The organism is Serratia sp. CY81684 (assembly GCF_052166595.1).
Classification (GTDB): Bacteria; Pseudomonadota; Gammaproteobacteria; order Enterobacterales; family Enterobacteriaceae; genus Serratia; species Serratia nematodiphila.
Map to the genome: position 1 here is coordinate 450289 of NZ_JBJNOO010000001.1, position 110254 is coordinate 560542.

General features: G+C 62.2%; 114 protein-coding genes (2 of these 114 running past the window's edge). 64 read left to right on the forward strand and 50 right to left on the reverse strand.

The window, feature by feature from the left end; all coding sequences use genetic code 11:
- Window positions 1–824, forward strand: partial view of an EamA family transporter gene (locus ACJ8QF_RS02230; RefSeq protein ID WP_021503964.1) — the 3' portion only. The gene continues 82 nt to the left of window position 1, outside the view; 824 of the gene's 906 nt are visible here — the last part of the coding sequence; its start codon lies beyond the left edge, outside the window; its stop codon occupies window positions 822–824.
- An 83-nt stretch (window positions 825–907) separates the two neighbouring features.
- Window positions 908–1498, forward strand: a complete 591-nt coding sequence (locus ACJ8QF_RS02235; protein ID WP_131164532.1) for a LysE family translocator — start codon at window positions 908–910, stop codon at window positions 1496–1498.
- Here ACJ8QF_RS02235 and ACJ8QF_RS02240 read toward each other — a convergent pair.
- Complete coding sequence (locus ACJ8QF_RS02240; RefSeq protein ID WP_154870556.1) at window positions 1474–2301, reverse strand: AraC family transcriptional regulator; 828 nt, start codon at window positions 2299–2301, stop codon at window positions 1474–1476. The genes ACJ8QF_RS02235 and ACJ8QF_RS02240 overlap by 25 nt on opposite strands.
- A gap of 69 nt (window positions 2302–2370) precedes the next feature.
- Between ACJ8QF_RS02240 and ACJ8QF_RS02245 the strand changes: the two genes are divergently transcribed.
- Window positions 2371–2589, forward strand: coding sequence for a DUF7661 family protein (locus ACJ8QF_RS02245; protein ID WP_015377079.1), 219 nt, complete (start codon window positions 2371–2373; stop codon window positions 2587–2589).
- Between the two features lie 8 nt (window positions 2590–2597).
- On the opposite strand, the gene ACJ8QF_RS02250 is transcribed toward ACJ8QF_RS02245, so the two are convergent.
- The 5 genes from ACJ8QF_RS02250 to ACJ8QF_RS02270 form a co-directional block, all read right to left on the reverse strand.
- Window positions 2598–3446: a PA4780 family RIO1-like protein kinase gene (locus ACJ8QF_RS02250; protein WP_015377080.1), complete on the reverse strand. Its 849-nt coding sequence runs from the start codon at window positions 3444–3446 to the stop codon at window positions 2598–2600.
- Window positions 3447–3566: 120 nt separating this feature from the next.
- Window positions 3567–5057, reverse strand: coding sequence for an alpha-amylase (gene amyA / locus ACJ8QF_RS02255; RefSeq protein WP_442537224.1), 1491 nt, complete (start codon window positions 5055–5057; stop codon window positions 3567–3569).
- 112 nt (window positions 5058–5169) lie between these two features.
- Complete coding sequence (locus ACJ8QF_RS02260) at window positions 5170–5826, reverse strand: DUF799 domain-containing protein (RefSeq protein ID WP_004939534.1); 657 nt, start codon at window positions 5824–5826, stop codon at window positions 5170–5172.
- Window positions 5823–6179, reverse strand: a complete 357-nt coding sequence (locus ACJ8QF_RS02265; RefSeq protein WP_033645832.1) for a DUF4810 domain-containing protein — start codon at window positions 6177–6179, stop codon at window positions 5823–5825. The genes ACJ8QF_RS02260 and ACJ8QF_RS02265 overlap by 4 nt, the downstream gene beginning before the upstream one ends.
- A gap of 18 nt (window positions 6180–6197) precedes the next feature.
- Window positions 6198–6869, reverse strand: a complete 672-nt coding sequence (locus tag ACJ8QF_RS02270) for a CsgG/HfaB family protein (RefSeq protein WP_004939528.1) — start codon at window positions 6867–6869, stop codon at window positions 6198–6200.
- A gap of 483 nt (window positions 6870–7352) precedes the next feature.
- On the opposite strand from ACJ8QF_RS02270, the gene ACJ8QF_RS02275 reads away from it, so the two are divergent.
- A complete protein-coding gene (locus tag ACJ8QF_RS02275) occupies window positions 7353–8258 on the forward strand; it encodes a bifunctional helix-turn-helix transcriptional regulator/GNAT family N-acetyltransferase (protein ID WP_442537412.1) in 906 nt (301 codons plus the stop codon).
- A gap of 84 nt (window positions 8259–8342) precedes the next feature.
- Window positions 8343–9641, forward strand: coding sequence for an SLC13 family permease (locus ACJ8QF_RS02280; protein WP_442537225.1), 1299 nt, complete (start codon window positions 8343–8345; stop codon window positions 9639–9641).
- On the opposite strand, the gene dapF is transcribed toward ACJ8QF_RS02280, so the two are convergent.
- From dapF to bhsA (ACJ8QF_RS02295), 3 genes are all read right to left on the reverse strand, one after another.
- Window positions 9616–10491 (reverse strand): diaminopimelate epimerase, encoded by an 876-nt coding sequence (dapF, locus tag ACJ8QF_RS02285; protein WP_442537226.1) that lies wholly within the window; start codon window positions 10489–10491, stop codon window positions 9616–9618. The two genes, ACJ8QF_RS02280 and dapF, sit on opposite strands and share 26 nt — an antisense overlap.
- Window positions 10492–10604: 113 nt before the next feature.
- Window positions 10605–10862 (reverse strand): multiple stress resistance protein BhsA, encoded by a 258-nt coding sequence (gene bhsA, locus ACJ8QF_RS02290; RefSeq protein WP_004939517.1) that lies wholly within the window; start codon window positions 10860–10862, stop codon window positions 10605–10607.
- Between the two features lie 192 nt (window positions 10863–11054).
- Window positions 11055–11312, reverse strand: coding sequence for a multiple stress resistance protein BhsA (gene bhsA, locus ACJ8QF_RS02295; RefSeq protein ID WP_015377085.1), 258 nt, complete (start codon window positions 11310–11312; stop codon window positions 11055–11057).
- Window positions 11313–11487: 175 nt separating this feature from the next.
- Here bhsA (ACJ8QF_RS02295) and ACJ8QF_RS02300 point away from each other — a divergent pair, with 175 nt between their 5' ends.
- A complete protein-coding gene (locus ACJ8QF_RS02300; RefSeq protein WP_004939509.1) occupies window positions 11488–12132 on the forward strand; it encodes a TetR/AcrR family transcriptional regulator in 645 nt (214 codons plus the stop codon).
- A 35-nt stretch (window positions 12133–12167) separates the two neighbouring features.
- On the opposite strand, the gene ACJ8QF_RS02305 is transcribed toward ACJ8QF_RS02300, so the two are convergent.
- The 4 genes from ACJ8QF_RS02305 to ACJ8QF_RS02320 form a co-directional block, all read right to left on the reverse strand.
- The gene (locus ACJ8QF_RS02305) at window positions 12168–12986 is read right to left on the reverse strand and encodes a MetQ/NlpA family ABC transporter substrate-binding protein (RefSeq protein ID WP_004939506.1); all 819 of its coding nucleotides are present in this window, start codon (window positions 12984–12986) and stop codon (window positions 12168–12170) included.
- 19 nt (window positions 12987–13005) lie between these two features.
- Complete coding sequence (locus tag ACJ8QF_RS02310) at window positions 13006–13674, reverse strand: methionine ABC transporter permease (protein ID WP_004939505.1); 669 nt, start codon at window positions 13672–13674, stop codon at window positions 13006–13008.
- Window positions 13667–14692 carry a methionine ABC transporter ATP-binding protein gene (locus tag ACJ8QF_RS02315; protein ID WP_021503958.1) on the reverse strand — a complete coding sequence of 342 codons (1026 nt, stop codon included), beginning with the start codon at window positions 14690–14692 and terminating at the stop codon, window positions 13667–13669. The genes ACJ8QF_RS02310 and ACJ8QF_RS02315 overlap by 8 nt, the downstream gene beginning before the upstream one ends.
- Window positions 14693–15093: 401 nt before the next feature.
- Window positions 15094–15537 carry an acetyltransferase gene (locus ACJ8QF_RS02320; protein ID WP_004939500.1) on the reverse strand — a complete coding sequence of 148 codons (444 nt, stop codon included), beginning with the start codon at window positions 15535–15537 and terminating at the stop codon, window positions 15094–15096.
- 242 nt (window positions 15538–15779) lie between these two features.
- Here ACJ8QF_RS02320 and ACJ8QF_RS02325 point away from each other — a divergent pair, with 242 nt between their 5' ends.
- From ACJ8QF_RS02325 to ACJ8QF_RS02335, 3 genes are all read left to right on the forward strand, one after another.
- On the forward strand, window positions 15780–16652 hold the full coding sequence (locus ACJ8QF_RS02325; RefSeq protein ID WP_049187609.1) for an oxygenase MpaB family protein: 873 nt from the start codon (window positions 15780–15782) through the stop codon (window positions 16650–16652).
- Between the two features lie 162 nt (window positions 16653–16814).
- A complete protein-coding gene (locus ACJ8QF_RS02330) occupies window positions 16815–17918 on the forward strand; it encodes a suppressor of fused domain protein (protein WP_049187225.1) in 1104 nt (367 codons plus the stop codon).
- A gap of 28 nt (window positions 17919–17946) precedes the next feature.
- Complete coding sequence (locus ACJ8QF_RS02335) at window positions 17947–18474, forward strand: cysteine hydrolase family protein (RefSeq protein ID WP_015377091.1); 528 nt, start codon at window positions 17947–17949, stop codon at window positions 18472–18474.
- Window positions 18475–18506: 32 nt separating this feature from the next.
- Here ACJ8QF_RS02335 and ACJ8QF_RS02340 read toward each other — a convergent pair whose 3' ends face one another.
- Window positions 18507–19382, reverse strand: coding sequence for an NAD(P)-dependent oxidoreductase (locus ACJ8QF_RS02340; protein ID WP_049187227.1), 876 nt, complete (start codon window positions 19380–19382; stop codon window positions 18507–18509).
- 290 nt (window positions 19383–19672) lie between these two features.
- On the opposite strand from ACJ8QF_RS02340, the gene trpS reads away from it, so the two are divergent.
- The 15 genes from trpS (at window position 19673) to urtE (ending at window position 39815) form a co-directional block, all read left to right on the forward strand.
- On the forward strand, window positions 19673–20680 hold the full coding sequence (gene trpS, locus ACJ8QF_RS02345; protein ID WP_197752936.1) for a tryptophan--tRNA ligase: 1008 nt from the start codon (window positions 19673–19675) through the stop codon (window positions 20678–20680).
- A 117-nt stretch (window positions 20681–20797) separates the two neighbouring features.
- A complete protein-coding gene (gene phnC / locus ACJ8QF_RS02350) occupies window positions 20798–21631 on the forward strand; it encodes a phosphonate ABC transporter ATP-binding protein (protein ID WP_004939485.1) in 834 nt (277 codons plus the stop codon).
- Between the two features lie 41 nt (window positions 21632–21672).
- Window positions 21673–22605, forward strand: coding sequence for a phosphonate ABC transporter substrate-binding protein (gene phnD, locus ACJ8QF_RS02355; RefSeq protein ID WP_004939482.1), 933 nt, complete (start codon window positions 21673–21675; stop codon window positions 22603–22605).
- Between the two features lie 78 nt (window positions 22606–22683).
- Complete coding sequence (phnE, locus tag ACJ8QF_RS02360; protein ID WP_021503954.1) at window positions 22684–23547, forward strand: phosphonate ABC transporter, permease protein PhnE; 864 nt, start codon at window positions 22684–22686, stop codon at window positions 23545–23547.
- The gene (gene phnE / locus ACJ8QF_RS02365; protein WP_033633798.1) at window positions 23544–24443 is read left to right on the forward strand and encodes a phosphonate ABC transporter, permease protein PhnE; all 900 of its coding nucleotides are present in this window, start codon (window positions 23544–23546) and stop codon (window positions 24441–24443) included. Before phnE (ACJ8QF_RS02360) ends, phnE (ACJ8QF_RS02365) begins: the two co-directional genes overlap by 4 nt.
- A 230-nt stretch (window positions 24444–24673) precedes the next feature.
- Entirely contained in the window at window positions 24674–25138 is a 465-nt protein-coding gene (locus ACJ8QF_RS02370; protein ID WP_131164522.1) for a DUF1456 family protein, read from the forward strand.
- A gap of 177 nt (window positions 25139–25315) precedes the next feature.
- Window positions 25316–27883: a putative mucin/carbohydrate-binding domain-containing protein gene (locus tag ACJ8QF_RS02375; protein WP_369324453.1), complete on the forward strand. Its 2568-nt coding sequence runs from the start codon at window positions 25316–25318 to the stop codon at window positions 27881–27883.
- A gap of 223 nt (window positions 27884–28106) precedes the next feature.
- Window positions 28107–29936: an allophanate hydrolase gene (gene atzF, locus ACJ8QF_RS02380; protein ID WP_131164520.1), complete on the forward strand. Its 1830-nt coding sequence runs from the start codon at window positions 28107–28109 to the stop codon at window positions 29934–29936.
- 2 nt (window positions 29937–29938) lie between these two features.
- The gene (gene uca, locus ACJ8QF_RS02385) at window positions 29939–33559 is read left to right on the forward strand and encodes an urea carboxylase (RefSeq protein ID WP_131164519.1); all 3621 of its coding nucleotides are present in this window, start codon (window positions 29939–29941) and stop codon (window positions 33557–33559) included.
- A 14-nt stretch (window positions 33560–33573) separates the two neighbouring features.
- Window positions 33574–34284 carry a GntR family transcriptional regulator gene (locus tag ACJ8QF_RS02390; protein ID WP_049187611.1) on the forward strand — a complete coding sequence of 237 codons (711 nt, stop codon included), beginning with the start codon at window positions 33574–33576 and terminating at the stop codon, window positions 34282–34284.
- Window positions 34285–34319: 35 nt separating this feature from the next.
- Complete coding sequence (gene urtA / locus ACJ8QF_RS02395; RefSeq protein WP_049187235.1) at window positions 34320–35588, forward strand: urea ABC transporter substrate-binding protein; 1269 nt, start codon at window positions 34320–34322, stop codon at window positions 35586–35588.
- Between the two features lie 56 nt (window positions 35589–35644).
- Window positions 35645–37225, forward strand: a complete 1581-nt coding sequence (gene urtB / locus ACJ8QF_RS02400) for an urea ABC transporter permease subunit UrtB (RefSeq protein WP_049187237.1) — start codon at window positions 35645–35647, stop codon at window positions 37223–37225.
- Window positions 37225–38301 carry an urea ABC transporter permease subunit UrtC gene (gene urtC / locus ACJ8QF_RS02405; protein ID WP_049187239.1) on the forward strand — a complete coding sequence of 359 codons (1077 nt, stop codon included), beginning with the start codon at window positions 37225–37227 and terminating at the stop codon, window positions 38299–38301. The genes urtB and urtC overlap by 1 nt, the downstream gene beginning before the upstream one ends.
- Entirely contained in the window at window positions 38298–39104 is an 807-nt protein-coding gene (urtD, locus tag ACJ8QF_RS02410) for an urea ABC transporter ATP-binding protein UrtD (protein WP_015377102.1), read from the forward strand. The genes urtC and urtD overlap by 4 nt, the downstream gene beginning before the upstream one ends.
- Before the next feature lie 12 nt (window positions 39105–39116).
- Complete coding sequence (urtE, locus tag ACJ8QF_RS02415) at window positions 39117–39815, forward strand: urea ABC transporter ATP-binding subunit UrtE (RefSeq protein WP_442537227.1); 699 nt, start codon at window positions 39117–39119, stop codon at window positions 39813–39815.
- Between the two features lie 7 nt (window positions 39816–39822).
- On the opposite strand, the gene ACJ8QF_RS02420 is transcribed toward urtE, so the two are convergent.
- Window positions 39823–40122: a type II toxin-antitoxin system RelE/ParE family toxin gene (locus ACJ8QF_RS02420; RefSeq protein WP_049187241.1), complete on the reverse strand. Its 300-nt coding sequence runs from the start codon at window positions 40120–40122 to the stop codon at window positions 39823–39825.
- On the reverse strand, window positions 40107–40370 hold the full coding sequence (locus tag ACJ8QF_RS02425; RefSeq protein ID WP_004939442.1) for a type II toxin-antitoxin system ParD family antitoxin: 264 nt from the start codon (window positions 40368–40370) through the stop codon (window positions 40107–40109). Before ACJ8QF_RS02425 ends, ACJ8QF_RS02420 begins: the two co-directional genes overlap by 16 nt.
- A gap of 134 nt (window positions 40371–40504) precedes the next feature.
- Between ACJ8QF_RS02425 and ACJ8QF_RS02430 the strand changes: the two genes are divergently transcribed.
- Window positions 40505–41017 (forward strand): DUF2165 family protein, encoded by a 513-nt coding sequence (locus tag ACJ8QF_RS02430; protein WP_004939438.1) that lies wholly within the window; start codon window positions 40505–40507, stop codon window positions 41015–41017.
- Window positions 41018–41038: 21 nt separating this feature from the next.
- Here the strand turns inward: ACJ8QF_RS02430 and ACJ8QF_RS02435 are convergent, their stop codons facing one another.
- From ACJ8QF_RS02435 to ACJ8QF_RS02445, 3 genes are all read right to left on the reverse strand, one after another.
- A complete protein-coding gene (locus ACJ8QF_RS02435; protein WP_280630800.1) occupies window positions 41039–41551 on the reverse strand; it encodes a GNAT family N-acetyltransferase in 513 nt (170 codons plus the stop codon).
- A 41-nt stretch (window positions 41552–41592) separates the two neighbouring features.
- Window positions 41593–42810 (reverse strand): FAD-dependent oxidoreductase, encoded by a 1218-nt coding sequence (locus ACJ8QF_RS02440; RefSeq protein ID WP_049187244.1) that lies wholly within the window; start codon window positions 42808–42810, stop codon window positions 41593–41595.
- Between the two features lie 76 nt (window positions 42811–42886).
- Window positions 42887–43456, reverse strand: coding sequence for a DUF4865 family protein (locus tag ACJ8QF_RS02445; RefSeq protein WP_197752929.1), 570 nt, complete (start codon window positions 43454–43456; stop codon window positions 42887–42889).
- A gap of 105 nt (window positions 43457–43561) precedes the next feature.
- Between ACJ8QF_RS02445 and ACJ8QF_RS02450 the strand changes: the two genes are divergently transcribed.
- The gene (locus ACJ8QF_RS02450) at window positions 43562–44431 is read left to right on the forward strand and encodes a LysR substrate-binding domain-containing protein (RefSeq protein WP_442537228.1); all 870 of its coding nucleotides are present in this window, start codon (window positions 43562–43564) and stop codon (window positions 44429–44431) included.
- On the opposite strand, the gene sseA is transcribed toward ACJ8QF_RS02450, so the two are convergent.
- Window positions 44428–45273, reverse strand: a complete 846-nt coding sequence (gene sseA, locus ACJ8QF_RS02455; protein ID WP_015377110.1) for a 3-mercaptopyruvate sulfurtransferase — start codon at window positions 45271–45273, stop codon at window positions 44428–44430. The two genes, ACJ8QF_RS02450 and sseA, sit on opposite strands and share 4 nt — an antisense overlap.
- 106 nt (window positions 45274–45379) lie before the next feature.
- Between sseA and ACJ8QF_RS02460 the strand changes: the two genes are divergently transcribed.
- Window positions 45380–45802, forward strand: a complete 423-nt coding sequence (locus ACJ8QF_RS02460) for an NUDIX hydrolase (RefSeq protein WP_004939419.1) — start codon at window positions 45380–45382, stop codon at window positions 45800–45802.
- 9 nt (window positions 45803–45811) lie between these two features.
- Here the strand turns inward: ACJ8QF_RS02460 and ACJ8QF_RS02465 are convergent, their stop codons facing one another.
- The 4 genes from ACJ8QF_RS02465 to ACJ8QF_RS02480 all read right to left on the reverse strand — a co-directional run bounded on the left by ACJ8QF_RS02465 (window position 45812) and on the right by ACJ8QF_RS02480 (window position 49912).
- The gene (locus tag ACJ8QF_RS02465) at window positions 45812–46477 is read right to left on the reverse strand and encodes an epimerase (protein WP_044031670.1); all 666 of its coding nucleotides are present in this window, start codon (window positions 46475–46477) and stop codon (window positions 45812–45814) included.
- Window positions 46474–47499: an AraC family transcriptional regulator gene (locus tag ACJ8QF_RS02470; protein ID WP_442537229.1), complete on the reverse strand. Its 1026-nt coding sequence runs from the start codon at window positions 47497–47499 to the stop codon at window positions 46474–46476. Before ACJ8QF_RS02470 ends, ACJ8QF_RS02465 begins: the two co-directional genes overlap by 4 nt.
- 10 nt (window positions 47500–47509) lie before the next feature.
- Window positions 47510–48397, reverse strand: coding sequence for an oxidoreductase (locus ACJ8QF_RS02475; RefSeq protein ID WP_442537230.1), 888 nt, complete (start codon window positions 48395–48397; stop codon window positions 47510–47512).
- A 78-nt stretch (window positions 48398–48475) separates the two neighbouring features.
- Window positions 48476–49912, reverse strand: coding sequence for an aminotransferase-like domain-containing protein (locus ACJ8QF_RS02480; protein WP_021503937.1), 1437 nt, complete (start codon window positions 49910–49912; stop codon window positions 48476–48478).
- Window positions 49913–50093: 181 nt separating this feature from the next.
- Between ACJ8QF_RS02480 and ACJ8QF_RS02485 the strand changes: the two genes are divergently transcribed.
- From ACJ8QF_RS02485 to ACJ8QF_RS02495, 3 genes are all read left to right on the forward strand, one after another.
- Window positions 50094–50276, forward strand: coding sequence for a DUF1127 domain-containing protein (locus ACJ8QF_RS02485; protein ID WP_004939404.1), 183 nt, complete (start codon window positions 50094–50096; stop codon window positions 50274–50276).
- Window positions 50277–50285: 9 nt separating this feature from the next.
- Window positions 50286–50909, forward strand: coding sequence for a glutathione S-transferase family protein (locus ACJ8QF_RS02490; RefSeq protein ID WP_004939402.1), 624 nt, complete (start codon window positions 50286–50288; stop codon window positions 50907–50909).
- Window positions 50910–51137: 228 nt separating this feature from the next.
- On the forward strand, window positions 51138–52268 hold the full coding sequence (locus tag ACJ8QF_RS02495) for a Gfo/Idh/MocA family protein (protein ID WP_004939399.1): 1131 nt from the start codon (window positions 51138–51140) through the stop codon (window positions 52266–52268).
- A 102-nt stretch (window positions 52269–52370) separates the two neighbouring features.
- Here ACJ8QF_RS02495 and ACJ8QF_RS02500 read toward each other — a convergent pair whose 3' ends face one another.
- The 3 genes from ACJ8QF_RS02500 to ACJ8QF_RS02510 are packed head-to-tail and all read right to left on the reverse strand — an operon-like array spanning window position 52371 to window position 55502.
- Complete coding sequence (locus ACJ8QF_RS02500; protein ID WP_442537231.1) at window positions 52371–54242, reverse strand: amidohydrolase; 1872 nt, start codon at window positions 54240–54242, stop codon at window positions 52371–52373.
- 21 nt (window positions 54243–54263) lie between these two features.
- Entirely contained in the window at window positions 54264–54809 is a 546-nt protein-coding gene (locus ACJ8QF_RS02505) for an antibiotic biosynthesis monooxygenase (RefSeq protein ID WP_004939393.1), read from the reverse strand.
- A 48-nt stretch (window positions 54810–54857) separates the two neighbouring features.
- Window positions 54858–55502 (reverse strand): hydrolase, encoded by a 645-nt coding sequence (locus ACJ8QF_RS02510; RefSeq protein WP_004939390.1) that lies wholly within the window; start codon window positions 55500–55502, stop codon window positions 54858–54860.
- 140 nt (window positions 55503–55642) lie between these two features.
- Here ACJ8QF_RS02510 and ACJ8QF_RS02515 point away from each other — a divergent pair, with 140 nt between their 5' ends.
- The 9 genes from ACJ8QF_RS02515 (at window position 55643) to ACJ8QF_RS02555 (ending at window position 63381) form a co-directional block, all read left to right on the forward strand.
- Window positions 55643–56554: a LysR substrate-binding domain-containing protein gene (locus ACJ8QF_RS02515; RefSeq protein ID WP_044031667.1), complete on the forward strand. Its 912-nt coding sequence runs from the start codon at window positions 55643–55645 to the stop codon at window positions 56552–56554.
- Between the two features lie 43 nt (window positions 56555–56597).
- Window positions 56598–56960, forward strand: coding sequence for a cell envelope integrity TolA C-terminal domain-containing protein (locus ACJ8QF_RS02520; RefSeq protein ID WP_021503935.1), 363 nt, complete (start codon window positions 56598–56600; stop codon window positions 56958–56960).
- Between the two features lie 140 nt (window positions 56961–57100).
- The gene (locus ACJ8QF_RS02525) at window positions 57101–57577 is read left to right on the forward strand and encodes an OsmC family protein (RefSeq protein ID WP_004939379.1); all 477 of its coding nucleotides are present in this window, start codon (window positions 57101–57103) and stop codon (window positions 57575–57577) included.
- Between the two features lie 88 nt (window positions 57578–57665).
- Window positions 57666–58724, forward strand: a complete 1059-nt coding sequence (locus tag ACJ8QF_RS02530; RefSeq protein WP_442537232.1) for a fatty acid desaturase — start codon at window positions 57666–57668, stop codon at window positions 58722–58724.
- Window positions 58725–58737: 13 nt separating this feature from the next.
- Window positions 58738–59667 (forward strand): glycine betaine ABC transporter substrate-binding protein OsmF, encoded by a 930-nt coding sequence (gene osmF, locus ACJ8QF_RS02535; RefSeq protein ID WP_004939374.1) that lies wholly within the window; start codon window positions 58738–58740, stop codon window positions 59665–59667.
- A gap of 61 nt (window positions 59668–59728) precedes the next feature.
- Window positions 59729–60889 (forward strand): ABC transporter permease, encoded by a 1161-nt coding sequence (locus tag ACJ8QF_RS02540; protein ID WP_442537233.1) that lies wholly within the window; start codon window positions 59729–59731, stop codon window positions 60887–60889.
- Entirely contained in the window at window positions 60886–61821 is a 936-nt protein-coding gene (locus ACJ8QF_RS02545; protein WP_016928556.1) for an ABC transporter ATP-binding protein, read from the forward strand. The genes ACJ8QF_RS02540 and ACJ8QF_RS02545 overlap by 4 nt, the downstream gene beginning before the upstream one ends.
- Window positions 61818–62591, forward strand: coding sequence for an ABC transporter permease (locus ACJ8QF_RS02550; RefSeq protein WP_440484005.1), 774 nt, complete (start codon window positions 61818–61820; stop codon window positions 62589–62591). The genes ACJ8QF_RS02545 and ACJ8QF_RS02550 overlap by 4 nt, the downstream gene beginning before the upstream one ends.
- A 28-nt stretch (window positions 62592–62619) precedes the next feature.
- On the forward strand, window positions 62620–63381 hold the full coding sequence (locus ACJ8QF_RS02555) for a phosphate/phosphite/phosphonate ABC transporter substrate-binding protein (RefSeq protein WP_021503932.1): 762 nt from the start codon (window positions 62620–62622) through the stop codon (window positions 63379–63381).
- 6 nt (window positions 63382–63387) lie between these two features.
- Here the strand turns inward: ACJ8QF_RS02555 and ACJ8QF_RS02560 are convergent, their stop codons facing one another.
- From ACJ8QF_RS02560 to ACJ8QF_RS02570, 3 genes are all read right to left on the reverse strand, one after another.
- On the reverse strand, window positions 63388–64107 hold the full coding sequence (locus tag ACJ8QF_RS02560) for an SDR family oxidoreductase (protein WP_004939360.1): 720 nt from the start codon (window positions 64105–64107) through the stop codon (window positions 63388–63390).
- 106 nt (window positions 64108–64213) lie between these two features.
- Entirely contained in the window at window positions 64214–64594 is a 381-nt protein-coding gene (locus ACJ8QF_RS02565) for an HVO_A0114 family putative DNA-binding protein (RefSeq protein ID WP_004939357.1), read from the reverse strand.
- Window positions 64594–64959, reverse strand: a complete 366-nt coding sequence (locus tag ACJ8QF_RS02570; RefSeq protein WP_004939355.1) for a DUF6516 family protein — start codon at window positions 64957–64959, stop codon at window positions 64594–64596. Before ACJ8QF_RS02570 ends, ACJ8QF_RS02565 begins: the two co-directional genes overlap by 1 nt.
- Window positions 64960–65057: 98 nt before the next feature.
- Between ACJ8QF_RS02570 and ACJ8QF_RS02575 the strand changes: the two genes are divergently transcribed.
- Complete coding sequence (locus ACJ8QF_RS02575) at window positions 65058–65969, forward strand: LysR family transcriptional regulator (protein ID WP_004939351.1); 912 nt, start codon at window positions 65058–65060, stop codon at window positions 65967–65969.
- Here ACJ8QF_RS02575 and ACJ8QF_RS02580 read toward each other — a convergent pair.
- The 4 genes from ACJ8QF_RS02580 to ACJ8QF_RS02595 form a co-directional block, all read right to left on the reverse strand.
- A complete protein-coding gene (locus ACJ8QF_RS02580; RefSeq protein ID WP_004939348.1) occupies window positions 65957–66133 on the reverse strand; it encodes a hypothetical protein in 177 nt (58 codons plus the stop codon). The two genes, ACJ8QF_RS02575 and ACJ8QF_RS02580, sit on opposite strands and share 13 nt — an antisense overlap.
- Before the next feature lie 103 nt (window positions 66134–66236).
- Window positions 66237–67160: a drug/metabolite exporter YedA gene (gene yedA, locus ACJ8QF_RS02585; RefSeq protein WP_015377127.1), complete on the reverse strand. Its 924-nt coding sequence runs from the start codon at window positions 67158–67160 to the stop codon at window positions 66237–66239.
- A gap of 108 nt (window positions 67161–67268) precedes the next feature.
- A complete protein-coding gene (locus tag ACJ8QF_RS02590; RefSeq protein ID WP_004939344.1) occupies window positions 67269–67763 on the reverse strand; it encodes a DUF2878 domain-containing protein in 495 nt (164 codons plus the stop codon).
- Between the two features lie 175 nt (window positions 67764–67938).
- Window positions 67939–68592, reverse strand: coding sequence for a helix-turn-helix transcriptional regulator (locus ACJ8QF_RS02595; protein ID WP_015377129.1), 654 nt, complete (start codon window positions 68590–68592; stop codon window positions 67939–67941).
- Between the two features lie 103 nt (window positions 68593–68695).
- On the opposite strand from ACJ8QF_RS02595, the gene ACJ8QF_RS02600 reads away from it, so the two are divergent.
- The 4 genes from ACJ8QF_RS02600 (at window position 68696) to ACJ8QF_RS02615 (ending at window position 71825) form a co-directional block, all read left to right on the forward strand.
- Window positions 68696–70150, forward strand: a complete 1455-nt coding sequence (locus ACJ8QF_RS02600) for an MFS transporter (protein ID WP_004939337.1) — start codon at window positions 68696–68698, stop codon at window positions 70148–70150.
- A 135-nt stretch (window positions 70151–70285) separates the two neighbouring features.
- A complete protein-coding gene (locus ACJ8QF_RS02605) occupies window positions 70286–70855 on the forward strand; it encodes a helix-turn-helix domain-containing protein (RefSeq protein WP_004939334.1) in 570 nt (189 codons plus the stop codon).
- A gap of 2 nt (window positions 70856–70857) precedes the next feature.
- Complete coding sequence (locus ACJ8QF_RS02610) at window positions 70858–71376, forward strand: GNAT family N-acetyltransferase (protein ID WP_004939331.1); 519 nt, start codon at window positions 70858–70860, stop codon at window positions 71374–71376.
- A 32-nt stretch (window positions 71377–71408) separates the two neighbouring features.
- A complete protein-coding gene (locus ACJ8QF_RS02615; protein WP_228009653.1) occupies window positions 71409–71825 on the forward strand; it encodes a GNAT family N-acetyltransferase in 417 nt (138 codons plus the stop codon).
- A 384-nt stretch (window positions 71826–72209) separates the two neighbouring features.
- On the opposite strand, the gene ACJ8QF_RS02620 is transcribed toward ACJ8QF_RS02615, so the two are convergent.
- The 3 genes from ACJ8QF_RS02620 to ompC all read right to left on the reverse strand — a co-directional run bounded on the left by ACJ8QF_RS02620 (window position 72210) and on the right by ompC (window position 75186).
- On the reverse strand, window positions 72210–73040 hold the full coding sequence (locus ACJ8QF_RS02620; protein ID WP_280630792.1) for a 5'-nucleotidase, lipoprotein e(P4) family: 831 nt from the start codon (window positions 73038–73040) through the stop codon (window positions 72210–72212).
- Window positions 73041–73057: 17 nt separating this feature from the next.
- The gene (locus tag ACJ8QF_RS02625) at window positions 73058–73909 is read right to left on the reverse strand and encodes a GNAT family N-acetyltransferase (protein WP_280630791.1); all 852 of its coding nucleotides are present in this window, start codon (window positions 73907–73909) and stop codon (window positions 73058–73060) included.
- Between the two features lie 179 nt (window positions 73910–74088).
- Window positions 74089–75186 carry a porin OmpC gene (gene ompC / locus ACJ8QF_RS02630; RefSeq protein ID WP_004939326.1) on the reverse strand — a complete coding sequence of 366 codons (1098 nt, stop codon included), beginning with the start codon at window positions 75184–75186 and terminating at the stop codon, window positions 74089–74091.
- A gap of 241 nt (window positions 75187–75427) precedes the next feature.
- Here ompC and ACJ8QF_RS02635 point away from each other — a divergent pair, with 241 nt between their 5' ends.
- The 4 genes from ACJ8QF_RS02635 to dinG all read left to right on the forward strand — a co-directional run bounded on the left by ACJ8QF_RS02635 (window position 75428) and on the right by dinG (window position 79188).
- Window positions 75428–76084, forward strand: coding sequence for a glutathione S-transferase family protein (locus ACJ8QF_RS02635; protein ID WP_049187275.1), 657 nt, complete (start codon window positions 75428–75430; stop codon window positions 76082–76084).
- A gap of 124 nt (window positions 76085–76208) precedes the next feature.
- Window positions 76209–76541 carry a carboxymuconolactone decarboxylase family protein gene (locus ACJ8QF_RS02640; protein ID WP_049187276.1) on the forward strand — a complete coding sequence of 111 codons (333 nt, stop codon included), beginning with the start codon at window positions 76209–76211 and terminating at the stop codon, window positions 76539–76541.
- On the forward strand, window positions 76531–76923 hold the full coding sequence (locus ACJ8QF_RS02645; protein WP_015377136.1) for a tautomerase family protein: 393 nt from the start codon (window positions 76531–76533) through the stop codon (window positions 76921–76923). Before ACJ8QF_RS02640 ends, ACJ8QF_RS02645 begins: the two co-directional genes overlap by 11 nt.
- 66 nt (window positions 76924–76989) lie before the next feature.
- Window positions 76990–79188, forward strand: coding sequence for an ATP-dependent DNA helicase DinG (dinG, locus tag ACJ8QF_RS02650; protein ID WP_280630788.1), 2199 nt, complete (start codon window positions 76990–76992; stop codon window positions 79186–79188).
- Here dinG and ACJ8QF_RS02655 read toward each other — a convergent pair whose 3' ends face one another.
- Complete coding sequence (locus ACJ8QF_RS02655) at window positions 79189–79623, reverse strand: Lrp/AsnC family transcriptional regulator (protein WP_038880548.1); 435 nt, start codon at window positions 79621–79623, stop codon at window positions 79189–79191. It abuts the gene before it with no gap.
- Window positions 79624–79759: 136 nt separating this feature from the next.
- Between ACJ8QF_RS02655 and ACJ8QF_RS02660 the strand changes: the two genes are divergently transcribed.
- Window positions 79760–80668, forward strand: a complete 909-nt coding sequence (locus ACJ8QF_RS02660) for a DMT family transporter (RefSeq protein WP_442537234.1) — start codon at window positions 79760–79762, stop codon at window positions 80666–80668.
- 3 nt (window positions 80669–80671) lie between these two features.
- Here the strand turns inward: ACJ8QF_RS02660 and prpR are convergent, their stop codons facing one another.
- Window positions 80672–82258, reverse strand: coding sequence for a propionate catabolism operon regulatory protein PrpR (gene prpR, locus ACJ8QF_RS02665; protein ID WP_265261226.1), 1587 nt, complete (start codon window positions 82256–82258; stop codon window positions 80672–80674).
- 244 nt (window positions 82259–82502) lie between these two features.
- On the opposite strand from prpR, the gene prpB reads away from it, so the two are divergent.
- From prpB to ACJ8QF_RS02685, 4 genes are all read left to right on the forward strand, one after another.
- On the forward strand, window positions 82503–83393 hold the full coding sequence (prpB, locus tag ACJ8QF_RS02670) for a methylisocitrate lyase (protein WP_103085787.1): 891 nt from the start codon (window positions 82503–82505) through the stop codon (window positions 83391–83393).
- 33 nt (window positions 83394–83426) lie between these two features.
- Window positions 83427–84590 carry a bifunctional 2-methylcitrate synthase/citrate synthase gene (prpC, locus tag ACJ8QF_RS02675; protein WP_004939298.1) on the forward strand — a complete coding sequence of 388 codons (1164 nt, stop codon included), beginning with the start codon at window positions 83427–83429 and terminating at the stop codon, window positions 84588–84590.
- Between the two features lie 50 nt (window positions 84591–84640).
- Window positions 84641–86092 (forward strand): bifunctional 2-methylcitrate dehydratase/aconitate hydratase, encoded by a 1452-nt coding sequence (locus ACJ8QF_RS02680; protein ID WP_442537413.1) that lies wholly within the window; start codon window positions 84641–84643, stop codon window positions 86090–86092.
- A gap of 79 nt (window positions 86093–86171) precedes the next feature.
- Window positions 86172–86801, forward strand: a complete 630-nt coding sequence (locus ACJ8QF_RS02685) for a LysE family translocator (RefSeq protein ID WP_442537235.1) — start codon at window positions 86172–86174, stop codon at window positions 86799–86801.
- Here the strand turns inward: ACJ8QF_RS02685 and ACJ8QF_RS02690 are convergent.
- Entirely contained in the window at window positions 86798–87637 is an 840-nt protein-coding gene (locus ACJ8QF_RS02690; RefSeq protein ID WP_154870582.1) for a helix-turn-helix transcriptional regulator, read from the reverse strand. The genes ACJ8QF_RS02685 and ACJ8QF_RS02690 overlap by 4 nt on opposite strands.
- 99 nt (window positions 87638–87736) lie before the next feature.
- Between ACJ8QF_RS02690 and ACJ8QF_RS02695 the strand changes: the two genes are divergently transcribed.
- Genes ACJ8QF_RS02695 through ACJ8QF_RS02710 form a run of 4 tightly spaced genes read left to right on the forward strand, consistent with a single transcriptional unit; the run spans window position 87737 to window position 92749 of the window.
- Window positions 87737–89161, forward strand: coding sequence for an MFS transporter (locus tag ACJ8QF_RS02695; RefSeq protein WP_442537236.1), 1425 nt, complete (start codon window positions 87737–87739; stop codon window positions 89159–89161).
- Between the two features lie 57 nt (window positions 89162–89218).
- The gene (locus tag ACJ8QF_RS02700) at window positions 89219–89848 is read left to right on the forward strand and encodes an FMN-binding negative transcriptional regulator (RefSeq protein ID WP_131164502.1); all 630 of its coding nucleotides are present in this window, start codon (window positions 89219–89221) and stop codon (window positions 89846–89848) included.
- A 38-nt stretch (window positions 89849–89886) separates the two neighbouring features.
- Window positions 89887–90846: a DNA-binding protein YbiB gene (ybiB, locus tag ACJ8QF_RS02705; protein ID WP_275095597.1), complete on the forward strand. Its 960-nt coding sequence runs from the start codon at window positions 89887–89889 to the stop codon at window positions 90844–90846.
- A 46-nt stretch (window positions 90847–90892) separates the two neighbouring features.
- The gene (locus ACJ8QF_RS02710; RefSeq protein WP_275095598.1) at window positions 90893–92749 is read left to right on the forward strand and encodes a M3 family metallopeptidase; all 1857 of its coding nucleotides are present in this window, start codon (window positions 90893–90895) and stop codon (window positions 92747–92749) included.
- Window positions 92750–92812: 63 nt separating this feature from the next.
- Here the strand turns inward: ACJ8QF_RS02710 and ACJ8QF_RS02715 are convergent, their stop codons facing one another.
- The 3 genes from ACJ8QF_RS02715 to ACJ8QF_RS02725 all read right to left on the reverse strand — a co-directional run bounded on the left by ACJ8QF_RS02715 (window position 92813) and on the right by ACJ8QF_RS02725 (window position 94794).
- Complete coding sequence (locus ACJ8QF_RS02715) at window positions 92813–93448, reverse strand: carbonic anhydrase (RefSeq protein ID WP_004939270.1); 636 nt, start codon at window positions 93446–93448, stop codon at window positions 92813–92815.
- Window positions 93449–93735: 287 nt separating this feature from the next.
- Window positions 93736–93996: a multiple stress resistance protein BhsA gene (gene bhsA / locus ACJ8QF_RS02720; protein WP_004939265.1), complete on the reverse strand. Its 261-nt coding sequence runs from the start codon at window positions 93994–93996 to the stop codon at window positions 93736–93738.
- A 168-nt stretch (window positions 93997–94164) separates the two neighbouring features.
- A complete protein-coding gene (locus tag ACJ8QF_RS02725; protein WP_442537237.1) occupies window positions 94165–94794 on the reverse strand; it encodes a flavin reductase family protein in 630 nt (209 codons plus the stop codon).
- 118 nt (window positions 94795–94912) lie between these two features.
- Between ACJ8QF_RS02725 and rlmF the strand changes: the two genes are divergently transcribed.
- From rlmF to ACJ8QF_RS02755, 6 genes are all read left to right on the forward strand, one after another.
- Complete coding sequence (rlmF, locus tag ACJ8QF_RS02730; protein ID WP_192839580.1) at window positions 94913–95878, forward strand: 23S rRNA (adenine(1618)-N(6))-methyltransferase RlmF; 966 nt, start codon at window positions 94913–94915, stop codon at window positions 95876–95878.
- A gap of 210 nt (window positions 95879–96088) precedes the next feature.
- Window positions 96089–99091, forward strand: coding sequence for a DUF4214 domain-containing protein (locus tag ACJ8QF_RS02735; RefSeq protein ID WP_442537238.1), 3003 nt, complete (start codon window positions 96089–96091; stop codon window positions 99089–99091).
- A 308-nt stretch (window positions 99092–99399) separates the two neighbouring features.
- Window positions 99400–100704: a methyl-accepting chemotaxis protein gene (locus ACJ8QF_RS02740; protein WP_004939251.1), complete on the forward strand. Its 1305-nt coding sequence runs from the start codon at window positions 99400–99402 to the stop codon at window positions 100702–100704.
- Window positions 100705–100882: 178 nt separating this feature from the next.
- Window positions 100883–101452: a TetR/AcrR family transcriptional regulator gene (locus tag ACJ8QF_RS02745; protein WP_004939249.1), complete on the forward strand. Its 570-nt coding sequence runs from the start codon at window positions 100883–100885 to the stop codon at window positions 101450–101452.
- Between the two features lie 11 nt (window positions 101453–101463).
- Window positions 101464–102102 carry a GNAT family N-acetyltransferase gene (locus tag ACJ8QF_RS02750; RefSeq protein WP_015377152.1) on the forward strand — a complete coding sequence of 213 codons (639 nt, stop codon included), beginning with the start codon at window positions 101464–101466 and terminating at the stop codon, window positions 102100–102102.
- Window positions 102090–103100, forward strand: a complete 1011-nt coding sequence (locus tag ACJ8QF_RS02755; RefSeq protein WP_442537239.1) for an alpha/beta hydrolase family protein — start codon at window positions 102090–102092, stop codon at window positions 103098–103100. Before ACJ8QF_RS02750 ends, ACJ8QF_RS02755 begins: the two co-directional genes overlap by 13 nt.
- Window positions 103101–103102: 2 nt before the next feature.
- Here ACJ8QF_RS02755 and ybiO read toward each other — a convergent pair whose 3' ends face one another.
- From ybiO to dps, 6 genes are all read right to left on the reverse strand, one after another.
- Window positions 103103–105319, reverse strand: a complete 2217-nt coding sequence (gene ybiO, locus ACJ8QF_RS02760) for a mechanosensitive channel protein (protein ID WP_154870591.1) — start codon at window positions 105317–105319, stop codon at window positions 103103–103105.
- A gap of 154 nt (window positions 105320–105473) precedes the next feature.
- Window positions 105474–106196 (reverse strand): glutamine ABC transporter ATP-binding protein GlnQ, encoded by a 723-nt coding sequence (glnQ, locus tag ACJ8QF_RS02765; protein WP_004939230.1) that lies wholly within the window; start codon window positions 106194–106196, stop codon window positions 105474–105476.
- Window positions 106193–106852: a glutamine ABC transporter permease GlnP gene (gene glnP / locus ACJ8QF_RS02770; protein ID WP_004939229.1), complete on the reverse strand. Its 660-nt coding sequence runs from the start codon at window positions 106850–106852 to the stop codon at window positions 106193–106195. The genes glnQ and glnP overlap by 4 nt, the downstream gene beginning before the upstream one ends.
- 102 nt (window positions 106853–106954) lie before the next feature.
- Window positions 106955–107698, reverse strand: a complete 744-nt coding sequence (gene glnH, locus ACJ8QF_RS02775; RefSeq protein ID WP_004939223.1) for a glutamine ABC transporter substrate-binding protein GlnH — start codon at window positions 107696–107698, stop codon at window positions 106955–106957.
- 339 nt (window positions 107699–108037) lie between these two features.
- Window positions 108038–108304 carry a DksA/TraR family C4-type zinc finger protein gene (locus ACJ8QF_RS02780; RefSeq protein ID WP_015377155.1) on the reverse strand — a complete coding sequence of 89 codons (267 nt, stop codon included), beginning with the start codon at window positions 108302–108304 and terminating at the stop codon, window positions 108038–108040.
- 140 nt (window positions 108305–108444) lie between these two features.
- Entirely contained in the window at window positions 108445–108948 is a 504-nt protein-coding gene (dps, locus tag ACJ8QF_RS02785; protein WP_049187298.1) for a DNA starvation/stationary phase protection protein Dps, read from the reverse strand.
- A 356-nt stretch (window positions 108949–109304) separates the two neighbouring features.
- Between dps and ACJ8QF_RS02790 the strand changes: the two genes are divergently transcribed.
- The gene (locus tag ACJ8QF_RS02790) at window positions 109305–109856 is read left to right on the forward strand and encodes an adenylate kinase (RefSeq protein WP_442537240.1); all 552 of its coding nucleotides are present in this window, start codon (window positions 109305–109307) and stop codon (window positions 109854–109856) included.
- Here the strand turns inward: ACJ8QF_RS02790 and ACJ8QF_RS02795 are convergent.
- Window positions 109838–110254, reverse strand: the 3' portion of a protein-coding gene (locus ACJ8QF_RS02795; RefSeq protein ID WP_049187300.1) for a YhcH/YjgK/YiaL family protein. Its footprint extends 51 nt past the window's final position; 417 of the gene's 468 nt are visible here — the last part of the coding sequence; the start codon falls outside the window, past its right edge; its stop codon occupies window positions 109838–109840. The genes ACJ8QF_RS02790 and ACJ8QF_RS02795 overlap by 19 nt on opposite strands.

Below are 110254 nucleotides of genomic sequence, written 5' to 3' on the forward strand. Positions count from 1 at the left end.
AGGGTATGCCGCCGTTTCTGCTGGCCGGGATGCGTTTTTTACTGGTGGCGTTGCCGGCGATCTTCTTTATCCCGCGCCCGACTATTCCGTGGAAATGGCTGCTGCTGTACGGCATGACCATGAGCTTCGCGCAGTTCGCGTTTTTGTTCGTCGCCATCAAGGTGGGCATGCCGGCGGGGCTGGCCTCGCTGGTGCTGCAGGCGCAGGTGTTCTTCACCCTGCTGTTGGGCGTTGTGCTGATGGGAGAAAAGCTGCGGATCAACCATTTCGTCGGCATCGCTATCGCCAGCGGCGGCATGCTGGTGCTGGCGCAGGCCAGCCTGCATAAGCCGGGCAGCGGCGCGGTCCCCCTGGCGGGCCTGCTGTTGACGCTGGCGGCGGCGTTTTCCTGGGCGCTGGGCAACCTGACCAACAAGAAGATCCTGGCCGGTTTCCCGCAGCGTAATATCTTATCGCTGGTGGTGTGGAGCGCGCCGATCCCGGTCGTGCCGTTCCTGGCCTGCAGCTGGCTGTTCGACGGCCCTGAGGTAGTGCTGAGCAGCCTGAGCCATGTGCAGGTTGGCACCTGGCTGGCGGTGGCCTATCTGGCGTTCGCCGCCACGCTGTTCGGTTATTCGGTGTGGGGCAGCCTGCTGGGGCGCTATGAAACCTGGCGCGTTGCGCCGCTGACGCTGCTGGTGCCGCTGGTCGGGCTGTTCGCCGCCTGGCTGCTGCTGGACGAAGCGTTGTCGCCGGCGCAGTTCGGCGGCGCATTGCTGGTGCTGGCAGGCATGGCGGTCAACACCTTCGGGCTGCCGCGCCGCCGGGCCGTCGCGGTGCGCTAAACCGAATAGGGTAATTCTGTTCAATACCGGGTCGGCGCGGCCCGGCACTCTGGTGCCTGTGAATATTTTCTCAGGTGTCCATCATGAATATCTACCTTTCCATGGCCGCGTTTGCGCTGGCGGCCTCCATCACTCCCGGCCCGGTCAACATCGTCGCATTGAGCGCCGGGGCGCAATTCGGCTTTGGCGCAACCCAGCGCCATGTGTTCGGCGCCACGCTGGGGTTTACCCTGTTGCTGGTGCTGCTGGGATTGGGCATGCACCAACTGCTGATCCTGTGGCCGGGGCTGACCTGCTTGATCCAGTGGGCCGGCGTGGCCTTTCTGCTGTTTATGGCCTATCGGCTGGCGTTTGACGACGGCAGGCTGGGCAACGGCGCGGCGCAGGCGCCTTCCTGCTGGTACGGCGCGCTGATGCAATGGCTGAATCCCAAGGCATGGCTGGCGTCGGTGGCCAGCCTCGGCGCCTTTGTCGGCGATGGCGACATGCTGCTGCTATGGCAGTTCGCCGGGCTCTACTTCGTGATTTGCTATGCCTCGGTAGCCTGCTGGGCCTATGTCGGCGCGATGCTGCGCGGCCTGCTCAGGCAGGCGCGCAACGTACAGCGCTTTAATCGCGCGATGGCGGCGTTGCTGGCGGCCAGCGCTTGCTATCTGTTGGCGGAGGGTTTTTGATACTGGCCGGGCGTGGCGGCCAACAGCTGTTTGAAGGTGCGCTGAAAGTGCGCCTGATCGGCAAAGCCGCTTTCGCTGGCGGCCGCGGCGATCGGCAGGCCGCTTTTCAATAGCCGATGGCCGTGCTGTACGCGGCGGTTGACCAGATAGGCGTGCGGCGTCATGCCGTAACGCTGGCGGAAGGCGCGGATCAGGTAAGAAGGGGACAGCGCGGCGGCGCGGCAAATGTCTTCCAGCGTCAGTGCCTGGGTGCAGTGCGCGTCGATGAATGCCGCCGCCGCTTCCAGTCGGGTATGCGGCGGCGTCTCCGGCTGGCGGACATCGCCCAGCCCGAGCTGCAGGGCGCTGAAATACTCCACCATGGCGATCTGTTTTTCCAGCGCGCTGCACAGCGGATCCGTCAGCAGCGCATAAAGCCGGTTCAGCCCGTGGAACAGCGCCGGATCGCGGCTGAGCGGCTGGCTGAACGGAACAAAACGGTCGCCCTCGCCGCCGAGCAGCTCCTGCTGCAGCGCGCCGAGCCAGGCGAGATCGAGATAGAACATGACGTACGACCAACGGCGATCGGCGATGGGGTTGCAGGCGTGCGCCTGCTGCGGGTTGATGACAACCAGATCGCCGGCGCTGACCTGCATGCGCCGCTCGCCGTTGACATAGGTACTGACGCCGCCGGTGATGGCGCCGATGGAAAAGAATTCGTGGCTGTGCAGGCTGTAACATACCTGGCGGCCATCCGCGATAGCGCGGGCTTCGACGAACGGCAACTGCGGATCGCGCCAGAACTGCGGCGTTTTTTCACTCATACGCTTTCCTTTTCACTGCGGCGGCATCACAGTGTTATAGCCTGAAAGCGACGAGTGGGGGAATGGCGGATGATGATTTTTAACGTGTTTGGCCGTCTGCTGGGCGTGAAGCGCATCGGGGACGAATGGCGGCTGTTCCGCGTGACGCTGCCGGAGCGCAAATATGCTCCCAGCTACGATATCGTGCTGCCGGCGGATCTGCGCGAAGAGGAGATCGCCGGCTATCTGGGGGATATTTATCACGAGGCCGCGACGCCGCAGCGGCCGGAGGTGTTTCGCGTCGAATAGCGCGGCCGTTACTCCTCCGTATTGCGCGCCATGAGGCGGCGCTGGTGTTCCTCGCTGGCGGCCTGGATTTCTTCCAGCACCGAGCCGACGTCGGCGCGCTTCTGGATTTCGTTGAACCGGCCGCTGAGGGCGCTGTCCGGCGTCAGGTTGCCTTCCTGATACAGCGCCCAAATCTCTTTGGCGTATTGGCTGTCGCGCAGTTCCGGCGCGAACTGGCCGTAATATTCGGCTAGATTGCCGATATCGCGCTCGAACATGCTTTTGGCGTGGTTGTTGGCGGCGGCGTCCACCACCTGCGGCAGATCGATGATCACCGGTCCGTCTTTATCCATCAGCACGTTGAATTCCGACAGGTCGCCGTGCACCAGCCCGGCGCACAGCATGCGCACCGCGTAGTTCATCATCAGGGCGTGATCGGCGCGCGCCTGTTCCGGCGTCAGGATGACATCGCTCAGGCGCGGCGCCACCAGGCCTTCTTCGTCGGTGATCAGCTCCATCAGCAGCACGCCGTCCAGGCAGATATCCGGCTGCGGCACCCGCACCCCGGCCTTGGCCAGCAGATACAGCGCGTCCACTTCGGTGTTTTGCCAGGCTTCTTCCTGCTGCTGGCGGCCGAATTTGGAGCCTTTGCTCATGGCGCGCGCGTCGCGGCTGTTGCGCACCTTGCGCCCTTCCTGATAGTGGACGGCCTGCTTGAAGTTGCGCTTCTCGGCCTCTTTGTACACTTTGGCGCAGCGGATCTCATCGCCGCAGCGCACGATAAACACGTCGGCTTCTTTGCCGCTTTTCAACCGGCGGATGACGTCGTCGATTAACCCGTCATCCACCAGCGGCTGGAGTCGTTTTGGAATTTTCATGCAGCCTTGTACCCTATTTAGGCTCCGGTGTGAATGGCTTGCGCAGTTGATAGCGTAAGTTAGACCCGAAAGGCAAACATTAGTTTTGCCGCCGCGTCATCATTACGCGGCGGCGGGCGATCAGAGGCTGGCGGCCGGCACCCAGACGCTGACGCTGCCGGCGTTAACCGGGAAATGGGCGCTGCCCTGGTCGTCGGCGGTGATTTCCTCCGGGCGGTTGCCGAGGAAATCGCGCCAGGCGGTGTGCGCGAGATCGGCGCCGAGCGTAACCGTCTTGCCGCTCTCGCCGCCGTTGGTCAGCACCACCACGCAGCCGGGAGCCTCGGCAGTGCCGGCGCGGCTGAAGGCCACGCAGTGGCTGTCGTCGAAGTAGTCGGTTTGCGGGCCGTTGGCGAAGCGCTGGCGCGCGGCGATCAGCTTCTCCAGCTCCGGGATCGCCGGCATGTCGATCTGGTATTCGCCGCCGTCGCGCCCCTTGTCGCGGTAGCTGGCGCCATACAGGTCGGGGTAAAACACGCAGGGCACGCCCTGTTCGCGCAGCAGGATCAGCGCGTAGGCCAGCGGTTTGAACCAGGGTTCCACCGGCGCTTCCAGCGATTGCAGCGGCTGGGTATCGTGGTTGGCGACCAGCGTCACCGCGTGGGCCGGATCGGCGGCGGTCAGGGTATCGGTGAAGATCTGCGTCATGTCGAAGCCGTCGCCCTGTTTCGACGCCTGATGAAACTTCAGGTGCAGCGCCACGTCGAACAGCATCACCTTGCCGTCCACCAACTCGATGTATTGTTGCAGCGCGCCGAGATCGTGCGACCAGTATTCGGCAACGATAAACAGGTCGCGTTGCGCGCTGCCGCGCACGTGATCCGCCCACTCTTTGAAGAACCAGGCGGGAATGTGTTTGGCAGCGTCGAGGCGGAAGCCGTCGCACGGCAAGGTTTCCAACAGCCAGCGTGCCCAGTATTTGAGCTCCTCCGTCACGGCGGTATTGCGGAACTCCACGTCGGCGCCCATCAGATAGTCGTAGTTGCCTTTCTCGTCGTCGACCTGATCGTTCCAGCCGTCGTCGCCATAATCGTTGGCGATTTTGAACACCCCTTTGTCGTCCGGCTGCTCTACATAGTCGACGCCGCTGAAGCATTTGTAATCCCAGATAAATTCGGAATGCACGCCCTGGCGGCCGGGGAAGGTGAAGCGGGTGTAGGCCAGCGCGTCGAAGCCCTGATCGTCAATGTCGTTGCGGTTGTTGGCGTCCACCTTGAACACGTGCACCCGTTCTTTCTCGTCCGCGCCGAGCTTGTGGTTGAACACCACATCGTAAAGCACGCCCACGCCGTGTTCGCGCAGCGTATTGGCGGCATGTTCCAGCGCCGCCTTGTCGCCGTATTTGGTCGCCACGCTGCCTTTCTGGTCAAACTCGCCCAGATCGAACAGATCGTAAGTATCGTAGCCGACGGAGTAGCCGCCGGAAGCGCCCTTGCAGGCGGGCGGCAGCCACAGCTCGGTGATGCCCAGTTCGGCCAGGTGCGGGGCGCGCTCGGCGGCCTCCTGCCACAGTTTGCCGCCGTCGGGGTAGTACCAGTGGAAGAATTGCAGCAGGGTGGTTTTTTTCGTCATGAGCCAGCGTCCCGGTTAGCCAGAAGGAGAGAAGCAGTTAAAGCATGGGCTACTTTTGGCAAAAGGGACAAGTTTGGCATAGGCGGCCCGAGAAGGCCGCCCGAGAGACTGCTTAACGCTGGCTGGCGTAATGAGGTGAGCGCGGGCCATAAAGAATGGCGCCGTTCTGACCTGTTGCCGACAGGAGGCGAGTGTTGGCGATGGCACCAATGTCGAACCCTTTGTCGCTGATGGTATCCGCGATTTGTGAAATCGCGGCGCTGATCACCATGCCCAGCAGGCCACCGGAATTGTTGTTGCCTTCGTTGCTGGATGCGGTAGCGGTGCCGGCCCACAGCTGTTTGCCGTTGCGCAGGTCAACCAGGCGAGCGGCTACGGTAACGCGAGTTTCGCTGCTGATCACCATGTAGCTGGTACCGTATTGCGTGACATCCAGGTACAGCACGGTGTCGGCGCCGAAAATCTGGTGCAGTTTTTTCGGACTGACGGCGCGGATGTCGTTGGCGTTGGTTAGACCGTTTTGCAGGAAGGTTTCCTCCACTACAGCGACCGGCAGCACATAGTAACCGGCCTCGGCCAGCGGTAAGGTTGCACTGGCGAGCACGCTGTGGCTGGCTTTGACGTCCGGCGACTGATTAACCGGCGGCAAGACCAGGATCGACTTCGGCTTGCTCTCATGGAATGCCGCATAGTCATAAGGCGTTTGCTTGGCACAGCCGCTCAGCAACAGGATGGCGGCAACGCTGAGGAAAGAGAGTACACGTTTCATTTAAAGCTCCCCTTATCCTTGGCCATCAGGAAATTCATAAACGGAGCTGATTCCGGGAACAGCGTTTTTTCCGTGTTGAATTCACTCATGGCTTGTCCGTCGTTGCCGGTTTTGCTGTACAGCAGCCCCAGTTGCGCATGCAGTCCCGGCGGTACGGCTTTATCCTTGGCGCGGGATTTCTCGACGATCTCTTTCAGCGTGGCGATCTGCTGCTCAGGGCTTTGCCCCTCCTGCTGGTAGTATTGATAAAGAGAAGTTTGGTAGCCATCCCAATTGTAAAGCGTTTTCGGCGCGGCGCAGCCGGCCAGCAGGGTCGCTGCAAACAGCGCCCCGCCCATTTTTTTAGTTATCATCTTTCTGCTTCTAGTCCGTTAGTTAGCAGGGCGCCATGCGCCGTTTTCGATACCGGTGACCAGGTTATTGACGGCTTCACGCACGGCCAGATCCAGCACCTTGCCGTTAAGGGTGGAGTCGTAGCTGGCGGTGCCCCCGAAACCGATGATTTCGCGATTGGACAGTTCGTATTCACCGGCACCCTGAGAGGAAAAGACAACTTCTGAGGTCTGTACGTTTACGACGTTCAGATTGACTTTGGCGTAAGCGACTTGTGATTTACCACGGCCCAAAATCCCCCACAGCTGATGATCGCCGACTTCTTTACGGCCGAATTCGGTGACATCGCCGGTAATCACATAATTGGCACCTTTCAGCGTTTGTGCCTTCCCTTTGATACCGGCTTCAGTTTTCAGCTCTTCCATATTGGCGCGATCCAGCACGTTGAAACGGCCAGTCTGCTGCAAATGCGTGATCAGGATAGTCTTGGACTGATTGCCCAGCCGATCGACGCCATCGGAGAAGATGCCGTTCATGTAGCTGGAGCGGTTGTCGAATTTACCGACGGCGATAGGGCTGCGTGGGCCCTGATAAGTGGTGTTGTAGGAAGCCACTTTCGGCACTTCCAAAGTGCGAGAAGATTCGGTCGCGCAGCCCGCCAGCAAAGTGACGGAAAGGGCGACGGAACAGACGGCGAGTGATTTTTTCATTGGCGTGCAATCTCTCCATGAGCATAAAACAGCGCGGGAGCAACCCGCGCCCGATGTTGATATAACGAGCGTTGTCGTCGTTATAGAAACGCCGCGATCCTGCCATGAATATGTAACAAATTACAACAAGATATCGGCATTAATGCCGCTATTAACATCGTTGTAACCTATTGGAATTAAATGGGTTAGTATCGATTCTCTCTCTTTCCTGCAAGTTTTTTTCACGGTTGTACGTTTTTTAACTGGTTTATGGTTTTTTTTAATCTTAAATATATGGGTGTTTATTCTGAAATCTTACAATTAATAAGTTTTATATATTGGATGATATTACATTTTGCATCAGCTCATCTGTTATGTCGGGGTTCATGGCGGCTTGATGATCCGGTAAGGTAGTGAAAATTAGGTAACACTATCAACCAAGTGTCATTTTTCATCGGTAGCGAATCGGGGATATCAATTGTGAACATCAGGGATTTCAGAGCATTGGCGCGCAGTTTGGTCAGAGAATTCGGCATGTTGAACAAGCAGAGCAACGGCTCGCGCTTTTCGCCGCTGCAGATCCATCTGATGATCGAAGTCAGCGAGCAGCCGCTGGGCGTCACCGAGCTGGCGGCCCGGCTTTGCATCGACAAGGCCAGCGCCAGCCGGGCGCTGCGCAGCCTGGTGGCCGCCGGCGTGATAGAAACGGTGGATCATCCTGATGACAAGCGGCACAACCTGCATCGGCTGAGTAAACAGGGCGGCAAGACGCTGGCCGGCATCGAGAGCGACGCCGACGGTTTTATGCAGGCGGCGCTGGCGCAGTTGGACGACGATGAGCTGGCGAGCACCACCGCAGCGATGAAAAAGATGACCGCGGCGCTGCGCAGCGCGCGCAAACAGCGCGACGCCAATCTGCGGGTGCGGCCGATCGCCGAGCGCGACGATGCGGTAATGGCGGCGATCATTCGCGATGTGTTTCGCGAGTACGGCATGGACAAAATGGAAGGGGTCAGTCTGCACGATCCGGGTCTCGATCGGCTGACCGGTCTGTATCGCGACAACGGCGGCCACTACTGGGTGCTGGAGCGGGACGGACAGGTGGTGGGGGGCGTCGGCATGGCGCCGCTGGCCGGCGAAGAGCCCGGCTATTGCGAGCTGCAAAAACTGTTTTTCAAACCCGGCGCGCGCGGGTTGGGCATGGCGCGCCATATGGTGGTGCAGGCGCTGAAGGCGGCGCGGGCGGCGGGGTATCGCTACTGCTACCTGGAAACCACCGAACAGTTGAAAGAGGCGATCGGGTTGTACTATGCGCTGGGGTTCACGCTGTTGACGGAACGGCGCGGCAATACCGGCCACCACGGCTGCAACGTATGCATGCTGAAAAATCTCCAGAGCGACGATATGTGAGCGGTTTCAAGGTTAGCGCCCGCGCCTTGTGTCACCCTGTTAACCGTTTGATAACAATCACAACGTTTTATCAGGGAGGAAACTATGTTGGGGGATCCGATGGCGCTGCCCGCGCTGGTCACGCTGGTGGTCATCGTGCTATGGGCCAGCGCCCGCTTGCCGGAGTATGTGGTCGCGCTGCTGTTCTTTGCGGCGGTGATGGTCTTGCAGCTGGCGCCCGCCGCGGTGACCTTTTCCGGTTTCGCGTCTTCCGCATTCTGGCTGGTGCTCAGCGGTTTCGTGCTGGGCTCCGCCATCCGCAGCACCGGTTTGGCGGATCGCCTGGCCAACCGACTCTTGCCGCATCTGGCCGGTTCCTGGCCCCGGCTGGTGGGCGGCGTGGTGGCGATAAGCTACGCGCTGGCATTTGTCATGCCTTCCAATATGGGGCGCATTACGCTGCTGATGCCGATCGTTATGGCGTTGGCCAATCGCGCCGGTCTGGCGGAAGGCTCGCGCGGCCGCATCGGTTTGGCGCTGGCGGTGGGGTTCGGCACCTTCCAGCTCTCTGCCAGCATCCTGCCGGCCAACGTGCCCAATCTGGTGATGAGCGGCGCGGCGGAAAGCGCCTATGGCAGCCACTTCGCTTATCTTTCTTACCTGCTGTTGCACGCCCCGGTGCTCGGGATCGCCAAAGGCGCGCTGCTGACGCTGTGCATCTGCGGCCTGTTCCGTGCGCGGCCGCAGCCGGTGGCGGCCGAGGCGGCGCAAACCCCGCTCAGCGCCGCCGAATGGCGGCTGATCGCGCTGTTGGGCGCCACGGTGTTGCTGTGGATGACCGACAGCTGGCACGGCATCGCTCCCGCCTGGATAGGGTTGGCGGCAGCGTGTTTCTGCCTGTTGCCGCGTATCGGGTTTCTCAACGGCGAGCAGTTCGCCGTCGGGGTTAACGTGCGCACCTGTATCTACGTGGCGGGGATCCTGGGGCTGACCGCATTGGTCAGTCACTCGGGGCTCGGCGATCGGTTGGGCGGTGCGCTGCTGGCGATGATGCCGGATCTGCATGACAAACCGTTCGCTGCGTTCGGTTCGCTGGTGGGGATCACCGCGTTGCTGAATTTCGTGGTGACCGCCAATGGCGTACCGGCGCTGTTTACCCCGCTGGCGGAGGCGCTGTCGGCGGGCAGCGGTTTACCGCTGCTGACGGTGCTGATGACTCAGGTGATCGGTTACGCCACGCCGCTGCTGCCGTATCAGGCTGCGCCGATCGTGGTGGCGATGGGGATGGGCAAAGTGCCGGCGCGCGAGGGGCTGAAGCTGTGCCTGCTGTTGGCCGTGCTCAGCTTTGCGCTGCTGGTGCCGTTGGATTATCTGTGGTTCAGACTGCTGGGGTGGATCCCGTAAACAGCCCTGCGCCGCCGGCAAAACAATCTTCGTCCAGCGTCAGAGTGGCGATTTTATGCACCGGTCCGCGCATGCTGACCTGAAAATCGCCGCTGAAGGCGATCTGCAGCTCGCCGCCCGGCATCCGCACGCTAACCCGATCGCTGACTCGTCCCAACTTGCGCATCACGCTGGCGGCGGCGCAGCTGCTGCTGCCGGAGGCGAGGGTAAAACCGGCGCCGCGCTCCCAGATGCCGATGCGCAGCGTCTGGCGATCGACCACTTCCACCAGTTGTACATTGGTGCGTTTCGGGAACAGCGGATGGCGTTCAATCTGCGGTCCGAGCCGATGCACCTGCGCCAGATCCAGTTTTTCCACCGGCACCACGCAGTGCGGGTTGCCCATCGACACCAGCGAAACGCTTAACGTCTCCTCCCTCAGGGGCAGCGGATAGTTCAGCGCCTCCGGCAGATCGATCAACGCCGGCAGCGCCGCCGGGCTGAAATTGGCGCGCCCCATTTCCACCGTTATCTGATGCGCGTCTTGCGCCACCTGGCAGCGCACGTCGCCGCCGGCGGTGTGCACCAAAAACGGTTGATGGCCCACGCGGCCGCTGTCAAACAGATAGCGCGCGTAGATGCGCAGGCCGTTGCCGCTCTTCTCCGCTTCGGAACCGTCCGGGTTGATGATGCGCAGGGTGGGATTGACGGCGTCGCCGCTGTCGATCAGCAGGCCGTCGGAACCGATGCCGTAATGCGGGTGGCACAGCAGGCGGATCTGTTCATGGCTCAGCCGATCGGCGACCGAACGGTGGCATACCAGGTAGTCGTTGCCCAGACCGTGATATTTGTGGAACAGCAGGGGAGTCATGGCGTTGCTCGGCTCAGCGGAAAAAGGTCGCTACAGCTTACAACAGAACGTTGGCGTTAAAGCAAACAAAAGGCGGCCTGAGCCGCCCTTTTGCACGATTGCCGATCCGGCCATTAATTGTAGATGATCGCGGTGCCGTGCAGTTTATTGTCACCGGTGGTGGCGATGATCTGGAAGGATTTTGCGCCCGCCGCATCGGCTTTGGCCGCCAGTTTGTTTTCCAGGCTGCTCAGGTCGGACGCGCCGCTGACGGTGACGACGCCGGCTTTTTGCAGATCGGCGGGTTGTGCGTTAACCAGTTCGGCGGCGAAGCTGCCGAAGGAGACGGAAGCCAGTGCGATGGCGGCGATGGTCATTTTCAGGTTTTTCATGGTCTTATTTCCTATCTTTGTTCTTTACGATGTTTGTTTTGTAAGGTCGTTAAATTAATTAACGATCGATAATTTAATGTTAGATGCCGGTTTGACGGATTGCAAGTATTTTTTTAATGCTCGTTAATTAATTTTTTTGACGCCCTGGCGTCGGGAGCAAAACTTATCGCGATCCGCTGGTTTAATTCATTGTTATTGATAGATTTCTGCGGTGCCGTGCAGCTGGTTGTTACCGCCGGCGCCGATGATACGGAAGGATTTTGCACCGGCCTGATCGGCTTTGGCGGCCAGGCTGCTTTCCAGCGAGGTCAGATCGGATGCGCCGCTGACGGTAATGACGCCCACTTTCTGCTGGTCAGCCGGTTGGTTCTGGACCAAATCAGCGGCGAAGCTGCCGAAGGAAATGCTGGCCAGAGTGAGGGCTGCTAAGGTTAATTTTAAGTTTTTCATAATGTTAATTCCTTTCCGATAACGGTGAATAGAGGGGTTTAATCCGCTTCGCTAAATTATCTTAACGATCGATAACTAAATGCTAATCGGTTCTCGACGAGGGCGCAATATTTTTTTATAATGATCGTTAAGTTATTTGTGCTAACCCTGCTGTGGAGCGGGACAGGAGAGAATGATGAGCATCAATGAAGAGGTCTGCGGCAAAAAGAGCCGTGGCAGGCCGAAACAATTTGATCGCGACCGGGCGCTGGAAAGCGCGCTCGATCTGTTCTGGCGGCACGGCTATGAAGCCACCTCGCTGGCCGATCTGGTGGAAGTGACCGGCGCCAAAGCGCCGACGCTGTATGCGGAATTCGGCAACAAGGAAGGGATGTTCCGCGCGGCGGTGGAACGCTATCTGCAAAAATACACCACCTGCACCAACCAACTGTTGGAACAGGCGTTGCCGGTAGCCGAGATCGTCGAGGCCTACGTGCGTTCTTCCGTCGAAGTGTTTACCGATCCCGATACGCCGTCAGGTTGTTTTATGGTGTGCGCCTCCGCCGCGCTGTCGTCCGCGTCCGACGACGTCGCCCAGATGCTGCGCAAAAAACATCATGCCCAGGAAGCGGCGCTGAAAGCCTGTTTCGATCGTAAGGTGCAGCAGGGTGAACTGCTGGCGAAGACCGACACCGCGCTGCTGGCGAAATACGTCATTTGCACCATTGAAGGCATGTCGGTGCAGGCGCGCGAAGGGGCAAGCCGCAGCGATCTGCTGCGGTTGCTGGAAGCGCTGATGCTGGTGTGGCCGCGTCTCAGCCAGATTGGCAATAAGGTGTAGAAACAGGCCCGGTTTTCACCGGGCCGTATATAACGTCACTGATTGACCGGGATCACCGCGCCCTGGTACTTCTCGCGGATAAAGTCTTGAATCGGCTTGGAGTGCAGCACTTTCACCAGCGCCACGATCTCCGGCTTGTTCACGTCGGCTTTGTGCACGGTGATGATGTTGGCGTACGGGTTGTTTTCGCCGCTTTCGACCGCGATCGGATCCTTGGTCGGATTCAGCCCGGCGTCGATGGCGTAGTTGGCGTTGATCACCACCGCGTCGCCTTCGTTGTTGTTATACATCTGTGGCAGCAGCGCGCCCTCAACGTTGGCCTGGAACTTCAGGTGTTTCGGGTTTTCCACCACGTCGGTGATGCGCGCGTCCACTTTGCTCACCCCCGGCTTCAGCTTGATCACGCCTTCCCGTTCAAAAATAGACAGGATGCGGCCTTCTTCCGCCACCGCGTCGCGCATGATGATTTTGCCGTTTTCCGGCAGATCTTTCAGGCTCTTGTACTTCTTCGAGTAGATGCCGATAGGCTCAATATGGATCGCACCGGCGCTGACGAAGTCGTAGCTCTTGTCGTCGGCGTGGTCTTTCAGCACCGAGTTCAGGTAAGGCACGTGCTGGAAATAGTTGGCGTCAATGTCATGGCTGGCCAGCGCAGTGTTCGGCAGGATGTAGTCCTGGAAGCGCTTGATCTGCAGATCGATGCCTTCCTTCGCCAGTATCGGTTTAGCCTGTTCGAGGATCTCGGCGTGCGGCACGTTGGAGGCGCCGACCACCAGCTTGGTCGCCGCGGCGGCGCCAAAAGAAGCCAGAGTGGCGACGGAGGCGAAAGCCAACATCAGTAGGTGCTTTTTCATCATCGTTTTCCTTGGTTAATTAACGTTTATCGAGCGTTCTTGTCAGGGTGTCGCCAATGAACTGAATGACGAAAACGATCAGCAGGATCGTCAGCGTCGCCACCAGCGTCACGTCACTGTGGTTGCGTTGGAAGCCTTCCAGATAGGCCAGGTTGCCCAGGCCGCCGGCGCCGATCACCCCGGCCATCGCGGTGTAGCTCACCAGCGCGATCAGGGTGACGGTGATGCCGGAAACCAGCGCCGGCGAGCTTTCCGGCAGCAATACGCGGAAAATCAGGGTGCGGTTTTTGGCGCCCATCGAGCGCGCCGCTTCGATCACTCCTTTGTCGACCTCGCGCAGCGCGATCTCCACCAGCCGGGCATAGAACGGCGCCGCGCCGACGATCAGCGCCGGCAGGGCCGCATCTGCGCCGAGAATGGTGCCGATAAGCGACTTGGTGAACGGGATCAGCAGCACGATCAGAATGATGAACGGAATGGAGCGGAAGACGTTGACCAACACGGAGATCAGCGAGTAGACCGCCCGGTTCTGCAACAGCTGGCCCTTCGAGGTTAAAAACAGCAGCACGCCGAGCACGATGCCCAGCACCAGCGTGGCCAAACCGGCGATGCCGGTCATGTACAGCGTTTCCCAGGTGGCGTCCCACAGTTGGTCCAGACGCAGGTGGGGGAACAGGGATTCAATCATGTTGGATAACCTCGACGGCGATGTTTCTTTCGTTCAGCAACTTGAGCATGTCGGCGACTTGTTGTTCGTTGCCTTCGGCGTGGATGTACAGTTCGCCGAACGAACCGTTGAGGGTGTGGCTGATCTTGCCGTGCAGAATGTTGATGGTCAGGGCGTAGCGCCGGATCACTTCAGAGATCACCGCCTGATGGGTTTGCACGCCGACGAAGGTCAACTTGAAAATCGCCCCCGGCAGGTGGGCGGTGAGCTGCGGGTTGAAGCTCTCTTCGGTGTCCGCATACTGCGACACCTGTTTGACGAACTGCCGGGTGATCGGCTGCTGCGGCCGGGTGAACACATCGAGCACCGGGCCTTCTTCGACGATGCGGCCGTTTTCCATCACTGCCACGCGGTGGCAGATTTTGCGCACCACGTGCATCTCGTGGGTGATCAGCACGATGGTCAATTTCAGCTGACGGTTGATGTCCAACAGCAGGTCGAGAATGGCGTCGGTGGTCTGCGGATCGAGCGCCGAGGTGGCCTCGTCGCACAGCAGCACGCTCGGGTTATTGGCCAGCGCGCGGGCGATGCCGACGCGCTGCTTTTGGCCGCCGCTGAGCTGCGACGGGTAGGCGTTTTCGCGCCCCTGCAGGCCGACCAGCGCGATCAGTTCCGCCACGCGCGGCGCAATCTGCGCCTTGGGCACGCCGGCGATCTGCATGGAAAACGCGATGTTCTGGCTGACGGTGCGCGACCACAGCAGATTGAAGTGCTGAAACACCATGCTGATTTTCAGCCGTGCCTGGCGCAGATGGCTGCCTTTGGCGCGGGCGATATCGAAGCCGCCGACGTCGATGCGGCCGCTGGTGGGCGTTTCCAGGCCGTTGAGCAGGCGGATGAGGGTGCTTTTGCCGGCGCCGCTGTAGCCGATGATGCCGTAAATTTGCCCGGCCTCTACCGCCAGGCTGACGTTGTCTACCGCTACGACGCGGCCCTGTGTGCTGTCAAAAGTTTTGCAAACGTTCGAAAGAACGATCATAGCGAAGCGGATCCTTATCGATACATCACAGCATTCCGTCCAGAGCGCGGTGCGCCGGACAGAGATCGTTCGGCTTTTCGGCTGACGGAACCTCTGTTGCGGGTGAATACCGGGCAATCCTACCGAGGGTTGATAGTGACAGGAAGAATGTAAAATCTATTACTTATTCTGATTTGATATATAAGGCGGCGGGGGAGGCGGGGGAAGAAAACCGGCCGCAGGGCGGCCGGCGAGATTGATGACAAACCTTATACCCTTGCCGGGTTGGCAGAGAGCACCGAATAAAAAACAAGGAAAATCAATTTATTGATTTTCGGCTGATCACCACAAAGAGGGGAAAAACCACGCTTTTTCCCCTCTTTGTCAATAGACTGACCGGCCGCAGGGCGGCCGGCGGAAGGCTAGCGTTTGTCCAGCTTCATGTGCAGCAGCGGGAACGGGTTGCCCTGGCCGTCGAGCGGCGAGCGGCCGGTGATGACAAACCCGTAGTGGCGGTAGAAGCCGCTGGCCTGCGGATTTTGCTCGTTCACGTCCAGCTGCAGCTCATCGTGCAGCGTTTCCGCGTGGGTCAACAGCGCTTTGCCCACGCCTTGGCCGCGCTGATCGGCGTCGATAAACAGCATCTCCACCTTGTTGCCGTTCAGGCCGATAAAGCCGCAGGGATGCCCCGGTCGGTCTTCGGCCACCCAAACGTTGACCGCCGGCAGGTAGTCGTTCAGCACCAGCGGGAACAGCTGCGCGATGTTGTCTTCGGTTAAAAAATGGTGGGTGGCGCGCACCGAACGCAGCCAGATATCTGCCAATTGCGCGTTGTCTTCCGCCGCGCGTGCTCTGATGGTAATCATCGAACTCTCTGCTATCTAAGTTGAAGGAAAAGAAACTAGATAGAGGTTTTGTGGGGTTAGTGCCGAATTAACGTGGGTTAACGCCCTGCAAAGCGCCTCTGCAGTGGATCGAATAGGCCCGCCTTCTCGCAAGCGGTATAACAACTGTAATTCAGCAAGTTAATGCTTTCAACCGCCGCAGGGCGCAATGAGGCGTTCGTCGCGTGATACACTGGCCGCTGAACCAGCAAGAGGGCGGCAGGATGGAAGCGGTACGCGCAGCGATAGAAAAACAGGTGCTCAGCCTGACCGGGCTGGCGCTCGGCGGCGTCGACTTCGAGAACCCGCCGGGCGATCCGGGCTTGTTCGGCCCGCAGTCTGTCATCTGGCAGGTACATCGCGACTTCACCCCGATGCTGTGCGGCGGCGTCAGCGCCTTGCTGCTGCAAATGCTGCACCCGCTGGCGCTGGCCGGAGTGTGGGATCACTCCAATTTTCGCGAAGATATGATCGGCCGCCTGCGCCGCACCAGCCAGTTCGTGTCGGTCACCACCTTCGGCCCGACCGCCGAGGCGCAGCGGCTGATCGCCAAAGTCAAAGCCATCCATCTGCGGGTGACCGGCGTCGGCAGCGACGGCACGCCTTATGCCGCCAGCGATCCGGCGCTGCTGACCTGGGTGCACGTGGCGGAGAGCAGCCGTTTTCTGGCCAGCCACCTGCGCTACCGCAACCCGCACCTTTCCCGCGATTTGCAGGATCAATACTATCGTGAAGCGGCGCGCGTGGCCGCCGCGCTGGGGGCGACGGCAATTCCTCAGTCCTGCGCGGAGGTCGAAGAATACCTGCAGGCGATGCGGCCGCAGCTGGTGTGCGATGAACGCACGCAAGAGGTGGCGCGCATTCTGCTGAAGGCGCCGGCGCCGAGCGCATTGGCGCGCCCCCTCGGCGGGGTGGTGATGCAGGCGGGCATCGATCTGTTACCCGATTGGGCGCAGCGGCAGTTTGGTTTTCATCAGGGCGCGCTGCGGCGGCGGCTGGTGCGAACGGGCGCCGCCGGTTTGGGCAAGGTGCTGGGCGCGTCGATGCGCAACGGTTCCTATCAGCGTGCGGTGCGGCGCATCACTCAGCCGTCATGAGCCGCAGCCGCTATAATTAGCCTTTGTTTATCTTCGTTTACGGCCGTTTTTGAGACTTTTACGGGTGATCCGGCCAGTAATGCGTTTTACACTTGGGGCAAAGCCACATTCCATTTTTGGCGCGCAGCCGATTCTGCCGCGCCCTGACCCTATTGAGGTGATATGAACGAGTCATACGTACTTGCTGAAGTCAGCAATGAGAACCAGACGCTGGTCGCGGTGGTTCAGCAAGATCACCGGGCAGCCTATTTTTACATCTATCCCGCCGAAGCCTACAGCGATCGCTATCAGGTGCGCGCCTGCTGGCTGCGCAATCTGGCCGCCGCGCCGCTGCAGGAGGATCGCGCCGCGCTGGAGCAAGGGCAGCCGCCGATGCTGGCGGCGGAGTTTTGCCGCAACCTGGAAGGGGAAGCGCCGCTGAACCCGGAAGGGTTGATGGTGGTGTGGAGCGAAAGCGACGACGGCGCGGCCCTGTGGTATTACGGCCAACTGCTGGCGGTGATCCCCGGCTGGAGCCTGTATATCGACCATTCGGTGTGCTATTCCGCCAGCTGCATCAAGGAGAGCCCGTTGGCCTATCCGCTCGGTTCGGCCTCGACCAACACCCAATATGCGCAGGCGGAGAGCACCCGCCAATTCTGGCGTAGCTGGCAGCGTGAAGAGGGCAATCCGTGGCCGAAGATGCAGCGCGATTTTCAGGCGCGCTATGAGCAGCATTTCGGCCCCTCGGTAAAATACTACGCCATCGATCAGGGCAAGTGGCCGCCGATGGCCATCACCCAGCACGAACGCGACGGCATCTATTACTTCCTCACCATGGGGGTCAGCATCCGGCCGATGCCGTGGGTGGAGATCCTGTTCAACGACGAGGCTTCGCGCTATCGCCGCATGGAGATGGCGATCGCCATCGACAGTCAATACATGACCGAAGACAACGCGGTGCAGATGGCCAGCGCGCTGGCCGGTTTCGCTCATGCGCCGTGGGCGCGGCTGACCTGGATCGGCGAAGGGCATACGCTGGAGTCCGACGTGGCGCCGCTGGGCTATGAGGGCTATATTTTATCGTCGTCCTTCTACCCGCATCACGCGCACCTGGCTCTGCCGCAGCAGTATGGCGATCCGGTTAACCTGTTCTGGGCCAGCCCGGTGTTTACCGCCGAGCGCCAATTGGCGCACGCCACGCCGAATGGCGGGCACGATCTGGTGCACAGGCTGCGCGAGCAGGGCGTCGACCATATTTTCCGCCCGCGCCAGCCGGTGTGCTGACGCGCTTATCTTTTCTTCAGGAGCCGCCATGACCACCGCGCTGTTGATTATCGATGTGCAGGAAGGGTTGTTTACGCCGCCGCCGGCGGATGCCGCGGGCACCGTTGCGCGCATCAATCAGCTGAGCGAGCGCGCCCGCCGGGCCGGTGCGCCGGTTGTCGTCATTCAGCACCATACGCCGGACGATGAGTTGCCGCACGGCAGCGCCGCCTGGCAAGTGCTCGCGGCGCTGACGGTGGCGCCGGGCGACCATCGGGTGGAGAAAACCACGCCGGACTCGTTCCTGCGCACCTCGCTCGGCGCGTTACTGATCGCCAACGGCGTATCGCAGCTGGTGGTTTGCGGCTACTCCACGCCGTTTTGCATCGATACCACGGTGCGCAGCGCGGCGGCGCGCGGCTATCCGGTGACGCTGGCGGCGGATGCGCATACCTGCCACGACAAATCCTATGCCGATGGCCTGCTGATCCGCACCCACCATAACGAGACGCTGTCGAACATCGACAGCTTCGGCGTGCCGATCCGCGCAGTGCCCGCGGCGGACATCGTGTTCTGAGAACGGAAAACGGGGGCCAACGCCCCCGTTCGTTATTTCAGGCCCGCCCGCCGCGCCGCCACCTTGGCCAGCGCCGCCCAGTCCAGATCCGCATCCCCCTGCGCCATCGCGTCGAGGAAGTTGTCTTTCAGCACCCCGGCGAACGGCATCGGCGTATGGCTGTCGGCGCCGGCGGCCAGCGCCAGCCCGACGTCCTTCAGCCCCAGCGCCAGCCGGAATCCGGCGGGTGAATACTTCTCGGCGGCGATCAGCGCGCCATAGCCCTGATAGGCCGGGGCGGCGAAGACGGTGCTGCTCAGCATCTGCAGGTAGTCGGCGCCGGACACGCCGTAGTTGCGCACCAGCGCGCTGCCTTCCGCCATCGCTTCAATGGCGCTGGCCAAGGTAAAGTTGGTGGCGATTTTGACCACGTTAGCCTGCGCCGGATCGGCACCGAAGTGCCAGGTTTTCTGGCCAAGGGCATCGAACAACGGCTGCGCTTGCTTCAGCCGCTCGCTATCGCCGGCCGCCAGAATATTCAGCTTGCCGGCGGCCGCCACGTCGACCCGCCCCAGCACCGGCGCGGCGAGATAGCCGATGCCGTGCTCCGCATGCAGCGTCGTCAGGCGTTTGGCGAGTTCGACCGAGATGGTCGCCATATTGATATGCAGCGCGCCCGGTTTCATCTGTTGCAGCAATCCGCTGTCCACCACCACCTGTTGCGTGGCGGCATCGTCGGCCAGCATGGTGATCAGCACGTCGACATCGGCCAACTGTTCCGGCCGTTCGGCCTGCCGCGCGCCGGCGCTCACCAGCGGCTGCGCCGCCTGTGGCGAGCGGTTCCATACCGTTAAGGCGAAGCCCGCCTGCAACAGGTTGGCCGCCATGGCGCTGCCCATCCCACCCAGTCCGGCAAATCCGATCTTCATCATGCGCTCCTTTTTCAGGTTGAAGGTTTTACCCTAGCGCGCCGGGCCAGGAACGCAAATGCCGGAGTGTAACGTCGTCTTACGCACCGGCGGCGGGTTATTGACGCGCTGCCGCAGCGGGTATACCTTGATGCCATGAATATATCGATGCACTCCACCCACAATCAGTCATGGTGGCGCCTCTTCTGAGGCGGCACGAGTATTCACATCTCTTTTTAATGCCGCCGGTTTGGCGGCATTATTTTTTGTGGCGTTGATCCGGCGGTCTACAGACCTTCAGGAGCACTGTCATGAGTTACACCATTCTTACCGGCGATCGCGCCACCGGCCCACTGCATTTAGGCCACTTCGTCGGCTCGCTGCGCCAGCGCGTGGAATTGCAGCACCAGCATAACCAAACGGTGATGGTGGCGGATCTGCAGGGCCTGACCGATAACGGCAACAACCCGCAAAAAATCAGCGCCAACGTGCTCAACGTGGTGGCCGACTATCTGGCGGTGGGCATCGATCCGCACAAGACCACCATTTGCCTGCAGTCGGCGCTGCCGGCGTTGGCCGAGCTGACGATGTACTACCTCAATCTGGTCAGCGTGGCGCGGCTGGAACGCAACCCGACGGTGAAAAGCGAAATCGCCGAGAAGGATTTCGCCCGCAGCCTGCCGGCCGGTTTTCTGATCTATCCGGTCAGCCAGGCGGCGGACATCACCGCCTTTGGCGCCACCCACGTGCCGGTCGGCGAGGATCAGCTGCCGATGCTGGAGCAAACCAACGAGATCGTGCGGCGCTTCAACCACATCGTCGGCCAACCGGTGCTGACGGAGTGCCAGCCGCTGCTGAGCAACGTCGGGCGTCTGCCGGGGCTGGACGGGCAGGGCAAGATGTCGAAATCGCGCGGCAACGCCATTCAGCTTGGCGCCGGCGCCGACGAGGTGCACAAGGCGGTGATGAGCATGTTCACCGATCCCGGCCATCTCAACGTCAGCGATCCCGGCCGGGTGGAGGGCAACATGGTGTTCACCTATCTGGACGCCTTCTGCGAAGACGCCGCGCTGGTGGCGGAGCTGAAGGCGCACTACCGGCGCGGCGGGTTGGGGGACGTGAAGATCAAACGGCTGCTGGAGGATTGCCTGCAGAGCCTGCTCGAACCGATCCGCACCCGCCGCGCCGAATTCATCGCCGATAAAGGCGAGCTGACGCGCATCCTGCAGCACGGCACCTGCCGCGCGCATCAGGTCAGCCAGCAGACGCTGCAGCAGGTCAAGGCGGCGCTGGGGCTGGACTTCTTTAGCCTGGAATGATGCGCACGCCGGGGCGGCACGCGTCACGCCCCGGCCATAAAACCATCATCCCACTGTCATAAACTTATCCGTTAATAGGTGCCCATAATGATTAGCCACTGAAACCAGAGAAATCATATGGCTCAGGCACTGTTAAAATTGGCGCAGCACGAGTTCCCAGGGCAGCACGCCGCCGCATCCCGCAAAGTGTTATCGGTAAAGGGGCTCGGCAAGGCCTACAAAGCGCAGCAGCGCGTGCTGGATGACATCAATTTCGATTTGCACGCCGGCGAGTTCGTGGCGGTGATCGGCCGTTCCGGCGCGGGCAAGTCCACGCTGTTGCACACCCTCAACGGCACCATTCCTTCCAGCTGCGGCGAGATGCTGCACTTCGAAGACGATGGCGTGGCGCAGGATATCGCCCAGCTTGCCGGCCGCCAGATGCGCCAGTGGCGCGCGCGCTGTGGCATGATCTTCCAGGACTTCTGCCTGGTGCCGCGGCTGGACGTGATGACCAACGTGCTGCTGGGTCGTCTGAGCCACACGTCTACCCTGAAATCCTTCTTCAAACTGTTCGATGACGCCGACCGCGCTCGCGCCATCGAGCTGTTGCAGTGGCTCAACATGCTGCCGCATGCGCTGCAGCGCGCTGAGCACCTCTCCGGCGGCCAGATGCAGCGCGTCGCCATCTGCCGCGCGCTGATGCAAAATCCGCAAATCCTGCTGGCCGATGAGCCGGTGGCGTCGCTCGATCCGAAAAACACCCGCCGCATCATGGACGCGCTGCAGAAAATCAGCGAAGACGGCATCGCGGTGATGGTGAACCTGCACTCGGTCGAACTGGTGAAAGAGTATTGCTCGCGGGTGATCGGCATCGCCCACGGGAAGATCGTGTTTGACGGGCATCCTTCGCAACTGAACGAACGGATCCTGCACCAGCTGTATGGCGAAGAAGCCAATCAGATCCATTGAAGCACTTTTGACCTTTACCCTTTACACACAAGGCACACCTAATGAAAAAAGTATTGAGTCTGACCACCCTGATGGCCGGCGCGATGATGGTCTTTAATGCTGCCGCAGCGGATGCGCCGAAAGAGCTGAACCTGGGCATTCTCGGCGGCCAGAACGCCACCCAGCAGATCGGCGATAACCAGTGCGTGAAGCAGTTCCTGGACAAAGAGCTGAACGTCGATACCAAGCTGCGCAACTCGTCCGACTATTCCGGCGTGATCCAGGGCCTGCTGGGCGGCAAGATTGATCTGGTGCTGAGCATGTCGCCGTCGTCGTTCGCCTCGGTCTACATCAAGGATCCGAAAGCGGTGGACATCGTCGGTATCGCGGTCGATGACGTCGACCAGTCGCGCGGCTACCACTCGGTGGTGGTGGTGAAGGCCGGCAGCCCATACCAGAAACTGGAAGACCTGAAGGGCAAGGCCATCGGCTTCGCCGATCCGGACTCCACCTCCGGCTTCCTGATCCCGAACCAGGCGTTTAAAAAGCTGTTCGGCGGCACGGTCGACAACAAATACAACAACACCTTCTCCAGTGTCACCTTCTCCGGCGGCCACGAGCAGGACATCCTCGGCGTGCTGAACGGCCAGTTCGAAGGCGCGGTGACCTGGGCGTCGATGATCGGCGACTACAACACCGGCTACACCAGCGGCGCGTTCACCCGCATGATCCGCATGGATCATCCGGACCTGATGAAGCAGATCCGCATCATCTGGCAGTCGCCGCTGATCCCGAACGGCCCGATCCTGGTGAGCAACTCGCTGCCAGCCGACTTCAAGGCCAAAGTGGTCACCGCCATCAAGAAGCTGGATAAAGACGATCACGCGTGCTTTATCAAAGCGATGGGCGGCAAACAGCACATCGGCGACACCACCCTGGCGGAATACCAGACCATCATCGATATGAAGCGCGAGCTGACCAAAGGCGACCGTTGATTCCCGGCTGCCTCGGCCGCCCGAATGAAGGGGTTCAGCATGCTGAACCCCTTGTTCCATAACGATGGAAGACCTGTTTTGAATACCGATTTCGCACACTATTACCAACGGATCCGCAGCAAGCAAAAGCGCGAAGCGCTGCTGTGGTCGCTCGGGCTGGTGGTGCTGTACCTGGGCGCCGGCAACCTCGCCGAGTTCAACCTGCACACCGTCTGGGTGTCTATTCCGCACTTCTTCGACTATCTGGCCGAAACCGTGCCGACGCTGCACTGGCACCTGCTGTTCGCCGACGGGCGCACCGAAGGCTCGCTGGCCTATTGGGGCTATCGCCTGAACATCCAGCTGCCGCTGATCTGGGAGACCCTGCAGCTGGCGCTGGCGGCGACCATTTTTTCGGTGCTGGTGGCGACCGTGCTGGCGTTTCTGGCGGCCGGCAACACCTATACCCCGGCCTCGGTGCGGCTGGCGATCCGCACGCTGGTGGCGTTTCTGCGCACCATGCCGGAGCTGGCGTGGGCGGTGATGTTCGTGATGGCGTTCGGCATCGGCGCCATTCCCGGCTTCCTGGCGCTGGCGCTGCACACCATCGGCAGCCTGACCAAGCTGTTCTACGAATCGATCGAAACCGCCTCCAACAAGCCGGTGCGCGGGCTGGCGGCCTGCGGCGCCACGCCGCTGCAGCGCATGCGCTTTGGCCTGTGGCCGCAGGTGAAGCCGGTGTTTCTCTCCTACAGCTTCATGCGGCTGGAGATCAACTTTCGCCAGTCGACCATTTTGGGGCTGGTGGGGGCGGGCGGCATCGGCCAGGAGCTGATGACCAACATTAAACTCGACCGCTACGATCAGGTCAGCATGACGCTGCTGCTGATCATCGTGGTGGTTTCCGTGCTCGACTATGTGTCGGGCGAGCTGCGCAAGCGCGTGGTGGAGGGGGCAAAATGACAGCGGGCACTCCGGCGTCGGCGGAAACGCTGCGCCAGCTAAAACAGCAGCATCCGGCGATCTTCGCGCAGCAGGGGCGTTACCTGCGCACCGTCGGCCTGATCGCCTTGGCGATCGTGCTGTACTACGTGTTCTTCTTCCTGGTCTTCGGCATTAGTTGGCCGCAGTTTATCAACGGCTGCCAGCAGCTGGGGCGCTATTTCCTGCGCATGTTCGTCTGGCATGACTTCGCCAACTGGCCGTTCATGTACTACTTCCAGCAGATTGGCATCACCATCGCCATCGTGTTCGCCGGCACTATCACCGCGTCGCTGATCGCGCTGCCGCTGTCGTTCTTCGCCGCGCGCAACGTGATGTCGACGCCGTTGCTGCGGCCAATTTCGGTGCTGGTGCGCCGCTTGCTGGACGTGCTGCGCGGTATCGATATGGCGATCTGGGGGCTGATCTTCGTGCGCGCCGTCGGCATGGGGCCGCTGGCCGGGGTGTTGGCTATCGTGATGCAGGATGTCGGGCTGCTGGGCAAACTGTACGCCGAAGGGCACGAGGCGGTGGACAAGTCCCCGAGCCGCGGCCTGACGGCGGTGGGCGCCAACGGGTTGCAGAAGCACCGCTACGGCATCTTCACCCAGTCGTTCCCCACCTTCCTGGCGCTCAGCCTGTACCAGATCGAATCCAACACCCGCTCTGCGGCGGTGCTGGGTTTCGTCGGTGCCGGCGGCATCGGCCTGGTGTACGCGGAGAACATGCGGCTGTGGAACTGGGACGTGGTGATGTTCATCACCCTGATCCTGGTGGTGGTGGTGATGATCATGGACAAGGTCTCGTCGCTGCTGCGCAACAAGTACATCATCGGCGAAGACATCCCGCTGTATCAGCAAAAAAGCCAAATCGATTGAGAAACCCCTTGCCGATCCCTATACTGCCGCACATTCAAGGTGTGCGGCCATACCCGTCATACTTGGAGCTGCCTCTTTGTTGGCTGCATTTGCGCGCCCCGGTCACATAGTTAACTATGCTCCGGGGGCTTACAAATTTGCCGCCGCGATGCAACTCCAATTATTTTGGGTATGGGGCATTTTTTTACAATGCGCACGTCCCCGTTAGACAAATAAGGCAATGCAATCCCATGATGAACAACGACGTGCTGCGCAGCGTGCGCTATATGCTGAGCATTAACAACGCCAAAATGGTCGAGATTATCAAACTGGACGATTTCGAGGTGGCGGTGTCGGCGATGGACGCTTACGTGATCAAAGAAGGCGAGCCGGGCTACGAGAAGTGCCCGGACGAAGTGATGGCGCACTTCCTCAACGGCCTGGTGTTCTTCAAACGCGGCAAGGACGACAAGTTCCCGGCGCCGGCGGTTGAGCTGCCAATCACCAACAACCTGGTGCTGAAAAAGCTGCGCGTGGCGTTCGAGCTGAAAGACACCGACATGCACCAGATTTTCACCGCGGTGGATTTCCGCATCTCCAAGCCGGAGTTGAGCGCGCTGTTCCGCAAGGAGGGCACCAAGAACTACCGCCCGTGCGGCGATCAGATGCTGCGCTACTTCCTCAAAGGGCTGGCGCTGCGCGTTCGCGGCGAGTAACGCGCAGCGTTCACCGAACATCAGGCGCAATCGCAAGGTTGCGCCTTTTTTATTGCCGCTCTCCCGCCCGCCGTTGTTGTACAGGCCCTCAGCCATCCGTCATCGATGGAGGGCGTGCCGCCTATCCGGTTACTTTTCCATGGTCAATTCAATCACCCCAACCATGAGGAAAGCAGGATGCCAACCATCACGAAAACCCAATCACTCTACACATTGACCCGGCCGGTCTGGCTGGATGCGGCAGGCATGAGCAAGGGCATCGATCACGATCGCCAGCACCTGGGCATCATTCTCGCCGCCGGGCAGGTGCTGCGCGTGCGGCAGACCAACGCGGCGTTTACCGGCAAGCTCAAGCTGCGCTTGCTCAATGACGACAGCAAAACGGAGGCGGAATTCAGCGTCGGCGCGAGCTGGGTCGAGGCCCAGGTCAATGCCGTCTCGGTGCCGTTCATCGATACGCCGTACGGGCAGGGCGAGCCGGCGCTGGAGTTCGAGTACCCGGACACGGCGAAAGCGCTGCCGGTCTATCGCCGTGGCGAAAACGAAGCCGCATTCTTTGCCCGCTGGGACGATCGGGATGCCGAGTTTGCCCTGGTCGATGCGGAGTACGCGGTGTTGCTGGTGCCGAAAATCAGTAAACCGGCGCTGAAGTCGCTGGGCGAAGCGAAAAACATCGACGGTCTGATCGCCTACTACGATCGCATTTTCACTTTCTACAATGCTCTGACCGGCGTCTCGTTCGAGGCTGAACACGAATCCGATCGCAATATTCGCAACCGCTATTTTATGAAGGCCGATAAGCACGGCGCCGGCGCCGCGTATTACGGCGGCCGCTGGACGGCGGAAACCAGCGACTCGGTCAGCAGCTTCTGGCTGACGCCGAAAGACAGCAACTGGGGCAGCCTGCATGAGATCGCGCACGGCTATCAGGGGCACTTTATGGGCGACAAATATTTCTCCACCGGTGAGATGTGGAACAATATTTATGCCGCTTGCTATCAGGACGTGATGCTGGGAGAGCGTAAATACCAGGAAGGGTGGCTGTATAACTACGGCAACGCGGCCGGCGTCGAGAAGAAAATCGTCGATCTGATCGCTCTGGGCACGCCGCTCAACCAGTGGGATCTGCGCTCCAAACTGTTCTTCGCGATGCTGATGGTCGACAAGGCTGGCAAGAACGCCTTCACGCACTTTAATCAGCAATATCGCCAAAGCTGCAATACGCCGGGCTTCGTGCCGTCCGAACATGCCTTGCTGGATCTGCTGTCGGCAAGCTTCGCCGCGGCCGGCGAGCAGATCGACGTGACGCCGTTCGTCGAGTTGACCGGCGGCGTGATCACGCAAACGCAGCGCGATCTCAACGCATTCAGCCACGCCAGGGCGGTATATCCGCTGTATCAACTGGTGGATGCGCAGAGCTTGCCGGCGGTGCAGGCGCAGCTGAAGCTGGATTCCTCCCTGCGCCTGGTCGATTCTTATCAGCTCAAGGCGAGTGGCCTGAAAGGCGATGTCACTCTGAGTCTGGATATCGATGACTTTGCGCAGATCTACGGTGAAGACCTGATCCTGATGGAAGGGGCGCGCTATGCCCACAAAGTCCGTATCGACACGCCGACCCTGGCGCTGACTGCGCTGCCGATCGGCGTGTATACCTTGCGGTTGCCGACCGGCAAAGATCGCAAATATCGGCCGACGGCGGGTTACCTGACGGTGAGGCAGGGGAAAAACGCGGTCACGCTTCGCTTTGAGCGCAAAGCCGCTTCGCCGATCGTTTCGCAGGAGATCAATCTGTTGGGCCTGAGCGATGCGGTCTTTGCCACCGTGGTCGTCGATCGCGCCAAAGGAGCGGTGGTGGTTGACGTGACCAGCACCACGCCGCACGCCTATTTCCCGGGTGAAACCTATGCCCGGGTGACGCTGCGCGATCGGCAGGGCGCGGTGCGCTTCAGCAAGGAGATTCAGGGCACTCAGGCTACCTTAAGTCATGACGAGCTGCCGTTTGCCGAGGGCGATGACATCGAGATTTACCATGTGGAGCCGAGTCGGGTGCGCCTGAATCCGGCGGCGACCGGGGTTATCGATAATAAAAACAAAACCAACGTGCTGCGTATCGAAAAAAGCGGGCTGAAAAACCCGGCGCTGTCCGGCGATCCTGAACAAGCGCTGCTGACGCGTCTGGAACAGGCTGCGCAGCGTTTGCGCCATCTGCTGCCGGCTTACTATGCACCATCGTCGTCGTTCAAAGATGATATTTATCTGGCGATCGGCGCCTTTGCCGAGCCGCAGCGCGAGTCACTGTTGGCGACCTATCGGGATTGTCTGCCAGCCGACAATACGCCGCCGGGCGCCAACGTCGGCAATGCGTTTACCGTGGCGTGCAAAGGGATCGGCGATCGCCAGTTCCTGACCGGTGACGTCGATCTGGTGAAGAAAACCGTTACTGTCACGCTGGCGGCGGGGATTGCTCACCACTACTTTGCCGACAGCTATGCCTTCCTCAGCGTGACGGATGCGGACGGCAACGCCTTGCTCAGTTACGACGTCATCGGCAGCCAGAATCAACCGGCCAAAACCTGGGTGTTGCCGCTGTCGGGTTACGGCGGTGAAGTGATTCATCTGCGGCATGAAGAGCCGGACAACCGCCTGGCGATCGTCAACGAAATGCAGCACCTGCGGCTGGCGGAGAAGGGCAAGCAACAGACCTACTGCATTACGCCGGTCGGTTTGAAACGCATCAACGACTGATCCCCATCGGCCTGCGGGGCGGCGAGTGTCGCCGCCCCGTTTTTTCCTCTGCGTCATCCCGCCATTGCACTCTTTTTGTTCCCCCGCTGCGCACCGCTGGTGCAGCCCGTTTGCCGCCGCTGTCATAAGTTTTAATTATAATTTATTGAAATCATGAGATTAAAAATTGGCACGACGGTTGCTCTGTTGGATCCCATCTTGTGTACCAGATGGAATTCAGCCGATGAGCGAACCTGTTGAAGCGTGCGGTTTTACCCTCAGTGAATGGCAGCACCATTATCAAACCCGTCCGGCGGGCGAGCGCCTTGCCTGCGTCAGTGCGACGATCGAAACGCTGGTCGCCGGCCTGAACCCGGACGATAACGCCTGGCTGTATCTCGCCACGTCGGCGCAGCGCGAGCAGCAGTATCGGCAGCTGGCACAGAGGCTCGAAGCGGTCGCCGGCGATCTCAGCCGCCTGCCGCTGTTCGGCGTGCCCTTTGCCATCAAAGACAATATCGACGTCGGCGGCTGGCCGACCAGCGCCGCCTGCCCGGCGTTCATCTATCAGGCCGCGGCGGACGCCACCGTGGTCGCCCACCTGCGCGCCGCCGGGGCGATCGCCCTCGGTAAAACCAACCTCGACCAGTTCGCTACCGGGTTGGTGGGCACCCGCTCACCGTATGGCGCGGTGGTCAACAGCTTCGACAGCCGCTACGTCAGCGGCGGTTCCAGCTCCGGCTCCGCCTCGGTGGTGGCGCGCGGCCTGGTGCCGTTCGCGCTCGGCACCGATACCGCCGGTTCGGGGCGCGTGCCCGCCGGGTTCAACAACATCGTCGGGCTGAAGCCGACCAAGGGGCGGTTGTCCAACCGCGGCGTGGTGCCGGCCTGCCGGTTGAACGATACGGTGTCGGTCTTCGCGCTGACGGTGGCCGATGCCGCGCTGGTGGCGGAGCTGGCGAGCGGCTTTGACGCGGCAGACCCGTATTCTCGTGCCGATCCGCATACCGCGCCGGCGGATATCCCCGCCGCGCCGCGTTTCGCCGTTCCCGCCCAGCTGGAGTTTTTCGGCGACGTGCAGGCCGAGCGGGCGTTTCATCGTGCGCTGGCGCAGCTGCAGGCGGGCGGCGCCACGCTGGAACCCCTCGATTTCGCGCCGTTTCGCACCCTGGCGGAACAGCTGTATTACGGCCCCTGGGTAGCGGAGCGCACGGTGGCGATTGAGCAGGTGCTGGAAGCGAGCCCGCAGGCCATCGATCCGGTGGTGCGCGGCATCGTTGGTAACGGCCTCGGCTACAGCGCCTGCGACGCCTACAAGGCGGAATACCTGCGCGCCGAGCTGGCGCGGCAGATCGCCCAGCGGCTGGCGCCGTTCGACGCGCTGGTGGTGCCGACCGCGCCCACTATCCGCACCCTGGCGGAGATGGCGCAAGAGCCGGTGCTGTTCAATTCGCAATTTGGCACTTACACCAATTTCACCAACCTGGCCGATCTGAGCGCGCTGGCGCTGCCGGGGCCGCTGCGCGAAGACGGTCTGCCGGCGGGTATCACCCTGATTGCGCCCGCCTGGCATGACCGGGCGCTGGCGGCGTTTGGCCTGCGCTGGCAACGGCAATGCGCCTTGCCGCTCGGCGCTATCGGCCGGGCATTACCGCCGCAGCCGGCACCGGCCCCGTCTTCGGGACACGTACGTCTGGCGGTAGTGGGTGCTCACCTCAGCGGCATGCCGCTCAACGTCCAGCTGACGCAGCGCGACGCGGTGCGGGTAGAGCAAACCGTCACAGCCCCCTGTTACCGCCTGTACGCGCTGGCCGAGACCGAGCCGCCAAAGCCGGGGCTGGCGCGCGCGGCGCAGGGGGCGGCGATCCGCGTAGAGCTGTGGGACATCCCGCTGGCGCGTTTCGGCGAGTTTGTGGCGGAAATCCCGGCACCATTGGGCATCGGCACGCTGCTGCTGGCGGACGGCCGGCGGGTGAAGGGATTTATCTGCGAAGCCTGGGCGCTGGAAGGTGCCACGGATATCACTGAGTTTGGCGGCTGGCGCGACTATCTCGCCAGCGTTAAGGGGGCATGAACATGTTTACTACCGTACTGATCGCTAACCGCGGCGAAATTGCCTGCCGCGCCATTCGCACCCTGAAACGCCTGGGCGTCACCAGCGTGGCGGTTTATTCCGACGCCGACCGCAATGCGCCGCACGTCACCGAAGCCGACAGGGCGGTGGCGCTCGGCGGCGACAAGGCCGCCGACAGTTACCTGCGCATCGACAAGATCCTCGCGGCCGCAGCGGCCACCGGCGCGCAGGCGATCTACCCCGGCTACGGCTTTTTGTCCGAGAGCGCCGAGTTTGCCGAAGCCTGCGAGGCGGCGGGCATTGCCTTTATCGGCCCGACGGCGGCGCAGATGCGCGAGTTCGGCCTCAAGCACCGGGCGCGCGAGCTGGCGGCGTTGGCCGGGGTGCCGATGACGCCGGGCACCGGCTTGCTGGAGAGCGTTGAGCAGGCGGTTACCGCCGCCGCGCGCATCGGCTACCCGGTGATGCTGAAAAGCACCGCCGGCGGTGGCGGCATCGGCCTGACGCGCTGTGACGACGAGGCGGCGCTGCGCGACGCCTACGACAGCGTCAAACGGCTGGGAGAACAGTTCTTCCGCGACGCCGGCGCCTTTATCGAACGCTTCGTCGATCGCGCGCGCCACGTCGAGGTACAGATTTTCGGCGACGGTCAGGGGCGGGTGGCTGCGCTCGGCGAGCGCGACTGTTCGCTGCAGCGCCGCAACCAAAAGGTGGTGGAGGAAACCCCGGCGCCGCATCTGCCGGCGGCGACCCGCCAGGCGCTGCATCGGGCGGCGGTGGCGCTGGGCGAGTCGGTGAATTACCGCAGCGCCGGCACCGTGGAATTCATATACGACGCCGCGCGCGACGAGTTTTATTTCCTGGAAGTGAACACCCGCTTACAGGTAGAGCACCCGGTTACCGAGATGGTCACCGGTCTGGATCTGATCGAATGCATGCTGCAGGTGGCGGCGGGCGACGCGCTGGATTGGGCGGCATTGCGCCGCGCGCCGCAGGGCGCGGCGATCGAGGTGCGCCTCTATGCCGAAGATCCGCTGAAAAACTTCCAGCCCAGCCCTGGCGTGCTGACCGAGGTGCATTTCCCGACGGACGTGCGCCTCGACGGCTGGGTGGCGACCGGCAGCGAAGTCTCGGCGTTTTACGACCCGATGATCGCCAAGCTGATCGTGCACGGCGCGGATCGGGCGCAGGCGCTGGAAAAATTGCGCGTGGCGCTGGCGGCGACCCGTTTGCACGGCATCGCCACCAACCTCGACTATCTGCGGCAGGTGATCGCCACGCCGCAATTTCAGCGCGGCGACGTCTGGACGCGCCTGCTGGACGATTTGCGTTTCCAGCCGCACTGCCTCGAAGTGCTGCAACCCGGCACCTACAGCAGCGTGCAGGATTATCCCGGCCGCCTCGGCTATTGGGACATCGGCGTGCCGCCGTCCGGCCCGATGGACGACTTCGCGTTTCGGCTGGCCAACCGCATCGTCGGCAACCACCCGGCGGCGGCCGGGCTGGAGTTTACCCTGCAGGGGCCGACGCTGCGCTTTCACTGCGACGCCACCATCGCGCTGACGGGCGCCAGCTGCCCGGCCGATCTGGACGGCGAGGCGGTTGCGTATTGGCGGCCGATTACGGTGCGGGCCGGGCAGGTGCTGACGCTGGGGCGCGCTACGCACGGCTGCCGTACCTATCTGGCGGTGCGTAACGGCTTCGACGTGCCGGTATATCTCGGCAGCCGCTCTACCTTCGCGCTCGGGCAGTTCGGCGGCCACGCCGGGCGCACCTTGCGCGTGGCGGACATGCTGGCGATCGCTCAACCGGCGCTGGCGGCCAGCACCACCCCGGCGCCGATCGCCGCGCCGCAGGCGATGGACGACAGCCTGATCCCGCACTACGGCGATCAATGGTACATCGGCGTGCTGTACGGGCCGCACGGCGCGCCGGACTTTTTCACCGCCGAATCGATAGAGGCCTTCTTCGCCACCGACTGGCAGGTGCATTACAACTCCAATCGCCTCGGCGTGCGCCTGGCGGGGCCGAAGCCCGAGTGGGCGCGGGAGGACGGCGGCGAGGCCGGTTTGCATCCTTCCAACGTGCACGACTGCGAGTACGCCATCGGCGCGATCAACTTCACCGGCGACTTCCCGGTGATCCTGACCCGCGACGGGCCGAGCCTCGGCGGCTTCGTCTGCCCGGTGACCATCGCCAAGGCCGAACTGTGGAAAGTGGGGCAGGTGAAGCCGGGCGACCGCATCCGTTTCCATCCGATCGGCTTCCGGCAGGCGCAGTCGCTGGAGCAGGCGCAGCTTGGCAGCATCGAAGCGCTGGCGGCGGTGAAGGCCATCACCCTGCCGCCGCCGGATCTGGCCCCGGCGGAGACCGTTTCCGCCGCGGTGCTGGCGGCGCTGCCGGCGGCGGAGGGGCGCCCGGCGGTGGCGTATCGCCAGGCGGGGGACGGCTACATCCTGATGGAGTACGGCGACAACGTGCTCGATCTGGCGCTGCGCCTGCGCATTCATCTGCTGATGCAGTCGCTGCGTGAGGAGGCGATACCGGGCGTGGCGGAGCTGGCTCCGGGCGTGCGTTCGCTGCAGATCCGCTACGACAGCCGGCAGATTAGCCAGGCCGACCTGCTGCAGCGCCTGCTGGCGCGCGAACGGGCGCTGGGGGACGTCAGTCGTCTGAAGGTGCCGACGCGCACCGTGTGGCTGCCGATGGCGTTCGAGGATTCGGCCACGCTGGGGGCGGTGGATCGCTATCAGCAGACGGTGCGCGCCTCGGCGCCCTGGCTGCCGAACAACGTCGATTTCATTCAGCGCATCAACGGCCTGAGCCGACGCGAGCAGGTGCGCGACATTCTGTTCGACGCCAGCTACCTGATCCTCGGGCTGGGGGACGTGTACCTCGGCGCGCCCTGCGCGGTGCCGCTCGATCCGCGCCATCGCCTGCTGAGCTCCAAATACAACCCGGCGCGCACCCATACCGCCGAAGGGACGGTCGGCATCGGCGGCATGTACATGTGCATCTACGGCATGGACTCGCCGGGCGGTTACCAGCTGGTGGGGCGCACGCTGCCGATCTGGAACAAATTCCTCAAAAACCCGCAGTTCACCGCCGGTGAGCCCTGGCTGCTGCGCTTTTTCGATCAGGTGCGCTTCTACCCGGTCAGCGAGCAAGAGTTGGACGAGCAGCGCGAAGCGTTCCGCGAAGGGCGCATGCAGGTGCGCATCGACGAGAGCGAGTTCGACTTCGCCGCCTACACCCGTTTCCTGGCCGACAACGCCGGGGCGATCGCCGACTTCCAGCATCGCCAGCAGCAGGCGTTCAGCGCCGAAGTGGCGCGCTGGCGCAGCGATGACGACGAGGCCGAGGCGCAGCTGTTGCCGCCGGAGGAAGAAGACGCCATCGACGGCGATCTGGTCAGCGCCGATCTGAACGGCAGCGTGTGGAAGATCCTGGTAGAGCCGGGGCAGGCGGTGGCGGCCGGGCAGCCGCTGATCGTGGTCGAGGCGATGAAAATGGAGCTGGCGGTCACCGCGCCGCGCGCCGGGATCGTTAAACGCATCAGCTGCCGGCAGGGGCGGCCGGTCGGGCCGGGCGACGCCCTGCTGTGGCTGGAAAAGGCGGTCTGAACGGAGGAGCGATGATGCAAATCACCAACGGAGAGCACAAGGCGCGCCCGGAGGGGCTGGCGGAGCGCATTTATCTGCAGCTCAAGGCCGACATCTTCGAGTTTCGCCTGCTGCCGGGCGATCGCTTCAGCGAAAGCGAGGTGGCACAGCGCATGGCGGCCAGCCGCACGCCGGTGCGCCAGGCGCTGTTTCGGCTGGAGCGCGAAGGCTATGTCGAGGTGCTGTTTCGCAGCGGCTGGCAGGTGCGGCCGTTCGATTTCGCCTACTTCGAAGAGCTGTACGACCTGCGCATCGTGCTGGAACAAGAGGCGGTGAAACGGCTGTGCGAACGCCCGGCCGGGGAAACGCCAGGCGCGCTGGCGGCGCTGAGCCGTTTTTGGGCCGAAGCGCCGCGACTGGCGGACGGCAAGGCGGTGTCGCAGCACGATGAGCAGTTTCATCAGGCGTTGGTGGCCGCGGCGGGCAACGGCGAAATGGCGCGCATTCACCGCGAACTGACCGAAAAGATCCGCATCATTCGCCGGCTGGATTTCACCCAGCAGGCGCGGGTGGACGCCACCTACCGCGAACACGCCGCCATTTTGCAGGCGATCCTGCAGCGGCAAAGCGGGGCGGCGCAAACGCTGCTCGGCGAGCACATCACCGTCAGCAAGGCAGAGGTACGAAAAATAACGCTGCACATGTTGCACCAGGCGCGGGCTCAGCAGCCTGCGCGCTCGGCGTAACGATTTTGATTTCACACACATCAGGAGTTTGAACTATGCAACGTCGTCGTTTTATCAAAGCTTTTGCGCTGTCCGCCGCCGCGATCGGCATGGGTCTGGCCTGGAGCGCGCAGGCCGCCGACACCATCAAGGTCGGCATTCTGAGTTCGCTCTCCGGCACCATGGCGATTTCCGAGACGCCGCTGAAGGATGTGGCGCTGATGACCATCGACGAGATCAACGCCAAAGGCGGGGTGCTCGGCAAAAAGCTGGAGCCGGTGGTGGTGGATCCTGCCTCCAACTGGCCGCTGTTCGCCGAAAAGGCGCGCCAGCTGCTGAGCCAGGACAAGGTGGCGGCGGTGTTCGGCTGCTGGACTTCGGTGTCGCGCAAGTCGGTGCTGCCGGTGTTTGAGGAGCTGAACGGGCTGTTGTTCTATCCGGTGCAATACGAAGGCGAAGAGATGTCGCCGAACGTGTTCTACACCGGCGCGGCGCCGAACCAGCAGGCGATCCCGGCGGTGGAATACCTGCTGAGCGAGGACGGCGGCGGTGCCAAGCGCTTCTTCCTGCTGGGCACCGATTACGTCTATCCGCGCACCACCAACAAGATCCTGCGCGCCTTCCTGCACAGCAAAGGCGTGCAGGACAAGGATATCGAAGAGGTCTATACGCCGTTCGGCTACAGCGATTACCAGACCATCGTCGCCAACATCAAGAAATTCGCCGCCGGCGGCAACACCGCGGTGATTTCCACCATCAACGGCGATTCCAACGTGCCGTTCTACAAAGAACTCGCCAACCAGGGCGTCAAGGCCACCGACGTGCCGGTGATCGCCTTCTCGGTCGGCGAGGAAGAGCTGCGCGGCATCGACACCAAACCGCTGGTGGGCAACCTGGCGGCCTGGAACTACTTCGAATCGCTGGATAACCCGACCAACAAACAGTTTGTCAGCCAGTGGAAGGCCTACGCCAAGGCGCACAATCTGCCGAATTACGCCACTGCGGTCACCAACGATCCGATGGAGGCCACCTACGTCGGCCTCCACATGTGGGCGCAGGCGGTGCAAAAGGCCGGCACCACCGACGTCGATAAGGTGCGCGCGGCGATGGCCGGGCAAACCTTCGCCGCGCCGTCGGGCTTCACGCTGACCATGGACAAGACCAATCACCACCTGCACAAACCGGTGATGATCGGCGAGATCGAGGGCAACGGCCAGTTCAACGTGGTGTGGCAGACCGAGGCGCCGGTGCGCGCGCAGCCGTGGAGTCCGTATATCGCCGGCAATGACAAAAAGCCGGATTACCCGGTGAAAGGCGGCAAGTAACGTCACTCAGCGCCGGCGCGGCTCGACGCGCGTCGGCCCAACAGAAGAGGCAGCTGATGCAATCTCCGTTTTTATCCTCTCTGCGCGCCGGGCTGTGGCTGCTGTGCGCCTGGCCCCTGCTGGCGCAGGCCGGGCCGGCCGATGAGTTCGCGGCGGCCACTCGCGTGCAGCAGGCCAAACTGCTGCAGGCGTGGGCGGCCGAGCCGGATCCCGCGCGCCTGCCGTTGCTGCAGGGGCTGCAGCAGGAAACCGTGACGATCGATGGGGCGAAACGCGCCTTTATCCGCCAGGGCGATCGCTATCTGCCGCTTGAAGGTGAGGCGGCCCCGGTTGGTGAACCGAAGAAGGTGTGGCTGAACAACCGGCTGCGCATTCTGATCGCCAACGCGTTGTCGGCGCAGCGGCTGGTCAGCGCGGATGCGGCGGTGCGGCTGCAGGCGGCGACCGCGCTGCAGCGTGAGGCGCAGGGCGAGCAGTTGCCGCTGTTGACCCGGCGGCTGGCGCAGGAGAAAGACCCGCAGGTACGCGACGCGCTGAGCATTGCGCTGGCGAACCTGCAATTGACCGACGCCAGCCCGCAGGTGCGCTTCAATGCGGTGCGGCTGCTGGGGGAATCGGGCGAGCCGGAAACCCGCGCGCGCCTGCAGGCGTTGACCGACGCGGCCAATGAGCCGGACGCCGCGGTGCGCGCCGAGGCGCAACGCAGCCTGCAGCGCGTGCAGCATCGCCTGATGATCGGCGATCTGCTCGGCCAGGCGTTCAGCGGCCTGTCGCTCGGTTCGATCCTGCTGCTGGCGGCGCTTGGTCTGGCGATCACCTACGGCCTGCTCGGCGTCATCAATATGGCGCACGGCGAAATGCTGATGCTCGGCGCCTATTCGGCCTATCTGGTGCAGGGGCTGTTTCAACAGTTTGCGCCGCAGTGGCTGGCGCTCTATCCGTTGGCGGCGCTGCCGGTGGCGTTCGCCATCACCGCCGGGATCGGCATGGCGCTGGAGCGCACGGTGATCCGCCACCTGTACGGCCGGCCGCTGGAAACCCTGCTGGCCACCTGGGGCATCAGTCTGGTGCTGATCCAGCTGGTGCGGGTGCTGTTCGGCGCGCAGAACGTCGAGGTCGCCAACCCGGCGTGGCTGTCGGGTGGCGTGCAGCTGTTGCCGAATCTGGTGTTGCCGTGGAACCGCATCGCGGTGATCGCGTTCGTGCTGCTGGTGCTGGCGTTGACCTGGCTGCTGCTGAACAAAACCCGGCTCGGCATGAACGTGCGCGCGGTGACGCAAAACCGCGCGATGGCCGCCTGCTGCGGCGTGCCCACCGGGCGGGTGGACATGCTGGCCTTCGGGTTGGGATCCGGCATCGCCGGGCTCGGCGGGGTGGCGCTGTCGCAGCTGGGCAACGTCGGGCCGGAGCTGGGGCAAGGTTACATCATCGATTCGTTTCTGGTGGTGGTGCTCGGTGGCGTCGGCCAGCTGGCGGGGACGGTGGCGGCGGCCTTTGGCCTCGGCATCGTCAATAAGATCCTCGAGCCGCAGATCGGCGCCGTGCTGGGCAAGATCCTGATCCTGGTGCTGATCGTTCTGTTTATTCAAAAGCGCCCGCAGGGGCTGTTCGCCCTTAAGGGCAGGGTGATTGACTGATGAGCCAACCATTGACCGTAACCGGCGTGCAGAAAGCGCCCCGGCTGGCGTTGAGCATCGGCGGGTTGGCGTTGCTGGCGCTGCTAGTGATGCCGTTCATGACGCTGTTGCCGGCGGATCATCCGCTGGCGGTGTCCACCTATACCCTGACGCTGGCGGGCAAGATCCTGTGCTACGCGGTGGTGGCGGTGGCGCTCGATCTGGTGTGGGGCTATGCCGGGCTGCTGTCGCTCGGCCACGGGCTGTTCTTCGCGCTCGGCGGCTACGCCATGGGCATGTACCTGATGCGGCAGGCGGCGGGCGACGGGTTGCCGGCGTTTATGGCATTCCTTTCCTGGACTGAGCTGCCGTGGTTCTGGAGTGGCACCCAGCATTTCGCCTGGGCGCTGTGCCTGATCGTGCTGGTGCCGGGCCTGCTGGCCTTTCTGTTCGGCTACTTCGCCTTTCGCTCGAAAATCAAAGGGGTGTATTTCTCGATCATGACCCAGGCGCTGACCTATGCCGGCATGCTGCTGTTCTTTCGCAACGAGACCGGTTTCGGCGGCAATAACGGCTTTACCGGTTTCACCACGCTGCTCGGCTTTCCCATCACCGCCGCCGGCACGCGGGTGGCGCTGTTCCTGGCGACGGTGCTGCTGCTGGCCGCCAGCCTGGCCATCGGCTTTGCCCTGGCGCGCAGCAAGTTCGGCCGGGTGCTGACCGCGGTGCGCGATGCGGAAAACCGCCTGACCTTCTGCGGCTACGATCCGAAGGGCTTCAAGCTGTTCGTCTGGACGCTGTCGGCGGTGCTGTGCGGGCTGGCCGGCGCGCTCTATGTGCCGCAGGTCGGCATCATCAACCCCGGCGAAATGTCGCCGACCAACTCGATCGAGGCCGCCATCTGGGTGGCGCTCGGCGGGCGCGGCACCCTGGTGGGGCCGCTGCTCGGCGCCGGCATCGTCAACGGCGCCAAGAGCTGGTTCACCATGGCCATTCCCGAATACTGGCAGTTCTTCCTCGGCCTGATGTTTATCGTCGTCACGCTGTTTCTGCCCAAAGGGGTGATCGGCCTGCTGCGGCGGAGGAAAACCTCATGAAGGCGATGCAAGTGACCGACGAACTGTTTACCCATCCGCTGCCGGCGGACAAATACCGGCAGCAAACCGATCCGGTGCTGCAGCTCGACAACGTCAACGTCAGCTTCGATGGTTTTCGCGCGCTGACCGATCTGTCGCTGCGCATTGGCGTCGGCGAACTGCGCTGCGTGATCGGCCCCAACGGCGCCGGCAAGACCACGCTGATGGATGTGATCACCGGCAAAACCCGGCCGGACAGCGGCAGGGTGTTTTACGATCAGACCGTCGACCTGACCCGGCTGGCGCCGATGCAGATCGCCCACGCCGGCATTGGCCGCAAGTTTCAAAAACCGACGGTGTTCGAGGCGCTGACGGTGTTCGAAAATCTGGAGATCGCCCAGAAAACCCGCAAGTCGGTGTGGGCCTGCCTGCGCGCGCGCCTGAGCAGCGAACAGCGCGATCGCATCGATGAGATGCTGAAGACCCTGCGGCTGGGGCATGAGCGCCACCGGCCCGCCGGGTTGCTGTCCCACGGGCAGAAACAGTTTCTTGAGATCGGCATGCTGCTGGTGCAGGAACCGCACCTGCTGCTGCTGGACGAACCGGCTGCCGGCATGACCGACGCCGAAACCGACTACACCGCCGAACTGTTCCGCGAGCTGGCGGGCAAGCATTCGCTGATGGTGGTGGAGCACGACATGGGGTTTGTGGAAACCATTGCCGATCGCGTGACGGTGCTGCATCAGGGGCAGGTGCTGGCGGAAGGATCGCTGGCGCAGGTGCAGGCCGATGAACGGGTGATTGAGGTATATCTGGGGCGCTGAGGAGGCGTAATCATGCTGCAGGTAGAGGAATTTAATCAGTTTTACGGCGGCAGCCACATTCTGCGCGGCCTGTCGTTCGAGGCGCGCATCGGCGAGGTGACCTGCCTGCTGGGGCGCAACGGCGTGGGCAAGACCACGCTGCTGAAATGCCTGATGGGGCTGATCCCGGCGCGCAGCGGCATCGTCCGTTGGCAGGGCGAAGCTATCACCGGTAAAAAGCCGCATCAGCGGGTTCAGGCGGGCATCGCCTATGTGCCGCAGGGGCGGGAAATCTTCCCGCGCTTGACGGTGGAGGAAAATCTGCTGATGGGGCTGGCGCGCTTTTCCGGCGCCGACGCGCGCGCGGTGCCGGATCCGATCTATGATTTGTTTCCGGTGCTGCGGCAGATGAAGGATCGGCGCGGCGGCGATCTTTCCGGCGGGCAGCAACAGCAGCTGGCGATCGGCCGGGCGCTGGCCTGCCGGCCGCAGCTGTTGATCCTCGACGAGCCGACGGAAGGGATCCAGCCTTCGGTGATCAAGGAGATCGGTGCGGTGATCAAACAGCTGGCGGCGCGGGGCGATATGGCGATCCTGCTGGTGGAGCAGTTCTATGACTTCGCCGCCGACCTGGCGGACAGCTATCTGGTGATGTCGCGCGGCAGCATCGTGCAGCGCGGCGCCGGCAGCAATATGGAACAGGACGGCGTACGCGGGCTGGTGGCGATTTGACGTTGGGTCAGCTGAAAAAGGATTGGCTGAGCGGATCGCGGGAATGATGCAGCACTCTGATGATATTCACCTCCCGCCTGTGCTGTCGAAAATAAATCAGGTGGTTGGCGACGGGCAATACCCATAGACCGGGGCCGATTGCATCGAGGTTTCTGCCGAGTTGGTGGTGGCCAAGGTTATCGAAAGCCTGATGCAGGCGGCGCAGATAATCTTCGGCCACCTGTAAGCCAAAGTGCGCCAACCCGTAAAAATAGATCTCTTCCATATCGTCCAAGGCTTTTGGACGAACGGTTACTCTCCTGCGCATCCTTTTGCTTTGCTCCGTATTCTTTCCATGAACACATCACGATCCCATTCGACGGCTTCGCCGCTGTTCTCTCCTTCAGCGATCAAGCGCCTAAGCTCTTCCAGCTTTGAGGCGGCGGTACGTTCGCGCAAAGTGCGCACGGATTCGCGGATGACTTCGCTGGGCGTGCGGTAATCGCCGCTGGCAACCAGGTCTTCGACGAAGCTACGCAGTTCGTCACCCAGATCTACCGTTAGTGTTCTGCCCATTGTTCCTCCTCACTTTCGGCTATGCTGCGTCATTGTAAGATTAGTTCTTACATTGTGCACATCAAACAATCAGGATCTCAATAGCGGTCCCGTCATGAGGATGGGAGCCACTCGTTTATTCATTAAGGATAACCATGAACGAAATCACTGTGTCACGCCTCGGTTGCATCGTCCTGTCCCTGTTTCCGGCCCTGTGGGGGCTGTTCAGCCTGTTGAACAATACGGCGGATTTCGCCGGCACCGCGCGCAATGCGGTGGGGCCGCTGCTTGCCATGCAGGATACTTATCAAACGCCGGGGCTGATGTGGCGCGCGATCCGCGCCGACTGGGCCTGCATGTTGGGGTTGGCGGTCATCACCACGCTGGAAACGCTGGCCGGCCTATTCGCGGCCGCGGGCGTGGTGCTGATGATCGGGCGATTGAAAGGCCCTTACGCCGCCTTCGCCAAGGGCAAAGCCTGGGCGATGCTGGGAGCGCTTTGCGCGATCGCGGTGTGGGGCGTCGGCTTTATGGTGGTCGCCGGCGACTGGTTTATGGCCTGGCAGGCCAAGAAGGATCCGTTGGCGGTGCAGCTGGGGGCGCTGATCTACCTGGCGCCCAATGCGTTTGCCTTGCTGTTCCTGATGCTGCAGCGGGAGCCGCGCTAACGAAGGCGGAGCGGGGCGCGGTTACAGCGCCTTGCTCATATACCAGATGCCTATCGAGCCCTGGGCGCTGGTGTAGCAGGTCTCGCCACACATGCTCAATCCCTGGCGCTGATAAAAACGTTGGGCGCGGGTGTTGCGTTGCAGCACCTCCAGCCACAGCGTCTTCTGCTGGCGCTCGATGGCCCGCTGCTGCACCTGTTCGAACAGGCGCTGGCCATAGCCGTTGCCGGCATGGCCCGGCAGGAAATAGATTTTCTGCAGCTCTGCGCCGATTTGTTCGGTTGGTGCCAGCAGGCTGTCGAAGTTCACCCGCGCATAGCCGACGAGGGCGCCATTCTCATAGGCCAACAGCCAGCACACGTCGGGCTGGCGCAGCGTCTGTTCCAGCGCGGAGACGGAAAAATCCTCCGCCAGAAAGGCCTCCAGCTCGTGCGGGTAGCGCCACAGCTCACCGAAGTGGGCGCGATAGGTGCGGATGCCGATATCGCGCACCAGGGTTAAATCTTCCAGCAATGCCTGACGGACGGTGAACATGAGTGAACCTCATCGAAGCGAGAACCGATGAGTATAGCGGGTTAATTTTCAAGATGCCGCGGCGTTTCGCGGCGAAAGCCCAGGCCGATGATGCGGCCGAACAGACGCGGCAGCCAGCGGCTGTTGCCGACGCGGGCGATCAGGCGTGAGCCGCCCGCCGCGCGGCGCTGACCTGGCTTACGCTGACTCATTTTGATCTGCAAAAACTGGATGGCCCGGGTGGGAAATTCGCGCCGGCGCTGCACGCTCAGCAGATGCTTCAGCTGCAGCCGATGCTGGCGCAGCGGCGGGATCAGGGCGTTGGCGGCGGCCACCGCGTCCTGAATCGCCAGGTTGACGCCCACGCCGCCGATCGGCGACATGGCGTGCGCGGCGTCGCCGATGCACAGCACGCCCGGTTTGGCCCAGCGATCCAGACGATCGATGCGAATGCTCAGCAGTTTTACCTGATCCCACTCGACGATCTCCTGCAGGCGATCGTCCTGGAATGGCGCCACCTCGGCGAGGTGCAGCAAAAATTTCTCCAGCCCGCTGCGGCGGATCGCGTCGAAGCTGCCTTTGTCGATCGAATAGCCGCACTGCCAGTAGTCGCCGCGATCGATCATGATGAAGTTTTGCTTCGGCCCGGTGTGGCCCATCGACCAGGCCGGATCGCCCGGCTGCTTGCTGAGCTTCATCCACAATACGTCGCGCGGGGCGCCGAAGGAGCGGCTGCTGAGCGCCGCCTGCTCGCGCACCACCGAGTTGCGGCCGTCGGTGCCGATCACCAGCTGGCTGCGCACGCGGATCGGGCCCTCCGGCGCGTCGGCCAGCACGCCGCATACCTGGCCGCGGTCATACAGCAGCTCATGAACCTGCGTTGAGGTCAGCAGCCTGAAATGGGGGAAGGCGGCGGCCTGCTGGGCCAAAAAGTTGAGAAACTCCCACTGCGGCATAAAGGCGATAAATTTGCAGCGCGTCGGCAGGCGGCTGAAATCCGCCAGTTTGATGTCGCGGCCGGCGACTTCGGCATGCAGGGATTCCGCGCGTTGGTGCGGCAACGTCAGCAGTTCGTCGAGCAGACCCAGCTGATGCATGACTTCCAGCGTCGACGGGTGAATGGTGTCACCGCGAAAATCACGCAGAAAGTCGGCGTGCTTCTCCAGCACCGTCACGTCGATCCCCGCCCGCGCCAGCAGATAGCCGAGCATCAGCCCGGCGGGGCCGCCCCCCACGATGCAGCAGGTGGTGGCGTAAGGTGTGATCGGTGATGACGGCATGGTGGTTGACCCCGGAGAGCGGCCCGCATCCCGTGAGCCGCAAGTGAATGTTTAGTGTTGATAATGATTATCAATATCAAGTTTGGCTGTCAACCCGCGGCGCAGTGTGGTCAAAGGGGGCGGACAGATGGCCGACGCGGAACAGCTGGCCGTTTTGCGGCCGTGCCTGCGGCGGTTCACGCCATAAATCCAGCCGCACTAACCGCCACTCGGCGGGGTCGAACGCCACGATGGAGGCCAGCGCGCCGGGCGCCGCTTGCTGTTGCCGACGCAGCGCAGGCAGATCGCTGTAGGGGATGATGGCCTGTTCCTGACAGGTTGCCCAGGCGGCCTCGGCCAGATGAGGGCGATCGAAATGCGTCAGCCACGGCAGCCAATGATTGACGCGCGGCCAGCCGAACGCCTGGCTGAGGCCTCTGAAACCTTCGCCGGCCAGGAAATCGTTCATGCCGGCGCTGCTGTTCCACAGGTAGAAGGGAGCGTAGAGATTTTCGGCGCTGCCTTCGCTGCGCTGCGCGTACAGATAGGCTTTGACGATCAGCTGCGGGCAGGCGTCGAGCCGATGGCCGAAATCGGCGATGCGGCGGCGGACGATCGCCATGTCGTAATCGGCGGGCAGGGTGAAACGGTATTGCATCGCGAGCATAAGGATTCTCCGCAAAGACATTGACCGGGAGAGCGTGACACGCCATCTTTATCAGTAAAATCGGTATTATTTTGATTGATGGTTCAGAAAATCAGGATGGTCAGCATGGGGCGAATCACGTTCGATCTCGAGGATTTGCGCAGCTTCGTCACCGGCGTCGAGCTGGGCAGCTTCGCCAAGGCGGCGGAGCGGCTGGGGCGTTCTACGTCGGCGGTCAGCGCTCACCTGAAAAAGCTGGAGCAGCAGGTCGGCGCGCCGATCCTGCGCAAGGCCGGACGCGGCATGGTGATGACCGAGGTGGGGGAAACCCTGCTCGGTTACGCGCGCCGCCTGCTGGAGCTTAATGACGAAGCCGCCGCCGCGGTGCGCGGGTTGGATCTGCAGGGCACGGTGCGGCTGGGGCTGCAGGAGGATTTCGGCGAGACGTTTCTGCCGCAGGTGTTGGGCAGCTTCGCGCGCGCCAATCCGAAGGTGCGCATCGAGGCGCGCATCGCCCGCAATGCCGAGCTGATCGACTGGGTGCTGAAAGGCCAGCTGGATCTGTCGCTGGCGTGGGATGGCGGTCTGAGCACGCCGTTTCATCAGGCGCTGGGGCAGCGGCAGTTGCACTGGATCGCCTCGCCCGGCTTCGCGCTGGCGCCGTGGCGAGAAGGGGATGAGCCGTTGCCGTTGGTGATGTTCGACGCGCCCTGTCTGATGCGCAGCGCGGCGACGCAGGCGCTGGATCGCGCCGGCATTCCCTGGCGCATCGCCTTTAGCAGCCGCAGCCTGAACGGCGTTTGGGCGGCGGTGAGCGCCGGGTTGGGCGTCACGGTGCGCACGGCGGCGGGTTTGCCGCCCGGCCTGTCACCGTTGGCGCCTGAACTGCTGCCCGTTCTCGGCCAGCTCGGCGTGGTGCTGCACCGCGCCGAGGATCAGCCCTCGGCGGCCGTGCAGCGGCTGGCGCAGATCGTGGTCGAGCGGATCGAAACCTAATCTTTGGCGATGGGCTGTTTGCCGCTCAGCTGGCCCCATTCGCTCCAGGCGCCGTCATACAGCTTGACCTGCGGGGCGCCGAGCGACAGCAGGCCGAACGCCAGCACCGCCGCCGTCACGCCGGAGCCGCAGCTGGTGATGATCGGGCCGTTGATATCCACGCCCTTGTCGCTGAAGGTTTGGCGCAGCGCCTCCAGCGATTTGAAGCGGCCGTTTTCCAGCAGCTCGCCGTACGGAATGTTGATGCTGCCGGGAATGTGGCCGCGGTGCAGGCCGGGGCGCGGCTCCGGCGCTTCGGCATAAAAGCGCGGCGCGGCGCGCGCGTCGAGAATTTGCACCGGCGTGCCTAACGCCTGTTCCACTTGCCGCATATCCACCACCGCGTCGGCGTTGAACCGGGCGTTGAACGCCTGTGGTTCAGGCTGAGCCGGGCCGGTGGCCAGCGCCTGGCCCTGCGCTGTCCAGCCGTTCAGCCCTTCGTCCAGTACGTAAACATGCTGGGCGCCGAAATTGCGGAAGGTCCACCAGCCGCGCGGCGCAGAGAACTGGTTACCCTCATCATAAATCACCAGGGTATCGCGTTCGCTGATGCCCAGCTTGCCCACCGCCGCGCCAAACTCCGCCGCCGTCGGCAGCATGTGCGGCAGCGCGGTGTTTTTGTCCGCCACTTCGTCGATGTCGAAATAGACCGCGCCGGGGATATGGCCGCGTTCGAACTCGGCAAGCATGTCCTTTTTCGGCGTTAGCCCCACCGGCGACATCCGGACGTCGATCACCACCAGATTTTCATCGTTGATATGTTGCGCAAGCCATTGAGGGGTCACCAGAAACGGAGAGTTCATCGTTATTGTTCGCCTGTTGTGAAAACGGATTTTCACTATACACCAGGCCGCGCGGGGATGAAGTATGATGTTCAGTCAAAGGCAATGGGCAGGGAGCGGAAAAATCATGACGGACGAGGCGTTTGGCGGGGCCAAGATCGCGCTGCTGTGCGATGGTTTCCTGCTGGTTTACCAACGGGACGATAAACCGGGCATTCCGTGGCCCGGCCTGTGGGATCTGCCCGGCGGCGGGCGGGAAAACGGCGAAACGCCGCTGCAGTGCGTGCAGCGGGAGACGCAGGAAGAGTTCGGCGTGGCGATCGCCGAACGTCAGGTTGTCTGGCGGCGGCGCTACGACGGCATTTTGCCCGGCTATCCGCCGACCTGGTTCATGGCCGGGATGATCACTCCGGTGCAGATCGCCGCCATACGTTTCGGCGACGAGGGGCAGCGTTGGCGGATGATGCCGGTGGAGCAGTTTATTCACCATCCGCAGGGTATCGAACACCTGCGCCGCCGGGTGGCGGAGTATTGGCGGCAGGGCGGTTAACCCCGTTGTTCAGGATGCCGCCAGCCGGTTGATCTGCGCCGGTTCGATGATGCGCAGCGCGCTTTCCCGTCGCGCCACCGCCAGCATCGCCCGCCCGATTCGTTCGGTGCTGCTTACCCGGGCGGGAAACAGCCGCAATGCGCCGAGCCACAGCGGCTTGAACAGCCGATAGGCCAGATCGTAGAGGCGGGTTTTGGAGCGAATGCCGTGCAGCGGCACAATGGCGCCGGGGCGGAACATCACCGCGTGGAACGGCAGCGCCAGCAGCGCGTTTTCGGTGGCGCCCTTGACCCTGGCCCACATGCTGCGGCCGCGTTCGCTGCTGTCGGTGCCGAGGCCGGAGACGTAGACGAAGACCATCGACGGATTCAGCGTCGCCAACGGGCGGGCGGCGGCCAGCGTCAGATCGTAAGTCACCGCGCGATATTCAGCTTCACTCAGGCCGGAGGACGAAATCCCCAGGCAGAAGAAGCAGGCGTCGTAGCCGGCGAGCTGCGGCTCCAGCGCCGACAGATCACGCAGATCGGGCACAGAAAGCTGGCGCAGTTTGGCGTGGCTCTGGGCCAACGGGCTTCGGCCGATGCTGAGCACTTCGCTGACGCGCGGATCGTGCAGGCATTCCCGCAGTGCGCCCTGGCCCACCATGCCGCTGGCGCCGAAAATAATCACTTTCATGCTCTGTTCTCCCACTGGCCGGCGGCGCGCTGCGTGCGCCAGCGGCTGGGCGTCAGCGTTTCCCACTGAATAAAGGCGCGGCTGAACGAATTCAGCTCTTCGAATCCCAGCACAAAGGCGATTTCGCCCGGTTCAAGGTCGGTTTCCGCCAACAGCCGGCAGGCGGTGCGGTGGCGGGTTTTGTCCAACAATTGCTGGTAGCTGTAGCCGTGCTGTTGCAAGCGGCGCTGCAGCGTGCGCGGGCTGAGATAGAGTTCAGCGGCCACGCTGTTGACGCTGGGGCGCTGGCCGCGCATGCTGCGGCTGAGGATCGCCATCACCTGCGTGGGCAGATCGTGCGCCGACTGCGATTTGGCCAGCTCCGCCTCCAGCCCCGGCAGCAGCACCGTCAGCATGGCCTGGTTGTAGGTGACGAAGGGGTGACGCATCAACGCGCGATCGAACACCAGCACGTCCAGCGGGGCGTTGAATGTCACCGGGCAGCCGAAATAGCGCGCCAGCGGCGAGGCGGCGTCCGCTCGCCGGGTCAATTCGATCGCCTGCGGCTGCAGGGGCAAGCCGGTGCCGCGCCGACACAGGGCCGTGATGGCGGCGAACATGGCGTCGATCAGCAGCGCCGGCGCGTGGCCTTCGCTCATGGTCCAGCGGGTGTGCAGGCGCATGCTGTCGCCGTCTTCCACCAGCATCAGCTCTTCCGGGCAAACCAGCCGTTTATAGCGCGCCACCTTTTGCAATGCTTCGCCCAGCGTGGCGGAATGCAGCGCGGCGACCAACGCAATGTCATAGTGTTCCGGCGCCGCCTCGCCGCCCAGACGTAGACCGAAGGCGGGATCGTCGTTCAACTGCGGCAGACTGCGCCAAAGAGAGAAGAATTGTTGCGTAGTGAGTTTAATCTTGTCGCGCCGTTCGCCGAACAGCCCGGCGGGCAACCCGGCCAATCGGCCGAGCTGCTCGATATCGACGCCCTGCGCCGCCAGGTGTACCGCCAGCGCGCCGGAAACCGGAATTTGATCGCTGCTCAATGCGGGCTCCTTAGGATTTTCCCGTCACCACCGCCGCCATCGCGGCGTGATCCGGCAAGCTGTCATCGTGGTCGGTGCTGAGACTGAGGGCGCGAAACGCGGCGTCCTCCGCCTGGCGTTCTGCCAACACCTGCGCCGCCATATGCACCGCGTCGCTGCCGAGCAGCAGGCGTAGCGGAGGGGCTTCCAGCGCCGCCAACTGCAGGATCGCCTGCGCCGCCTTGGCCGGATCGCCGGTTTGGCTGCCGTTATGCTGCTGCAGGAAGGCCAGCATCGGCCCCAGCGTCGGCTGATAGGCTTCGCCGATCGGCGCAATGGTCATTGAAGAACCGGCCCAGTCGGTGCGGAAGCCGCCGGGTTCGACCATCGTCACCTTGACGCCGAAGGGGGCCATCTCTTTGGCCAATGATTCGGAGAACCCTTCGACCGCCCACTTGGCGGTATGGTAGGCGCTGAGGCCGGCAATGCCGAGGCGAGCGCCGATGGTGGCGATCTGGATGATATGGCCGCTGCCCTGCCGGCGTAATATCGGCAGCGCCGCGCGGGTGACGTTGAACACGCCGAAGAAGTTGGTTTCGAGCTGCGCGCGAAAATCGGCTTCATCGGCTTCCTCCACCGGTGCGATATTGCCGTAGCCGGCGTTGTTGACCAGCACGTCCAGCCGACCGAAGCGTTCAATCGCCGTGCGCACCGCGCGTTCGGCGGCAGCGGCGTCGGTGACGTCGAGCGCGATCGTGGCGACCCGATCGCCGTAGCGTTCCACCAGCGGCTGCAGCTGTTGCGGCTGACGGGCGGTGGCGACCAGACGGTGCCCGGCGGCCAACACCGCCTGCGCCAGCTGTTGGCCCAGGCCGCGGGAACTGCCGGTGATTAACCATACCTGTGACTGAGACATCATGACCTTCCTGATTGCGAGTGGGTGTGATGCCACTTTAGAGCGCCGGGCAGCGCAGCGATAATCCGATCGCGTCAAGATTTAATCCGATTGCGCCAAACTGTCGGCCGGCATCAGCCGCTGGATGGTGGCGCCGACCTTCTGTACTGCCAGCTCGATCTCTGTCGTCAGCGTCGGCGCATAGTTGATGCGCAGGCAGTTGCGGTACTTGCCGGCGGCGGAAAAGATGCTGCCGACGGCGATTTGTACGCCTTGCTGTTCAAGATGGCGGTTCAGCCGCAGGGTGTCGAACGCTTCGTCCAGTTCGATCCACAGCATAAAACCGCCGCGCGGCCGGCTGACGCGGGTGCCGGCCGGGAAGTGTTTCAGGATAAGATCGGTCATGCGGTCGCGGTTCTGCTGGTAGCGTGCGCGCATGCGCCGCAGGTGCTGCAGGTAATGCCCGCCGCGGATAAATTCGGCGATCGCCAGCTGCGGCTGGGTGGCGGTGGCGCCGGAGCCGATGAACTTCATGTGCAGCACCCGTTCCAGGTAGCGGCCGGGCGCGATCCAGCCCACGCGCAGCCCCGGCGCCAGCGTTTTGGAAAACGAGCTGCACAGCAGCACGCGGCCGTCGTCGTCGAATGACTTGATGGTGCGCGGCCGCGGGTAGTGATAGGCGATGTCGCCGTAGACATCGTCTTCGATGATCGCCGCGTCGTGGCGCTGTGCCAGCGTCAGCAGCCGCTGTTTGTGGGCGTCGGGCATGATGTAGCCCAGCGGATTATTACAGTTGGGCGTCAGCAGGATGGCCTTGACCGGCCACTGTTCCAGCGCCATCTCCAGCGCCGCCAGGCTGACGCCGGTGAGCGGATCGGTGGGGATTTCCAGCGCCTTGATGCCCAGCCCCTTCAGCGTCTGCATGGTGCCGTGGAAGCAGGGCGAATCGACCGCCACGATGTCGCCGGGTTGGCAAACGGCGCGCAGCCCGGCGGAGATTGCTTCCTGACAACCGGTGGTGATCAGCAGCTGATCGGGGCCGATTTGGCAGCCGGAGTCCAGCAGCAGACGGGCGACCTGTTCGCGCAGCGCGGCCACGCCCTGAATGCTGTCGTAATACAGGCTGCGCAGGTCGCCGTGGCGGGCGGCGTTGCGCAGGGCGACGATCAGCGGTTTCATCGTCGGTTCGGCGATATCCGGCATGCCGCGCCCCAGCTGGATCAGGCCTTCGCGCGGCCGGCTGCGCACCAGTTCCAGCACCTGCTCCCATTGCGAAATGTCCACCGGCCGCTGCACCGGCGCCGTCATGGCGGGCAGCTCGGCCTGCGCGCGCCGCGTATGCACGAAGTAGCCCGACTTCGGCCGCGCTTCCACCAGGCGCTGTTCCTCGAGCAACCGGTAGGCTTGCTGCACCGTGCTGATGCTGACGCCGTGCTCCTGGCTCAACGCGCGCACCGAAGGCAGGCGATGGCCGGCCGGATACAACCCTTGCTGAATGCGTTGGCTGAGAATGGCGGCCAGCGTGGCGTAGCGTGTCATACAGAGGCCTCTCATCGGGGGGCAGGATTAAAAAAACCGGTACAGATACGTTCAAAATAAACCATTCAGCGGGTTTTTTGGCGCAGCTGTATGAAAAAAATAGCGCCAGCGTGAATCTGTATTGTTTTTTGCCTGGCGCGCATCATCACTACCAGGCGAAAACATCAGGGGGGATAATAAGATGGCTCTGTTTGATGGCATGACGATGTGGCGACGGGTAGGCTGGTCACGCTGGCGTTGGTATTTGTTGCGTCGCAGAACGCGCAGAGAGTTACTGCTGCTGAACGACAGACAGCTGGCGGATATCGGCCTGACGCGGGCGGAAGCCTGGAGGGAAGGGTATAAACCGTTCTGGAGAGAATAAGGAAAGTCAATGCTGAAATTATTGGGTAAAGCCTCATCGATCAACGTGCGCAAGGTGTTATGGACCTGTCAGGAGTTGGGGCTGACGCTGGAACGGGAGGACTGGGGCAGCGGTTATCGCTCCACGCAGGAGCCGGCGTTTTTGGCGCTGAATCCCAACGGCCTGGTGCCGGTGCTGATCGACGGCGAGCGGGTGCTGTGGGAGTCGAATACCATTTGCCGCTATCTGGCGGGGCGGGAAGGGCGGCAAGATCTGCTGCCGCAGGCACCCGGCGCGCGCGCGGCGGTGGAGATGTGGATGGACTGGCAGGCTACCGATCTGAACGGCGCCTGGCGCTACGTGTTTATGTCGCGGGTGCGTGGGCATGCGGATTATCAGGATGCCGCCAGCCTGGCAGCCGCCGAGCGCGAATGGAACCGGCTGATGGGTTTGTTGGACGCACACCTGGCGCAGCACGGCCCTTATGCCGCCGGCGCCGCCTTCACGCTGGCGGACGTGGTGCTGGGGCTGTCGCTGAACCGCTGGCTGATGACGCCGTTCGAGCGGCCACATTATGCGGCGCTGGCGGCCTATCAGCAGCGCCTGCTGCAACGCCCTGGCTACGTGCAGCACGGTGCTAACGGTTTACCGTGATATGAAATAAACGGTTCATTTCATCTTGTCCGGATACGCCCCACCGTGTCCGGAGTTTCCTCATTACATCATCCCGTCAACGTTTCATGAACGGCATCACGAATATGAACTTTATTTTCCTGTGTGCTTGTTATTGAAATTTATATTCCATATAAACCCGTTATCAACCGGCGCGTTTCATTGAGCGACGCCTGGTTCTACGCAGAATTTTGGTCACGGGAGAAAATGATGAAACAGGTACGCGTTGGGTTAATCGGCACCGGTTATATCGGGCGTTGTCACGCTATCGCCTATGCGCAGGCCGCCACGGTCTTTCCTCTGAAAGGGGAACTGGTGCTGGAGATGCTGGCGGAAGTGACGCCCGAGCTGGCGGCGCAGCGCGCCGCCGAATTCGGCTTTGCGCGCTCGACCGGCGACTGGCGGCAGCTGGTGGCCGATCCGGCGATCGATGTGGTGGACATCTGCGCCCCCAACTTTTTGCATAAAGAGATGGCGCTGGCGGCGATCCGCCACGGCAAGCACGTGTATTCGGAAAAGCCGCTGGCGCTGGACGCCGCCGACGCGGCGGAGATGGTGCAGGCCGCGCGCGCCAAGGGGGTGAAAACGCTGGTCGGTTTTAACTACATGAAAAACCCCACCAGCCAACTGGCGCGCGAAATTATCGCCAACGGCGAAATCGGCGAGGTGGTGCATTTTTACGGCACCCACAATGAGGATTATCTGGCCGATCCGCGCACGCCGATCGACTGGCACTGCCGCCGCGCCAGCGCCGGGCTGGGCGCGCTCGGGGATCTGGCGGCGCACATCGTCAATATGGCGCACTACCTGGTGGGCGATATCGTGGCGGTTTCCGGCGATATGCAGACCGTGATCAAACAGCGCCCGGATCCGCAGGACCCGACGCGCCTGCACCCGGTGGAAAACGAAGATCAGGCCAGTGCGTTGCTGCGTTTCGCTGGTGGCGCGATGGGCACTATCGAAACGTCGCGCATTGCCTGCGGGCGCAAGATGGGGTTGACCTATGTGGTCACCGGCACCAAAGGCACGCTGAGCTATACCCAGGAGCGGATGGCGGAGCTGAAGCTGTATCGGCACGATGAACCGACGGAGCGGCAGGGGTTCAAGACGCTGCTGGTGGGGCCGAAGCACCCGGACTATGCGGCGTTTTGCATCAGCGCCGGGCACGGCATCGGCTTTAACGATCAGAAGACGGTGGAGATCCGCGATCTGGTCAATGGCATCGCCGCGGGCGATCGCATGTGGCCGGACTTTGAAGAGGGCTGGAAGGTGTCGTGCGTGCTGGACGCGATAGCCGCCTCCGCCGAACAGCGGCGCTGGCTGGAGATCAACCGCGATTGAAAATGAAATGGCGCTCTCCCGTGGACAGCGCCATTAGTTTATTATGTTGTCAGCTTAATAGCTTATTAAGTTAACTTTATAATAAGTTATTGGCTTGATAACTTAGAACGAGAAACACGAACAGCCGAACGCGCCCCAGAAGGCATTCTCGTCCGACACCGGGATGCTGGAGCTGCGTGCGATGTCATGCTGGTGTGCATGCACGCCGCACGGGCCGCAGCATTGATGCACCTGGCTCACTACCCCGACGCGGGCCGCCGCCGACGGCGGTGCGGAGCGGTAATGGCCCGGCACCTGGGTGACCGGCGACCACTCCGGCAGCACCGGCAGCGGCGGCGGCGCCAGCGGTGAGAAGCTGCCGGCGGCGTAGACCACTTTGCCGTCCACCACCGTCATCACCGACTCGATGCCTTTGATCTGCTCTTCCGGCACGCTGAAGTAGTCCTGCGACAGCACCGCCAAATCCGCCAACTGGCCGACCTTGATCTGGCCTTTCTTGCCCTGCTCGGTGGAGAACCAGGCGCTGCCTTGCGTCCACAGCATTAGCGCCGTTTCGCGATCCAGCCGCGCGCTGTCGTCGTACATCGCCATGCCGCCGACGGTGCGGCCGGAAACCAGCCAGTACAGCGCCGTCCACGGGTTGTAGCTGGCGACGCGGGTGGCGTCGGTGCCCAGCCCGACCGGCAGCTCGGCCGCCAGCATTTTCGCCACCGGCGGCGTATGTTTGGTGGCTTCGATGCCGTAACGGTCGGCGAAATACTCCCCCTGGAACGCCATGCGGTGCTGCACCGCAATGCCGCCGCCCAGCGCCTTGACGCGCTCGATATTGCGCTCGGTAATGGTTTCGGCGTGGTCGAACAGCCAGTGCAGGCCGTTGAACGGAATGTCGCGGTTCACCTTCTCGAACACGTCCAGCATGCGGCTGATGGATTCGTCATAGGTGGCGTGCAGGCGGAACGGCCAGCGGTGCTCGACCAGATGGCGAACCACTCGCTCCAGTTCGTCTTCGGTGCCCGGCGGCAGATCCGGGCGCGGCTGCAGGAAGTCTTCGAAGTCGGCGGCGGAAAACACCAGCATCTCGCCGGCGCCGTTGTGGCGATAGAAGTCGGTGCCCTGGCCCGGTTTGAGCATATCGGTCCACAGCTCGAAGTCTTCCAGCTCCTGTTTAGGCCGCTGGGTGAACAGGTTATAGGCGATGCGGATGGTCAGCTGCTTTTTCTCGTGCAGCTCGGCGATCACCTGATAATCTTCCGGGTAGTTCTGGAAGCCGCCGCCGGCGTCGATGGCGCTGGTGAGACCGAGGCGGTTCAGCTCACGCATGAACTGACGGGTGGAGTTGACCTGCTGCTCCAGCGGCAGCTTCGGCCCTTTCGCCAGCGTGGCGTACAGGATCATGGCGTTGGGTTTGGCGATCAGCATGCCGGTCGGGTTGCCGTTGGCGTCGCGCTGGATCTCGCCGCCCGGCGGGTTCGGCGTGTCTTTGGTGTAGCCGACCACCTTCAACGCCGCGCGGTTGAGCAGCGCGCGATCGTAGAGATGCAGAATAAATACCGGCGTGTCCGGCGCCGCCTGGTTGATTTCGTCCAGCGTCGGCATGCGGCGCTCGGCGAACTGGAATTCGGTCCAGCCGCCGACCACCCGCACCCATTGCGGGCTCGGGGTGCGCAGCGCCTGTTCTTTTAACATGCGCAGCGCGTCGGCCAGCGAGGGCACGCCTTCCCAGCGCAGCTCCAGGTTATAGTTCAGGCCGCCGCGGATCAGGTGCAGGTGCGAGTCGTTCAGGCCCGGAATGGCGGTGTGGCCGTGCAGATCGATCACCTGGGTTTCCGGCCCGGCGTGCTGCATGACTTCGCTTTCGCTGCCGACCGCCAGAAACTTGCCGTCGCGGATGGCGACCGCTTGCGCGGTGGGGTGTTGGCGATCGACGGTGTGAAACTTGCCGTTGGTGATGATAAATGAAGCGTGGTGGTTCATAACATTCTCCCGGCGAACCGCCTAGCGGCGGGTCAGCCATTGATGAAAAACGCGAGTCACGATAGGCATCCACAGGTACACCACCAGGGCGACCACGGTGGCGTCATTGAGAAAATGGCCGAGCAGCGAGCCGTCCAGCTGCGGCAGCACCCGTCCCCAAAACCAGGGCACCAGATTGGTGGATGGAAAGATCACCAGCAGGGTGATGATGAATTGCTTCCACTGGGGCGGCTGGCGCACGCTGGGGTTGGGCGGGGTAAACCAGAACTCTGCGCCGGGGCGGATCTCGATATGGTCGTTCTCCAGCAACAGCGGAGTGACTTCTTCGATGTATTGCTTGCGCTGCGGCGAGTTGAGCCAGCGGTAGAGATTGTCGAGATTATCGAAGCGGACCAGCACCGTATAGGCCTGTTCGTCGCCGGAAGGGCGAATCACGTTGACGCCTAAATGGCCGGTGAAGCCCGCGGCGTCGGGCATGATGCGGTTCAGCCAGGCCTCATAGGCCTGTTCGTTCCCCGGCGCCAAACGGTGGGTGATCACCAGCGTGACATGCTGCGGATGGGCCATAAAACCGACTCCTGAAAATACCCCGGCGCGAGGCCGGGGCAAGGGGAATTATTTCACCGTGCGGGCCGGTGCGTGGTGCACCATGGTGTAAGCGTAGTCGACGCCCATGCCGTACGCGCCGCTGTGTTCGCGCACCAGCGCCATCACCGCGTCGTAGGTATCTTTGCGCGCCCAGTCGCGTTGGTACTCCAGCAGCACCTGCTGCCAGGTCACCGGTACGGCGCCGGCCTGCACCATGCGGTCAATCGAACGTTCGTGCGCATCGACGGAGGTGCCGCCGGAGGTGTCGGTCACCACATACACTTCATAGCCGGCTTCCAGCGCCATCAGCGCCGGGAAAGTCAGGCACACCTCGGTCCACAGCGCGGAGATCACCAGCTTTTTACGGCCGGTGGCTTCCACGGCTTTAACGAAGGCCGCGTCTTCCCAGGAGTTCATCGAGGTGCGTTCAATCGGGGTGATTTCAGGGTGTACCGCCAGCAGTTCCGGCCAGATATAGCCGCTGAAGCTTTCGGTTTCGACCGAGGTGAAAAGGGTGGGAACGTTGAAAATCTTGCCTGCCTTCGCCAAACCAACAACGTTGTTTTTCAGTTGCTGACGATCAATATTAGCCACGCCGAAGGCCATTTGTGGTTGATGATCGATAAAAATCAGTGCGGAATTGTCTTTATCAAGCAGTTGAAACTTGGACATAATTTACCTTCCCAGTGATATTTCGGTTGAACATCTGATGAGTGTAACGCCGATAAAACCCATGGTAGGCAGAGGGCGATTTCAAAGATACCGCAGAATTTTTGCCGACTTGTTGAGTTTTTTTATACACGGGAGAAAGCATGAGATTAAACCTGGAAGCGCTGCTGATTTTGGACGCGCTGGACCGGCACGGATCTTTCGCCGCCGCGGCCGCCGCACTGTTTAAAACCCCTTCGGCACTGAGCTATATGGTGCAAAAGCTGGAGAACGATCTCGACATCACCCTGCTCGATCGCTCCGGTCATCGGGCGAAGTTCACCGATACCGGCAAGCTGATGCTGGAAAAAGGGCGGGTGCTGCTGCGCGCGGCGCAGGATCTGGAACAGCAGGCGCGCTATGTCGAAAACGGCTGGGAAAGCGAGATCACGCTCGGGATCGACGCCTCCTTCCCGTTTGCCCGCCTGTTGCCGCTGATAGAAGAGTTCTACCAACAGCATCACCATACCCGGCTGCGTTTCAGCCACGAAGTGCTGGCCGGCTCCTGGGAGTCGCTGGTCTACGGTTGCGCCGACATTATCATCGGCGCCATCTGCGAGCCGCCGTCACGGGTGGGTTATGCGTTCAGCCGCCTGGGGCAGCTGGACTACGTGTTCGCCGTCGCGCCGCAGCATCCGCTGGCGGCATTGCCGGAACCGTTGCCGAAGGACGAAATCCGTCAGCACCGGGCGGTGGTGGTGCGCGACACTTCGCGCGTCAACGCGCCGCAGAGCCTGAATCTGCTGGAAGAGCAGGATACGCTGACGGTCTTCGGTTTCGACGCCAAGCTGCAGGCGCAGCTGGCCGGGCTGGGCTGCGGCTATCTGCCGCGTTCTTTGGCGGAACCTTACCTGAACAGCGGCGAACTGGTGGCGAAACGCGTTGAATCGGAACGCTGCAGCGACATCGCCTATTTCGGTTGGCGGGAAAGCGCCAGCGGCCTGGCGGCCAAATGGTGGCGCGAACGGCTGCAGCGCTACGCGGACGACGGCGAGGCCTACCCGGCGGCGCAGTGAGGGCCGCTCGATAAGGATAAATCCCCCAATAAGGACATAGGGAATGAAAAAGACACTAAGCCTGTTGGCGTTGTTGTTGCTGAGCGGCTGCGGCGCCGGGCGTGAGGCCGGCATACCGTTGCCGCAGGCCCCGGCATTGGCCGCAACGCAGCTCAGTTACCCGGAGCGGGTGCATAACGCGGTGAGCCGCGAGCTGCGCTTGCCGGAACATGCGCACGGTCAGCGTTGCACCCTCGCTATCCGTTTGCAGCCGGACGGCAAGCTGGCGAGCAGCAAGATCGTAAGAGGCGATGCGCCCCTGTGCGCAGCGGCGAGCGCTGCGGTGCAGCGCGCGCAGTTTCCGCCGATGGCCAGCGCTACCGAATACGCGCTGTTCAACGCCGTGGTGCTCGATTTCGTTCCCTGAAAACCTATGACCGACGGGCCGCTTGCGCGGCCCGTTTTTTCTCGTTTCGCCGTTTGCATCTTCGCGCTTTTCCGCCAATAGTGTTCTCCGGACATGCAGCAAGGCGATTTTTCATTGGCCGGTCAACGGGAGAAAAAGGCATGAAAGGCGAGCATCATTATCAGGTGGCGGTCACCTGGCAGGGGAATTTGGGCGCAGGCACCGAAGATTACCGCGCCTATGGGCGCGATCACCTGATCGGCGCCGTGGGCAAGGCAGATATCGCCGGTTCAGCCGATCCGGCCTTTCGCGGTGACGCGACGCGCTGGAATCCGGAGGATTTGCTGGTGGCTTCGCTCAGCGCCTGTCACAAATTATGGTATCTGCATTTATGCGCTACCTCGGGCATTTCCGTACTGGCCTATCAGGACAACGCCGTCGGGGTGATGCGCGAAGATGCGGCGCGCGGTGGCTTTTTCACCTCGGTGACGCTGCGGCCGCAGGTCACGGTGCGCGACGGCGACGATCTGCAGCTGGCGCAACAGCTGCACGAGCAGGCACATCACCTGTGCTTTATCGCCAACTCGGTGAATTTCCCGGTGGCGTGCGAACCGCAGGCCGAGTACGCAACCCGCTGAATTTTCACTTAGCTTTGCCATTTTCGTTATTTTGAACGTCACTGCGGCTCACCGATACTGGGGGAAAATCCCCACCGCGAGCCGCAGCATGTCCCACGCCCACTATTTGCACCCTGAACAACGCGACCGCATCCGGCGGCTTCATCGGCGCTGGCACTGGCGGCTGGAGTTGCCTACCTGGGGGATCATGGCGGCAGTGTACGGCGGCTGGTTCGGCGTGGCGCATTATTGGCAGGCGCTGGGCCCGTGGCTTGGCGCGCCGCTGCTGATCCTGCTGACCACCGGGTATATGTCGCTGCAACACGAGCTGATCCACGGCCATCCGACGCGCTGGCCGCGCGTCAATCAGCTGTTCGGCCTGTTGCCGCTGGCGGTGTGGTATCCCTATGGGCTGTATCGGGATTCGCATCTGCGCCACCACCGCAACGACCACCTGACCGATCCGCATGAAGATCCCGAAAGTTACTACTTCAGCGCCGCGCAGTGGCGGCGTTATCCCCGCCTGCTGCCGCGGCTGGCCACGGTGCGCAATACGCTGATCGGCCGGGTGCTCCTCGGCCCGGCGCTGGATATCGTCACCACGCTGTTCGGCGCAGTGAAGACGCTTGCAGCGGGCGATCTGCGCGCCTGGGCGATGTGGCTGGTGCATCTGTCGCTGTTGGCGGTGCTGCTGCACTGGCTGCAGATGCAGGGCATCGGCGCGGCGTTTTACCTGTTGGCCATCAGCTACCCGGCGCTGGCGCTGACCAAGGTAAGATCGTTTTTTGAGCATCGCGCCGTGGACGCACCGCAGGCACGTTCTATTATTAATGAGGCGGGCTGGCCGTGGCGGCTGCTGTTTCTCAATCTGAACTACCATTTAGTGCATCACGATTTGCCCGGCCTGCCCTGGTATGGCCTGCGCGAAGTCTACCTGGCGGAGCGCGAGGCGTATCAGCGCCGCAGCCAGGGATTCGTCGCGCAGGGTTATGGCGAGTGGCTGCGCGATTACGCACTGACGCCGATCGACGTCGGCGTGCATCCGCTGAGCGCCGGCGAACGGCGGGAGGAACGCGATGTCCTGCCGAAGAAAAAACTTATTGCGCGCTGGAAGCGCGTTTCTCAGGATTTTCCAACCGAACTGGCCCATGAGCCGGAAAACATATAACCAGAGGAAAAGTATGGCAATCACCTTATCACGCGGACGTTCCTTTGCCGTCGCGCTGGCTCTGCTGGCCGTCGGCGGTCTGGCACAGGCAGCCGACTCGGTGCGCGTCGGTTCCAAGATCGATACCGAAGGTTCGCTGCTCGGCAACATCATCGTGCAGGTGCTGGAAGCCAACGGCATCAAAACCACCAACAAGCTGCAGCTCGGCACCACCAAGGTGCTGCGCGGCGCCATCACTTCCGGCGAGATCGACATCTACCCGGAATACACCGGCAACGGCGCGTTTTTCTTCTCCGATGAGAAAGATCCGGCGTGGAAGAACGCCCAGGCCGGCTTCGAGAAGGTGAAGCAGCTCGACTACGACAAAAACAAAATCGTCTGGCTCGATGCGGCGCCGGCCAACAACACCTGGACCATCGCCATTCGTCAGGACGTGGCGGACGCCAACCATCTCAAAACGCTGGCGGATCTCGGCAAGTGGATCAACGGCGGCGGCAAGTTCAAGCTGGCGGCCTCGGCGGAATTTATCGAGCGGCCGGATGCGCTGCCGGCGTTTCAGAACGCCTACGGCTTCAAACTGAATCAGGATCAGCTGCTGTCCCTGGCCGGCGGCGATACGGCGGTGACCATCAAGGCGGCGGCGGAGCAGACCTCCGGCGTCAACGCGGCGATGGCCTACGGCACCGATGGCCCGGTGGCGGCGCTGGGGCTGCAGACGCTGGCGGATCCGAAAGGCGTACAGCCGATCTACGCGCCGGCGCCGATCGTGCGCGAAGCGGCGCTGAAGGCGCACGCCAATCTGCCTGAACTGCTGAAGCCGGTGTTCGCCTCGCTGGACGGGCCGACGCTGCAAAAGCTCAACGCGCAGATCGCTGTGGAAGGCCAGGACGCCAAACAGGTGGCGGCTGCTTACCTGAAAGAGAAAGGGTTTGTTAAGGGATAATGCCGAGGTGCCCCCTTTGCCGTCGGGAGAGGGGGTAAACCGAGGGAGCCGGAGCGTTTCTTTGACTATCGCCGTAAAACATCGCGTCTTGTTGACGCTGTTCATGCTGTTGCTGCTGGCCGCGTTCGGCCTGCCGTTCCTCAGTTATGCCCCCAATCGCCTGTTGTCGGGCAAAGGCCTCTCCTTGTTCTCCCTGCTGCACGGCCCGGCGCTGTGGCTGCTGTTGCCGCTGGCGGCATTGGCGATCCTCAGCCTGTTGCCGCCGACGCGGGGGCGGGCGCTGCTGGCGGCACTGGCCGCCTGCGGGGTGCTGACGCTGGCGTTCTGGATCAGCGGGCAGGCCGCCGGGCGTCTGGCGCAGGAGGGATCGCGCCTGGCACGCGCCTCCTGGGGCAGCGGCTGCTGGTTGACCATGGCGCTGAGCCTGCTGATCGCCGCCGACGCCATGGCGCGTCTCACGGCGTCGCACCTGCGGCGGATGCTCGGCAACGCGCTGGTGCTGGTGCCGCCGGCGCTGCTGCTGTTCGGCCATCAGCTCGATCAGCTGTCGCTGCTGAAGGAGTATCATAATCGGCAGGAGGTGTTTGACGCCGCACTGTTGCAGCACCTGACCATTCTGCTGGCGACGATGGCGCCGGCGCTGGCGATCGGTGTGCCGCTCGGGGTGCTGTGCTTTCGTTCCGAGCGCTGGCAGCGGCCGATCTTCTCCGTGTTGAACATTATCCAGACCGTGCCGTCGATCGCGCTGTTCGGCCTGCTGATCGCGCCGCTGGCGGGGTTGGCGGTGGCGGTGCCCTGGCTGGCGGAACACGGCGTCAGCGGTATCGGCATGGCGCCGGCGATCGTGGCGCTGGTGCTGTACGCGCTGTTGCCGCTGGTGCGCAGCGTGGTGGCGGGGCTGCAAAGCGTGCCGGCCGGCGTGATTGAGTCCGCTACCGGCATGGGGTTGACGCGCGGGCAGATCTTCCTGCGCGTGCAGCTGCCGTTGGCGCTGCCGCTGTTCCTGACCGGCGTGCGCATTCTGGCGGTGCAGACCGTCGGCATGGCGGTGGTGGCGGCGCTGATCGGCGCCGGCGGTTTTGGCGCCATCGTATTTCAGGGGCTGCTCAGCAGCGCGCTGGATCTGGTTTTGCTGGGGGTGATCCCGGTGGTCATGATGGCGGTCATCGTCGATTCGCTGTTTAAATTTTGGGTTTCAATCCTGGACGTATCGCGCCGATGATTCACTTTGAGCAAGTCAGCAAAATTTTTCAGGGCAAGCCGGCGGTGGACGATCTCACGCTGCACATCGCCGAGGGCGAATTCACCGTGTTGATCGGCACCTCGGGTTCCGGTAAGTCCACGACGTTAAAAATGATCAATCGCCTGATCGAACACGATCGGGGCAAGATTCTCTTTGCCGGCGAAGAGATCCAGTCGTTCAAACCGCAGGATCTGCGGCGGCGCATGGGCTACGCGATCCAATCGATCGGCCTGTTTCCGCACTGGACGGTGGAGGAGAACATCGCCACCGTGCCGCAGCTGCTGAAATGGCCGCGCGCGCGCATTCGCGATCGGGTGACCGAACTGTTGGAGCTGCTGCATCTGGAGCCGGATCTGTTTCGCCGCCGCTATCCGCACCAGCTGTCCGGCGGGCAGCAGCAGCGGGTGGGGGTGGCGCGCGCACTGGCTGCCGATCCCGAGGTGTTGCTGATGGACGAACCGTTCGGCGCGCTGGATCCGGTCACCCGCGCGGCGCTGCAGGCGGAGATCGCGCGCATCCATCAGCTCTCCGGCCGCACTATCGTGCTGGTGACGCACGACATCGACGAAGCGCTGGGCCTGGCGGATCGTCTGGTGCTGCTCGATCAGGGGCGGGTGGTGCAGCAGGGCACGCCGCTGACGCTGTTGACCGCCCCGGCCAACGATTTCGTGCGTGATTTCTTCGGGCGCAGCGATCGCGGCATCAAGCTGCTGTCGCTGGGGACGGTGGCGGAGCGGGTGCGGCCCGGTGTCGCCGGGGGCGAGCCGATCGCCGCCGCCATGAGCCTGCGCGAGGCGCTGTCGGTGTTTGTGGCGCGCGGCAGCGACTGTCTGCCGGTGGTGGATGAACGGGGCGAAGCGTTGGGGGTGTTGCACTTCAACGATCTGATCGCCGGGCAGGCGCTGTCATGAGCGGGCGCATCGGGCGCCTGCTGCGCGATCCTTTGCCCTGGACGCTGGCGCTGCTGTTGGCGCTGGTGTTCGGCATGGATCATCTGCGCGGCCTGTTCACCGCCTGGTTCCCCGAGCTGGAGCGGCCCATTTACCAGCAGGACAGCTTTATCGCGCTGGTGGGGGCGCACCTGTCGCTGGTGGCGATCTCCAGCCTGATCGCGGTGGCTCTCGGCGTGGCGGCAGGCGTGGCCGTGACCCGACGCAGCGGCCGGGAGTTTCGTTCGCTGGTGGAAACGGTGGTGGCGGTGGGGCAGACCTTCCCGCCGGTGGCGGTGCTGGCGGTAGCGGTGCCGGTGATGGGCTTCAGCGAACAGCCGGCGATCATTGCGCTGGTATTGTACGGCCTGCTGCCGATCCTGCAGGGCACGCTGGCGGGCATCGAATCGGTGCCGCCCGCCACGCGCGAGATCGCCCGCGGCGTGGGGATGAGCGCCTGGCAAATTCTGTGGCGGGTTGAACTGCCGCTGGCGGCGCCGGTGATCGTCGCCGGGATCCGCACCTCGGTGATCATCAATATCGGCACGGCGGCCATCGCTTCCACCGTCGGCACCAAGACGCTCGGTTCGCCGATCATCATCGGCCTGAGCGGCTTTAACACCGCCTATGTGATCCAGGGCGCGGCGGTAGTGGCGTTGTTGGCTATTATCACCGATATGCTGTTTGAACGTTGGGTGCGTTATCTCACCGCCTGGCGTCAGCAGACGCTGGCGACCACTCCGGCGGGGTAAGGGGGAAATGATGCAGGTGTCTCTACCGATGTACGGCGTTGGCCGGGAGCAGGCCGAATCCTTCTGGCAGGTGTTGCGCGACAAGCTGCTGCGGCTGGGGTTGCCGGCGGCGCCGGAACGGCTCAGCTGGCCGGACGATCTGGCGCAGCACTGGCGACGCGAGGATCTCTTGCTCAGCCAAACCTGCGGTTATCCGTTGGTCAGCAGTCTGCCGCAGGTACAGTTGATCGGCACCTATCATTATCGGGTGGAAGGGTGCGACGGGCCGAATTACCGCAGCTGGCTGGTGGTGCGCGCGGACGACCCCGGCGAGCGGCTGGCGGATTTTCGCGGCCGAACGGCGGCGTATAACAGCACCGATTCCCAGTCCGGCTACAACGGCCTGCGCGCGCTGATCGCGCCGCTGGCGCAGGACGGGAAATTCTTCGGTGCGGCTATCGCCTCCGGCGCGCATTATCAGTCGCTGCAGCTGATCCGCAGCGGGCAGGCGGATATCGCCGCCATCGACTCCATCAGCATGGAACTGCTGCGCCGCGCGCAACCGCAGGCGCTGGAGGGGCTAAAAATCATCGGCCGTACGGCGGCGGTGCCGGGCCTGCCGTTGATCACCGCAGCCGGCACGCCGCCGGAACAGGTGGAAATCCTGCGCGCCGGCGCCCGAGCGATGCTGGATGAGGCGGTCAGCGACCGCCTGCTGATCGGCGATTTCAGCCTGGTGCCGCGTTCGGCCTACCAGATTATCACCGTGCTGGAACAGCAGGCCGCCGCGCAGGGCGTGACGGCGCTCTAGCCGCCGTTACAGCAGGCCGCCGCCGTCGATGTCGATCACGCTGCCGGTGACGAAGCCATTCTCCATCGCCAGCAGATAACCCGCCGCGACGTCGGCCGCCTGCCCGACCCTGCCGACCGGCAGGCTGACGCTAACCCGTTCGAACAGCGCCTGACGCTGTGCGGCGCTCATGCCGTCGTAGGCTTCGGTGGCGGTGATGCCGGGGCTGACCACGTTCACCCGCCGCGGCGCCAGTTCCTTCGCCAGCTGTTTGCCGACCGCTTCCAGCGCGGCGTTGATGCCGGTTTTGATCAACTGACCGCCGAGGTATTTGCGCGACAGCTGGCCGGAGGTCAGGGTGATCGAGCCCTGCGGCGCCAGCGTCGGCAGCGCCGCCTGCACCGCGCGCAAACTTCCCCAGAATTTGACGTTGAAGTCGGCCTGCGCCTGTTCAAGGGCGGTCTCCGCCAGCGGCTTCGCCTGCACCAACGGCCCGGCGGTGATCACCAAATGGTCGAAAGCGCCGACGGCGGCGAACAGCGCATGCAGCGACGCTTCATCGGTTAGATCGGCCTGCATCAGATGCAGCGCGTCGTTTTTCTCCCCGGCGTGAGGGAGACGACGCGAAGCCAGCACCACTTCAGCGCCACGCGCCGCCGCCGCGTAGGCCACCGCGGCGCCAATGCCGCTGGTGCCGCCCAGGATCACCAGCTTTTGTCGTTTCAGGGGGGAGTCGGGAATCGTCATGTTAAGGCCTCTTTTTAGGTAAGTTTCAACGGGATCTATCTTTCCTGATTGAAAATGACCTAACAATCGGCCTTATTGATAAACACTTATTAATAAATATTAAAGATCATGCCGCGCTAAAGCGGGCGTTTAGCTTCTGATCCACGATGATTTCGAAATCGGTAAACAGCGCTCGGGGTTTCACTGAACGCCCCTGTTTTTCCAGTGCCACCAGGCCGTGCCCGCTCAGCGTTTTCAGCGTGGTGGACAGATTGCTGACCTGGCGCCCCGACAGTTCGGCCAACTGGCTGATGGTCTCGGGGCGGGCAGTGTCGATCAGACGCAGCAGGGCAATATTCTCGTTGCTGAGCACCTGGGCCAGCGCAATCATCGACGTAAACCACACTTTGGGCTCACGTTCCTGTGGCTGGTATTCCCCTTTTGCGATCGCCAGTGTGCGCTTGCGAATCAGTTCTTCAGGCATCACGCCAATCAGTGCTTTCATCATCAACCTCGGTTTTCTCTCTTGCGTATGACTTCGTCTATCCGGGTAAAGAAATCTTCCACCAACTGATAGGCGGAATGAAACTCGTAGGGTGAGCCTTTGTCCGTCGGGGAGTCATGTTGGTGATCATAAACGACGCGGCCTGAAAATTTACCTTTGCGGGGTGTTTTAATGGCATGCGCGTTATCTATGCCAAAAACCCGGGTATTGTGGTTATCATGCAAGGTCAAATTGTAACGGATGCCGTGAGGGATAAAGGCCGTTTGGGTCACCGTCCAGGCCTCGATTTTCCACCAATAGCCATCCTCACGATTGACCCGCGTGCCATGCAGGCTAAGGATGTAGTCCAGTCCGTTGTGTTCATCCATTGATCAAAGTTCCATTTATTATGATCTAATCATAACCATTGGGCGTTTTATCGTCAATCCGATACGCCGTGAATCCGGCTCTCTAAGAAGGGAAATACATGACCTCATTTGTCGATCTCGAGGTGTTTGTCCGCACGGTGGACGGCGGCAGTTTTTCCGCCGCGGCGCGCGCGCTGGATATCACGCCGGCGGCGGCTAGCATTGCGGTGAAAAGGCTGGAGCAGCAGCTGGGCGCGCGGCTGCTGGTGCGTTCAACGCGCAGCCTGAGGTTAACGGAGGAGGGCGCCCGCTATCTCGACAGCGCGCGCCTGGCGCTGGGCGCGTTGGCCGAAGGAGAGCAGGCGATCCGCGAGAAGCATCAGGGGCTGTCCGGGGTGCTGCAGATTTCCGCGCCGTCGGATTTTGGCCGCAATCTGCTGCTCGGCTGGCTGGATGAGTTCCGCCTGCAGCATCCCCACATTCAGCTGCAGCTTCTGATCAACGATCGGCAGGCGGATCTGTTCCGCGAACCGGTGGATGTGGCGTTGCGCTTCGGGCCGCTGGCCGACTCTTCGCTGGTGGCGCTGCCGATCCTGCCGCAGCATCGGCGGCTGATCTGCGCCAGCCCGGATTATCTGCGGCGGCACGGCGAGCCGAAAACGCCGGCCGATCTGGTTCGGCACAGCATTCTGGTGTATCAGCCCAGCGGCAAACGGCAGGTGGAATGGCGGCTGTGGCGCGGTGAGGAGGGGGTCGAGCTGCCGCTGAACGGCAGCTATTTTACCGATGACGGTGAGGTCGCGCGGCGCTGGGCGCTGGCCGGGCACGGCGTGGTGCGCAAGTCGGCGATCGACGTGGCGGCGGATATTCGCGCCGGGCGGTTGGTGCAACTGTTACCGGAATGGCGCAGCGACGCGGTGCCGATCAATCTGGTCTGCCCGCATCGTTCGCAGGTGTCGGAGCGCGTCAGGCAACTGCAGCGCTTTTTACAGCAGCGCTGCCAGCGCTGGATGGACGATCACTTGGCCTGAAGAGTTTCGGTTTGCGCCGGCGTAGCGGCGGTATCCCCGGCAGGCGCGCTTTCTTCGTGCGGGGTGGTGGAACGGGTGTAGATGTTCAGCCCGGCGAGGAATACGCCGCCCAGAGAACCGAAGGCGCACAGGGCGATGACGATGACGAACGCTTTTTTCAGCATAGGAATAATTTCGCAGGTTGCTTGGAACAGCGGGAATTATAGCCCCTTCGCCGGGTGAAACAAGAATCGTTTTTAACGGCGGCCCGCAGACCGCCCTTTGTGATCATCGCCGTTCGCAGTCGATGGCCTGCACGTTGGCCGGGCGGGCGAACAGGTATTTTCCCAGCGTCACCAGCACCACCGCCGCCACGATGATCACCAGCGCCAGCCACTCGCGCGGCGCCAGCGATTCGCCGGCAAAACCGATGCCGAGCAGCACCGCCACCACCGGATTGACGTAGGCGTAACTGGTGGCGACCGCCGGGCGCACATTCTTCAACAAGAACATATAGGCGCTGATCGCCAGCATCGAACCGAAGACGATCAGATAGCCCAGCGCCAGAAAGCCGCCGGTGCTCGGCATCTGAGTGAGGCGCTCGCCGCTCAGCTGGCTGGCTGCCAATAACACCACGCCGGCGACCAGCATCTCCGCCGCGCCGGCCATCGGCCCGGCCGGCAGCGAGATGCGCGATCCCAACACCGACCCAAAGGCCCAGCTGGCCGAAGCCAGCAAAATCAGCAGCGCGCCGGTCGGGTTGCCCACCAGGTTGTTGCCGGTGTTGAGCAGCACGATGCCCACCAACCCGAGCGCGATGCCGGCCCATTCCAGTTTGGTATTGCGCATGCCCCACAGCAGGCTGAAGCAGAGGGTGAACAGCGGCACCGTCGCCACCATCACCGCGGCGATGCCGGAGGGCACATGTTGGTGTTCCGCCACCGTCACCAGGCCGTTGCCCACCGCCAGCAGCAGAATGCCGATGGCGCCGGCGGCCAGCCACTGCTTCAGCGTCGGCAGTGCGTGGCCGCGCCAGGCCAGGAAACTGAACAGCACGATACCGGCTGTCAGAAAGCGAATGCCGGCCATCATCAGCGGCGGCCACTGCGCGACGCCGAGGCGAATGACGAAATAGGTGGAACCCCAAACGATATATAACGTGAACAACGCTCCGATCAACGGCAGGACGCTACGGCTTTGTTGGCTAAGCATAGGATTGTATTTTGCGGGAATGATTATTATTAGAACGCTCAGTAAACCCGATCGGGCAACCGATAAGCAATGGCCTTCGGCATTATTTTTCCGGCGACCGAAAGCCGTTCAATAGCCTTGCTGTTTCCACTGCAGCCAGCTGACGGCCGGCAGATAAATCGACCAGCCGACGGCCAGCAGCAGCAGCATGAACTCGGGCGGCACGCCGGGCAACAAGGCGTCCAGCTTCCAGGACACGGCGTAGGCGAAGGGGCCAACGGCGGCGCCCAACACCGCCAGCGGCCAGGGGGCCGCTCTGACCACGTCCAGCAACCAATACCACCAGCAGCCGAAGCCGATCCACAGCGCGATGGTCCAGAGCGGCAGGCCGTGTTGCCCGCTGTAGTGCAGCACGCCGCTGTAGCTCCACAGCCCATCCATGCCGATACCGCCCAGGGCGGCCAGGGCTGCGCCTTTGCGGCGGGCGGCAGGGGTAAAGATCAGCGCCAGCGCCGCGCCGGCCAGCAGTATGCCGTTGAGCCGATCGCGAGTCAGCAGCGCCAGCAGCCAGCAAACGCCCAGTCCCAGCGTCGCCAGCCAGAATCCGGCATGCGGCTTCTTCATCGTTCAACTCCCGTGGGGTTACTCTGCCGCTGCGCTAAGCGCCGACGGATTTGCCAGAGCGGGCGCGAGGCCCGCTGTTTGCCTGAATATTCGATAATTCAACCTTAGAAGGGAAGGTGCGGGGTGCACAAGCAGAATAATCTGTACCGGTTGAAAACGCGGGCAAAAACCGGTGTTACAGGCGGGAAATCCGGTAGGCGCAGCGGCGTGAACCGGCCAGAATGTGTTCGGCGCGCTCCACCTGCGCCTGCAGCACTTCGGTGAAGATGCTTAATTCCGCCCGGCAGAAGCCCTGGCAGACGGTGGCGGCGGCGCAGATCGGGCAGTGGTTTTCCACCAGCAGATAGGAACCGTCCTCCTCCTGGCGCCATTCGGCCATATACCCTTCGCGGCAGCGGATCTCGGTCAGGCGCGCCACGCGTTCGCGCAGCTCGGTGGCGCCGATCATCGCCTGCTTGTAGTTGATGCGGTTTTCCTGTTCGCGGGTCTCGATCAGCACGTCGATCGCCTGTTCGCCCAACTTGTCGCGCACGGTGCGCAGCAGCTGCACCGTCAGATCCGCATGGGTATCGGGAAAGCGCGCGTTCCCGGCAGAGGTCAAATGCCACAGCTGCACCGGGCGGCCCACGCCGCGCGTTTCCGCCACCGCTTCGACCAACCCCTCTTTCGCCAGCTTGACGAACTGCTGGCGGGCCGCCTCACCGGTGGTGCCGAGCACCTTTCCTGCGTCAGAAGCTAGCTGCGGGCCGCGGGTTTTCAATAACGTCAGCAAGCGGTCACTGACCGATTGTGCGGTGCTGCCGCTATTTTCCAAGTTTATTCTTGACATATTTCTCCGCCTCGCCCTAACTTATTCCAAGATAACTCTTGTTAAATTTAACGCAATCTCATGACCAACTCAATGCCATTCCTCTGAAAACAGGACGACAACCGTGATAACCCATGACGATAGCCGCTGGAGCGACCTTTTCTCCGGCAAAAATGCGGCCAGTGCGATCGCGCTTTCGCTCGGCGTGGCGCTGCATGCCATCAATATTCTGGTCGCCACCACCATTCTGCCCTCGGTGGTGCAGGATATCGGCGGGCTGGATCTCTATGCCTGGAACACCACGTTGTTCGTGGTGGCGTCGATCCTCGGCTCCGCGCTGTCGGCCCGGTTGCTCAGCGGCTATGGCGCACGTAGCGCCTATCTGGTGGCTTCGCTGTTCTTTATCGTCGGGGCGGCGCTGTGCGCGCTGGCGCCGAGCATGCCGGTGATGCTGATCGGCCGCACGGTGCAGGGCTTCGGCGGCGGGCTGATCTTTGCGCTCTCCTACGCGATGATCAACCTGGTGTTCGAGCAGCGATTGTGGCCGCGCGCCATGGCGCTTATCTCGGCGATGTGGGGCATCGCCACCCTGGTGGGGCCGGCGGTGGGCGGCATTTTTGCCGAGCTGCACGCCTGGCGTTGGGCCTTCGGCATTCTGCTGCCGATCATGGCGCTGTACGCTGCGTTTACCTTCCTGATCCTGCCCAAGGGCAAGGCGCAGCAGGCGGCCGCGCCGTTGCCGACTGCGCAACTGCTGTTGCTGACCGTGGCGGTGCTGGTGGTGTCCGCCGGCAGCCTGGCGCACAGCGTCTGGATCAATCTGGCGGGCATCGCGCTTTCGCTGGTGCTGATGGCCTGGCTGATGAAGCGCGAGGCGCACGCACGCGCGCGCCTGTTGCCGCATGGCTCGCTGCGGCGCGGCTCATCGCTGGCGGCGCTCTATATTACGGTCTCGTTGCTGGTGATCGGCATGACCAGCGAAATCTTCGTGCCCTATTTCCTGCAGCTGTTGCACGGCCAGTCGCCGCTGATCTCCGGCTATATCGCCGCCACCATGGCCGCCGGTTGGACGTTGTCCGAAATCCTCAGCTCCGGCTGGCGCGGGGCGGGCATTCGCCGGGCGATCGTCAGCGGGCCGCTGTTCGTGCTGGTGGGCCTGCTGGCGCTGGCGATCCTGATGCCGACGCCCTCCGGCGGTGACTGGCAGGCGCTGACGCCGATCGTCATCGCGTTGTCGCTGGTGGGATTCGGCATCGGCTTCGGTTGGCCGCATCTGCTGACGCGCATTTTGCAGGTGGCGCCTGAAGCGGACAAAGACATCGCCGGCGCTTCAATTACCACGGTGCAGCTGTTCGCCACAGCATTCGGCGCGGCGCTGGCCGGGATGACGGCCAACCTGGCGGGGCTGAACGATCCGGGCGGCGCGGCGGGCGCGGCATCGGCGGCGCGTTGGCTGTTCCTGGCGTTCGCGCTGGCGCCGCTGCTGGCGGTATTCAGCGCCTGGCGCTGCGCCGCGATCGCGCCGCCGGTCGCAGAGACGGGCAATTTTGTACAAACTCCACCCTCGCGCGAGTGCTAGAACGCTTCTCCTCATTCGGCGATGTTTGCGGTGATCCTGGCGTTCTTCCTGCGCGATATTTTTTAAAATCCGCTTGCTATATCTCTTATTTGAGATTATTTCTCTTATATGGGATTTTTAAGCGGAGTGTGAGCGGTGGATAACGGTTTGGAGACTGCCGACCTGAGGTTGGCGCAGCGGCTGGCGGATTTGCGCCAGCAGCGGGCGTGGTCGCTGGAGGAATTGGCGCAGCGCACCGGTCTTAGCCGGGCGACGCTCTCGCGGGTGGAGCGCGCCGAGACCAGCCCGACGGCGTCGTTGCTGAACCGGCTGTGCGCCGCCTACGGGTTGACCATGTCGCGCCTGTTGAGCGAAATCGAAGACGAGCCGCCGGAGCTGCTGCGGCCGCAGCAGCAACCGGTGTGGGTCGATCGCGCCAGCGGTTTTCACCGTCGCTCCGTTTCCCCACCCGCCGCGCTGTATAAGGCCGAGTTTATCGAAGCCCGGCTTGATGCCGGCGCGCAGATCGATTACGACCTGCCGTCGATTCCGGCGCTGGAACATCATCTCTGGTTGCTGTCCGGGCAGTTGGAATTGATCCTGGAAGAGCGCGTTTTCCGGCTGTCGGCCGGCGACTGTCTGCGCTACCGCCTGTTCGGTGCCTCCCGTTTCCATGTCCCCGGCGATGAGCCGGCTCATTACACGCTCGTTATCTGTAGGCCATAGCCATGATTGAATTGCAACAGTGGGATGCCGCTGCGGCGCAAAGCGCCATTGCCGACTTGGCCGAGATGCTGCACGCCAGCGTGGCGCACGGCGCCAGCATCGGTTTTGTCATGCCCTTTACGCAGGAACAGGCGCAGGCATTTTGGCAGGGGGTGCTGCCGGCTCTGGCGCGGGGAGAGCGTGCGATGCTGGTGGCGCTCGCGAACGGCCGACCGGTCGGCACCGTGCAACTGCTGCTGGCTATGCCAGACAACGGCCGCCACCGCGCGGAAGTGGTCAAGCTGATGGTGCACCCGCAGGCGCGGCGGCAGGGCGTTGCCCGGCTGTTGATGCAGGAAGTGCAGGCGCTGGCGGCGCGTCATCGCCGCAGCCTGTTGGTGCTGGACACCCTGAGCGGCAGCGCGGCGCAGGGGCTGTACCGCCAATTGGGGTTCGAGGCGGCGGGCGACATCCCGCAATACGCCCGCGCCAGCGACGGCGGGGCGTTGGAGGCCACCTGCTATATGTACAAACTGCTGTGACTCTTCGGATACTATTAAGTGAAGTCGATAGCTTGGACGCACTGACACTGATGGCGGAATTGTCGGTGCAGCTGGCTGAGATCACAGGCGATAGCGGTACGTCCTCGTTTGATCCTGCTTCTATAGAAGCGGATGGAGGTTGTTTTATGTTGGTACGCAATGCTGCCGATGTGGCCGTAGCTTGTGGGGCACTGCGTCGATTAACTTCTGGTGTTGCGGAGTTAAAACGAATGTATGTACGTGAGCCTGGCAATGGTATTGGTCGTAAATTATTGCAGGCTCTGGAACAACAGGCTCGATGGTTGGGGTATCGTCAACTGTGGCTGGAAACCCGAAGCGTGAACTTGCGTGCCATCAAGTTTTATCTGGCTCAGGGGTATCGGATACGCGAAAACTATGGCCGTTATCGAGGTAACCCACAGGCGGTCTGTTTCGAGAAAGTTCTGTAATGATGTTGCAAGTTCCTATAGCCATTTGACATTGAAGATCCGTGCCTTGCCTGCTTAGGTTACGTTCAGATTACATCAAAGAGCGGATGCTGCTGCGCTGTTCGGGCGATTAAAATCGAGAGAATTAACGGATTGGCTACTCTGATATTGCTGAAAGTATGTGAAAGTGCTCATTTCACCGAGAAGCGTTGTTGGATTAACTCACAGGGCGGTGCCGATACCGATTTCTCACATTTCTGGTGCCCGCAACCCAGAATTTGAGCATCCGCATTTCTTCGTCTTCATGCCGCCGAACTAACGTCCCCATTGGTTCGGCGGCATGCTCCGCTAATCCCTTTTTGACAAAATATTAGGTTATATGGGGCATTTCTCCCTATTCCTGAATCAGCGCTCGCGCCAGGCCTTGAGCGCCTGTTGGCGCACCTGCAGCTTCTGTTGCGGCGTCAGCTTGTTGTAGTCGCGAGCCAGGCCGCTCTCCCAATCGCCGTACAGCGGGTTGGGCAGCACGATGAATTCGGTGCCGAATTTGTTCTGGTTCTCGCTGACAAACGCCCGGCGCTGCGCATTATCCTGGTGGTAGGTCGCGGCGCCGAAGTCGTTCAGGTTGTCGCCCGCGTACACCACGATGTCATAGCCGGCTTGTTTGATGGCGTCGAAGCGCGCCTGCTTATTGGACGTGTCGGTACTGAGCAAGACGGTTTTTTCCGACATGCCGGTGAAACCGAGCTTCTGCATGTTGGCCACCGTGGCGGCATATTCGCTCTGCTTGCGGTTCGAGACGTAGAACATCGTCCCCTGGTGGGCGTTAACGTAGCGGGCGAACGACACTGCCCCCGGCACTGCGCCGGCCTGTTCGGCCTGTGTCCATTGGGCCCAGGTGGCGCCGTCATACGGCTGGCCCTGTTGCGCCTGCCAGGCGGAGTAGGCGCTGTTGTCCAGCATGGTTTCATCCAGATCGACCACCACCGCCTTTTTGCGGCCCGGCGCGGCCCTGGCCCGATCGAAGGCGCGTTGCGCGCTGTTGAACGCCTGGTGGGCCAGCGCCTGGTATTCGCCGGACTGCTGGAACCAGTTCACCGCCAGCACCGACTGATCCGCCAGCCGCTGCTGGGCCTGGGCGTCGGTGTGCGGCGGCTGCGCGCAACCGGCCAACGTCAGCAGCGCGACGCCAACCGCCGCGCCGAGGGTGAGTTTCCTTGCCTGTTTTCCTGCCATCGTTATCTCTCTCGGTTTTATTTTTGTGGGCTGTCCAGCAGCATATCCATCTCGAACTGGCGCAGAGGATCCTGCCGCCAACCAAGATGCGTAAAGAAGGGGGCGGCCACCTCGGGCACAAAAACGTTGGCGGTCAGCGGCAAAGGGGCGAACTGCGCTTGCAGGGCGGCCAGCAAGGCGCGGGCATGCCCCTGACCGCGGTGCTGCGGCGGCACGTAGATCAGGCGCAGCCAGTAGTGCTCGGCGCCGGGCATCACCACGGCGTAGGCCTGACGATTGAGCGTATAGGCCTGCGGTTTGCCCGGCAGCTTGAACAGCGATTCGGGGGCGATCAACCAGGGCAGGTCGGTGGCGCCTTCCGCCGTCAGGCGATGGCTGACGGTCAGCGGATCGACCGCCTGCAGCGCCGCCGTGCCTGGCGGCACTTCCGCCGGCGCCTGATGGCCGGTCAGGGTGCGCACGATGCGCAGCCCGGCGCGGTGGTACAGCGCCAGCGCGGCGTCGTTGCCTTCGATCACCTCCAACGACAGCCGACGGTCGCCGCGCTGGCGGGCATCCGCCACCAGCCGCTGCATCAGCGCCTTGCCCAGCCCCTGGCCGCGCATCTCCGGGCGCACGGAAAAGGCCGCCACCCGGCTGTGCTGGCCGCGGCGGGCGATCAGCGCCACCGCCACCGGTTCATGGCGGTGGGTGACGATCAGGCTGTCGTTCAGGCTGAGATCTTCGGCGCCGAAGCGGGCGGCGAAGGTTGAACCGTCGAGCACGAAACGCACGATGTAGTTTTCAAAACAGTGGTTGAGGATGTTGGCCAGTTCGTCGCTGCTGTAGCGCAGGGCGTTGTGGTAGTCGAAGCGTCCGTCGTTATGCATGGCTGATTCCGCTCGGGGGAAAGCTATACATGTAGACCCGTTTGTTTTGCAAGGCAAGCGGAGGGATTCGCCGGTGGGGAAAATAAAAACAAAAAAGCCGGACGCAGCCGCCCGGCGAAATAAAACTCTGGGTATCAAGTGACGCTAAAGTTTGCAGTGGTGGTTATTCATTCATCACATCAGAACTGGTAGGTCAGGGCGACAACAACGACGTCGTCGTTTTTCAGACCCAGCTTGTTGTCGTCATCAAGCTGGTTGATTTTATATTCGACATAAGTGGACATGTTTTTGTTGAAGTAATAGGTCGCCGCTACGTCGAAATATTTCACCAGATCGACGTCGCCGATGCCTTCAATATCTTTGCCTTTCTGCTGAACGTAACCCAGCGATGGGCGCAGACCGAAGTCGAATTGATATTGCGCGACCAATTCAATCCCTTCCGCTTTATTGGCGAAGCCGCTAACGGAGGTCGAGTTATTATTGATGGTAGCGGTGCCGGAAATAGGCGCGATATTGCGGCTCTGCGAATAAGTCGCGGCCAGGTAGACATTGTTGTTGTCGTATTTCAGACCGCCGGCCCAGATATCGGCCTTGTCGCCTTTACCGAAGGTGCCCGCCTTTTGCGTGGCGGTGCGGTTGGAAGAGGCATAGGCGGCGCCCACGCTCAGGCCGTCAATGATTTCATAGCTGGAGGAGAGACCCCAGCCGTCGCCGTTCGCCTTGCTGGCGGAGCGGCCGTCGTTTTCGTTCTTGCCCTGGTACTGCACGGCAAATTTCAGGCCGTCAACCAGACCGAAGAAGTTGTTATTACGGTAGGTGGCGACGCCATTGGTACGGCCGTTCATAAAGTTGTCGGTCTTGATATAAGCATCGTCGCCGAATTCAGGGATCATATCCGTCCAGGCGCCGACGTCGTAAATGATACCGTAGTTGCGACCGTAGTCGAAGGAGCCGAGGTCCTTATATTTCAGACCGGCGAAGCCCAGACGCGTTTTGGTGTCTTTGGTGCCGTCGGATTCAGAATGGTTGGCGGCGATCTGATATTCCCACTGGCCATAGCCGGTCAGCATATCGTTAATCTGGGTGGCGCCTTTAAAGCCGATACGGACGTAGGTTTTATCACCATCATTGCCGGCATCATCAGAGAAATAATGCAGGGCTTTCACACGGCCGTAAAAATCGAGTTTGTTGCCGTCTTTATTGTAGATTTCTGCTGCCTGTGCCGCTTGCGCAAGTAAAAGTGCCGGAATAATAACGGCCAGAAGATTACGTTTCATGGGTTACCCTGCTTTATTCGATTGAAAGACGCTTATCATCAGTTGCATTGCTGTTTTACTGTGCCGCCTGATTGTTGGCGGCGGAGAATTTTTACCGTAGTAATGTGATCTATTTATGACAAAAAATTCATTTTCATGTCGAACGATTAAAAAAGTCGCGCAAAGGGTGAATTTTTTCTTCAGCCGATGGTCGGCGGCTGGTCTACAGTTACCGATACCTTGTTCCGCTGCGGGAGGAATCATGCACGATACTTATACTTTGTTCGGTACGCAGGGCTGCGGTTCGACCATCGTGGCCGCCGCGTTGGCGTTGACCGCCTTCCCTTGGGGCTATGAGGAGGTGGATTACACGCAGGACGGCCCGGAGCGCGATCGCCTGTTGGCGCTGAACCCGCTGGGTCAGGTGCCCACCTTAGTGCTGCCCAATGACGAAGTGATGACGGAGAGCGCGGCGATTATCCTGCTGCTGCACGATCGCGCGCCGCACGCCGAATTGGCGCCGCCCGGCGGCTCGCCGCTGTTGCCGCGTTTTCTGCGCTGGCTGCTGTTCATCAACGCGGAGATTTACCCCACTTTCACCTATGCTGACCATCCGCAGCGCTGGCAGCCGCAGGCGGCAGGGGCGGAACAGCTGAAAAACGCAGTGATGAGCTATCGCGAGCGTTTATTGCGGCAGTTGAACGCCGCCGCCGGCGCCGCCGGACCGTGGTTTCTCGGCAAGAGCTTCAGCGCGCTGGATCTGTACGTGGCGGTAATGTGCAACTGGCGGCCGGGCCGCGCGTGGTTCCGGCAACACTGCCCGCGGCTTTACGCCATTGCCGAACGGGTGGAGCGGCGGCCGGAGCTGAATGCGCTGCTGAGCGCCCATTTCGACGGCGTTGCCTCGCTGGAACCGTGAAATCGCCCCGCCGCCTGGCGGGGAACCCTCCCGTTTTTCTGAACTGAGAGTGCCGAAAATCCCGATTTTCACTCGCCTCGGCGGCGGGTAGCGTAAGGCTATCCGCAACTGACAGGAGAGTGTGATGCCATCAAAATCCCAGGCCGGGCAACAGGCGTTCGGCGATATCGCCCCCAAGCTGGCGCAGCTCAGCGACAGCGTCTTGTTTGACGATGTCTGGCAGCGGCCAGAGCTGAGCCCGCGCGAGCGCAGCCTGATCACCGTCGCCGCGCTGGTGGCGCTCAACCGCCTGGAGCAACTGCCGTTTCATCTGCAGCTGGCGCAGCGCAACGGCGTGGCGCATCAGCAGCTGGCCGAGCTCATCACCCATCTGGCGTTTTACGCCGGCTGGCCCGCGGCGGCGTCGGCCGTGGCGCGCTTGCGCGAGCTGGAACCGGAGGCGCCCCATGCCGTTTAGCCGCATCGCCCTGCATCAGGGCAAGTCCGCCGACTATCTGCAAACCTTGTCCGATAGCCTGCATCAGGCGCTGGTGGAGGCCTTCGAGGTGCCGCCGGCGGACAGGTTTCAGGCGATCGATCAATACCGCCCCGGTGAGCTTATCTACGATCGCGACTATCTCGGCGGGCCGCGCAGCGCGGATTTCGTGCTGTTTTACATCACCGCCGGGCGGCCGCGCGACAGCGACACCAAGCGGCGCTTCTACGGGCGGCTGGCGGCGCTGCTGGCGGAAAACCTGCGGCTGAACCCCGAGGATGTGATGGTGGTGATCGCCACCACCCAGTTGGACGAGTGGTCATTCGGCGGCGGGCGCGCCTCAATGATCGATCCGCAGACGTAACTCGGGCTGACGTCGTCGGCGGTCTGTGGGACAATAGCGCCATCATTTCGTTTAGATAAGAGTTGAATGGCGCTCTCCTCCGCAGTTAAAGATCAGATTGGCCAGTGGTACAAAGCCCTGCAGCAGCAAATACCGGATTTTATTTCCCGCGCGCCCCAGCGCCAGATGATCGCCGAGGTGGCCAAGACGCTGGCCGGCGACTACCCGCGCCATCTGGCGATCGAGGCGCCGACCGGCGTCGGCAAAACGCTGTCTTACCTGATCCCGGGCATCGCCGTCGGGCGGGCGGAGAGCAAGCCGCTGGTGGTGAGCACCGCCAACGTGGCGCTGCAGGATCAGATTTACAGCAAGGATTTGCCGCTGCTGAAGAAGATTATCCCCGATCTGAAATTTACCGGCGCCTTTGGCCGCGGGCGTTACGTGTGCCCGCGCAACCTGGCGGCGATGAGCACCGACGTCAGCCAACAGGGCGATCTGACGCTGTTCCTCGACGACGAGCTGGCGCCGTCCAGCGGTGAAGAGCAGGCGCTGTGTCAGAAGCTGACCAAGGCGCTGGCCCGCTTTGAGTGGGACGGGCTGCGCGATCACTATCAGCAGAGCATCGACGATCCGCTGTGGGCCAAGCTGAGCACCGACAAGGCCAACTGCCTGGGGCGCAACTGTCACTACATTCGCGAATGCCCGTTCTATATCGCCCGCAAAGAGATCGAGAACGCCGACGTGGTGGTGGCCAACCACGCGCTGGTGATGGCGGCGCTGGAGACGGAATCGGTGCTGCCGAACCCGAAAGAGCTGCTGCTGGTGCTGGACGAAGGCCACCATTTGCCGGAGGTGGCGCGCGATGCGCTGGAGATCGACGGGGAAATCACCGCGCTGTCGACCAACCTGCAGCTGGACATGATCGTGCGCCAGGTCGAACAGTGCATGACGCAGTACCGGCCGAAGAATCCGCCGGGGCTGGCCAACAGCGAACGGCTGAAAAACCATTGCGAGGAGCTGCGCGAGCTGGTGCAGATCTTCGAGCATCAGGTCAGCGCCTATCTGCCCGGCGACAGCGTGGCGGCCGAGCACCGTTTTGAAATGGGCGAGCTGCCCGCGGAGATGGTGGAGAGCTGCGCGCGGCTGTTCAAACTGACCGATGCGCTGCGCGGGCTGGCGGAGTTCGTGCTTAACGATCTTACCGAACAGACCGGCAAGCACGACATCATGCGTCTGCACCGCTCGATCATTCAGATGAGCCGCACGCTGGGCTATCTGGAGGCGATGAGCAAGCTGTGGCGGCTGGCGGCGCTCGACAAGTCGTCCAACGCGCCGATCTCCAAATGGGTCACGCGCGAACTGCGCGATAACGTCACCCATCTGTATTTGCACTGCGTCGGCATTCGCGTCAGCGATCAGCTGGAAAAGCTGCTGTGGCGCAAGGTGCCGCACGTGGTGGTCACCTCGGCCACGCTGCGTTCACTGAACAGCTTCGCGCGCTTGCAGGAGATGAGCGGGCTGAGCGAGAAGGCCGGCGATCGCTTCGAAACGCTCTCTTCGCCGTTCAATCACGTCGAACAGGGCAAGATTGTTATTCCGCAGATGCGCTACGAACCGGCGCTCGCCAACGAGGCGGAGCACCTCGAGGAGATGGCGCGATGTTTCCGCGCCGAGCAGGCGAGCGGCAAACACAAAGGCATGCTGATCCTGTTCAGCAGCCACCGGGCGATGCAGACTTTCCTCAGCTACGTGACCGATCTGCGGCTGATGCTGCTGGTGCAGGGCGACCAGCCGCGCTACCGGCTGGTGGAAGAACACCGCAAGCGGGTGGAGAAGGGCGTCGCCAGCGTGCTGGTGGGGCTGCAATCGTTCGCCGAAGGGTTGGATCTGAAAGGCGAGCTGCTGACTCAGGTACACATTCACAAAATTGCGTTCCCGCCGATCGACAGCCCGGTGATCATTACCGAAGGCGAGTGGCTGAAATCGCTGAAGCGCTATCCGTTCGAAGTGCAGAGCCTGCCGAGCGCCTCGTTCAACCTGATCCAGCAGGTCGGCCGCCTGATCCGCAGCAACCAATGCTACGGCGAGATCGTGATCTACGATCGCCGGCTGTTGACCAAAAACTACGGTTCGCGGCTGTTGGCGTCGCTGCCGGTGTTCCCGATCGAACAGCGCGCGGTGCCGGAGGCCGACAAGGCGCATCTGGCGGCGCTGAAATCCGCCGCCGACGCGGCCAAAAAAGAGAAGAAGCGCGGCAACCCGTTTGCCCGCAAGCGGCGGCGTTAATCAGAGCAGCGGCGGCAGGCGGCGTTTGACCGGCGTGGTTTTCACGATCGAGGTGTTGCTCTGCGCATGCTCGGCCAGCCGATCGAGGGTGTGGTCGAGCTGTTCCATCGAGTGCGCCACCAGCCGCACGATAAAGCAGTCTTCGCCGGTCACCTTATCGCACTCGACCACTTCCGGGATCGCCTGAATCAGCTGTTCAACCTTCTTCAGCATGCCCGGCAGCGGCTTGATACGCACCAGTGACTCGAAGGCGTAGCCCACCGCCTGCAGATTGACGTTCAGGGTATAGCCCTGGATCACGCCGCTTTCCTCCAGCCGCCGCAGCCTTTCCGACGTGCTCGGCGATGACAGCCCCACCTGCGCGCTCAGCGTCTTCAACGACGCGCGCGCGTCCTGCGCCAAAAGAGTCAGGATCTGGCGATCGATATCATCCATAACGCCTCCGTTAGGTATTTTCTTTATTATAGCTACGAGAAAAAGGCAGTTAAGCATATCTGCCTTTTTTATGCTATGGAAAGCCGCCCCGCGAAGCCGCAAGCTATGCCTCTGGGCAAGTTTGGAGGAACGCAGAATGAATGCAGAGATAAAACGCGGCTCGCTGGAGATGACGGCGGCGATGTTGATTTCCGGCTCCATCGGCTGGTTTGTGCTGATGTCCGGCCAGCCGGTGGTCAACGTGGTGTTTTGGCGCTGCGCGGTGGGGGCGCTGGTGCTGCTGGCGGTGTGCGGCGCGCTGGGGCAGCTGCGGCGCGATGCGCTGACGCGCGCCACGCTGCTGCTGGCGATCGCCGGCGGCGTCGCGCTGGTGATCAACTGGCTGCTGCTGTTTGCCGCCTATTCCTATGCGTCTATCTCCATCGCCACGGCGGTGTACAACACCCAGCCGTTTATGCTGGTGGGGCTGGGGGCGCTGTTTCTGGGGGAGCGGCTGACCGCCCGCAAGCTGCTGTGGCTGGGGCTGGCGTTCGGCGGCATGATGCTGGTGGTGCTGGCGCAGCCGCGGCAGGCGGGGGAACAGAGTCATTATTTGGCGGGCATCGCGCTGGCGCTCGGGGCGGCGTTTTTCTACGCCCTGATGGCGCTGGCGGCCAAGCGGCTGAAGGGCACGCCGCCGCATCTTATTGCGCTGATCCAGGTGGCGGTGGGGGCGGTGATGCTGTTGCCGCTGGTGGATTTCCACGTTTCGGCCAGCGTTGGGCAGTGGGGAATGCTGGCGACGCTCGGCGTGCTGCACACCGGCCTGATGTATGTGTTGATGTACGGCGCCCTGCAGAAGCTGCCGACCAACCTGATCGGCTCACTGTCGTTCATCTACCCGATCGCCGCCATGCTGGTGGATCGCCTGGCGTTTGGCCACCGGCTGTCTGTGTGGCAACTGCTGGGCGCGGCGATCATCCTGCTGGCGGCGGCGGGCATGAACCTGCTGGGCGAGCGGCGAGCGCGGCTGCTGCCGGCCTCGGACGGCCGGCGCGCCGGCTGATGCTCAGCGCGGTTTTTTCAGCCGGCGCCATAAGGTGGTGCGGCTGATCCCGAGCAACCGGGCGGCGGCAGCGTGGTCGCCCCCACATCGCGCCAGGGCTTCGTGGGCGGAGATGGGCGCCGCCTGTGTCTCGGGCGGCGGCGCCACCGCCAGCTCCGGCAGCAGCCACTGCAGGGTCTCGCCGCTCGGCGCAGCGCCGGTGCTCAGCATCAGCGCCACCCGCTCCATCATGTTGCGCAGCTCGCGCAGGTTGCCGGGCCAGGCGTAATGACTCAGCGCGGCGTAGCAGCCGGCCAGGGCGGCGCGCAGCGGCTCCGTCAGCGGCACGTCGAGCGCCGCCAGCGACTGTTTCAGAAAGTGTTCCGCCAGCATCGTGATATCGTCGCCGCGCGCTCGCAACGGCGGCAGCTGCAGCCGCAGGGCGCTCAGGCGGTAGAACAGATCGGCGCGAAAATCGCCCTGTTGAATCGCCTGCTCCAGGCGATTGTGGGTGGCGCTGATAACGCGAAAATCGACCGCCACCGGCTGTTGCCCGCCGACCCGGGTGACGGTTTTTTCTTCCAGCGCCCGCAGCAGCCGGGTTTGCAGGTGCAGCGGCATTTCGCCGATCTCATCCAGAAACAGGGTGCCGCCGTTGGCGGTTTCCAACAGCCCGCGTCGGCCGCCGCGCCGTGAACCGGTGAAGGCGCCTTCCTCATAGCCGAACAGTTCCGCCTCCAGCAGCGATTCGGCGATGGCGCCGCAGTTGATGGCGACGAACGGCGGCGTCGCGCCGCGCCGGGAAAAGTATTCGCGGTGGATCGCCTGCGCCGCCAGCTCTTTGCCGGTGCCGGTTTCGCCTTCGATCAACACCGCCGCCGGCGATCGGGCGTACAGCATGATGGTGCGCCGCGTCTGCTCCATCTGCGGGGAATCGCCCTGTAAATCGCCGAGCCCATAGCGCGGTTGCAGGGTATTGTGCGCGGCGTAGTCGCCGCCGCGTTTGGCGCCGCCCAGCATCAGGCGCGTCACGTCCAGCGCGTCGCTGAAGGCGGCGCGCAGGGTGGCGGCGGAATAGAGAAAAATGGCGGTGAGCCCGGCCTCTTCCGCCAGATCGCTGATGAGGCCGGCGCCGACCACCGCCTGAATGCCGGCGGCTTTCAGCTCGGCGATCTGGCCGCGCGCGTCCTCTTCGGTGACGTAGCTGCGCTGCTCCAGCGGCAGATCGAAGGTTTGCTGGAACTCCAGCAGCGCGGGCAGGGGCGTTTTGTAGGTGATGACGCCGATTCGATCGGCGGTTCTGCGCGCCTGGCTCAGCGCCTGCAGCAGGTCGAAGCCGCCGGGTTTGACCAAAATGACCGGCACCGACAGGCGGCTTTTCAGGTAGGCGCCGTTGGAGCCGGCGGCGATGATGGCGTCGCAAGGCTCGGTCGCCAGGCGAGCGCGGATATGCTGCACCGCCTCCTCAAAGCCGAGGCGGATCGGGGTGATGACCGCCAGATGGTCGAACTCGAGGCTGATATCCCGGAACAGATCGAACAGGCGGGTGATGGAGACGGTCCAGATCACCGGTTTGTCCGGCGTGCGGGGCGGCGTGATGTGATCGCTCATGGTGGGTTACCGAATGAAATTGGCTGCATTAGGTGTAGCCTTGTTTCAGTCATGTTTCAAATATGCCGAGTGAAACCGCGATTGAAACGTTAACTGAAACGTTTTTTATCGCTTGGTCTGCCCAATGGCGACGCGAATTTTATAACTCACTTATTTTTATCGCTTTTAATTTTTTCCCCGCCAAAGTGCAACCTGGCCCGCCCCTTGCTCTGTCTGTTCCATCTAGCTAATCGGAGAGAACGTCATGACGCTGCGCTCACCCGGGCTCGCCTTTCGTCAGGCCCTGAGTAAAGAGAAACCCCTGCAAATCGCCGGCGCGATCAACGCCAACCATGCCCTGCTGGCCCAGCGGGCGGGGTTCCAGGCCATCTATCTTTCCGGCGGCGGCGTGGCGGCCGGTTCGCTGGGGCTGCCGGACCTGGGCATTTCGACGCTGGACGATGTGTTGACCGATATTCGCCGCATCACCGACGTCTGCCCGCTGCCGCTGCTGGTGGATGTCGACAGCGGTTTCGGCGCATCGGCGTTCAACGTCGCCCGCACGGTGCGCTCGGTGAGCAAGGCCGGGGCGGCGGCGCTGCATATCGAAGATCAGGTTGGCGCCAAGCGCTGCGGCCATCGGCCCAATAAGGCCATCGTTTCCACCGAAGAGATGGTGGATCGCATCAAGGCGGCGGTGGATGCGCGCAGCGATCCGGACTTCGTGATCATGGCGCGCACCGACGCGCTGGCGGTGGAGGGGCTGGAGGCGGCCATCGAGCGCGCTCAGGCTTACGTGGCGGCCGGGGCCGACATGCTGTTCCCGGAGGCGATCACCGAACTGGGCATGTACCGCCGCTTCGCCGAAGCGACGCAGGTGCCGATCCTCGCCAACATCACCGAATTCGGCGCGACGCCGCTGTTCACCACCGACGAGCTGCGCAGCGCCCGGGTGGATATGGCGCTGTATCCGCTGTCGGCCTTCCGGGCGATGAATCGGGCGGCGGAGCGGGTGTACCGCGCCCTGCGCGAAGAGGGCACGCAGAAAAACGTCATCGACACCATGCAGACCCGCAACGAGCTGTACGAAAGCATCAACTACTATTTGTTCGAAGAGAAACTCGACGCTCTGTTCGCTCGCCAGCGCGACGAATAAGCGCCATTCACGCAGAAGCCAAATGAGGACAGTATGAGCCAAGCGATCCCCCCGCAAAGCCCGACTGGCGTTAAGCCGAAAAAATCCGTGGCGTTATCCGGCGTGCCCGCCGGGAATACCGCGCTGTGTTCCGTAGGACGCAGCGGCAACGATCTGCACTATCGCGGTTACGACATTCTCGATCTCGCGCGCCACTGCGAGTTTGAAGAGGTGGCCCATCTGCTGATCCACGGCAAGTTGCCCAACCGCGACGAGCTGCAGGCCTATAAACACCGTCTCAAAGCGCTGCGCGGCCTGCCCGCCAGCGTGCGCACGGTGCTGGAGGCGCTGCCGGCGGCGTCTCACCCGATGGACGTGATGCGCACCGGCGTTTCGGCCCTCGGCTGCACCCTGCCGGAAAAAGAACAGCACGGCGCGGCCGGCGCGCGCGACATCGCCGATCGGCTGCTGGCGTCGTTGGGATCGATGCTGCTCTATTGGTATCACTACAGCCACAACGGCGAGCGCATTCAGCCGGAGACCGACGACGATTCCATCGGCGGCCACTTCCTGCACCTGCTGCACGGCGCAGCGCCTTCCGCCAGCTGGGAACAGGCGATGCACGCGTCACTGATCCTGTACGCCGAGCATGAGTTCAACGCCTCGACCTTCGCCGGCCGGGTGATCGCCGGCACCGGATCCGACGTCTATTCGGCGATCGTCGGCGCCATTGGCGCGCTGCGCGGGCCGAAGCACGGCGGTGCCAACGAGGTATCGCTGGAGATCCAGCAGCGCTATGAAACGCCGGACGAAGCGGAAGCCGACATTCGCCGCCGCATCGACAACAAAGAGGTGGTGATCGGCTTCGGGCACCCGGTGTACACCGTCTCCGATCCGCGCCATCAGGTGATCAAAGAGATCGCGCTGCGCCTGTCGCAGGAAGCGGGTGCGATGAAGCTGTATGACATCGCCGACCGGCTGGAAAGCGTGATGCGCGACACCAAAAACATGTTCCCCAACCTCGACTGGTTCTCGGCGGTGTCTTACCACCAGCTGGGGGTGCCTACCGAAATGTTCACACCGCTGTTTGTCATGGCGCGGGTGAGCGGCTGGTCGGCGCACATCATCGAGCAACGGCAGGACAACAAAATCATTCGCCCGTCCGCCAACTATACCGGGCCGGAAGCGCGGGCGTTCGTACCGCTGGATCAGCGCTGAGCGCCGATCGTTATCGTGTCGTTTTCACTATGGAGCCTTTGGGGATCATGATGCTTGAGTCTGCCAACACCGGCCGTCCGCCGTTCGATCGCGAGATGGTCGATATCGTCGATTATGTGATGAAAGAGGCCGTCGATACCCCGGCGGCGTACCGCACCGCCCACTATTGCCTGCTCGATACCCTCGGCTGCGGGCTGGAGGCGCTGAGCTACCCGGCCTGCAAGAAACTGATGGGGCCGGTGGTGCCGGGCGCCGAGGTGCTGAACGGCAGCCGGGTGCCGGGCACCCGCTTCCAGCTGGATCCGGTGCAGGCGGCGTTCAATATCGGCGCCATGATCCGCTGGCTCGACTTCAACGACACCTGGCTGGCGGCGGAGTGGGGCCACCCGTCGGACAACCTGGGCGGGATCCTGGCGGTGGCCGACTGGCTCTCGCGCCAGGCGGTGGCGGCGGGCAAAGCGCCGCTGACCATGCGGCAGGTGCTGATCGCCATGATCAAGGCGCATGAGATCCAGGGCTGCCTGGCGCTGGAAAACGCCTTCAACCGGGTGGGGTTGGATCACGTGCTGCTGGTTAAGGTGGCGTCCACCGCGGTGGTGGCGCAGCTGCTCGGCCTGAGCCGCGAGGCGATCCTGAACGCGGTGTCGCTGGCGTGGGTGGACGGGCAGTCGCTGCGCACCTACCGCCACGCGCCGAACGCCGGCACCCGCAAATCCTGGGCGGCGGGGGATGCGACCGCGCGCGCGGTGCGGCTGGCGCTGATGGCCGCTACCGGCGAGATGGGCTATCCCTCGGCGCTCACGGCGCCGACCTGGGGATTCTACGACGTCTCGTTCAACGGCAAACCTTTCCGCTTCCAGCGGCCGTACGGCGCGTATGTGATGGAGAATGTGCTGTTTAAAATTTCGTTCCCGGCGGAGTTCCATGCCCAGACCGCCGTGGAGGCGGCCATGACGCTGCACCGCCAGATGCAGGCCGCCGGCAAAACCGCCGCCGATATCGCTAGGGTGAGCATCCGCACCCACGAGGCCTGCCTGCGCATTATCGACAAGCAAGGGCCGCTGGATAACCCGGCGGATCGCGATCACTGCATTCAGTATATGGTGGCGATCCCGCTGCTGTTCGGCCGGCTGACGGCGGCCGATTACGAGGTTCGGGTGGCCGAGGATCCGCGCATCGACGCATTGCGCGGCAAGATCCACTGCCATGAAGATCCCGCCTTCACGCGCGATTATCACGATCCGGAAAAACGCTCGATCGCCAATGCGCTGACGGTGGAGTTCACCGACGGCAGCCGTCTGGATGAGGTGGCGGTGGAGTACCCTATCGGCCATGCGCGGCGGCGCGAAGCGGGCATCCCGCTGTTGATCGAGAAGTTCAAAACCAACCTGGCGCGCCAGTTCCCGGCCCTGCAGCAGCAGCGCATTCTCGAGGTGTCGCTGGATCGGCAGCGGCTGGCGCAGATGCCGGTCAACGAGTATCTCGATTTGTGGGTGATCTGACGCGAGCGGCGCTGACAAGCCACGTCGGCGTCGCTATGATGGAGGCTCCATCCTCGTCCGTCTTCTTATCAGGTGATTCATGATTGATGCCGCAACGCTGTTGTTGTTTTCCGGCGCCTGCGTGGCGCTGGCGCTGACCCCCGGCCCGGATATGCTGCTGATCGCTTCGCGCAGCGTCAGCCAGGGGCGGCGCGCCGGTTTCGCTTCGCTGGCGGGCATTCAGCTCGGCACGTACTGCCACGCGCTGGCGGCGGCGCTGGGGTTGTCGCAACTGTTTGTCGCCGTACCGCTGGCTTACGACGCGGTGAGAATGCTGGGCGCGGCCTATCTGCTCTATCTGGCGTGGAAAACGCTGCGATCCGACAGCAGTTTGCAGGCTTCCGCCGGGTTGCAGGCGGTGCCGACCGCGCGCATTTTCCGTCAGGGATTGTTCACCAATATCCTCAACCCGAAGATGGCGCTGTTCGTGCTGGCGCTGTTCCCGCAGTTTATCGATCCGCGCGCCGGCTCAGTGGTGGTGCAGATGCTGGCGCTGGCGACGGTGCTGAATCTGGTCGGCTTGCTGATTAACGGCGGGGTGATCCTGGCGGTCAGCGGCATGAAAAGCCGTTTTGTCGGCCGTCGCTTCAGCGCCCGCTGGCCGAACTATCTGCTGAGCGGCGTGTTCGCCGGGCTGGCCTGCAAACTCATTTTCGACAGCCGTCGTTAATCTTCGCGCAGCAGCGCTTCAAACGCTGCGCTGGCCGGTTCGTCCGGCAGCGCGCTGTACATCACCAGCCGCAGGTGGTTCTCTTCGTCGACGATGAAAGAGGCGTGGTCAAAGGTGACCGGGCCGATCTCCGGGAGGGTGAAGCTGCGCCGCCCCTGGCAACGTCCGTGAATATCATGCTGCCGCCAGAGCTGGCGGAACTGCGGCGATGCCTGCTCCAGCGCCTGTACCCGTTGGCGCATCACCTCATCCTCCGGCGCACGGGCGTAGTCGCGGCGGAAGCTGGCCAGGATTTGCGGCGCCTGCGCCCGCCACTCCAGCAGGCGCGCATTGAGCTGCGGATCGGCAAACAGCATCCACAACATGTTGCGCTCTTGCGCCGGGCGCTCGCCGATGGCGAACAGCCGCTGCGCCGCCGGATTCCAGGCGATGATGTCCCAACTGAGGTTCATGACGTAGGCCGGCCGCAGCGTCAGGTCGTCCAGCAGGCGCCGCACCAACGGCGAAACCTGGCACCACTGATGGCCGACCGGCACCGGCGGGCGCTGATGTGCCAATAAAAACAGGTGGTAGCGGCCGGCGGCATCGAGCTGCAGCACCCGCGCCAGATTTTCCAAAAACGTCACCGACGCATTGATTTCCCTGCCTTGCTCCAGCCAGGTGTACCAGGTGAGGCCGACGCCGGCCAGCGCCGCCACCTCCTCGCGCCGCAAGCCCGGCGTGCGGCGGCGGCTGCCGCTCGGCAAGCCGACTGCCTCCGGCGACAGTTGTTCTCGCTTTTGCCGCAGAAAATCCCCCAGTTCGTGGCGGGTGCGTTCGAGGGTGCGTGGGGGCATGTCGGCCGTCCTGTTGCTGTTAGTAATAGTATAAATGGCTATATAGTAACAGTTTAAACTCTATTCCATACTGCGACCATCATAATCTCTGGAGGTGGTATGGAACATTCATTATCTGTTGAACGGCGGGGATTGCTCGGCCTGCCGGTGCTGCTGTTGGGCGGCTTCGTCACGGTGTTCGATCTGTTTGTGGTCAACGTGGCGGCGCCGGTGATCCAGCAACAGTTCGCCGCCGATTTCGCCGGTATCGGTTTGATCGTCGCCGGTTATGAACTGGCGTTTGGGGTGCTGTTGATCGCCGGTGGGCGTCTGGGCGATCGCTTCGGGCGTCGGCGTTTGTTCAGCCTCGGCATGCTGGGATTCACGCTGAGTTCCCTGTTGTGCGGACTGGCGGGATCGCTCAGCCTGCTGATCGCCGCGCGTATCCTGCAGGGGGCGGCGGCGGCGCTGTTGTTCCCGCAAATTTACGCCTTGATGCGGGTGCTGTACGCGCCGCAACAGCGGCGGCGTGCTTTCGCCTGGCTGGGCATGACACTGGGGTTGGCGGCAATCTTCGGCCAGATCCTCGGCGGATTTATCATCGAGGCCAACCTGTTCGGCAGCGGCTGGCGCATGATCTTTTTGATCAATTTGCCGATCGGCGCGCTGGCGCTGTGGGCGGCGCGACGCATTCCCGAATCGCGGGTGGCGCAGGCGCAGCGGCTGGACGGCGTCGGCCTGTGGCTGGCGGCGGCCGGCCTGTCGCTGTTGCTGCTGCCGTTGCTGGAAGGCCCGGCGCGCGGTTGGCCGTGGTGGATCGCGCCGATGTTGGCATTGGCGCTGCTGACGCTGTGGGGCTTCCTGCGTTGGGAACGCCGCCTGGCGCAGCGCGGTGATGATGCGGTGCTCGATCCGGCGCTGTTCCGCCAGGCGGGCTTCGCGCCGGGTATGGCGGTGGTGCTGGCGATTTATGCCACCGCTTCCTCGTTTTTCTTATGCTTCGCGCTGCTGCTGCAGGCGGGGGCGGGGCTGACGCCTTTTCAGGCGGGCAGCCTGTTCGCCCCGGCCAGCGCGGCCTTTATGCTGGCCTCGATGCTGGCGCCCCGGCTGACGCTGCGTTGGGGCAACGGCGTGCTGAGCGTGGGCGTGGCGATTTACGCCGCCGGGTTGGCGCTATTGATGGCGCAGGCGCTGTGGGGGGAGGCGCTGGCGCATCCGCTGCGGCTGCTGCCGGGGTTGGTGGTGTTGGGATTCGGCCAGGCGCTGAGCATGACGCCGCTGCTGAATCTGGTGCTGGGTTTGGCGCAGGAGCGGCAGGCGGGCATGGCGGCGGGTCTGGTGGCCACCGTGCAGCAGGTGGGGGGCGCGCTGGGTATCGTGGTCAGCGGCGTCGGTTTTGTGCCGCTGTTGGCGAGCGGCGGCGCGGCGGAACGCTATGCCCAGGCCTTTGCCGGTGCGATGCTCTGTAATTTGGTGGCGATGGGCGTCGCCCTGATCTTGTTAAACCGGATCACTCGAAATACTCAGAAAGCGGATCTTAAGTAGGCCGCCGGCGGGTGCTTTACTGTCGTCATCATGAGAGCGCGATAAGGAGCCACACTGATGTTTCAACCCGCCGCATTTCGCGAAGACGATCTGGATGCCCAACTGGCGTTGGTGCGCGCCCACCCGCTGGGGCTGTTGGTCAGCCACGGCGAGCAGGGATTGACGGCCGATCCGCTGCCGTTTCTGGCCGATGTCGAACAGGGGCAGATCCGGCTGCGGGCGCACCTGTCGCGCGCCAACGAGCACTGGCGACGGTTGCAACAGGCGGCGGAATGTCTGGTGATTTTTCAGGGCCAGGAGGGCTATGTGTCGCCCTCCTGGTACCCGAGCAAGCGCCAGACTGGCAAGGTGGTGCCGACCTGGAACTATAGCGTGGTGCAACTGCATGGCGTGCCGACGGTGACGGACGACCCGGCCTGGCTGCGCCGCCAACTGATCGATCTCACCGCGCAGCAGGAAGGGCGGCGTCCTGAACCCTGGCGGCTCGAGGATGCGCCGGCCAACTACATCGCCGCACAGCTTAAAGGCATCGTCGGTATTGAGATCGCCGTCACCCGGCGCGAAGGCAAATGGAAAATGAGCCAAAACCGCAGCGCCGAGGATGCCGGCGGGGTGATCGCCGGGCTGCGCGACGGCGATGAAGCGCAGCGGCGACTGGCGGCGGAGGTTGAGCGGCGGCGCGGATAGGGTATGCTAACCGAAGAGTGGGCTGAGGGAACCTTCGGATGGATTACACCAAAATTATCAAAGAAATAGGCCGCGGCAAAAACCATGCGCGCGATCTGGATCGACAGACCGCCTTTGAGCTGTATCAGGCGATGCTGGCCGGGGAGGTCCCCGAGCTGGAGCTGGGCGGCATTCTGATCGCGCTGCGTATCAAGGGCGAAGCCGAAGAAGAGATGCTGGGTTTTTACCAGGCGATGCAACAGCAGGTCTTGCCGTTGCAGGCGCCGCAGGGGAGGCCATTGCCAGTGGTGCTGCCGAGCTACAACGGCGCGCGCAAGCAGGCCAACCTGACGCCGCTGCTGGCGCTGCTGCTGGCGAAAGTGGGCCTGCCGGTGGTGGTGCACGGCGTGCTGGACGACAGCACCCGCGTGACCAGCGCCGATATTTTCCGCGCGCTTGGGCTGCCGTGGTCGGAACAGGCCGCTCACGCCCAACAGCGTCTCGATAACGGCGAGGCGGTATTCATGCCGGTTTCCACGCTGTCGGCACCGCTGGCGCGGCAGCTCGGGCTGCGTTGGCGCATGGGAGTGCGCAACAGCGCCCATACGTTGGCCAAGCTGGCGACGCCGTTCGGCGAACAGGATGTGCTGCGCCTCGCCAGCGTTTCACACCCGGAGTATGTCGGCCGAGTGGCGTCGTTTTACCGCCAGATTGGTGCCCGCGGGCTGCTGATGCACGGCACCGAAGGCGAAGCCTACGCCAACCCGTTGCGCTGCCCGCAGATTCACCATATCGTCGGCGGCGAACAGCGCGTATTGCTGGAGCGCACCTTGCAGGATGAAACGCCGCTCTTGCCGGCGGCGAAAGACGCGGAAACCACCGCGCGCTGGACCGAGCGCTGCCTGGCCGGCGAGGTGGCGATCCCGCTGGCCATTCAGCGGCAGATCGCCTGTTGTCTGGTGGCCGCCGGTGAAAGCGAGACGCTGGAGCAGGGGCTGCGTCGCCTGCATCAGGCCTAGGCGAGACTATACTGGGATATTTCCTCATCGGCTGAGAAGGACGGTTATGCAACAGGCTCTCGATTACTTCAATCAATTGAACCAGGATTACCTCGACGTTCACCGCGCCAAAGAAGAGCTGTTCTGGCAAAACTACATGGGCACCGGCGGCGAAGACGTCTCGGCGCGCTTTTCCGCCGCCGAAAGCGCCTATAAGCGCTTCGTCGCCGAACCGCGCCGGCTGGCGGAGATCCGCACTCTGCTGGCCGGATTGGAAGCGTTGCCGCAGGAGGCGCAGCGCGATGCGCTGATCCACGGCCTGCAGGGTTGGCTGCGCTTTTTCGACTGCAACGCCATTGAAGATCCGCAGGCGCAGGCGCTGTTGGATCAGATCATCCACGCCGAGTCCGATCTCTACTCGCGCCGCAAGGGCTATCAGGTCACCCATCTGAACGCCGACGGCCAGCGCGTGGCGGCTTCGCTCGGCGAGCTGTTGACCAACCAGGCGACCAACCCGAACGAAGAGTATCGCCGCAGCTCGCAGCAGGCGCTGCGCGATCTGGAGCAATGGCTGCTGCATAACGGCCTGCCGGAGCTGATCGGCCTGCGCAACCGCTTTGCGCGCCAGATGGGTTATCGCAACTATTTCGACTACAAGGTGAACAAGACCGAGCGCATGACGCCGGAGCAGCTGTTCGCCATTCTGGATCGTTTCGAGCGGGAAACCCGCGAGGCCAACGCGCGCAGTCTGCAACAGCTGGCGGCCGAGAAGGGCAGCCAGGCGCTGGAGCCGTGGAACGTGCGCTTCGCCAGCGCCGGCGACGTCACCCGCCAACTGGATCCTTATTTCCCGTTTTCCCGTTCGCTGGAACGCTGGGTCGACAGCTTCAAACGCCTGCACATCGGTTTTGGCGGCGCGGAGATGAACCTCGATCTGCTGGTGCGTAAAGGCAAGTATGAGAACGGCTTCATGCACGGCCCGGTGCCGCCGTTTGTGCGCCAGGGGGAATGGGTGCCGGCGCGCATCAACTTCACCAGCCTGGCGCAGCCGGGGCAGGTGGGCAGCGGCGCTTACGGGCTCAACACCCTGTTCCACGAGGGCGGCCACGCGGCGCACTTCGCCAATATTCGCCAGAATGCGCCGTGCTTCTCGCAGGAGTTCCCGCCGACCTCGATGGCCTATGCTGAAACCCAGTCGATGTTCTGCGACAGCCTGCTGGACGACGCCGACTGGCTGAAACGCTATGCGAAAAACGCCGCCGGTGAGGCGGTGCCCGATGCGCTGATCGAAGCCGGCATCGCGGCGCGCCAGCCGATGCGCGCGTTCAACGAACGCCATATCCTGCTGGTGCCGTACTTCGAGTGGGCGCTGTATCAGTGGGATGACGAGCAGCGCACGCCGGAAGCCATCACCGCGCTGGCGCGCGAGGTTGAGCAGAAGATCCTCGGCATCAGCGGCAGCCCGCGCCCGACGCTGGCGATCCCGCATCTGCTGTCGCTGGAGTCCGCCTGTTCCTATCAGGGTTATTTGCTGGCGATGATGGCGGTGGAGCAAACCCGTCACTTCTTCCTGCAGCGCGACGGTTATCTGACGGACAACCCGGCCATTGGCCCGGATCTGGCGCAACACTACTGGTTGCCGGGCAACAGCGTCAGCCACGACGACACGCTGCGCAGCCTGACCGGCGAAGGGTTTAATCCGGACTATCTGGCGCAGGCCTGCAACCAGACGGTGGCGCAGGCGTGGCATGAGGCGCAGCAGACGATGGCCGCCGCCGCTGCACGCCCGCAGCCGCCGGCGGATTTCGATTTGCAGGCGCATATTCGGGTGGTGGATGGCGAGACGGTATTGGCAGACAATGCCGACGGTGACGAACGGATGTGCCGCGACTTCGCCGCGGCGATAGAGGCGCGTTTGGTTTAAGGCTGACAATAAAATCCACGCGGAAGCGTGGATTTTATTTAATGGTTAAAACCAGGCGTGATTTTATTCGAAATAGACGTCGGGATTATCGGCCAGAGACACGAAGCTCTTGGTGTTTCTATCCAGCGTGCGAATTTCGCCGCTTTCGATGTCGTACACCCAGCCGTGCAGGCGCAGCCCGCTGTTGCGCAGACCCACCGCCACAGAAGGATGGGTTTTGATATTATTTAGCTGAGCAATAACGTTCTCTTCCACCATAGCGTTAACTTTGTCTGTTTCGCTATTCCAGGTTTTCTTCTCGACCACCGCTTTTGCCGCATCCGCATAGTGCAGCCAGTGAGCTACCGCAGGCATGGGGTCGAGGCACTGGCAAGACGCGATAGCCTTCATGGCGCCACAGTTCGAGTGGCCACAAATCACGATATCGGTAACACCCAATGCCACCACCGCGTACTCGATGGTCGCAGAAACCCCGCCCGGCTCCGGGCCAAAGGAAGGAACGATGTTGCCGGCGTTGCGGATAACGAACAGTTGCCCAGGTTCTTGCTGCGTCACCAGCTCGGGCACCAGACGGCTGTCAGAACAGGAGATGAAAAGCGCTTTAGGATTTTGGCTGGAGGCAAGGCTGCGAAACAGTTCCTTACGCTGTGGGAAAATCTCTTTCTGGAAACTGAGGAAACCTTCAATGATATGTTGCATACAACGCTCTCTGCATCTGTAGTCTGCGTAACATGATAATCATCCTCTCCCGTTAGTCCAGCCATGGGCAGGTAAAAAAATGTGTGTGTAAGCCCCCCGCAAACCCCATTGAATACAGGGTTTATGCCTGTTTGCGACAGAGTTTTCCGGCTTGTTGGCGCGTGGGGTGCTGATAAAGCGGACGGCAAGAAATTCGCTGTTGTGCCCATTCAGCGCTGACGTACGCGAACATAAAAAAAGCCCGCCGGGGTGATATCCGGCGGGCTTTTTGACGTCTGGGGCGGCGATTATTTGTAGATAACCGCGGTCGCGTGCATCAGGTTATTGCCGCTGGTGGAGGTGATGGTGAAAGCCTTGGCGCCTGCGGCATCGGCTTTGGCGGCCAGCTGAGACTTCAGGCTGCTCAGGTCGGTTGCGCCGCTGGCGACGATCACGCCGGCTTTTTCGAATTGGGCGGCATCTTGGGCGCTGACGTGTTCAGCGGCGAAAGTGGTGAAAGAAGCGGTGGCCAGGGCGATAGCAGCAGCAAAAGTTTTGATGGTTTTCATGTTGGTCATTCCTGTCAAAGTGAATTAGGGAGAAAGGGGTTTACCTTTCGATGGGAGGATTATTGCGCAGTAACAGGCGGGATGAAATCGGAGAGTGTTGACAGTTTTGTTCAGATTTTTTGATTGTTAATTCCCCCGTTCATCTTCTGCATAAACAGGGGGAGACGATCAGCGCGTCGGGCGCGCCAGATCGAAACGGTGCTGTTCGGAAATGCCGTAGTAGGCGCTCGGGCCGCCGGCGCGCAGGATAGGTTCGGCAGCGGCGGTCTGGTAGACGCCGTGTTCGTCCAGCAGCGCCGGATCGAGGTGCACCGCCACCACTTCGCCCAATATCAGCCAGGTCTCCACCTGTTCGCCGGCGGCGGTTTGCAGCTGAATGCACTGGGTCAGCCGGCATTCGAAGTTCACCGGGCTTTCGGCCACGCGCTCGGCTTTGACCCGGCGCCCGGGCAGCGGCGTGACGCCGGCGAAGGCGAATTCGTCCTCACCGCGCGGCAGGTTGATGGAACTGTTGTTCATCGCTTCCGCCAGCGGGCGTGTCGCCAGGTTCCAGACGAACTCACCGGTTTCCACGATATTCGTCACGCTGTCTTTCCAGCCGGTGCTGGCGAAACCGATGATTGGCGGGCGATAGTTGAAGCAGTTGAAAAAGCTGTAGGGCGCCAGATTACGCAAGCCGGCGACGCTGCGGGAAGAGATCCAGCCGATGGGGCGCGGGCCGACGATGGCGTTCAGCGGATCGTGCGGCAGGCCGTGGCCGGCGGCGGGTTCATAATAATAACGAGATTCACGGCTCATGGGGGCCCCTGTGGCAATCGATGAAGCTTTCATTGTGCCGGGTTTCCCGCCGCTGCGCCATTCCGGGCCGGATGTGTTATCTTACGCGCCGGAAATACCTTCAAGAGAGCCCGTCACGGTGGAAAAAAAGAAAACCTTCCCGCAGCAGAAAAGCGGCCTGCATCCGCGCAACCGTCATCGTTCGCGCTACGACTTCCCGGCGCTGATCGCCAGTTGCCCGGCGCTGGCGCCGTTCGTAAAACCGAACGCCTGGGGCGATGTCTCGGTGGACTTCGCCGATCCGGCGGCGGTGAAAATGCTCAACCGTGCGTTGCTGCAACACTTTTACGGCATCGAACACTGGGATATTCCGGCTGATTATCTGTGCCCGCCGATCCCCGGCCGCGCCGACTATCTGCATCACCTGGCGGATCTGCTGGCGACCAGCAACGGCGGCGAGATCCCGCGCGGCAAGGGCGTGGCGATCCTCGACGTCGGCGTCGGCGCCAACTGCATTTACCCGATCGTCGGCCTGCGCGAATACGGTTGGCGTTTCACCGGCTCCGAAATCGATCCGGTGTCGCTCAACTCGGCCAAGATGATCGTCGAGATGAACCCGACGCTGCGCAACAGCGTGCGCCTGCGGCTGCAAAAACAGCCTGAGCTGATTTTTAGCGGCATTATCGGCGCGGCCGAGAAATTTGACGCCACCCTGTGCAACCCGCCGTTCCACGCGTCCGAGCAGGAAGCGCGCGCCAGCACCCGCCGCAAGCTGCATAAACTGGGCAAAGGGGAAGTGGCCGACAAGCCGGTGCAAAACTTCGGCGGCAAGAACAACGAGCTGTGGTGCGAAGGCGGCGAAGAAGCCTTTGTGCGCAAGATGGTGGCAGAGAGCGTCGGCAAGGCCAACAACTGCCTGTGGTTCACCTCGCTCATCTCGAAAAACACCACGTTGCCGGCCATCTACCATGCGTTGAACGTGGCGGGGGCGGCCGAGGTGCGCACTATCGAGATGGCGCAAGGGCAGAAGATCAGCCGCTTCGTCGCCTGGACCTTCCACGACGCCGAGCAACAGGCCGCCTGGGCAGCCGAACGCTGGCGCTAGGTCTTCAGGTGCCTCGGTATGGGAGCAAAGTCCCATACCGAGAATCGGTTCTCCCCGTTTTATTGACTTATCGCATCAGCATTTCTTAACTGTAGTCATACCTATAAAAACCCCTCCAGGCAGTGTGCAATGTCTCTCTTCGCGATGTAGGAGACAGGCCGCGGCGCAGCCATGCCGCGAACTTAGTCCATTACACTGACGGGATTTATTATGATTCCTTTAGCTACGCAACAAGAGGTCGGCGCCTTAATCATCGGCATTTTCGGGCGTTTGCCGACGGCGGCGGAAATCGATTACTACGACAGCGCATTTGATATCGGCAGCCAGCCGCCCGCCTATATGGCCAGTATTTTAATGAGCCAACCCGATGCCGGTTGGATGAGCGGTCAAAGCGAATACGACATTCTCAGCCAGGTTTATTTCTCCGTTTACAATACCTCTCCCGATCCGGATTACATCAATGCCTTACTGCAACAGGGGCATTTCAACAGCGCTGTCGCCAGCGTTGTTATCGACCTCTTTAACTATCTGGGGGACGATCCGGTGATGCTGGCGCAGCGTGATGCGCTCGATCAGCGCATTGCTGAAGGTTTGTATCCCGGCACGGCCGCCGATGCCGCCGGCGGAAGCGGCGACGCGCAGGCGATGTTTTATCTGCTGCGAGCGCCCTGGCAGACCGATGAAATTGCGCATGATGGCAAGCTGCTCAATCAGGGGGGCGATCTGGCTGCGTTGGCGCAGAGCAAGATTGCCACCCTGCCGATTAACGATCTTTCCGATCATGACTTCATTTTGCATCTGTTCGCTCAGGGATTCGAACGGCCGCCGACGGCACCTGAACTGGCCGCTTACCAGCAACGGCTGGCGGAAGGCGCGACGCGTGGCGATCTGCTGGTGGATATGATCGCGAAGTTGCGCGGGGTAGTGGTGCCGGAAGATGCGGCGGCTCAACAGCATTTCAATGCGGCGGGCCAGGAATATTCGCCGGGCGAACTGCCGGCGACCGAGTATCTGGAGCAGATAGCGGCGCTGTTCCGTGCATTGCCCGAGCGGGCGGTAGACAGCGTCTCGCTGGACAATTGGAGCAAGACGCTGGCCTCCGGTACGTTGAGCTATACCGAATTGGTCTCGGCCCTTCTGGCGACGCCGGAATTTCAGGCGCAGATCGGTGGTTTGCAGGGGGACGACTTTATTCAGCACGTCTATCAGGCGGTGCATGGCCGGGCGGCGGATGAACAGCAGTTGGAACACTATCGGGCGTTGGGCGGCGACAAGGCACTGGTCACGCAGGCGGTGATCGCCGATCTGATCAATGCGCCGCCGGCAGGTGACGTTCAGTATGAACAGTGGATGTTCGCGCGTGATGTCGGCGCCAGCCTGGCGTATAAAACGACTGCTTCTCTCGCCACCAGCGAGGGCGGCGGCAACGCGTCGGGTACGGTGAATACGCATGCTCACCATACGCTGAGCAATGCGGAGACCGCCGTGCTGTTCAGGGTGTTCCTGGATGCTGACGCGGACGTTACGGTTGACCTGAGCTATGCCTCGCAGCTTTCTTACCTGATCGTCAATGGCGACGCTGCGGCGGATATCCGGCTGCATAATAACCCTGCGGCTCGGTATGGGGTGGAGATGACGCTAAACAATGCCAATGTGACAGTGCATGGCACCTATGGCGACGATCGGGTGCAGCTCACTTCGCAGGCCGATCTCGCCGCCGCCCAAGGGCACTTTTATCTGAACAACGGCAATGACAGCCTGCTGTGGGGAGGCAATGCCGATGGCGGCGCCAATCATGTGGGGTGGATATTCAGCGCCGATGGCGGTGACGGGCACGATATTTTGTCCGCCAACCTGATCGTCAAAATGACCTCGACGCTCGATCTTTTTGGCGTGCGCATCAGTACGGTGAGCAGCAATGCCGCCAATTTCAGTCATTTCGAACAGATAGATATGGCGGGTTACATCGGCCAGGCGGAAGCTACGCTGACGCAAATCGGTTGGAACGGTTACAGCACGAAAGCGCTGGCGACGAGTGCTCATGTGTTTGACTACGGGGTGCTGAGCGGCAACGCCACAGTAGAGGGAACGGACGGAGGGACGGTCGTGCAGAGCCGGGCGGCGCAGACGCTTGGCCGTGAGGGATTGTTGCTGTCCGGCCGGGCGGATAACGTCCAGGTGATCAACGCCAATGCCGATGCGGCGCGCCTTGAAATCAGCGGCATCGGTGATCATGCGGACAGCCGGCTGGAGATAGCCTTCCTTGAGAATGCCACCGATCGTTTCGACCTGTTGTTCTCCGGGCGCGGTAATGCCGGCTCGTTGGCGCTTGACTCGCATGGCGATGAAAATCCATTGACATTGGTTGCCATTAACACCGGCGGCTGGGGAAATGGCGCCTTGACGCTGACGGGGCAAAATGATCAGGTGCAAGACATTACGTTGTCCGGCGGTGCGAATTTCAACCTGACGCTAACGGAGGGGTACACTCAGGTCCGCCAGGTTGACGCTTCGGCCTTTGCCGGTAATGGGTTCACCCTGACGTCCTCTCATGGCGGCAGCGGTGACGGCACGATCATTCAAATGTTGGACTTGCTGCCGTTAAGTGGTGGCGCGCAGGCCAAATTGGCGCCGCTGCTGGAAGATCTTGGGCTACAGGGCGAACAGCTGTTGGTCAAAGGCGGAGGAGGCAGCGATCAATTTAACGTGCAGGGAGACACGACGATCGTCGCCGGCGCAGGGAAAAGCCACGTTACGCTGCAGAGCAGCACGGCGGCGTCAGGCGTGACGTTAAAAGACTTTTCGCTGACGCAGGGCAGCATCGACGATGTGCTTTCAGGTCTGCGGATCGTTCAGGGGGCCGGCGGCGGGAAGCTGGCGGATTATGGCGTCAGCGATGCGCAAGGCGTGGAGGCGAGAATCGGCGCCCTGACGGCCGAACAGGGCAGCAGCGCCAGCCAGCTGTTGGCCGCGTTGCTCGATCTCGGTCAGCCTGGAGCATTGAGCGCCAAGGTCGGGGTCAGCAGCGTTCTCGGCGAGCAAAACAGCAGCTACCTCATTGTCGATAACAATGATGACCACCGTCTGGATGCCGCGGACAGCGTCATCCTGCTCTTGGGGCAGGACCATCAAAGTTTGCTCAATGAACTGCGCTATGTGCCGGAAATCACGCTCAACGGCACGGTGGTTGAGCCGGAGCCGCTGGTCGCGTAAGAGGTGATGTGTTAGCTCAACGGCGCCGGTTATCCTGCCGGCGCCGACAAAAATCCGCATTTTACCTTTCAATTTTCATCACTTACGTTATTCTCATTACGCATTTAATAATAAAAATCTTAGGTTATTGGTTTATTTAAATTCGAATAATTACTTTACTGAATAAATAAATTTAATCCGGTTAATAGCAATAACCAGAAGGTTCGGCGCTGCCCGTTCCTTCCGCGATGGCACGTCTGCGTGTGGGCGCGGCATGTGGCCAGACAAAATAAGAAAAGCGCCATCATCTGCCACAAGGACTACACCTTATGCTGTTACGATTCAGTCAGTTAACTACCCACAAAGGCGCCGAGCTGGGCGCGATAGAACACGCCGTTCCCATGATCGTATTCTCGCCCGACGGCACGGTCTTGCGCGCCAACGATCTCTTCCTCAACACGCTGGGATTTCAACGCGATGACGTGATTGGCCGGCATCACCGTATTTTCTGCGATCCGAACTATGTCGCCAGCCCGTTGTACCGCAAGCATTGGGAGACGCTGAATAAGGGGCAACCCATCACAGACACCCTAAAACGCATCGCGAAAAACGGCGAGACGGTATGGCTGCAGGGCACCTACGCGCCGGTGCTGAATAAACAGGGTAAGGTGGTGGAAATCGTCAAGATCGCCAGCGAAGTGACCGAGCGACTGACCCAGGCGCAGGAACACCGCAGCCTGCTGGCGGCGCTGAATCGATCGATGGCGATGATTTCTTTCACGCCGCAGGGCACCATTGTCAGCGCCAACGACAATATGCTGGCGCTGATGGGCTATCGGCTGGATGAGGCGTGCGGGCAGTCGCATGCGGTGCTGTGCCCGCCGGCGTTCGCCGCTTCCGACGACTATCGGCGGCACTGGCAGCGCCTGGCGCGCGGCGAGTTCATCACCGGGCGTTTTGAGCGCGTCAACCGGCGCGGCGAACGGGTATGGCTGGAGGCCAGTTACAACCCGATCCTCGACAATGAAGGCCAGGTGGTGAAAGTGGTGAAAATTGCCCAGGACATCACCCGGCTGATGCAACAGCAGCAGCACGAAGAAGAGATGGTGCGCAATGCGCATCATCTGTCGCTGGATACCGACCGGCAGGCGGCGCAGGGCGCGGCGATCGTGCAGCAGGCGGTGCAGGGCATGCAGCAGGTCGAAGCGGCAGCGCGCGAAACCTCGGACGTGGTCACCGAGCTCGGCAAGTGTTCGCAGCAGATCGGCACCATCGTCGAAGCCATTCGTAAAATCGCCTCCCAAACCAACCTGCTGGCGATTAACGCCTCCATCGAAGCTGCCCATGCCGGTGAGCACGGGCGCGGTTTTGCGGTGGTGGCCAACGAGGTGCGCACGCTGGCGGAACAGTCGCGCAAGGCGGCGACCGAGATCGAACGCATGACCAAGTCTATCCAGCAAGGCGTGGCGGCGGCGATCGCCGGCATGGCGACCTGCGTGGAACAGGCCGGCGGCGGTGTGGCATTGACCCATGACGCCGGAGAAGTGATTAACCAGGTCAATATCGGCATGCATGACGTCGTGAAGCTGATGCAGGCCTTTACCTCGGTGAAGCAGGGCGATGCGCTGCACTGAGTCTGCCGGACGCCGCCTCTGAAAACGAGGCGGCGTTTGCCTCCCCCCACCGATTCCTGCGCCGTTGAGCTGCGGTTCAATTTTACCGGTCTATGCTAGACTTGATGTGAACGAACGTTCGTTCATTAATGTCAATTTATGGCGCCAGGCGCCCCCTTCACCGTTTCGGGAACTGACGATGGGAAACCGAGAAAAGATTGTCGAGGCCGCGCTGCACAGCTTTACCCATCAGGGATTTCACCAGACCAGCATGCGGGATATCGCACAGGCGGCGGGCGTCAGCGTGGGCAACCTCTATAACCATTTTTCCGGCAAGGAGGCGCTGATCGGCGAGATCGCGCTGCTGGAAAACGGCGTATTCGCCGAGTTCGCCGCCGGATTATTGGCCGACAGAAAGCGGCCGAAACAGGCGCTGTCGATTTTTTTCACCGCCTATCATGCCTTTGTCGCCGAACCGGCCAATGTTCAGCTGTCGGCGGAGATCGTGGCGGAGGTGGCGCGCAACCCGGCGTTGGCCGAGCCGTTCAGCGCCAACCAGCGGCAGCTGATTGAGGCGCTGGCGACGGTGATCGCCGAGGCTCAGCAAACCGGTGAAATTGCGGCGGCGATAGCGCCGTTACCGCTCGCGCAGCTGGTGCTGGACGTGATCGAAAGCCAGGCCTGGCGGCAGGCGATCTTTGCGTCGCCTGCACCGGAGGAGACCACGCCGGTGCGGCTGTTGGAACAACTGCTCTACCGGCATCCCTAGTCGAGGTGGATATGCTGCACATTGAGCCGTATCGCGACGCTGACCGCCTGCAAACGGCGGCGCTGATCTACGCCGCGTTCTGCGACAAGTTCCAGCGCGCGCGCCGTTTGAGCGCCCGCCGGCAGTGGCGTCTGTTTTATCGGCTGTGGAGTTGGCAGCAAAGCGGCAGCCGGGAGCGTAGCTTCGTAGTGAAACAGGATGAGCAGGTGGTGGCGGCTTTTGCCCTCAATGCGGCCGAGGCAGAGGGCGACGGCGGGCTGCGCCCGCGCGCCTTGCCGATTTGGCGGCTATGCCGCCGCTACGGTTGGCTGAACGTTTGGCGCATGTATCTGCAAATTGTGGTATTGCAGCATACTCCGGCGGCCGATGAGCTGTATCTTTCCTACCTGGCGGTGGCGGAAAACCAGCGCGGCAAAGGGATGGGCAGGCGGCTGTTGCAGTGGATGAACGACTACGCCGCCGAACAGGGCGCAGGCCGGCGCCTGAGTCTGCACGTCAGCCGGCGCAACGTCGATGCGCAGCGCCTGTACCGGCGCTGCGGTTTTCTGGTACGGCGCGAAGAGCACTACGCCTTGCTGGGGGTGCTGTTCGGCCAGGCCGATTGGGTATTGATGGAGAAACGCAACGGGGAGGCGATGTGCGCAAAATAGGGCTGTGCCTCGTGGCGCTGGTTTTGGCGGCGCTTGGCTGGGTGATTTACGTCAACGACTTTCGCTTTGTCACCGAACCGGTCACGGTGACCGCCGGCGGCAACCGGCTGAGCGGCACGCTGGTGCTGCCAGAGCATGCGCCGGTCAAACCCGGCGTGGTGGTGTTCATACACGGCGATGGGCCGGCCAACGCCAGCCGCGACGAAGGCTATTACGGCATTTGGGAGGCGATAGCGCAGCAGGGCTATGCGGTTTTATCCTTCGACAAGCCGGGCGTAGTCGGTTCCAGCGGCAACTGGCTGCATCAGACCATGGCGGATCGCGCGCGGGAAACCGCAGATATCATCGACTGGGCCCGGCGGGACGGGCGCTTCGATGCGCGCTGCGTGGGGCTGTGGGGCACCAGCCAGGCGGGGTGGGTGATGCCGGAGGTGGCGCGTTTACGGCCTGACATTGCTTTCACTCTTGCACTCTCGCCGGCGATCAACTGGCTGCGGCAGGGGCGCTACAACACCCGGGCGGCGATGGCGGCGGCAGGGGACGATGAAGCGTCGATCGCCGCGCGCGAGGCGCACTGGCGCCACATTCAAACGCTGCTCGAACAGCCGGACGGTTACGAACAGTACCGCCGTGAGTTTGGCGCCGCCGCTGCATTGAGCGCCGACCGCTGGCGCTTTATTCGCGCCAACATGGCCAGCGACGCGACGGCGGGATTGCGGCATTTCGCCACGCCGGTGCACCTGATCCTGGGCGGGCGCGACGTCAACGTGGACGCGGACGAAACCGAGCGCGTGTATCGGCAAACGATCCCGGCCTCGCTGCTGACGGTGACGCGCATCGACGAGGCCGATCATGTGATGGTCAAGCCGCTGTTCGCGCGCCATCCGTGGCTGATCAACGTGGTGGGCCTGTTTGCCCCGCGCTCGGTGCAATACGACGCCTACCGGCGGGACGTGGCGGCCTTCCTGGCCGCCCATCCTTGCGGCCAGGGGCGTTAGCCTCAGCTCGCGGCAGGCGGCGGCTCTTCATGCGGCTGCGGCGCGCGGGAGATCTGCATCGCCTGCTGCGGCATGCCGATGCCGGCCCGATCGAAATGGATTTTCACCAGCCGATCGAGGGCATATTGCACCACCCACTGTTTCAGCGCCTGTGTGCGCACCGTCACGCGGGTGGTGAACGAGCGGTCTCCCAGCGCCACCACGCCGTTGAAGACCGGCTCGCCAATCAGGAAATGCTTCACCTGTTCATCCTGCTTCAGCGCCGCGATGGCCTGATGCAGCACCTCATTGACCCGATCGATGTCCTCGTCGCGGCTGACGGTGTAGTTGGCGCGGTATACCCCGAACTCACGCGCATAGTTGGCCAGCGTGGTGATCGAGGAGTACGGCACGATGTGATAGACGCCGTAGTCGTCGCGCAGGCCGATCGAGCGGATGGTCATGCGCTCCACGGTGCCGGTGATGCCGCTGACGGTGACGTATTCGCCGGTGTTCATGCCGTTTTCGAACTGGATGAACACGCCGGTGATCACGTCTTTCACCAGCGTCTGGGCGCCGAAGCTGATGGCCAACCCCAGCGCGCCGGCGCCCGCCAGCAGCGGCGCGATATTGAGCCCTACCTGCGACAGCACGATCATCACGGTGATGGTGCTGATAACGATAGCCAGCACGTTGCGAAACAGCGTCAGCAGCGTGCGTTCGCGCGCGCTCGGCCGCACGCCGTTGCTCAGCTCCAGCGCCAGACGGTGCTCGATGATGCTGGCCATCAGCGTCCAGCTGAACACGGCGATCAACAGGATCAGCAGGATATGCACCAGCCCGCCGAGCGTCCGCTGGCCATTTTCGCTGCCCGCCCACTGGTACAGGTTGATCAGGTGCCAGGCATCGAGCAGGAACAGCGTCACCGCCAGCACCACCATCACCCGCAGTATCTTCAGCCCGTTGGGGATGTAGGAGTTGATGCGCCGCTCGAGCATCGGGTAGCGCAGATTGACGTCGGTCGGCAGTGAAATGCGGCGGAAAATCCAGCGGGTCAGCATGCCGGACAGCAGCGCGCCGACGCCGACCACCAACAGGCTTTTCACCGTGGCGCTCATCATAAAGCGCAGGCTGTTGCCGATGTCGAACTGGGACAGCACGAACAACACCAGAAAATAGGCGATCGCCAACAGATGCCAGATATGCCCCAGCCCGCGCAGGATCACGCTGAAAAACGCCATCGATCGTTCGGCCAGCAGGTTGATCTGTTGCTGTATCGGCTTGCGGTTGTGCAGGATCAGCCAAATGGCGTACAGCGTCAGCGCCAGCATCACCACCAGGTTGACGGTGGCGGCGGCCGGGTAGCTTATCTGGACCGCCACCACCGGCACCACCACCATCAGGCCGTAGCCGATCAGGCCGCTGAGCCAGGCGAGGCGCGTGTTCCAGTAGTGCGCGCTCCGGTCGCTGAAGGGGAAGGGGCGCAGATAGTCGAAGCGGGGGGCGAAAATCAGCCGCAGCACCGCCTTGAAAAATTCAATCACCGCGAAGGCGCTGAGAAACAGGGTCTGCAGCCGCAGAATGGTGGCGCTGTCGGCGTGGACGTGGCGGGCGAACAGATTGCCCGCCGCCAGCGCCAGCAGCAGTACCAGCAGATCGATGGCGAAAGCGCCGAGAATGGCGGCGGGGCGTTTATACCACGGGCCGCGCTGTAGCCGCGCATTGTGTCCCCAACTGCCCATGCGTTTGTACAGCGGCGCGATCAGCCGCCGGATCAGGTGGAACAGCGCAAAGGTGACCGCCACCGTCAGCAGAAAGTAGCCCAGCGCGCGGAAAAAGCCGGCGGGATTGAAAACGCGCTTCGGGCCGGAGTCGATCAGCTTTTGCAGCGCGCCGAGCTTTTGGTTAAAGGTGCCGATGCCTTCCTGCGCCAGCGAGTTCAGGCTGTCGCTCAGCGTAGCGGGCGTCGATTCCTCCGGCGTTGCCGGCGCGGCGGCGGGGGCGTCGCCGGCGGTCTGTTTCAGGTGGTTGATGAGTTCCGCGCGCGCTTTGTCGTCTTGCAGCAGCTCGGCCAGCGCGGCGTAGGCGGCTTTCTGCTGCTCGCTCTTGTCGGCGGGCGCGGGCGGCGCATTTTGCGCCAGCGCCGGTGGTGCGAAGACGTTCAGGGTCAGCAACAGCAGCAGGAAAAGCAGGTGTTCTCGCAGATGAGAACCTCGTCGGGAGTCTGCGTTTGGCGGCATGGTTCCTCTCTTTGGCGTTCTGTGATCGGCGGATGTAAAAGCAATACGATGAAAAACAATGAATATAGTAGGAAAGGTGGCGCGACGGGGCGTGGGAGAGCGTGCGGAATGAAAGCGGCGGGCGCGTGGTGCGCCCGCCGTTAAACCGCCAGAATCAGGACACGTGCTGCAGGAACTCCTGCAGACGCGGGCTTGGCGGATGATTGATCAGATCGTGCGGGTTGCCGTCTTCGGCAATCCGGCCCTTGTCGATAAAGATCAGGCGCGACGCCACTTTTTCGGCAAAGCCGACTTCATGGGTAACGATGACCATCGTCATGCCTTCCTCGGCCAGATCCTGCATCACCTTCAGCACTTCATGGCGCAGCTCCGGATCGAGCGCGGAGGTCGGCTCGTCGAACAGCATCATTTTCGGCTTCACCGCCAGCGCGCGCGCGATCGCCACGCGCTGCTGCTGGCCGCCCGACAGTTCGGACGGGTAATGGTGGGCACGCTCCGCCAGGCCGACCTTGGCCAGCAGTTCGCGCGCCAGCTTTTCCGCATCGGACTTCTTCGCGCCGCGCACGCGGATCGGGCCGAAGGCGACGTTTTCCAGCGCCGTCAGGTGCGGGAACAGATAGAACTGCTGGAACACCATGCCGGCTTCCTGGCGGATCAGCCGATCGTCCACTTTCGGATCGTTGGCTTTCAGGCCGTCGACGATCAGATCGCCGCTGGTGACTTCTTCCAGCTTGTTGATGCAGCGCAGCAGGGTGGATTTGCCGGAGCCGGACGGCCCGATGATCACCACCACTTCGCCTTTGTCGATCTTCAAATCGATGTTGTGCAGCACCTGGGTTTGGCCAAAATGCTTGGAGACGTTTTTAAATTCAATCACAGGATTTTCATCCTTCTTTCCAGACGACGCAGCACGAAGCTCAGCACCAGGGTAATAATCAGATAGATAACCGCCACGGCGCTCCAGATTTCCAGCGCGCGGAAGTTACCGGCAATAATTTCCTGACCCTGACGGGTCAGCTCCGCCACGCCGATCACGATGAACAGCGAGGTGTCTTTGATGCTGATGATCCACTGGTTACCCAGCGGCGGCAGCATGCGGCGCAGCGCCAGCGGCATAATGACGTAGCGGATGGTTTCGCGGCGCGACAGGCCAAGCGCCAGGCCGGCCTCGCGGAAACCGTTATGGATAGACAGCACCGCGCCGCGGGTGATTTCCGCGATGTAGGCACCGGAGTTGATCATGATGGTCACCACCGCCGCGGTGAAAGGATCGATGCGCAAATCGGTGAACGCCATCGGCAAGGCGAAGTAGATGAACATCACCTGCACCACGATCGGCGTGCCGCGGATCACTTCGATAAACACCAACGCGATATGGTTGGCGATCCAACCGCCGTAGGTGCGGGCAAAGCCGGCGACGAGGCCGATGATCAGGCCGCCAATCAGACCGAGGACCGAAATCCACAGGGTCATTTTGGCGCCCTCTAACAAGATAGGAATGGCGGGCCAGATGGCGCTCCAGTCGAACTGCATGATATTTCTCCCGGTGATCCCAAACGTGGGTATCAGATACAACAAAGCGCAGGGGGTTAAGCGCCCCCTGTGCTTAAGTTAATAGCTTGCCAAATTCACAGCTTACTTAGGTTCGGTGCCGAACCACTTCTTGTAAATCTCGTTATAGGTGCCGTTCTCGCGCAGCGTTTTCAGCGCGCCGTTCACCTTCTCGCGCAGCTCGTCGCTGCCTTTAGGGAAGGCGATGCCATACTGCTGCGCTTCCAGCGAATCGCCGACGGTTTTGAACTTGCCGGCGCCGGCCGTCTTAATGAAGTATAGGATGTTTGGCGTGTCGTGCAGCACCGCGTCGGCGCGCTTGGTGCCCAGTTCCATGTAGGCGTTGTCGATGTTAGGGAACTGACGCAGATCCTTGGTTTTGATGTGCTGCTTGGCGTAATCCACCGAGCCGGTGCCGCTCTTCACCGCCACCACTTTGCCGTTCAGATCGTCGATGCTTTTCACGCTGTTGTTGTCGGCGTTGACCATCACCAGCAGGCCGCTCTTGTAGTAGCCGTCGGAGAAATCGATGGCTTTCTTGCGCTCATCGGTGATGGTGATGCCGGCCAGCGCCAGATCGACGTTTTTGGTCTGCAGCGCCGGAATGATGCCGCCGAAGTCCATCGGTTTCAGGGTGTAGTCCAACTTCAGCTCTTTGGCGACCGCGGCCCACAGGTCGATGTCGAAGCCGACGTATTTGTCGCCTTGTTTGAACTCAAAAGGAACGAAAGCGGTGTCGGTGGCAACCACCAGTTTGTCTGCTGCGTGGGAACTTACGGCAAAGGCCAGAGAGAGTGCGGCCAGGGAGACTTTAAAAATCGACTTCATGAGAGGAATTCCTGTACAGGTTGCGGATTACCCATTTTTTATATTGCAGTTGGTGCCATGAAAAAATCGTGCCATGTTTTCAACTAATATAAAAACAAAGAGTTACTGCGTGATGTTGTGCCGTGACGGCGAATAGTTATGGTTATGCACCACAATGAAGCACCGAAATGGTGCGTAAGAATTATCTTGGTGCACGGGGCTATCATTAACCAAATTTTGGCTGTGAAACAACCGTTCTTTAACGTTTTTGCTTCAATATTGATAACTAACTCTAACTTTCATGATCCATTGACGGTGCAAGGGTGACTGCGAGAGGGGGAAAAAGGGGAGCAGATAATGCTAGCGCAACTGGCTGTCTTTGCTGCCGCGCCGGTTGTACAGGCTGGTGGCCGCGTGTTTTTTGTCTTGTTCGGCCTGGCAGGCGACGCAAAAACGCACGCCCTTCAGCGCCTTGCGGCGCGCCTCGGGGATCGGTTCTCCGCATTCCTGGCAATAGCGTTCGCTCTCGCCGTGCCCGAGCGCTTCACGCGCGCGCTGCACCGCATCGTCGACGGTGGAATCAATCTGATCTTGTACGGCGCCGTCCGCCGCCCAGCCGCTGGCCATCATCACCTCCTGACAAGGAAACCCTACCGTTTAATATGGGCCGTTTTTTGTACAATGCAACGATCGCGCAAAAGAAAACAGGCCGGGCAAAGCCCAGCCTGCGCTGCCCGAAACGACGGGCGATCTGCAATGCTTTCGCGTTATTCGATATTGGATTCGATGAACCACAGGAATTTGTCCAGATCGCGCGAGGCGGCGGTGAACATATCGGCGGTGTCTTCGTCTTCCACTTCGGTAATGGCTTTGCGGATGTCATTCGCGACCGCGCCGTAGCGATCGGCCAGCGCTTTCAGGTGCTCTTGCACGCTGTGGATATTGGTCGGGTAGCTTTTCAGCGGCGTGCGATCGTTGACCACCTGTACGGTGCCCAGCGCCACGCCACCCAGCTGCACCACGCGCTCGGCGAAGGTGTCCTGATGCTCGATGATGGCGGTGCGGAAGCCGTCCAGCATTTCATGGACCGCGATGAAGTTCGCGCCGCGCATGTTCCAGTGCGCCTGTTTGGTGATCAACGAAAGATCGATGAATTGCACGACCTGATGGTTCAGCGCCTTGATGGCGGTCAGTTTAACTTTTTCGTCCAGATCGTTACGGGTATACAGCAGATCAGAAGATTTCGTTTTCACCAGTTTAGCGGTACTCATATCAGATATCCTCTTGATTAGTCGTTGTCCTATTTCGTTACGGGATTAATTATAGCAGGGATGTTTATTTTTGCCGCACGAAAATGGCTATTGCACAAATAGGGGTGGCCTAATGACAATATTTTTATTTGGTTTTTGTCTATTGTGTAATTTTATGAATTTTATTGTTATTTGGTTTTTTATTATTATTTTTGTCAGTGACAATTTATCCCCGTTATCTTATTTTCTGCGGGCGCGCAGGTTTGGTTAAATATCCACTTTGTTATCGTGGTGTTAATGCCAAGCCTATTCAGATTGATAGGCGTAATTGATACGGCTAAAGTATGGAAATTATCCCCAGTCTTTATTGGCGAGTGATGAAAATTAACATCGTCGGCACCAGCGGCAGCGGCAAAAGCACCCTGGCGCGTCAACTGGCGGAACGTCTTGACGTTCCCTATATCGAGATGGACAGACTCTATTGGCGGCCCGAGTGGCAGGGGACGCCCGATGGCGCGTTTCTGGCGCGGCTTGTGCAGACGCTGGCCGAAGCGGGAGGAGGCTGGGTGCTGGACGGCAACTACAGCCGCACGCAACCGATCAAGTGGCGCGAGGTCGATTATATCCTGTGGCTGGACTACGGTTTCTGCCGCACGCTGTGGCAGGCCGTGCGCCGCGCGTACCGCCGCGCGGCCGGCAAAAGCGAGCTGTGGCCGGGCACCGGCAATCGGGAAAGTTTCCGCCGTTCTTTCTTTAGCCGAGAGTCGATCGTGCTGTGGACGATCCGCACTTACTCGAAGAACCGGCGAAAATACCTGGCGGAGATGGCCCGTACCGATATAGGGGGCCGTTTCAAGCGCTTGCGCTCTCCCCGCCAGGCCGCCGATTTTCTACGGACGCTGCCGCAGGCTCACAGCAGCAGGCGGTGATGGATCCTCACCACCGCTTTCTTGATGTGCTGCGGCCGCTGCCACAGGCAGCCGGTCTTATGCGGTTCCATCTGGAAAAAGATCGCGAACATGCCATGCGTCATGTGCAGCGTTTGCGGGTGGCGTTTGATGTCCAGCAGCAACAGATCGCTATTTTCTGCATGCGGATGTTCGCGATGCCCGTCGCCCGCCAGGCCGTATTCGATGCGTTCTTCACCGCTGATCAGCAGATGCAGCGCGATGTACTCCTGATGCATTTCGGCGCGCTTTTCCGCCGTAGGCAAGGTGGTCAGCGTCATCACGTCCATAAAGATGTTGTCGCCGTCGATCGGGTGATGGCCCAGCGCCAGTTCGGGCAGGTCGCATCGGCGCAACTCGGTCAGGGTTGAAACCAGCGC

Coding starts and splice junctions, on each gene's coding strand:
- ACJ8QF_RS02235 (WP_131164532.1), top strand. CDS start 908: ATGAATATCTACCTTTCCATGGCCGCGTTTGCGCTGGCGGCCTCCATC.
- ACJ8QF_RS02240 (WP_154870556.1), bottom strand. CDS start 2,301: ATGAGTGAAAAAACGCCGCAGTTCTGGCGCGATCCGCAGTTGCCGTTC.
- ACJ8QF_RS02245 (WP_015377079.1), top strand. CDS start 2,371: ATGATGATTTTTAACGTGTTTGGCCGTCTGCTGGGCGTGAAGCGCATC.
- ACJ8QF_RS02250 (WP_015377080.1), bottom strand. CDS start 3,446: ATGAAAATTCCAAAACGACTCCAGCCGCTGGTGGATGACGGGTTAATC.
- amyA (WP_442537224.1), bottom strand. CDS start 5,057: ATGACGAAAAAAACCACCCTGCTGCAATTCTTCCACTGGTACTACCCC.
- ACJ8QF_RS02260 (WP_004939534.1), bottom strand. CDS start 5,826: ATGAAACGTGTACTCTCTTTCCTCAGCGTTGCCGCCATCCTGTTGCTG.
- ACJ8QF_RS02265 (WP_033645832.1), bottom strand. CDS start 6,179: ATGATAACTAAAAAAATGGGCGGGGCGCTGTTTGCAGCGACCCTGCTG.
- ACJ8QF_RS02270 (WP_004939528.1), bottom strand. CDS start 6,869: ATGAAAAAATCACTCGCCGTCTGTTCCGTCGCCCTTTCCGTCACTTTG.
- ACJ8QF_RS02280 (WP_442537225.1), top strand. CDS start 8,343: ATGTTGGGGGATCCGATGGCGCTGCCCGCGCTGGTCACGCTGGTGGTC.
- dapF (WP_442537226.1), bottom strand. CDS start 10,491: ATGACTCCCCTGCTGTTCCACAAATATCACGGTCTGGGCAACGACTAC.
- bhsA (WP_004939517.1), bottom strand. CDS start 10,862: ATGAAAAACCTGAAAATGACCATCGCCGCCATCGCACTGGCTTCCGTC.
- bhsA (WP_015377085.1), bottom strand. CDS start 11,312: ATGAAAAACTTAAAATTAACCTTAGCAGCCCTCACTCTGGCCAGCATT.
- ACJ8QF_RS02300 (WP_004939509.1), top strand. CDS start 11,488: ATGAGCATCAATGAAGAGGTCTGCGGCAAAAAGAGCCGTGGCAGGCCG.
- ACJ8QF_RS02305 (WP_004939506.1), bottom strand. CDS start 12,986: ATGAAAAAGCACCTACTGATGTTGGCTTTCGCCTCCGTCGCCACTCTG.
- ACJ8QF_RS02310 (WP_004939505.1), bottom strand. CDS start 13,674: ATGATTGAATCCCTGTTCCCCCACCTGCGTCTGGACCAACTGTGGGAC.
- ACJ8QF_RS02315 (WP_021503958.1), bottom strand. CDS start 14,692: ATGATCGTTCTTTCGAACGTTTGCAAAACTTTTGACAGCACACAGGGC.
- ACJ8QF_RS02320 (WP_004939500.1), bottom strand. CDS start 15,537: ATGATTACCATCAGAGCACGCGCGGCGGAAGACAACGCGCAATTGGCA.
- ACJ8QF_RS02325 (WP_049187609.1), top strand. CDS start 15,780: ATGGAAGCGGTACGCGCAGCGATAGAAAAACAGGTGCTCAGCCTGACC.
- ACJ8QF_RS02330 (WP_049187225.1), top strand. CDS start 16,815: ATGAACGAGTCATACGTACTTGCTGAAGTCAGCAATGAGAACCAGACG.
- ACJ8QF_RS02335 (WP_015377091.1), top strand. CDS start 17,947: ATGACCACCGCGCTGTTGATTATCGATGTGCAGGAAGGGTTGTTTACG.
- ACJ8QF_RS02340 (WP_049187227.1), bottom strand. CDS start 19,382: ATGAAGATCGGATTTGCCGGACTGGGTGGGATGGGCAGCGCCATGGCG.
- trpS (WP_197752936.1), top strand. CDS start 19,673: ATGAGTTACACCATTCTTACCGGCGATCGCGCCACCGGCCCACTGCAT.
- phnC (WP_004939485.1), top strand. CDS start 20,798: ATGGCTCAGGCACTGTTAAAATTGGCGCAGCACGAGTTCCCAGGGCAG.
- phnD (WP_004939482.1), top strand. CDS start 21,673: ATGAAAAAAGTATTGAGTCTGACCACCCTGATGGCCGGCGCGATGATG.
- phnE (WP_033633798.1), top strand. CDS start 23,544: ATGACAGCGGGCACTCCGGCGTCGGCGGAAACGCTGCGCCAGCTAAAA.
- ACJ8QF_RS02370 (WP_131164522.1), top strand. CDS start 24,674: ATGATGAACAACGACGTGCTGCGCAGCGTGCGCTATATGCTGAGCATT.
- ACJ8QF_RS02375 (WP_369324453.1), top strand. CDS start 25,316: ATGCCAACCATCACGAAAACCCAATCACTCTACACATTGACCCGGCCG.
- atzF (WP_131164520.1), top strand. CDS start 28,107: ATGAGCGAACCTGTTGAAGCGTGCGGTTTTACCCTCAGTGAATGGCAG.
- uca (WP_131164519.1), top strand. CDS start 29,939: ATGTTTACTACCGTACTGATCGCTAACCGCGGCGAAATTGCCTGCCGC.
- ACJ8QF_RS02390 (WP_049187611.1), top strand. CDS start 33,574: ATGCAAATCACCAACGGAGAGCACAAGGCGCGCCCGGAGGGGCTGGCG.
- urtA (WP_049187235.1), top strand. CDS start 34,320: ATGCAACGTCGTCGTTTTATCAAAGCTTTTGCGCTGTCCGCCGCCGCG.
- urtB (WP_049187237.1), top strand. CDS start 35,645: ATGCAATCTCCGTTTTTATCCTCTCTGCGCGCCGGGCTGTGGCTGCTG.
- urtC (WP_049187239.1), top strand. CDS start 37,225: ATGAGCCAACCATTGACCGTAACCGGCGTGCAGAAAGCGCCCCGGCTG.
- urtD (WP_015377102.1), top strand. CDS start 38,298: ATGAAGGCGATGCAAGTGACCGACGAACTGTTTACCCATCCGCTGCCG.
- urtE (WP_442537227.1), top strand. CDS start 39,117: ATGCTGCAGGTAGAGGAATTTAATCAGTTTTACGGCGGCAGCCACATT.
- ACJ8QF_RS02420 (WP_049187241.1), bottom strand. CDS start 40,122: ATGCGCAGGAGAGTAACCGTTCGTCCAAAAGCCTTGGACGATATGGAA.
- ACJ8QF_RS02425 (WP_004939442.1), bottom strand. CDS start 40,370: ATGGGCAGAACACTAACGGTAGATCTGGGTGACGAACTGCGTAGCTTC.
- ACJ8QF_RS02430 (WP_004939438.1), top strand. CDS start 40,505: ATGAACGAAATCACTGTGTCACGCCTCGGTTGCATCGTCCTGTCCCTG.
- ACJ8QF_RS02435 (WP_280630800.1), bottom strand. CDS start 41,551: ATGTTCACCGTCCGTCAGGCATTGCTGGAAGATTTAACCCTGGTGCGC.
- ACJ8QF_RS02440 (WP_049187244.1), bottom strand. CDS start 42,810: ATGCCGTCATCACCGATCACACCTTACGCCACCACCTGCTGCATCGTG.
- ACJ8QF_RS02445 (WP_197752929.1), bottom strand. CDS start 43,456: ATGCTCGCGATGCAATACCGTTTCACCCTGCCCGCCGATTACGACATG.
- ACJ8QF_RS02450 (WP_442537228.1), top strand. CDS start 43,562: ATGGGGCGAATCACGTTCGATCTCGAGGATTTGCGCAGCTTCGTCACC.
- sseA (WP_015377110.1), bottom strand. CDS start 45,273: ATGAACTCTCCGTTTCTGGTGACCCCTCAATGGCTTGCGCAACATATC.
- ACJ8QF_RS02460 (WP_004939419.1), top strand. CDS start 45,380: ATGACGGACGAGGCGTTTGGCGGGGCCAAGATCGCGCTGCTGTGCGAT.
- ACJ8QF_RS02465 (WP_044031670.1), bottom strand. CDS start 46,477: ATGAAAGTGATTATTTTCGGCGCCAGCGGCATGGTGGGCCAGGGCGCA.
- ACJ8QF_RS02475 (WP_442537230.1), bottom strand. CDS start 48,397: ATGATGTCTCAGTCACAGGTATGGTTAATCACCGGCAGTTCCCGCGGC.
- ACJ8QF_RS02480 (WP_021503937.1), bottom strand. CDS start 49,912: ATGACACGCTACGCCACGCTGGCCGCCATTCTCAGCCAACGCATTCAG.
- ACJ8QF_RS02485 (WP_004939404.1), top strand. CDS start 50,094: ATGGCTCTGTTTGATGGCATGACGATGTGGCGACGGGTAGGCTGGTCA.
- ACJ8QF_RS02490 (WP_004939402.1), top strand. CDS start 50,286: ATGCTGAAATTATTGGGTAAAGCCTCATCGATCAACGTGCGCAAGGTG.
- ACJ8QF_RS02495 (WP_004939399.1), top strand. CDS start 51,138: ATGAAACAGGTACGCGTTGGGTTAATCGGCACCGGTTATATCGGGCGT.
- ACJ8QF_RS02500 (WP_442537231.1), bottom strand. CDS start 54,242: ATGAACCACCACGCTTCATTTATCATCACCAACGGCAAGTTTCACACC.
- ACJ8QF_RS02505 (WP_004939393.1), bottom strand. CDS start 54,809: ATGGCCCATCCGCAGCATGTCACGCTGGTGATCACCCACCGTTTGGCG.
- ACJ8QF_RS02510 (WP_004939390.1), bottom strand. CDS start 55,502: ATGTCCAAGTTTCAACTGCTTGATAAAGACAATTCCGCACTGATTTTT.
- ACJ8QF_RS02515 (WP_044031667.1), top strand. CDS start 55,643: ATGAGATTAAACCTGGAAGCGCTGCTGATTTTGGACGCGCTGGACCGG.
- ACJ8QF_RS02520 (WP_021503935.1), top strand. CDS start 56,598: ATGAAAAAGACACTAAGCCTGTTGGCGTTGTTGTTGCTGAGCGGCTGC.
- ACJ8QF_RS02525 (WP_004939379.1), top strand. CDS start 57,101: ATGAAAGGCGAGCATCATTATCAGGTGGCGGTCACCTGGCAGGGGAAT.
- ACJ8QF_RS02530 (WP_442537232.1), top strand. CDS start 57,666: ATGTCCCACGCCCACTATTTGCACCCTGAACAACGCGACCGCATCCGG.
- osmF (WP_004939374.1), top strand. CDS start 58,738: ATGGCAATCACCTTATCACGCGGACGTTCCTTTGCCGTCGCGCTGGCT.
- ACJ8QF_RS02545 (WP_016928556.1), top strand. CDS start 60,886: ATGATTCACTTTGAGCAAGTCAGCAAAATTTTTCAGGGCAAGCCGGCG.
- ACJ8QF_RS02550 (WP_440484005.1), top strand. CDS start 61,818: ATGAGCGGGCGCATCGGGCGCCTGCTGCGCGATCCTTTGCCCTGGACG.
- ACJ8QF_RS02555 (WP_021503932.1), top strand. CDS start 62,620: ATGTACGGCGTTGGCCGGGAGCAGGCCGAATCCTTCTGGCAGGTGTTG.
- ACJ8QF_RS02560 (WP_004939360.1), bottom strand. CDS start 64,107: ATGACGATTCCCGACTCCCCCCTGAAACGACAAAAGCTGGTGATCCTG.
- ACJ8QF_RS02565 (WP_004939357.1), bottom strand. CDS start 64,594: ATGATGAAAGCACTGATTGGCGTGATGCCTGAAGAACTGATTCGCAAG.
- ACJ8QF_RS02570 (WP_004939355.1), bottom strand. CDS start 64,959: ATGGATGAACACAACGGACTGGACTACATCCTTAGCCTGCATGGCACG.
- ACJ8QF_RS02575 (WP_004939351.1), top strand. CDS start 65,058: ATGACCTCATTTGTCGATCTCGAGGTGTTTGTCCGCACGGTGGACGGC.
- ACJ8QF_RS02580 (WP_004939348.1), bottom strand. CDS start 66,133: ATGCTGAAAAAAGCGTTCGTCATCGTCATCGCCCTGTGCGCCTTCGGT.
- yedA (WP_015377127.1), bottom strand. CDS start 67,160: ATGCTTAGCCAACAAAGCCGTAGCGTCCTGCCGTTGATCGGAGCGTTG.
- ACJ8QF_RS02590 (WP_004939344.1), bottom strand. CDS start 67,763: ATGAAGAAGCCGCATGCCGGATTCTGGCTGGCGACGCTGGGACTGGGC.
- ACJ8QF_RS02595 (WP_015377129.1), bottom strand. CDS start 68,592: ATGTCAAGAATAAACTTGGAAAATAGCGGCAGCACCGCACAATCGGTC.
- ACJ8QF_RS02610 (WP_004939331.1), top strand. CDS start 70,858: ATGATTGAATTGCAACAGTGGGATGCCGCTGCGGCGCAAAGCGCCATT.
- ACJ8QF_RS02620 (WP_280630792.1), bottom strand. CDS start 73,040: ATGGCAGGAAAACAGGCAAGGAAACTCACCCTCGGCGCGGCGGTTGGC.
- ACJ8QF_RS02625 (WP_280630791.1), bottom strand. CDS start 73,909: ATGCATAACGACGGACGCTTCGACTACCACAACGCCCTGCGCTACAGC.
- ompC (WP_004939326.1), bottom strand. CDS start 75,186: ATGAAACGTAATCTTCTGGCCGTTATTATTCCGGCACTTTTACTTGCG.
- ACJ8QF_RS02635 (WP_049187275.1), top strand. CDS start 75,428: ATGCACGATACTTATACTTTGTTCGGTACGCAGGGCTGCGGTTCGACC.
- ACJ8QF_RS02640 (WP_049187276.1), top strand. CDS start 76,209: ATGCCATCAAAATCCCAGGCCGGGCAACAGGCGTTCGGCGATATCGCC.
- ACJ8QF_RS02645 (WP_015377136.1), top strand. CDS start 76,531: ATGCCGTTTAGCCGCATCGCCCTGCATCAGGGCAAGTCCGCCGACTAT.
- dinG (WP_280630788.1), top strand. CDS start 76,990: ATGGCGCTCTCCTCCGCAGTTAAAGATCAGATTGGCCAGTGGTACAAA.
- ACJ8QF_RS02655 (WP_038880548.1), bottom strand. CDS start 79,623: ATGGATGATATCGATCGCCAGATCCTGACTCTTTTGGCGCAGGACGCG.
- ACJ8QF_RS02660 (WP_442537234.1), top strand. CDS start 79,760: ATGAATGCAGAGATAAAACGCGGCTCGCTGGAGATGACGGCGGCGATG.
- prpR (WP_265261226.1), bottom strand. CDS start 82,258: ATGAGCGATCACATCACGCCGCCCCGCACGCCGGACAAACCGGTGATC.
- prpB (WP_103085787.1), top strand. CDS start 82,503: ATGACGCTGCGCTCACCCGGGCTCGCCTTTCGTCAGGCCCTGAGTAAA.
- prpC (WP_004939298.1), top strand. CDS start 83,427: ATGAGCCAAGCGATCCCCCCGCAAAGCCCGACTGGCGTTAAGCCGAAA.
- ACJ8QF_RS02680 (WP_442537413.1), top strand. CDS start 84,641: ATGCTTGAGTCTGCCAACACCGGCCGTCCGCCGTTCGATCGCGAGATG.
- ACJ8QF_RS02685 (WP_442537235.1), top strand. CDS start 86,172: ATGATTGATGCCGCAACGCTGTTGTTGTTTTCCGGCGCCTGCGTGGCG.
- ACJ8QF_RS02690 (WP_154870582.1), bottom strand. CDS start 87,637: ATGCCCCCACGCACCCTCGAACGCACCCGCCACGAACTGGGGGATTTT.
- ACJ8QF_RS02695 (WP_442537236.1), top strand. CDS start 87,737: ATGGAACATTCATTATCTGTTGAACGGCGGGGATTGCTCGGCCTGCCG.
- ACJ8QF_RS02700 (WP_131164502.1), top strand. CDS start 89,219: ATGTTTCAACCCGCCGCATTTCGCGAAGACGATCTGGATGCCCAACTG.
- ybiB (WP_275095597.1), top strand. CDS start 89,887: ATGGATTACACCAAAATTATCAAAGAAATAGGCCGCGGCAAAAACCAT.
- ACJ8QF_RS02710 (WP_275095598.1), top strand. CDS start 90,893: ATGCAACAGGCTCTCGATTACTTCAATCAATTGAACCAGGATTACCTC.
- ACJ8QF_RS02715 (WP_004939270.1), bottom strand. CDS start 93,448: ATGCAACATATCATTGAAGGTTTCCTCAGTTTCCAGAAAGAGATTTTC.
- bhsA (WP_004939265.1), bottom strand. CDS start 93,996: ATGAAAACCATCAAAACTTTTGCTGCTGCTATCGCCCTGGCCACCGCT.
- ACJ8QF_RS02725 (WP_442537237.1), bottom strand. CDS start 94,794: ATGAGCCGTGAATCTCGTTATTATTATGAACCCGCCGCCGGCCACGGC.
- ACJ8QF_RS02735 (WP_442537238.1), top strand. CDS start 96,089: ATGATTCCTTTAGCTACGCAACAAGAGGTCGGCGCCTTAATCATCGGC.
- ACJ8QF_RS02740 (WP_004939251.1), top strand. CDS start 99,400: ATGCTGTTACGATTCAGTCAGTTAACTACCCACAAAGGCGCCGAGCTG.
- ACJ8QF_RS02745 (WP_004939249.1), top strand. CDS start 100,883: ATGGGAAACCGAGAAAAGATTGTCGAGGCCGCGCTGCACAGCTTTACC.
- ACJ8QF_RS02750 (WP_015377152.1), top strand. CDS start 101,464: ATGCTGCACATTGAGCCGTATCGCGACGCTGACCGCCTGCAAACGGCG.
- ybiO (WP_154870591.1), bottom strand. CDS start 105,319: ATGCCGCCAAACGCAGACTCCCGACGAGGTTCTCATCTGCGAGAACAC.
- glnP (WP_004939229.1), bottom strand. CDS start 106,852: ATGCAGTTCGACTGGAGCGCCATCTGGCCCGCCATTCCTATCTTGTTA.
- glnH (WP_004939223.1), bottom strand. CDS start 107,698: ATGAAGTCGATTTTTAAAGTCTCCCTGGCCGCACTCTCTCTGGCCTTT.
- ACJ8QF_RS02780 (WP_015377155.1), bottom strand. CDS start 108,304: ATGGCCAGCGGCTGGGCGGCGGACGGCGCCGTACAAGATCAGATTGAT.
- dps (WP_049187298.1), bottom strand. CDS start 108,948: ATGAGTACCGCTAAACTGGTGAAAACGAAATCTTCTGATCTGCTGTAT.
- ACJ8QF_RS02790 (WP_442537240.1), top strand. CDS start 109,305: ATGAAAATTAACATCGTCGGCACCAGCGGCAGCGGCAAAAGCACCCTG.